Origin of the sequence: Pseudomonas petrae, assembly GCF_021728295.1 — a bacterium.
Classification (GTDB): domain Bacteria; phylum Pseudomonadota; class Gammaproteobacteria; order Pseudomonadales; family Pseudomonadaceae; genus Aquipseudomonas; species Aquipseudomonas petrae.
Genome location: NZ_JAKJXE010000007.1, coordinates 1 through 114,709, shown reverse-complemented (window position 1 = coordinate 114,709; position 114,709 = coordinate 1). Strand labels below are relative to the sequence as shown.

At 59.7% G+C, this 114,709-nt stretch carries 98 protein-coding genes, 2 tRNA genes and 2 pseudogenes (1 of these 102 cut by a window edge); 60 read left to right on the top strand and 42 right to left on the bottom strand.

What is annotated here, in order from left to right:
- Both L4G42_RS13870 and L4G42_RS13865 read left to right on the top strand, forming a co-directional pair.
- Positions 1 to 255 carry the 3' portion of a type II toxin-antitoxin system RatA family toxin gene (locus L4G42_RS13870; RefSeq protein WP_074888440.1) on the top strand. 180 nt of this gene lie to the left of the window's left edge, so the window shows 255 of its 435 coding nt (coding positions 181–435); its start codon lies beyond the left edge, outside the window; it ends in the stop codon at positions 253 to 255.
- On the top strand, positions 248 to 568 hold the full coding sequence (locus L4G42_RS13865) for an RnfH family protein (RefSeq protein ID WP_237252919.1): 321 nt from the start codon (positions 248 to 250) through the stop codon (positions 566 to 568). Before L4G42_RS13870 ends, L4G42_RS13865 begins: the two co-directional genes overlap by 8 nt.
- A gap of 88 nt (positions 569 to 656) precedes the next feature.
- On the opposite strand, the gene L4G42_RS13860 is transcribed toward L4G42_RS13865, so the two are convergent.
- Positions 657 to 1,181, bottom strand: coding sequence for an outer membrane protein assembly factor BamE (locus L4G42_RS13860; protein WP_237252920.1), 525 nt, complete (start codon positions 1,179 to 1,181; stop codon positions 657 to 659).
- 98 nt (positions 1,182 to 1,279) lie between these two features.
- Here L4G42_RS13860 and fur point away from each other — a divergent pair, with 98 nt between their 5' ends.
- Positions 1,280 to 1,687, top strand: a complete 408-nt coding sequence (fur, locus tag L4G42_RS13855) for a ferric iron uptake transcriptional regulator (RefSeq protein WP_065987616.1) — start codon at positions 1,280 to 1,282, stop codon at positions 1,685 to 1,687.
- A gap of 111 nt (positions 1,688 to 1,798) precedes the next feature.
- Here the strand turns inward: fur and recN are convergent, their stop codons facing one another.
- Complete coding sequence (recN, locus tag L4G42_RS13850; RefSeq protein WP_237259368.1) at positions 1,799 to 3,472, bottom strand: DNA repair protein RecN; 1,674 nt, start codon at positions 3,470 to 3,472, stop codon at positions 1,799 to 1,801.
- A 276-nt stretch (positions 3,473 to 3,748) separates the two neighbouring features.
- Here recN and grpE point away from each other — a divergent pair, with 276 nt between their 5' ends.
- The 7 genes from grpE to greA all read left to right on the top strand — a co-directional run bounded on the left by grpE (position 3,749) and on the right by greA (position 13,863).
- On the top strand, positions 3,749 to 4,315 hold the full coding sequence (gene grpE, locus L4G42_RS13845; protein WP_272903874.1) for a nucleotide exchange factor GrpE: 567 nt from the start codon (positions 3,749 to 3,751) through the stop codon (positions 4,313 to 4,315).
- A 60-nt stretch (positions 4,316 to 4,375) separates the two neighbouring features.
- Positions 4,376 to 6,337, top strand: a complete 1,962-nt coding sequence (gene dnaK, locus L4G42_RS13840) for a molecular chaperone DnaK (protein WP_272903876.1) — start codon at positions 4,376 to 4,378, stop codon at positions 6,335 to 6,337.
- A gap of 323 nt (positions 6,338 to 6,660) precedes the next feature.
- A complete protein-coding gene (gene dnaJ, locus L4G42_RS13835; protein ID WP_122622785.1) occupies positions 6,661 to 7,791 on the top strand; it encodes a molecular chaperone DnaJ in 1,131 nt (376 codons plus the stop codon).
- A 10-nt stretch (positions 7,792 to 7,801) separates the two neighbouring features.
- Positions 7,802 to 8,608, top strand: a complete 807-nt coding sequence (gene dapB / locus L4G42_RS13830; RefSeq protein WP_237252922.1) for a 4-hydroxy-tetrahydrodipicolinate reductase — start codon at positions 7,802 to 7,804, stop codon at positions 8,606 to 8,608.
- Positions 8,609 to 8,909: 301 nt separating this feature from the next.
- Complete coding sequence (carA, locus tag L4G42_RS13825) at positions 8,910 to 10,046, top strand: glutamine-hydrolyzing carbamoyl-phosphate synthase small subunit (protein WP_237252923.1); 1,137 nt, start codon at positions 8,910 to 8,912, stop codon at positions 10,044 to 10,046.
- A gap of 122 nt (positions 10,047 to 10,168) precedes the next feature.
- The gene (carB, locus tag L4G42_RS13820; protein WP_237252924.1) at positions 10,169 to 13,390 is read left to right on the top strand and encodes a carbamoyl-phosphate synthase large subunit; all 3,222 of its coding nucleotides are present in this window, start codon (positions 10,169 to 10,171) and stop codon (positions 13,388 to 13,390) included.
- Positions 13,387 to 13,863: a transcription elongation factor GreA gene (gene greA, locus L4G42_RS13815; RefSeq protein WP_237260864.1), complete on the top strand. Its 477-nt coding sequence runs from the start codon at positions 13,387 to 13,389 to the stop codon at positions 13,861 to 13,863. The genes carB and greA overlap by 4 nt, the downstream gene beginning before the upstream one ends.
- Positions 13,864 to 14,033: 170 nt before the next feature.
- Here the strand turns inward: greA and L4G42_RS13810 are convergent, their stop codons facing one another.
- The gene (locus tag L4G42_RS13810; protein WP_065987608.1) at positions 14,034 to 14,342 is read right to left on the bottom strand and encodes a YhbY family RNA-binding protein; all 309 of its coding nucleotides are present in this window, start codon (positions 14,340 to 14,342) and stop codon (positions 14,034 to 14,036) included.
- A 107-nt stretch (positions 14,343 to 14,449) separates the two neighbouring features.
- Here L4G42_RS13810 and rlmE point away from each other — a divergent pair, with 107 nt between their 5' ends.
- The 18 genes from rlmE to L4G42_RS13720 all read left to right on the top strand — a co-directional run bounded on the left by rlmE (position 14,450) and on the right by L4G42_RS13720 (position 32,866).
- On the top strand, positions 14,450 to 15,100 hold the full coding sequence (gene rlmE / locus L4G42_RS13805) for a 23S rRNA (uridine(2552)-2'-O)-methyltransferase RlmE (RefSeq protein ID WP_065987607.1): 651 nt from the start codon (positions 14,450 to 14,452) through the stop codon (positions 15,098 to 15,100).
- Positions 15,101 to 15,289: 189 nt separating this feature from the next.
- Positions 15,290 to 17,200: an ATP-dependent zinc metalloprotease FtsH gene (gene ftsH, locus L4G42_RS13800; protein ID WP_237252926.1), complete on the top strand. Its 1,911-nt coding sequence runs from the start codon at positions 15,290 to 15,292 to the stop codon at positions 17,198 to 17,200.
- A gap of 8 nt (positions 17,201 to 17,208) precedes the next feature.
- Positions 17,209 to 18,060, top strand: coding sequence for a dihydropteroate synthase (gene folP, locus L4G42_RS13795; RefSeq protein ID WP_237252927.1), 852 nt, complete (start codon positions 17,209 to 17,211; stop codon positions 18,058 to 18,060).
- Positions 18,061 to 18,076: 16 nt separating this feature from the next.
- Entirely contained in the window at positions 18,077 to 19,420 is a 1,344-nt protein-coding gene (gene glmM, locus L4G42_RS13790) for a phosphoglucosamine mutase (protein WP_237252928.1), read from the top strand.
- A gap of 66 nt (positions 19,421 to 19,486) precedes the next feature.
- On the top strand, positions 19,487 to 20,242 hold the full coding sequence (tpiA, locus tag L4G42_RS13785) for a triose-phosphate isomerase (protein ID WP_237252929.1): 756 nt from the start codon (positions 19,487 to 19,489) through the stop codon (positions 20,240 to 20,242).
- A gap of 4 nt (positions 20,243 to 20,246) precedes the next feature.
- Entirely contained in the window at positions 20,247 to 20,630 is a 384-nt protein-coding gene (gene secG, locus L4G42_RS13780; protein ID WP_122535425.1) for a preprotein translocase subunit SecG, read from the top strand.
- Positions 20,631 to 20,674: 44 nt separating this feature from the next.
- A tRNA-Leu gene (locus L4G42_RS13775) sits at positions 20,675 to 20,760 on the top strand.
- 97 nt (positions 20,761 to 20,857) lie between these two features.
- Positions 20,858 to 20,934: transfer RNA gene (locus L4G42_RS13770), tRNA-Met, on the top strand.
- Positions 20,935 to 21,062: 128 nt separating this feature from the next.
- The gene (gene rimP, locus L4G42_RS13765) at positions 21,063 to 21,521 is read left to right on the top strand and encodes a ribosome maturation factor RimP (protein ID WP_163022007.1); all 459 of its coding nucleotides are present in this window, start codon (positions 21,063 to 21,065) and stop codon (positions 21,519 to 21,521) included.
- Positions 21,522 to 21,580: 59 nt separating this feature from the next.
- Positions 21,581 to 23,062: a transcription termination factor NusA gene (nusA, locus tag L4G42_RS13760; protein WP_065987602.1), complete on the top strand. Its 1,482-nt coding sequence runs from the start codon at positions 21,581 to 21,583 to the stop codon at positions 23,060 to 23,062.
- A gap of 27 nt (positions 23,063 to 23,089) precedes the next feature.
- Entirely contained in the window at positions 23,090 to 25,615 is a 2,526-nt protein-coding gene (infB, locus tag L4G42_RS13755; protein ID WP_237252930.1) for a translation initiation factor IF-2, read from the top strand.
- 161 nt (positions 25,616 to 25,776) lie between these two features.
- A complete protein-coding gene (rbfA, locus tag L4G42_RS13750) occupies positions 25,777 to 26,178 on the top strand; it encodes a 30S ribosome-binding factor RbfA (protein WP_065987600.1) in 402 nt (133 codons plus the stop codon).
- Positions 26,179 to 26,181: 3 nt separating this feature from the next.
- On the top strand, positions 26,182 to 27,099 hold the full coding sequence (gene truB, locus L4G42_RS13745) for a tRNA pseudouridine(55) synthase TruB (RefSeq protein WP_133776826.1): 918 nt from the start codon (positions 26,182 to 26,184) through the stop codon (positions 27,097 to 27,099).
- Positions 27,100 to 27,250: 151 nt separating this feature from the next.
- Positions 27,251 to 27,520, top strand: a complete 270-nt coding sequence (gene rpsO, locus L4G42_RS13740) for a 30S ribosomal protein S15 (RefSeq protein WP_037015114.1) — start codon at positions 27,251 to 27,253, stop codon at positions 27,518 to 27,520.
- 172 nt (positions 27,521 to 27,692) lie between these two features.
- Positions 27,693 to 29,798, top strand: coding sequence for a polyribonucleotide nucleotidyltransferase (gene pnp, locus L4G42_RS13735; protein WP_237252931.1), 2,106 nt, complete (start codon positions 27,693 to 27,695; stop codon positions 29,796 to 29,798).
- A 294-nt stretch (positions 29,799 to 30,092) separates the two neighbouring features.
- Positions 30,093 to 30,443, top strand: a complete 351-nt coding sequence (locus L4G42_RS13730) for a BON domain-containing protein (protein WP_237252932.1) — start codon at positions 30,093 to 30,095, stop codon at positions 30,441 to 30,443.
- A gap of 458 nt (positions 30,444 to 30,901) precedes the next feature.
- Positions 30,902 to 31,903, top strand: coding sequence for a response regulator (locus tag L4G42_RS13725; RefSeq protein ID WP_237252933.1), 1,002 nt, complete (start codon positions 30,902 to 30,904; stop codon positions 31,901 to 31,903).
- Positions 31,904 to 31,906: 3 nt separating this feature from the next.
- Positions 31,907 to 32,866: a sensor domain-containing diguanylate cyclase gene (locus L4G42_RS13720; RefSeq protein ID WP_237252934.1), complete on the top strand. Its 960-nt coding sequence runs from the start codon at positions 31,907 to 31,909 to the stop codon at positions 32,864 to 32,866.
- A 54-nt stretch (positions 32,867 to 32,920) separates the two neighbouring features.
- On the opposite strand, the gene L4G42_RS13715 is transcribed toward L4G42_RS13720, so the two are convergent.
- The 12 genes from L4G42_RS13715 to L4G42_RS13660 form a co-directional block, all read right to left on the bottom strand.
- Positions 32,921 to 33,736, bottom strand: a complete 816-nt coding sequence (locus L4G42_RS13715) for an ABC transporter ATP-binding protein (protein ID WP_237252935.1) — start codon at positions 33,734 to 33,736, stop codon at positions 32,921 to 32,923.
- Positions 33,737 to 33,801: 65 nt separating this feature from the next.
- On the bottom strand, positions 33,802 to 34,590 hold the full coding sequence (locus L4G42_RS13710; RefSeq protein ID WP_237252936.1) for an ABC transporter permease: 789 nt from the start codon (positions 34,588 to 34,590) through the stop codon (positions 33,802 to 33,804).
- On the bottom strand, positions 34,587 to 35,495 hold the full coding sequence (locus L4G42_RS13705; protein ID WP_237252937.1) for an ABC transporter permease: 909 nt from the start codon (positions 35,493 to 35,495) through the stop codon (positions 34,587 to 34,589). Before L4G42_RS13705 ends, L4G42_RS13710 begins: the two co-directional genes overlap by 4 nt.
- Before the next feature lie 4 nt (positions 35,496 to 35,499).
- Positions 35,500 to 36,615 carry an ABC transporter substrate-binding protein gene (locus tag L4G42_RS13700; RefSeq protein WP_237252938.1) on the bottom strand — a complete coding sequence of 372 codons (1,116 nt, stop codon included), beginning with the start codon at positions 36,613 to 36,615 and terminating at the stop codon, positions 35,500 to 35,502.
- Positions 36,616 to 36,648: 33 nt separating this feature from the next.
- Positions 36,649 to 37,560 (bottom strand): TauD/TfdA dioxygenase family protein, encoded by a 912-nt coding sequence (locus tag L4G42_RS13695; protein WP_237259370.1) that lies wholly within the window; start codon positions 37,558 to 37,560, stop codon positions 36,649 to 36,651.
- Positions 37,561 to 37,866: 306 nt separating this feature from the next.
- A complete protein-coding gene (locus L4G42_RS13690) occupies positions 37,867 to 38,628 on the bottom strand; it encodes a hypothetical protein (protein WP_237252940.1) in 762 nt (253 codons plus the stop codon).
- Positions 38,629 to 38,991: 363 nt separating this feature from the next.
- Positions 38,992 to 40,272, bottom strand: a complete 1,281-nt coding sequence (locus L4G42_RS13685) for a TRAP transporter large permease (RefSeq protein WP_237259395.1) — start codon at positions 40,270 to 40,272, stop codon at positions 38,992 to 38,994.
- Complete coding sequence (locus L4G42_RS13680) at positions 40,272 to 40,799, bottom strand: TRAP transporter small permease (RefSeq protein WP_237252941.1); 528 nt, start codon at positions 40,797 to 40,799, stop codon at positions 40,272 to 40,274. Before L4G42_RS13680 ends, L4G42_RS13685 begins: the two co-directional genes overlap by 1 nt.
- A 63-nt stretch (positions 40,800 to 40,862) precedes the next feature.
- Positions 40,863 to 41,846, bottom strand: coding sequence for a TRAP transporter substrate-binding protein (locus L4G42_RS13675; protein ID WP_237252942.1), 984 nt, complete (start codon positions 41,844 to 41,846; stop codon positions 40,863 to 40,865).
- Between the two features lie 80 nt (positions 41,847 to 41,926).
- A complete protein-coding gene (locus tag L4G42_RS13670) occupies positions 41,927 to 42,814 on the bottom strand; it encodes an SMP-30/gluconolactonase/LRE family protein (RefSeq protein WP_237252943.1) in 888 nt (295 codons plus the stop codon).
- 66 nt (positions 42,815 to 42,880) lie between these two features.
- Positions 42,881 to 43,705: an NAD-dependent epimerase/dehydratase family protein gene (locus L4G42_RS13665; protein WP_237252944.1), complete on the bottom strand. Its 825-nt coding sequence runs from the start codon at positions 43,703 to 43,705 to the stop codon at positions 42,881 to 42,883.
- A 217-nt stretch (positions 43,706 to 43,922) separates the two neighbouring features.
- Complete coding sequence (locus L4G42_RS13660; RefSeq protein WP_237252945.1) at positions 43,923 to 45,179, bottom strand: OprD family porin; 1,257 nt, start codon at positions 45,177 to 45,179, stop codon at positions 43,923 to 43,925.
- 509 nt (positions 45,180 to 45,688) lie between these two features.
- On the opposite strand from L4G42_RS13660, the gene L4G42_RS13655 reads away from it, so the two are divergent.
- The 6 genes from L4G42_RS13655 to L4G42_RS13630 all read left to right on the top strand — a co-directional run bounded on the left by L4G42_RS13655 (position 45,689) and on the right by L4G42_RS13630 (position 52,845).
- Positions 45,689 to 46,636 (top strand): substrate-binding domain-containing protein, encoded by a 948-nt coding sequence (locus tag L4G42_RS13655; RefSeq protein WP_237259372.1) that lies wholly within the window; start codon positions 45,689 to 45,691, stop codon positions 46,634 to 46,636.
- A 94-nt stretch (positions 46,637 to 46,730) separates the two neighbouring features.
- On the top strand, positions 46,731 to 48,242 hold the full coding sequence (locus L4G42_RS13650; protein WP_237252947.1) for a sugar ABC transporter ATP-binding protein: 1,512 nt from the start codon (positions 46,731 to 46,733) through the stop codon (positions 48,240 to 48,242).
- Positions 48,243 to 48,246: 4 nt separating this feature from the next.
- Positions 48,247 to 49,206 carry an ABC transporter permease gene (locus tag L4G42_RS13645; RefSeq protein WP_237253009.1) on the top strand — a complete coding sequence of 320 codons (960 nt, stop codon included), beginning with the start codon at positions 48,247 to 48,249 and terminating at the stop codon, positions 49,204 to 49,206.
- A gap of 142 nt (positions 49,207 to 49,348) precedes the next feature.
- Positions 49,349 to 50,437 carry an alcohol dehydrogenase catalytic domain-containing protein gene (locus L4G42_RS13640; protein WP_237252948.1) on the top strand — a complete coding sequence of 363 codons (1,089 nt, stop codon included), beginning with the start codon at positions 49,349 to 49,351 and terminating at the stop codon, positions 50,435 to 50,437.
- Between the two features lie 135 nt (positions 50,438 to 50,572).
- On the top strand, positions 50,573 to 52,105 hold the full coding sequence (locus L4G42_RS13635) for an FGGY-family carbohydrate kinase (protein ID WP_237252949.1): 1,533 nt from the start codon (positions 50,573 to 50,575) through the stop codon (positions 52,103 to 52,105).
- 2 nt (positions 52,106 to 52,107) lie between these two features.
- The gene (locus L4G42_RS13630; protein WP_237259373.1) at positions 52,108 to 52,845 is read left to right on the top strand and encodes an SDR family oxidoreductase; all 738 of its coding nucleotides are present in this window, start codon (positions 52,108 to 52,110) and stop codon (positions 52,843 to 52,845) included.
- Between the two features lie 253 nt (positions 52,846 to 53,098).
- On the opposite strand, the gene L4G42_RS13625 is transcribed toward L4G42_RS13630, so the two are convergent.
- Positions 53,099 to 54,115 (bottom strand): LacI family DNA-binding transcriptional regulator, encoded by a 1,017-nt coding sequence (locus tag L4G42_RS13625; RefSeq protein WP_237252951.1) that lies wholly within the window; start codon positions 54,113 to 54,115, stop codon positions 53,099 to 53,101.
- Positions 54,116 to 54,665: 550 nt separating this feature from the next.
- On the opposite strand from L4G42_RS13625, the gene L4G42_RS13620 reads away from it, so the two are divergent.
- The gene (locus L4G42_RS13620; protein ID WP_237252952.1) at positions 54,666 to 55,874 is read left to right on the top strand and encodes an MFS transporter; all 1,209 of its coding nucleotides are present in this window, start codon (positions 54,666 to 54,668) and stop codon (positions 55,872 to 55,874) included.
- A gap of 3 nt (positions 55,875 to 55,877) precedes the next feature.
- Positions 55,878 to 56,345, top strand: a complete 468-nt coding sequence (locus L4G42_RS13615) for a metallophosphoesterase family protein (protein WP_237252953.1) — start codon at positions 55,878 to 55,880, stop codon at positions 56,343 to 56,345.
- A 154-nt stretch (positions 56,346 to 56,499) separates the two neighbouring features.
- Here the strand turns inward: L4G42_RS13615 and L4G42_RS13610 are convergent, their stop codons facing one another.
- Positions 56,500 to 57,291: a substrate-binding domain-containing protein gene (locus L4G42_RS13610; protein WP_237252954.1), complete on the bottom strand. Its 792-nt coding sequence runs from the start codon at positions 57,289 to 57,291 to the stop codon at positions 56,500 to 56,502.
- Between L4G42_RS13610 and L4G42_RS13605 the strand changes: the two genes are divergently transcribed.
- Complete coding sequence (locus L4G42_RS13605; RefSeq protein ID WP_237253011.1) at positions 57,226 to 57,480, top strand: hypothetical protein; 255 nt, start codon at positions 57,226 to 57,228, stop codon at positions 57,478 to 57,480. The genes L4G42_RS13610 and L4G42_RS13605 overlap by 66 nt on opposite strands.
- On the opposite strand, the gene L4G42_RS26340 is transcribed toward L4G42_RS13605, so the two are convergent.
- The 3 genes and pseudogenes from L4G42_RS26340 to L4G42_RS26510 form a co-directional block, all read right to left on the bottom strand.
- Positions 57,465 to 58,169, bottom strand: coding sequence for a methyl-accepting chemotaxis protein (locus tag L4G42_RS26340; protein WP_419789375.1), 705 nt, complete (start codon positions 58,167 to 58,169; stop codon positions 57,465 to 57,467). The two genes, L4G42_RS13605 and L4G42_RS26340, sit on opposite strands and share 16 nt — an antisense overlap.
- A 198-nt stretch (positions 58,170 to 58,367) precedes the next feature.
- A pseudogene (locus L4G42_RS26335) lies at positions 58,368 to 59,273 on the bottom strand (methyl-accepting chemotaxis protein); the annotation flags it as partial.
- Positions 59,274 to 59,643: 370 nt separating this feature from the next.
- Positions 59,644 to 60,024, bottom strand: coding sequence for a hypothetical protein (locus L4G42_RS26510; RefSeq protein WP_237259374.1), 381 nt, complete (start codon positions 60,022 to 60,024; stop codon positions 59,644 to 59,646).
- A 547-nt stretch (positions 60,025 to 60,571) separates the two neighbouring features.
- Between L4G42_RS26510 and L4G42_RS13590 the strand changes: the two genes are divergently transcribed.
- On the top strand, positions 60,572 to 61,747 hold the full coding sequence (locus tag L4G42_RS13590) for an acyltransferase family protein (RefSeq protein ID WP_237252957.1): 1,176 nt from the start codon (positions 60,572 to 60,574) through the stop codon (positions 61,745 to 61,747).
- A 23-nt stretch (positions 61,748 to 61,770) separates the two neighbouring features.
- Here the strand turns inward: L4G42_RS13590 and L4G42_RS13585 are convergent, their stop codons facing one another.
- Together L4G42_RS13585 and L4G42_RS13580 are read right to left on the bottom strand one after the other, a co-directional pair.
- Positions 61,771 to 63,009: a TIGR03862 family flavoprotein gene (locus L4G42_RS13585; protein ID WP_237252958.1), complete on the bottom strand. Its 1,239-nt coding sequence runs from the start codon at positions 63,007 to 63,009 to the stop codon at positions 61,771 to 61,773.
- A gap of 195 nt (positions 63,010 to 63,204) precedes the next feature.
- Positions 63,205 to 64,122 carry a histone deacetylase family protein gene (locus L4G42_RS13580; protein WP_237252959.1) on the bottom strand — a complete coding sequence of 306 codons (918 nt, stop codon included), beginning with the start codon at positions 64,120 to 64,122 and terminating at the stop codon, positions 63,205 to 63,207.
- Positions 64,123 to 64,250: 128 nt separating this feature from the next.
- Between L4G42_RS13580 and L4G42_RS13575 the strand changes: the two genes are divergently transcribed.
- The 3 genes from L4G42_RS13575 (at position 64,251) to L4G42_RS13565 (ending at position 66,408) form a co-directional block, all read left to right on the top strand.
- A complete protein-coding gene (locus tag L4G42_RS13575) occupies positions 64,251 to 64,814 on the top strand; it encodes a GNAT family N-acetyltransferase (protein ID WP_237259376.1) in 564 nt (187 codons plus the stop codon).
- A 128-nt stretch (positions 64,815 to 64,942) separates the two neighbouring features.
- Positions 64,943 to 65,812: an acyl-CoA thioesterase II gene (gene tesB / locus L4G42_RS13570; protein ID WP_237252961.1), complete on the top strand. Its 870-nt coding sequence runs from the start codon at positions 64,943 to 64,945 to the stop codon at positions 65,810 to 65,812.
- Entirely contained in the window at positions 65,809 to 66,408 is a 600-nt protein-coding gene (locus tag L4G42_RS13565; RefSeq protein ID WP_237252962.1) for an HAD family hydrolase, read from the top strand. The genes tesB and L4G42_RS13565 overlap by 4 nt, the downstream gene beginning before the upstream one ends.
- Positions 66,409 to 66,707: 299 nt before the next feature.
- Here the strand turns inward: L4G42_RS13565 and L4G42_RS13560 are convergent, their stop codons facing one another.
- The 5 genes from L4G42_RS13560 to L4G42_RS13540 form a co-directional block, all read right to left on the bottom strand.
- Positions 66,708 to 67,697, bottom strand: a complete 990-nt coding sequence (locus L4G42_RS13560) for an alpha/beta hydrolase (protein ID WP_237252963.1) — start codon at positions 67,695 to 67,697, stop codon at positions 66,708 to 66,710.
- Positions 67,698 to 67,701: 4 nt separating this feature from the next.
- On the bottom strand, positions 67,702 to 68,595 hold the full coding sequence (gene ypfJ, locus L4G42_RS13555; RefSeq protein ID WP_237252964.1) for a KPN_02809 family neutral zinc metallopeptidase: 894 nt from the start codon (positions 68,593 to 68,595) through the stop codon (positions 67,702 to 67,704).
- A gap of 220 nt (positions 68,596 to 68,815) precedes the next feature.
- Positions 68,816 to 70,108: an MFS transporter gene (locus tag L4G42_RS13550; protein WP_237252965.1), complete on the bottom strand. Its 1,293-nt coding sequence runs from the start codon at positions 70,106 to 70,108 to the stop codon at positions 68,816 to 68,818.
- Positions 70,109 to 70,423: 315 nt separating this feature from the next.
- Positions 70,424 to 71,509: a tRNA (uridine(54)-C5)-methyltransferase TrmA gene (gene trmA, locus L4G42_RS13545; RefSeq protein WP_237259377.1), complete on the bottom strand. Its 1,086-nt coding sequence runs from the start codon at positions 71,507 to 71,509 to the stop codon at positions 70,424 to 70,426.
- On the bottom strand, positions 71,506 to 72,798 hold the full coding sequence (locus L4G42_RS13540; RefSeq protein WP_237252967.1) for an NCS2 family permease: 1,293 nt from the start codon (positions 72,796 to 72,798) through the stop codon (positions 71,506 to 71,508). The genes trmA and L4G42_RS13540 overlap by 4 nt, the downstream gene beginning before the upstream one ends.
- Positions 72,799 to 73,104: 306 nt before the next feature.
- Here L4G42_RS13540 and L4G42_RS13535 point away from each other — a divergent pair, with 306 nt between their 5' ends.
- From L4G42_RS13535 to L4G42_RS13500, 8 genes and pseudogenes are all read left to right on the top strand, one after another.
- Positions 73,105 to 73,629: a (2Fe-2S)-binding protein gene (locus L4G42_RS13535; RefSeq protein WP_074888607.1), complete on the top strand. Its 525-nt coding sequence runs from the start codon at positions 73,105 to 73,107 to the stop codon at positions 73,627 to 73,629.
- Complete coding sequence (locus tag L4G42_RS13530; protein ID WP_237259378.1) at positions 73,626 to 74,612, top strand: FAD binding domain-containing protein; 987 nt, start codon at positions 73,626 to 73,628, stop codon at positions 74,610 to 74,612. The genes L4G42_RS13535 and L4G42_RS13530 overlap by 4 nt, the downstream gene beginning before the upstream one ends.
- Complete coding sequence (locus L4G42_RS13525) at positions 74,612 to 76,828, top strand: xanthine dehydrogenase family protein molybdopterin-binding subunit (protein WP_237252969.1); 2,217 nt, start codon at positions 74,612 to 74,614, stop codon at positions 76,826 to 76,828. Before L4G42_RS13530 ends, L4G42_RS13525 begins: the two co-directional genes overlap by 1 nt.
- Positions 76,829 to 77,130: 302 nt before the next feature.
- Positions 77,131 to 78,072 (top strand): choline ABC transporter substrate-binding protein, encoded by a 942-nt coding sequence (gene choX, locus L4G42_RS13520; protein WP_237252970.1) that lies wholly within the window; start codon positions 77,131 to 77,133, stop codon positions 78,070 to 78,072.
- A gap of 39 nt (positions 78,073 to 78,111) precedes the next feature.
- On the top strand, positions 78,112 to 79,047 hold the full coding sequence (locus tag L4G42_RS13515) for an alpha/beta hydrolase (RefSeq protein ID WP_237252971.1): 936 nt from the start codon (positions 78,112 to 78,114) through the stop codon (positions 79,045 to 79,047).
- A 337-nt stretch (positions 79,048 to 79,384) separates the two neighbouring features.
- Positions 79,385 to 80,824: a cytochrome ubiquinol oxidase subunit I gene (locus tag L4G42_RS13510; protein ID WP_237259380.1), complete on the top strand. Its 1,440-nt coding sequence runs from the start codon at positions 79,385 to 79,387 to the stop codon at positions 80,822 to 80,824.
- Positions 80,825 to 80,827: 3 nt separating this feature from the next.
- Entirely contained in the window at positions 80,828 to 81,835 is a 1,008-nt protein-coding gene (cydB, locus tag L4G42_RS13505; RefSeq protein ID WP_237252973.1) for a cytochrome d ubiquinol oxidase subunit II, read from the top strand.
- A 150-nt stretch (positions 81,836 to 81,985) separates the two neighbouring features.
- A pseudogene (locus L4G42_RS13500) lies at positions 81,986 to 82,111 on the top strand (DUF2474 domain-containing protein); the annotation flags it as partial.
- An 84-nt stretch (positions 82,112 to 82,195) separates the two neighbouring features.
- On the opposite strand, the gene L4G42_RS13495 reads toward L4G42_RS13500, so the two are convergent.
- Complete coding sequence (locus L4G42_RS13495; protein ID WP_237252974.1) at positions 82,196 to 83,320, bottom strand: methyltransferase; 1,125 nt, start codon at positions 83,318 to 83,320, stop codon at positions 82,196 to 82,198.
- 119 nt (positions 83,321 to 83,439) lie between these two features.
- Positions 83,440 to 83,688: a helix-turn-helix transcriptional regulator gene (locus tag L4G42_RS13490; protein WP_237252975.1), complete on the bottom strand. Its 249-nt coding sequence runs from the start codon at positions 83,686 to 83,688 to the stop codon at positions 83,440 to 83,442.
- A 318-nt stretch (positions 83,689 to 84,006) separates the two neighbouring features.
- Between L4G42_RS13490 and L4G42_RS13485 the strand changes: the two genes are divergently transcribed.
- Positions 84,007 to 84,783 carry a ferredoxin--NADP reductase gene (locus L4G42_RS13485; protein ID WP_237259382.1) on the top strand — a complete coding sequence of 259 codons (777 nt, stop codon included), beginning with the start codon at positions 84,007 to 84,009 and terminating at the stop codon, positions 84,781 to 84,783.
- A gap of 168 nt (positions 84,784 to 84,951) precedes the next feature.
- On the opposite strand, the gene mscL is transcribed toward L4G42_RS13485, so the two are convergent.
- The gene (gene mscL / locus L4G42_RS13480) at positions 84,952 to 85,401 is read right to left on the bottom strand and encodes a large-conductance mechanosensitive channel protein MscL (protein ID WP_237252977.1); all 450 of its coding nucleotides are present in this window, start codon (positions 85,399 to 85,401) and stop codon (positions 84,952 to 84,954) included.
- A 198-nt stretch (positions 85,402 to 85,599) separates the two neighbouring features.
- Here mscL and radA point away from each other — a divergent pair, with 198 nt between their 5' ends.
- Positions 85,600 to 86,967, top strand: a complete 1,368-nt coding sequence (gene radA / locus L4G42_RS13475) for a DNA repair protein RadA (RefSeq protein WP_074888638.1) — start codon at positions 85,600 to 85,602, stop codon at positions 86,965 to 86,967.
- A gap of 11 nt (positions 86,968 to 86,978) precedes the next feature.
- Here the strand turns inward: radA and L4G42_RS13470 are convergent, their stop codons facing one another.
- Positions 86,979 to 87,347, bottom strand: a complete 369-nt coding sequence (locus L4G42_RS13470; RefSeq protein ID WP_237252978.1) for a PilZ domain-containing protein — start codon at positions 87,345 to 87,347, stop codon at positions 86,979 to 86,981.
- Positions 87,348 to 87,500: 153 nt separating this feature from the next.
- Between L4G42_RS13470 and L4G42_RS13465 the strand changes: the two genes are divergently transcribed.
- The 3 genes from L4G42_RS13465 to yjiA all read left to right on the top strand — a co-directional run bounded on the left by L4G42_RS13465 (position 87,501) and on the right by yjiA (position 90,982).
- Positions 87,501 to 89,570, top strand: coding sequence for a carbon starvation CstA family protein (locus tag L4G42_RS13465; protein ID WP_237252979.1), 2,070 nt, complete (start codon positions 87,501 to 87,503; stop codon positions 89,568 to 89,570).
- A gap of 26 nt (positions 89,571 to 89,596) precedes the next feature.
- Positions 89,597 to 89,794, top strand: a complete 198-nt coding sequence (locus L4G42_RS13460; protein WP_065987541.1) for a YbdD/YjiX family protein — start codon at positions 89,597 to 89,599, stop codon at positions 89,792 to 89,794.
- A 210-nt stretch (positions 89,795 to 90,004) separates the two neighbouring features.
- On the top strand, positions 90,005 to 90,982 hold the full coding sequence (yjiA, locus tag L4G42_RS13455) for a GTPase (RefSeq protein ID WP_237252980.1): 978 nt from the start codon (positions 90,005 to 90,007) through the stop codon (positions 90,980 to 90,982).
- Between the two features lie 180 nt (positions 90,983 to 91,162).
- Here the strand turns inward: yjiA and glyA are convergent, their stop codons facing one another.
- Together glyA and L4G42_RS13445 are read right to left on the bottom strand one after the other, a co-directional pair.
- Entirely contained in the window at positions 91,163 to 92,416 is a 1,254-nt protein-coding gene (gene glyA / locus L4G42_RS13450; protein ID WP_237259384.1) for a serine hydroxymethyltransferase, read from the bottom strand.
- Positions 92,417 to 92,651: 235 nt separating this feature from the next.
- A complete protein-coding gene (locus L4G42_RS13445; RefSeq protein ID WP_419789374.1) occupies positions 92,652 to 96,473 on the bottom strand; it encodes a sensor domain-containing protein in 3,822 nt (1,273 codons plus the stop codon).
- A gap of 413 nt (positions 96,474 to 96,886) precedes the next feature.
- Between L4G42_RS13445 and ettA the strand changes: the two genes are divergently transcribed.
- Positions 96,887 to 98,551, top strand: a complete 1,665-nt coding sequence (gene ettA, locus L4G42_RS13440; RefSeq protein WP_237252983.1) for an energy-dependent translational throttle protein EttA — start codon at positions 96,887 to 96,889, stop codon at positions 98,549 to 98,551.
- A gap of 74 nt (positions 98,552 to 98,625) precedes the next feature.
- On the opposite strand, the gene L4G42_RS13435 is transcribed toward ettA, so the two are convergent.
- Entirely contained in the window at positions 98,626 to 99,120 is a 495-nt protein-coding gene (locus L4G42_RS13435) for a GreA/GreB family elongation factor (protein WP_237252995.1), read from the bottom strand.
- An 85-nt stretch (positions 99,121 to 99,205) separates the two neighbouring features.
- Positions 99,206 to 99,565: a hypothetical protein gene (locus L4G42_RS13430; protein ID WP_237252996.1), complete on the bottom strand. Its 360-nt coding sequence runs from the start codon at positions 99,563 to 99,565 to the stop codon at positions 99,206 to 99,208.
- Between the two features lie 227 nt (positions 99,566 to 99,792).
- On the opposite strand from L4G42_RS13430, the gene L4G42_RS13425 reads away from it, so the two are divergent.
- Positions 99,793 to 101,001: a multidrug effflux MFS transporter gene (locus tag L4G42_RS13425; RefSeq protein ID WP_237252997.1), complete on the top strand. Its 1,209-nt coding sequence runs from the start codon at positions 99,793 to 99,795 to the stop codon at positions 100,999 to 101,001.
- A 710-nt stretch (positions 101,002 to 101,711) separates the two neighbouring features.
- Entirely contained in the window at positions 101,712 to 102,404 is a 693-nt protein-coding gene (locus L4G42_RS13420) for an ArsR/SmtB family transcription factor (RefSeq protein WP_065987535.1), read from the top strand.
- Positions 102,405 to 102,476: 72 nt separating this feature from the next.
- On the opposite strand, the gene L4G42_RS13415 is transcribed toward L4G42_RS13420, so the two are convergent.
- A complete protein-coding gene (locus L4G42_RS13415) occupies positions 102,477 to 103,430 on the bottom strand; it encodes an adenosine deaminase (RefSeq protein ID WP_065987534.1) in 954 nt (317 codons plus the stop codon).
- 329 nt (positions 103,431 to 103,759) lie between these two features.
- Between L4G42_RS13415 and L4G42_RS13410 the strand changes: the two genes are divergently transcribed.
- The gene (locus L4G42_RS13410; protein WP_192173244.1) at positions 103,760 to 104,851 is read left to right on the top strand and encodes a calcium:cation antiporter; all 1,092 of its coding nucleotides are present in this window, start codon (positions 103,760 to 103,762) and stop codon (positions 104,849 to 104,851) included.
- A gap of 69 nt (positions 104,852 to 104,920) precedes the next feature.
- On the opposite strand, the gene L4G42_RS13405 is transcribed toward L4G42_RS13410, so the two are convergent.
- The 6 genes from L4G42_RS13405 to L4G42_RS13380 all read right to left on the bottom strand — a co-directional run bounded on the left by L4G42_RS13405 (position 104,921) and on the right by L4G42_RS13380 (position 111,577).
- On the bottom strand, positions 104,921 to 106,276 hold the full coding sequence (locus L4G42_RS13405) for an 8-oxoguanine deaminase (RefSeq protein WP_237252998.1): 1,356 nt from the start codon (positions 106,274 to 106,276) through the stop codon (positions 104,921 to 104,923).
- A 170-nt stretch (positions 106,277 to 106,446) separates the two neighbouring features.
- Positions 106,447 to 107,133, bottom strand: coding sequence for an SDR family oxidoreductase (locus L4G42_RS13400; protein ID WP_237252999.1), 687 nt, complete (start codon positions 107,131 to 107,133; stop codon positions 106,447 to 106,449).
- A 598-nt stretch (positions 107,134 to 107,731) separates the two neighbouring features.
- A complete protein-coding gene (locus L4G42_RS13395; RefSeq protein WP_237253000.1) occupies positions 107,732 to 108,319 on the bottom strand; it encodes an IMPACT family protein in 588 nt (195 codons plus the stop codon).
- A gap of 33 nt (positions 108,320 to 108,352) precedes the next feature.
- On the bottom strand, positions 108,353 to 109,012 hold the full coding sequence (locus tag L4G42_RS13390; RefSeq protein WP_237253001.1) for a TetR/AcrR family transcriptional regulator: 660 nt from the start codon (positions 109,010 to 109,012) through the stop codon (positions 108,353 to 108,355).
- 84 nt (positions 109,013 to 109,096) lie between these two features.
- Positions 109,097 to 110,482 carry a uracil-xanthine permease family protein gene (locus L4G42_RS13385; RefSeq protein ID WP_237253002.1) on the bottom strand — a complete coding sequence of 462 codons (1,386 nt, stop codon included), beginning with the start codon at positions 110,480 to 110,482 and terminating at the stop codon, positions 109,097 to 109,099.
- Between the two features lie 174 nt (positions 110,483 to 110,656).
- Positions 110,657 to 111,577 (bottom strand): LysR family transcriptional regulator, encoded by a 921-nt coding sequence (locus L4G42_RS13380; protein WP_237253003.1) that lies wholly within the window; start codon positions 111,575 to 111,577, stop codon positions 110,657 to 110,659.
- Positions 111,578 to 111,720: 143 nt separating this feature from the next.
- On the opposite strand from L4G42_RS13380, the gene aptA reads away from it, so the two are divergent.
- Positions 111,721 to 113,067 carry an omega-aminotransferase AptA gene (aptA, locus tag L4G42_RS13375; protein ID WP_237253004.1) on the top strand — a complete coding sequence of 449 codons (1,347 nt, stop codon included), beginning with the start codon at positions 111,721 to 111,723 and terminating at the stop codon, positions 113,065 to 113,067.
- Between the two features lie 67 nt (positions 113,068 to 113,134).
- Entirely contained in the window at positions 113,135 to 114,628 is a 1,494-nt protein-coding gene (locus L4G42_RS13370; protein ID WP_237253005.1) for a CoA-acylating methylmalonate-semialdehyde dehydrogenase, read from the top strand.
- Positions 114,629 to 114,709 lie beyond the last annotated feature (81 nt).

Below are 114,709 nucleotides of genomic sequence, written 5' to 3'. Positions count from 1 at the left end.
CAGCACTTCGTCACGCGTAATACGCTGACGCCGGGACAGGTCATCGAGATGAATCTGGAGGAGGGGCCTTTCAGTCAGCTTCACGGCGTCTGGACCTTCAAGGCTTTGAATGAAAAGGCCTGCAAGATCAGCCTGGACCTGTCGTTCGACTACAGCGGCTCGATCGTCCGCGCGACCTTGGGGCCGCTGTTCAATCAGGCCGCCAACACCCTGGTTGATGCTTTCTGCCAACGAGCCAAAGAGCTGCATGGCTGAGCCGATGATTCGCGTCGAGGTGGTCTATGCCACCGTCGACCGTCAGGAGTTGCTGGCGCTGGACGTGCCCGTCGGAACATCGGTACGCGCAGCAGCCATTGCGTCGGGCATGGCCGAGCGGTTTCCTGAACTGGATCTCGCACAGTGCCCGTTTGGCATCTTCGGCAAGCTCGTTGGCGACCCGGAGCAGCGCGAGCTGGAAGCCGGCGACAGGGTTGAGATTTATCGCCCGTTGCTGGCCGATCCGAAAGAAGTACGCCGTCTGCGCGCTTTAAAAGCCGCAGCTGCAAGAAAGGCGCAAAAACCGATTTAAATTTTCTCATCGGCTCGATTGAGAGACGTAAAAAAGCCCGGGATGTCCGGGCTTTTTCATGCGGCTGATTCCAGAAGTAAACGGTGGATCAGCGCGGGTTTGTGTCCAGTGGTTCCTGGGAAGGAACGGGCACGGTCTCGACCTTGTCGACGTCGTTCTGAATCTGCTCAAGCAAAGAACCAGGCTTCGGTGGCTCTTCCTTCGGCGGCTGCGTCCCTTGATTTTCGGGGGTGACAGTCGTGTCGCTGCTCTTGCCGAGGATGGCCTCGTCGCGGCTGACACCCGGCTTGAAGTCACCGGACAGGCTCGCCAGCTGGTCGGTGCCATTGAAGATCAGGCTGACGCGCTCCTGCTGGCGTTCGCCACCACCAGGCTGCAGGCTGTACAAATAGTCCCAGCGTTCAGGGTGAAAGGTGTCGGTCAACAAGGGATTGCCCATGATAAACCTTACTTGCCGACGGGTCATTCCCGGGCGTAACTGGTCTATCATGTCCTGCGTGACGACATTGCCCTGTTGGATGTCGATTTTATAAACCCCGGGGAATGAACAACCGGCGAGTGCGAGCAGTCCCACGAAGGTGAAACTGGTTAGCAAGAGCTTGGTGTTTTGCATCGGTGGGCGACTTCCACTATCTTGGCTGGGACAACGTAAACCCCGATCATACCTGCATTAAGAGAAGCTGCGAAGCAGCGTCTGCGAGAAAGCTGACCATGGTTGAAAATAGCGAACTACGCAAAGCCGGACTTAAAGTGACCCTGCCGCGGGTCAAGATCCTTCAAATGCTCGACTCTGCGCAGCAGCGTCACATGAGCGCGGAGGACGTCTACAAGGCGCTGATGGAGGCCAACGAAGACGTCGGTCTGGCAACGGTTTACCGAGTTCTGACTCAGTTCGAAGCAGCCGGATTGGTGGTTCGCCACAATTTCGACGGCGGCCACGCGGTATTCGAACTGGCTGACGGAGGCCACCACGACCATATGGTCAACGTGGAATCCGGCGAGGTCATCGAGTTCTTCGACGAAGAAATCGAAAAGCTGCAAAAAGCCATTGTGAGCAAGCACGGCTTCGAGCTGGTGGATCACAATCTGGTGCTCTACGTACGCAAGCAAAAGGTGTAAGCCTTTTGTGAAGTACGACAAAGGCGACCCTTGGGTCGCCTTTGTTGTTTCTGTGTTTCGCGATCAGGATGCTGCCAGATCGACGCCGCCCGGGTTAAGCCGTGATGATTCTCACGATTTGGAAGTGACCACCATTTTCTTTGCGTGCGCGAGCGATTCCTTGGTCAAATCGATCCCTCCCAGCATCCGCGCCACTTCTTCCACCCGCTCGTTCTTGCTCAGCTTGGACACCGCCGTACGCGTCACATCCGCTTCACGAACCTTGTGCACGAACAGGTGTTGATGCCCCTGGGCGGCGACTTGCGGCAAGTGAGTGACTGTCATGACCTGGCCGCGTTCGCCCAGGCGGCGCAGCAGTTGGCCGACGATTTCAGCCGTAGGGCCACCGATACCGACGTCCACTTCGTCAAATACCAGCGTCGGAACGCGAGATGTCTGCGCGGTTATCACCTGAATCGCCAGGCTGATCCGCGACAGTTCCCCGCCCGACGCCACCTTCGCCAGCGCCTTGAGCGGCTGACCCGGGTTGGCGCTGACCAGCAGTTCAACCTGCTCCAGCCCGTTGGGTGACAGCTCTTTGTCTACGTTCTCGCGCAGCTCGATATTGAAGCGGCCGCCCGGCATGCCCAGCCGCTGAATTTCGTGTTCGACCTTGTGGGCCAGCTCCGGTGCAGCACGGTGGCGCAGGTCGCTGAGTTCGCGCGCCTTCTCTTGATAGTGCCGCGCGTAGGATCCCACCTCGTGTTCCAGTCTCTCAATCGCTTCATCGTTGGCGTTGAGGGTCTCGATCTCGTCGAGCAACTTCTGGTGCAGCGCTGCGACTTCCGTTGGCTGCACGCGGTGTTTGCGTGCCAGCGTGTAAATCGTGTCGAGGCGTTCTTCAATTTGCTGCAGGCGGGCGGGGTCCGCTTCGAAGCGATCGAGGAAACGATTGATCTCGCCGACGGCCTCTTCAACCTGAATCTGTGCACTGGAGAGCAGGTTGGTCGCTTCATTCAACGCGTCGGGCGTGTTGTTCACGCTGCTGAGTCGGTTAAGGCTAGCGGTCAGTGCGTTCAGAGCATTGCCGGAATCGCTTTCACTGCACAGTTCGACGACTTGCCGGCAGATGCCCAGCAGGCTCTCGGCATTGGTCAGCGTGGTGTGTTCCTGTTCCAGCCGCTCAAGCTCGTTTTCACCGAGGCTCAGGCTTTCCAGCTCTTCAAGCTGATAACTGAGCAACTGATGCTTGGCGCGCTGCTCGTCACCTGAGTTTGAAAGACGCTCAAGCTCCTGGCGCGTTTGCCGCCAGCGCTGGGAGGCCAGTTGCACTTGACGTGCGAGGTCGGTGGCGCCCGCGTATTCGTCCAGCAGTCGCCGATGGGTATCGGTCTTGAGCAGCGACTGATGCTCGTGCTGGCTGTGAATGTCGATGACCAGCTCGCCAAGTACTTTCAGATCGCCCTGGGGGCATGGCGTCCCATTGATATAGGCGCGTGAACGGCCTTCGGCAGTAATGACGCGGCGCAGAATGCAGGGACCGTCGGTTTCGAGGTCACGCTCCTTCAGCCATGCGCTTGCTTCAGGGATATCCGACACGTCGAAGGTTGCCAGAATGTCTGCCTTGTCGGCACCTGGCCTTACCACGCCACTGTCGGCGCGATCGCCCAGCGTCAGGCCGAGCGCGTCGAGCATGATCGACTTGCCGGCCCCTGTTTCCCCGGTGATCACACTCATGCCGCGATCAAGTTCGAGATCGAGATGTTCAACGATGGCGTAGTTATGTATGGACAGGTGGACCAGCATCAGAGCGGCTCCCAAACAATTTGTCTGGTTATTTATACAGTGTTTTGCTTTGGGCTGACAATGCCCGGCCTTAGCTCGATTTGAAAGGTCACTGCCAATTTTTAGCATCAATCCTGCATTTTGCCACCGCGTGTGCCTGCCGAACTCATGTCGGAACATTTGTAGGGTTATTCAGCCGATCCTGCACCCAAACCCTTGAACCCGAAAATTACGGCCCCATATAGCCGGGCAGAGGCGTGAGTTGAGCTCACGGATGTAATTAGAAGGAGAGAATTTATGGCTGACGAACAGAACCCGGACATGCAGGCCCAGGATCAGGCTGCCGACGCGGCGACTTCTCAAGATGATCTGGCAACGCGTGTGCAAGTGCTTGAAGAACAGCTGAAGGCGGCGCAGGACCAGTCTCTGCGTGTGGCTGCGGATCTGCAGAACGTCCGCCGCCGTGCCGAGCAAGACGTCGAGAAGGCGCACAAGTTTGCGCTTGAGAAGTTTGCCAGTGATCTGCTGCCGATCGTCGACAGCCTTGAGCGTGGTCTGGACTTGTCCAACTCGGATGACGAGAACATCCGCCCGATGCGGGAAGGCATCGAACTGACGCTGAAAATGTTCTACGACACGCTCAAGCGCTACCACCTGGAAGCCATCGACCCTCATGGCCAGCCGTTCAACGCCGAGCACCATCAGGCAATGGCGATGCAGGAAAGCGCGGACGTGGAGCCGAACAGCGTGCTCAAGGTGTTCCAGAAGGGTTACCAGCTCAATGGCCGTTTGCTTCGCCCGGCCATGGTCGTGGTCAGCAAGGCGCCGTCGCCTGTTTCGCCGTCTATTGACGAGCAGGCTTGAAATTAAGCTGAGCGGCCCCCATTTACAGGCCAAGCGTTTAAGAATTACCGCAATTTGTAAATGCAGTTGCGGCAACCAAATTTAAGTTTCGGGAGAGTCAAAATGGGCAAGATTATCGGTATCGACCTGGGGACCACCAACTCCTGCGTCTCGGTTCTGGAAAACGGTAAAGCCAAGGTTATCGAGAACGCTGAAGGCGCTCGTACCACCCCTTCGATCATTGCGTATGCCAATGATGGCGAGATCCTCGTGGGTCAATCGGCCAAGCGTCAGGCAGTCACCAACCCGCACAACACCCTGTACGCGGTGAAGCGTCTGATCGGCCGTAAGTTCGACGAAGAAGTCGTGCAGAAAGACATCAAGATGGTGCCTTACAAAATCGCCAAGGCTGACAACGGCGATGCGTGGGTGCAAGTCAACGATAAGAAAATGTCCCCTCCTCAGATTTCGGCTGAAATCCTGAAGAAGATGAAGAAAACCGCCGAAGACTACCTCGGCGAGACTGTGACTGAAGCGGTCATCACCGTCCCTGCCTACTTCAACGACAGCCAGCGTCAGGCCACCAAAGACGCCGGTCGTATTGCCGGTCTGGACGTGAAGCGCATCATCAACGAACCTACCGCAGCCGCGCTGGCTTACGGTATGGACAAAGCGAAAGGCGATCACACCGTCATCGTTTATGACTTGGGTGGCGGTACTTTCGACGTCTCCGTGATTGAGATCGCTGAAGTCGATGGCGAGCACCAGTTTGAAGTGTTGGCCACCAACGGCGACACCTTCCTGGGTGGTGAAGACTTCGACATCCGCCTGATCGATTACCTGGTTGACGAATTCAAAAAAGAATCCGGCATGAACCTGAAAGGTGATCCGCTGGCGATGCAGCGTCTGAAAGAAGCTGCCGAGAAAGCGAAGATCGAGCTGTCTTCGAGCAATTCGACCGACGTGAACCTGCCGTACATCACTGCAGATGCCACCGGTCCTAAGCACTTGAACGTGAAGATCTCGCGCGCCAAGCTGGAATCGCTGGTTGAAGACCTGGTTCAGCGCACCATCGAGCCTTGCCGTATTGCGTTGAAAGATTCGGGTATCGACATCGGCGCGATCAACGACGTGATCCTCGTCGGCGGCCAGACCCGCATGCCATTGGTTCAGCAGAAGGTCACCGAGTTCTTCGGTAAAGAAGCGCGCAAAGACGTCAACCCTGACGAAGCCGTTGCCATGGGTGCAGCCATCCAGGGTGCGGTGCTGGCCGGCGACGTGAAAGACGTCCTGCTGCTGGACGTCAGCCCGCTGACGCTGGGTATTGAAACCATGGGCGGCGTAATGACAGCGCTGATCGAGAAAAACACCACGATTCCTACCAAGAAATCGCAAGTGTTCTCGACTGCCGATGATAACCAGGGCGCAGTGACCATTCACGTCCTGCAAGGCGAGCGCAAGCAAGCCGCTCAGAACAAGTCCCTGGGCAAGTTCGATCTGGCCGAGATTCCGCCAGCACCACGCGGCGTACCTCAGATCGAAGTGACCTTCGACATCGACGCCAACGGCATTCTGCACGTCGGCGCGAAAGACAAGGCGACTGGCAAGACTCAGTCGATCGTGATCAAGGCCAACTCCGGTCTGTCGGATGAAGAAATCCAGCAGATGATTCGCGACGCTGAAGCGAACTCGGACGAAGACCGCAAGTTTGAGGAGCTGGCCTCTGCCCGCAACCAGGGCGATGCGCTGGTTCACTCGACTCGCAAAATGATCTCCGACGCTGGCGATAAAGTTACCGCCGAGGAGAAGACCGCTATCGAGGCCGCACTGGTTGCACTTGAAGCCGCTGTGAAAGGCGACGACAAGGCTGCCATCGACGCCAAGATCGAGGAACTGTCGAAAGTCTCCGCGCCGGTCGCTCAGAAGATGTACGCCGAGCAAGCCGAAAAACCTGAAGGCGGTGCTCAGGCCGCTCAGGAAGAAAGCAAGCCGGCTGACGACGTTGTCGACGCCGAGTTCGAAGAAGTAAAAGACCACAAGTAAGCGCAGGCTCACTTGATCGCCGGTTGACCGCTTTCTAGTGGTCGCTGGTAGGATGTCGCCGCGCGGGAGCTTGCTCCCGCGTTGGCGTGTCTGGAACACCCAAAATTATCGAGCACGCGAAGCTGTATCGCGGGCTTTGTGGCAAAGCCGGATGCTCCTGCACTCCGGCTTGTTCAGCCGCTTTTCTCGGTCGATCAAAGGCCGTTGAACCAAGACCAGGATCGTTGAATTGACGTGAGTTGGGTCCGGGCCTGAAAGGGGCTCAACGAGTTCGGCAGACTCAGGAGGGTCATGCCGGACGTCCTCAAGAGTGCGGAAAATTTATGTCAAAGCGTGATTATTACGAAGTATTGGGAGTGGAGCGTGGCTCCAGCGAAGCGGACCTGAAAAAGGCGTATCGCCGTCTCGCAATGAAATTTCACCCTGACCGTAACCCGGGTGACAAGGCTTCGGAAGACGCCTTCAAAGAAGCCAACGAAGCGTATGAAGTGCTGTCCGATGCCAGCAAGCGCGCGGCCTATGACCAATACGGTCATGCCGGTGTCGATCAAGGCATGGGCGGCGGCGGTTTCGGCGGCGGTGGCGCCAACTTCTCCGACATCTTCGGCGATGTCTTCAGCGACTTCTTCGGCGGCGGCCGCGCCGGCGGCGGTGGTCGTGGCGGTGCCCAGCGTGGCAGCGACCTTCGCTATACCCTCGAATTGAATCTTGAAGAAGCAGTGCGTGGCACGACTGTCAGCATCCGCGTGCCGACACTGGTCAACTGCAAGCCGTGCGACGGCAGTGGCGCCAAAAAAGGCTCGTCCCCGGTGACCTGTCCTACATGCGGTGGCATCGGCCAGGTGCGAATGCAGCAGGGCTTCTTCTCTGTTCAGCAGACCTGCCCGCGTTGCCACGGCAATGGCAAGATCATTTCCGACCCTTGCGACTCCTGCCATGGCGAAGGCCGTGTCGAAGAGTCCAAGACGCTGTCGGTCAAGGTGCCGCCAGGCGTGGATACCGGCGACCGCATTCGTCTGTCCGGCGAAGGTGAAGCGGGAACGCAAGGCGGTCCAACGGGCGACCTGTATGTCGTGATCAATGTGCGTGAGCATGCGATCTTCCAGCGTGACGGCAAGCACCTGTACTGCGAAGTGCCGATCAGCTTCACCGACGCTGCGCTGGGTGGCGAGCTGGAAGTGCCAACGCTGGACGGTCGCGTCAAGCTGAAGATCCCTGAAGGCACGCAAACCGGTAAGCAGTTCCGTCTGCGCGGCAAGGGCGTTGCCCCTGTGCGTGGTGGCGGCGCCGGCGACCTGATGTGCCGTGTCGCCGTCGAGACCCCAGTGAACCTGGGTCGTCGCCAGCGCGAGCTGCTCGAAGAATTCCGTGCCTCCCTTGAAGGCGACAGCTCTCATTCGCCCAAGGCCAGCGGCTGGTTCGAAGGCGTGAAGCGCTTCTTCGGCGATCTCTAAGGAGCAGGGCATGCGACGTATTGCTGTGATGGGCGCCGCCGGGCGTATGGGCAAGAACCTGATCGAGGCGGTGCAGGATCGTGCGCCGCTCACCGGGCTGACAGCAGCAATCGTTCGTCCCGGCAGCACGATGATCGGTGCCGACGCCGGCGAGCTCGCATCGCTGGGGCGTATCGGTGTTCAGTTGAACGTTAGTCTGGAGCAGGTTGCCGACGAGTTCGACGTGCTGATCGACTTCACATTGCCGGACGTCATGCTGAAAAACCTGGCGTTCTGCCGTCAGGCGGGCAAGGCCATGGTCATTGGTACCACCGGCTTGAGCGTCGAACAAAAGCACCTGCTGGTCGAAGCGAGCCGGGACATCCCTGTGGTCTTCGCGTCCAATTTCAGTGTAGGTGTGAACCTGTCGTTCAAGCTGCTGGATCTGGCGGCTCGAGTGATGGGTGGAGATGCGGACATCGAAATCATCGAAGCTCATCACCGCAACAAGGTCGACGCGCCGTCGGGTACGGCGGTCAGCATGGGTGAGGTCGTTGCCAATGCCCTGGGGCGTGATTTGAGCAAGGTCGCTGTCTACGGTCGTGAGGGCTACACGGGTGTTCGTGAGCGCGAGACGATCGGCTTCGCCACGGTCCGTGGCGGTGACGTCGTAGGTGATCACACTGTGCTGTTCGCCGCTGAAGGTGAGCGTCTGGAGATTACGCACAAGGCGTCGAGTCGCATGACGTTCGCCAAGGGCGCAGTGCGTGCCGCGCTGTGGCTCGATGGCAAGGCGCCGGGTCTTTACGACATGCAGGACGTACTCGATCTGCGCTGAGTCTTGTGGCGCTCCAGATGTGACAGGCAACAATGCGGGCAGGAGAGGGGCTTTCCCTGTATCCTGCCCACAGTTTCAAGCCATTACACACCCGCTACGCGATGTCCCGTCGCACTCCCCAGCCCTCACGGCAATTTTAGCGGTGGATTAAAAAGACCTCTTTCTGTAAGCTACAGCTTTAGTGTGTCCACTAAAAGCGCGCAGATAATTCTATGAAAAAAGCGGGGTGACGTGTCTATACGTCATTCCGCTTTTTTACAACCTGCGATCGCCCTTTCAGGCTTTATTACGGGAGGTCTTCTTGACTAAGCCAGCCATACTCGCCCTTGCTGATGGCAGCATTTTTCGCGGCGAAGCCATTGGTGCCGACGGTCAAACCGTTGGTGAAGTGGTGTTTAACACCGCAATGACCGGCTATCAGGAAATTCTTACCGATCCTTCCTATGCCCAGCAAATCGTCACCCTGACTTACCCGCACATCGGCAACACCGGCACCACGCCGGAAGATGCCGAATCTGACCGCGTCTGGGCCGCGGGTCTGGTGATTCGCGACCTGCCACTGGTTGCGAGCAACTGGCGTAACAAAATGCCGCTGGCCGAGTATCTGAAAGCCAATAAAACCGTTGCGATTGCGGGCATCGACACGCGCCGCCTGACGCGCATCCTTCGCGAGAAGGGCGCTCAAAATGGCTGCATCATGGCTGGCGACAACATTTCCGAAGAAGCAGCCATCGCGGCAGCACGAGGTTTCCCGGGCCTGAAAGGCATGGACCTCGCCAAGGAAGTCAGCACCAAAGAGACCTACGAGTGGCGCTCCACGGTCTGGAACCTGCAGTCCGACAGCAGCCCCGAAGTTGCCGCCGCCGTCTTGAAGTACCACGTGGTCGCCTGGGACTACGGCGTCAAGCTGAACATCCTGCGCATGCTGGTCGAGCGCGGTTGCCGTGTAACGGTCGTACCTGCGCAAACCCCTGCCAGTGAAGTGCTCGCGCTCAAGCCCGACGGCATCTTCCTGTCCAACGGTCCGGGCGATCCGGAGCCTTGCGACTACGCCATTCAGGCGATCAAGGACGTGCTGGAGACCGACATTCCGGTGTTCGGTATCTGCCTGGGCCACCAGCTGTTGGCGCTCGCTTCCGGCGCTCAGACCATCAAGATGGATCTGGGCCACCATGGCGCCAACCACCCTGTTCAGGACCTGGACACCGGCGTGGTCATGATCACCAGCCAGAACCACGGTTTTGCGGTGGACGAAGCCACTTTGCCGAGCAACGTTCGCGCGATTCACAAGTCGCTGTTCGATGGCAGCCTGCAAGGCATCGAACGCACCGACAAGGACGCGTTCAGCTTCCAGGGTCACCCTGAAGCGAGCCCGGGCCCGACCGACGTCGCGCCGCTGTTCGATCGCTTCATCACAGCCATGGACAAGCGCCGCTAAGGCTGCCTTGCGACTGTAGCGAGCAGGTGACCGCGGCGGACCGGACCAAATCCGACAGCCCGCCCGGCACCTGAGATGTTCAAGACGGCTTGCCGACTGACACAGGATTCGAGTGACAACCCATGCCAAAACGTACAGACATTAAAAGCATCCTGATTCTTGGTGCTGGCCCGATCGTGATCGGCCAGGCCTGCGAATTCGACTACTCCGGCGCCCAGGCCTGCAAGGCCCTGCGCGAAGAGGGTTACCGCGTCATTCTGGTCAACTCGAACCCGGCCACCATCATGACCGACCCGGCCATGGCGGATGCGACCTACATCGAGCCGATCAAATGGGCGACCGTCGCCAAGATCATCGAAAAAGAACGCCCTGACGCGCTGCTGCCAACCATGGGCGGCCAGACCGCTCTGAACTGCGCATTGGACCTGGAGCGCGAAGGCGTTCTGGAGAAGTTCGGCGTTGAAATGATCGGCGCCAATGCCGACACCATCGACAAGGCTGAAGACCGTTCGCGTTTCGACAAGGCCATGAAGTCCATTGGCCTGGCGTGCCCGCGTTCCGGTATCGCCCACAGCATGGAAGAGGCCAATGCGGTCCTCGAAAAGCTGGGCTTCCCGTGCATCATTCGTCCGTCCTTCACCATGGGCGGCACCGGTGGCGGCATCGCGTACAACCGTGAAGAATTCGAAGAGATCTGCGCCCGCGGTCTCGACCTGTCGCCGACCAAAGAGCTGCTGATCGACGAATCTCTGATCGGCTGGAAAGAATACGAAATGGAGGTTGTCCGCGACAAAAAGGACAATTGCATCATCGTCTGCTCCATCGAAAACTTCGACCCGATGGGCGTGCACACCGGCGACTCCATCACGGTCGCGCCGGCACAGACGCTCACCGACAAGGAATACCAGATCCTGCGCAACGCTTCGCTGGCGGTCCTGCGTGAGATCGGCGTCGAAACAGGCGGCTCGAACGTTCAGTTCGGTATCTGCCCCGACACCGGCCGCATGGTCGTGATCGAGATGAACCCGCGGGTCTCTCGCTCTTCTGCGCTGGCTTCCAAGGCTACCGGCTTTCCGATCGCGCGAGTTGCCGCCAAGCTGGCCGTCGGCTACACGCTGGACGAGTTGCAGAACGAAATCACCGGCGGCAAGACCCCGGCGTCGTTCGAGCCATCGATCGACTATGTCGTCACCAAGCTGCCACGCTTCGCCTTCGAGAAATTCCCTAAAGCCGACGCGCGCCTGACCACCCAGATGAAGTCCGTTGGCGAAGTCATGGCCATCGGCCGGACCTTCCAGGAATCCCTGCAGAAAGCCCTGCGCGGCCTTGAAGTGGGTGTCAGCGGTCTCGATCCGAAGCTGGACCTGAGCAATCCGGAAAGCATGAGCATTCTGAAGCGCGAGCTGACGGTTCCGGGTGCCGAGCGCATCTGGTACGTCGCTGACGCTTTCCGTGCCGGCATGACGGTTGAACAGATTTTCGGCATGAACATGATCGACCCTTGGTTTCTGGTGCAGATCGAAGATTTGATCAAGGACGAAGAAAAGGTCAAAACCCTCGGCCTGTCGGCGATTGACCGCGACCTGATGTATCGCCTCAAGCGCAAGGGCTTCTCCGATGCACGCCTGGCCAAGCTGCTGGGTGTGACCGAGAAAAACTTGCGCACGCACCGTCACAAGCTGGACGTGCTGCCGGTCTACAAGCGCGTTGACACTTGCGCCGCCGAGTTCGCCACTGACACCGCGTACATGTACTCCACGTATGAGGAAGAGTGCGAAGCCAACCCGACGAATCGCGACAAGATCATGATTCTGGGTGGTGGTCCGAACCGCATTGGCCAGGGCATCGAGTTCGACTATTGCTGCGTGCACGCTGCGCTGGCGCTGCGTGAAGACGGGTACGAGACCATCATGGTCAACTGCAACCCGGAAACCGTATCGACCGATTACGACACCTCCGACCGTCTGTACTTCGAGCCAGTGACCCTCGAAGACGTGCTGGAAATCGTGCGCGTAGAGAAGCCGAAAGGCGTAATTGTCCAGTACGGCGGCCAGACCCCGTTGAAGCTGGCGCGTGCACTGGAAGCCGCGGGCGTGCCGATCATTGGCACCAGCCCTGACGCCATTGATCGTGCAGAAGACCGTGAGCGCTTCCAGCAGATGGTCGAGCGCCTGAACCTGCGTCAGCCGCCAAACGCGACAGTGCGCAGCGAAGACGAAGCCATTCGGGCTGCAGCGAAGATCGGCTACCCGCTGGTGGTTCGACCATCCTACGTACTGGGCGGCCGTGCGATGGAGATCGTCTACGAAGAAGACGAACTCAAGCGCTACCTGCGTGAAGCGGTTCAAGTGTCCAACGACAGCCCGGTGCTGCTTGACCACTTCCTTAACTGCGCCATCGAAATGGACGTTGATGCGGTCTGCGACGGTACCGACGTGGTGATCGGCGCAATCATGCAGCACATCGAACAGGCCGGCGTTCACTCGGGTGACTCGGCATGCTCGCTGCCACCGTATTCGCTGCCGGCCCATATCCAGGACGAAATGCGTGAGCAGGTCAAGAAAATGGCCCTGGAGCTCGGCGTTGTCGGCCTGATGAACGTGCAACTGGCATTGCAGGGTGAAGACATTTACGTCATCGAAGTGAACCCGCGCGCATCGCGTACGGTGCCGTTCGTTTCGAAGTGCATTGGTGTCTCGCTGGCGATGATCGCGGCTCGCGTAATGGCCGGGAAGACTCTCAAAGAACTCGGCTTCACCAAAGAAATCATTCCGAACTTCTACAGCGTGAAAGAGGCGGTGTTCCCATTCGCCAAGTTCCCGGGCGTTGACCCGATCCTCGGCCCAGAGATGAAGTCAACCGGCGAAGTCATGGGTGTCGGCGACACCTTCGGCGAAGCCTTCGCCAAAGCCCAGATGGGCGCCAGTGAAGTGCTGCCGACTGGCGGCACGGCATTTATCAGCGTGCGTGACGACGACAAGCCGCTGGTGGCAGGTGTCGCACGCAGCTTGATCGAGCTGGGTTTCGACATCGTTGCAACCGCCGGCACAGCACGCCTGATCGAAGAGGCGGGGCTCAAAGTTCGCCGCGTCAACAAGGTGACCGAAGGGCGTCCACACGTGGTCGACATGATCAAGAATGACGAAGTCACGCTGATCATCAACACGACCGAAGGGCGTCAGTCGATCGCGGATTCCTACTCCATTCGCCGCAATGCCCTGCAGCACAAGATCTACTGCACCACGACCATCGCTGCGGGCGAGGCTATCTGTGAAGCGCTGAAGTTCGGTCCTGAAAAAACCGTGCGCCGCTTGCAGGATCTACACGCAGGACTGAAAGCATGATCAAGTACCCAATGACCGTTCAGGGCGCTCGCGCCCTGGAAGAAGAACACGCGCACCTGACCAAGGTGGTTCGTCCCAAGCTCAGCCAGGACATCGGGACTGCGCGTGAGCTTGGCGATCTCAAGGAAAACGCCGAATATCATGCCGCTCGCGAGCAGCAGGGCATGATCGAAGCGCGCATCCGCGACATCGAAGGCCGGATCCAGAATCAGGTGATCATCGACGTCACTACCATTCCCCACACTGGCAAGGTGATCTTCGGCACGACTGTCGAGATCGCCAACGTGGAGACGGACGAGCGCGTCACCTACCACATCGTGGGTGAAGACGAAGCCGACTTCAAACTGGGCAAAATTTCTGTGGGTTCGCCGCTTGCTCGCGCTTTAATTGGCAAGGAAGAGGGCGATGTCGTCTCTGTGAAAACACCGAGCGGCGTGATCGAGTACGAAATCGTGGAAGTGCGTCACGTTTGATAATCGACACCCGCATTGCGCGGGGGTTGATTCAGGCAACTGGTTCGAAGGTCATTGTCTGATCCTTCGAACCGGCGGTCGCATGTCCGGTCTGATCGGGTCGGCGCTCATCTTTACAGGTGGGCACCGAATCTGAGGGTCAGCGCTTGTTAGCCGCTGACCCGGCAGGATCAGTTGAAGCGGTGGACGTTGGACAGCTGCTTGTTTACCTTCGGGTTCTTGCGATAAATCAGCGCCATTTTGCCGATGACCTGCACCAGATCGGCCTTGCCGACTTTGCACAGTTCAGCGATGGCTGCCAGGCGGCTTTCGCGGTCGAGGATGTTGAGTTTGATCTTGATCAACTCGTGATCGCCCAGCGCGCGCTCCAGTTCGGCCAACACACCTTCAGTCAGACCATTGTCCGCCACGATCAACACCGGTTTCAGATGGTGGCCAATGGATTTGTATTGTTTCTTCTGCTCTTGAGTGAGCGGCATAATCTGACCTCTGCGTCTGATCTTGTAAAAAGCGGCGGCCAGTTTACCCGAGCTAGTCCGGGACCGCCCGGTTAATCGCGACTCGTCCTAATTTTTTGAGGTGCTCCGTGGCACGTTCCAAAACCAGCCATAACTGGCTTAAAGAACACTTCGACGACAAGTACGTCAAAATGGCGCAGCGGGATGGTTACCGTTCCCGCGCCAGTTACAAGCTTCTCGAGATCCAGGAGAAGGACAAGATCATCCGTCCCGGCATGACGGTCATCGACTTGGGTGCAGCGCCAGGGGGTTGGTCGCAGGTGACCAGTCGTCTGATTGGTGGTCAGGGCCGTTTGATTGCATCGGACATCCTGGAAATGGACAGCATCCCCGACGTGACCTTCATTCAGGGGGATTTCACCCAGGATGAAGTGCTTGCGCAGATCCTCGAGGCTGTCGGCAATACGCAGGTAGACCTTGTGATTTCCGACATGGCCCCCAATATGAGTGGATTGAGCGCTGTGGACATGCCTCGCGCAATGTTCCTGTGCGAATTGGCGCTGGATCTGGCGGGCCGAGTGCTTCGCCCCGGCGGCGATTTCCTGATCAAGGTCTTCCAGGGTGAAGGCTTTGACGTGTACCACAAGGACATCCGCAAGCTGTTCGACAAGGTGCAGATGCGCAAGCCGCTGTCATCGCGGGATCGTTCCAGAGAGCAATACCTGTTGGGTCGCGGATTTCGCGGCATTGAAGGATCGGCAAGCGATGAGCGCCTTTGATCAAGCGATAGCTTTTTTCAAATGGCTTTATCAAGGGAGCGTAACCAACATTGTGTAGTCAAAGTTTCACAAAGGGTTACAGACGCCGCCTGCCACGCCTGTAGGATCTGTAGTAAGTTAGGCCGGTGAATATCATGCGAGGCACGCTCCAGCGTGGAGCTTGCTTCAGAGGGTAGCTAATTGAACGATATGGCAAAGAATTTGATCCTGTGGTTGATCATCGCGGCGGTTCTCGTGACCGTGATGAACAACTTCTCCAGTCCTAACGAGCCGCAGACCCTCAACTATTCCGAATTCATCCAGCAGGTGAAAGACGGCAAGGTCGAGAAAGTTGCCGTTGACGGATACGTCATCACCGGTAAGCGCAGCGATGGCGACTCCTTCAAGACCATCAGGCCTGCCATTCAGGACAACGGTCTGATCGGTGATCTGGTTGACAACAACGTTGTGATCGAGGGCAAGCAGCCGGAGCAGCAGAGCATCTGGACCCAGCTCCTCGTCGCCAGCTTCCCTATCCTCGTGATTATTGCTGTCTTCATGTTCTTCATGCGCCAGATGCAAGGTGGTGCGGGGGGCAAAGGCGGACCGATGAGCTTTGGTAAAAGCAAGGCGCGCCTGCTGTCCGAGGATCAGGTCAAAACCACATTGGCTGACGTGGCCGGTTGTGATGAAGCCAAAGAGGAAGTCGGCGAGCTCGTCGAGTTTCTACGCGACCCGGGCAAGTTCCAGCGCCTGGGCGGTCGCATCCCTCGCGGCGTCCTGATGGTAGGCCCTCCGGGTACAGGTAAAACCCTGATAGCGAAGGCTATCGCGGGTGAAGCCAAGGTTCCGTTTTTCACGATTTCCGGTTCCGACTTCGTCGAAATGTTCGTCGGCGTGGGCGCAAGCCGTGTTCGTGACATGTTTGAACAGGCCAAGAAACACGCGCCTTGCATCATCTTCATCGACGAAATCGATGCTGTAGGTCGCCACCGTGGCGGCGGCATGGGCGGCGGTCATGATGAGCGTGAGCAGACGCTCAACCAGTTGCTGGTTGAGATGGACGGCTTTGAAATGAACGACGGCATCATCGTGATTGCCGCCACCAACCGTCCAGACGTCCTCGACCCTGCGCTGCTGCGTCCGGGCCGTTTCGACCGTCAGGTCGTCGTGGGCTTGCCCGATATCCGGGGTCGTGAGCAGATTCTTAAAGTACACATGCGCAAAGTGCCAATGGGTGACGACGTTCAGCCAGGCGTGATTGCTCGTGGTACCCCGGGTTTCTCCGGTGCTGATTTGGCTAACCTGGTCAACGAGGCGTCACTGTTCGCCGCCCGTACCGGCAAGCGTATTGTCGAAATGAAAGAATTCGAATTGGCGAAAGACAAGATCATGATGGGCGCTGAGCGCAAATCGATGGTCATGTCCGACAAAGAGAAGCGCAATACGGCTTATCACGAGGCAGGTCATGCAATCGTTGGCCGCGTCGTGCCAGAGCATGATCCGGTCTACAAAGTGTCGATTATCCCGCGCGGTCGGGCATTGGGTGTCACGATGTTCCTCCCCGAGGAAGATCGCTACAGCCTGTCCAAGCGTGCATTGATCAGCCAGATTTGCTCGCTGTACGGCGGTCGCATCGCTGAAGAAATGACGCTGGGCTTCGATGGTGTGACCACCGGTGCCTCTAACGACATCATGCGTGCAAGCCAGATCGCTCGGAATATGGTCACCAAGTGGGGCTTGTCCGAGAAGCTCGGTCCGTTGATGTATTCGGACGAGGAAGAAGGCGGTTACCTGGGTCGCGGCGGTGGCGGTCAGAATGCCAGCCTCTCCGGTGACACTGCCCGTCTGATTGACTCCGAAGTGCGCAGCATCATTGATCAGTGCTACGGCACAGCGAAACAGATCCTCACCGAACACCGTGACAAGCTGGAGGCGATGGCTGATGCGCTCATGAAATACGAGACCATCGATGCCGAGCAGATTGATGACATCATGGCAGGCCGCACACCACGCGAGCCTCGTGATTGGGAAGGTGGCTCCGGAGATTCCGGGACCCCGATCGCACCTGTAGGTCCGCGTCCGGAATCGCCAATTGGCGGCCCTGCTGCAGAACACTAAGGTCTGACATGACTCCTGCGCTTCACCCGACCCGGTTGCCTTGCGGCAACCGGGTTCTTGATTTATCCCGCACGCACGTGATGGGAATCCTTAATATCACTCCTGATTCGTTCTCGGACGGCGGTCGTTTCGCGCAGCGAGATCTGGCGCTGCGTCATGCCGAAGCGATGATGCTGGCGGGTGCGACCCTGATCGACGTAGGGGGCGAGTCGACGCGTCCTGGTGCGCGATCTGTTTCTCCCGTTGAAGAGCTGGAGCGCGTAGCGCCTGTTGTTGAGGCGATCAGCGCCGAGCTGGATGTGATCATTTCAGTGGACACCTCGACGCCGGCCGTCATTCGTGAGACTGCACGCCTGGGGGCAGGACTCATCAACGATGTTCGCTCGCTTCGCCGTGACGGAGCGCTGGATGCCGCTGTGGCGACAGGTTTACCTGTCTGCCTCATGCACATGCGCGGCGAGCCGACAGACATGCAGAATGACCCTCAATACACTGACCTGGTCGACGAGGTCGGTGCATTCTTGCGTGAGCGCATGGAGCAGTGCGTTGCCGCAGGCATCCCTGCCGAGAGGATTATCCTTGATCCAGGGTTCGGCTTCGCGAAGACCCTTGAGCATAATCTGAGCCTCTTCAAGCATATGGAGGCGCTCCATGCATTGGGCCGTCCTCTGTTGGTCGGTGTCTCCCGCAAGAGCATGATCGGCAAGGTTCTCGACAAGCCCGTTGATCAGCGTCTGCATGGTGCGCTGGCGCTTGCCGCCATGGCGATGGTCAAAGGCGCAAAAATTCTACGTGTGCACGACGTCCCCGAGACGGTAGACGTGGTGCGTATGATTGCTGCTGTTCAGTCAGCAAAATAAGAAATCTGGAGCACCCATGAGCACTAAAAAATATTTCGGCACCGACGGTATCCGCGGTCGTGTAGGCCAATTCCCGATCACCCCTGACTTCATGCTCAAGCTCGGCTGGGCGGCAGGGATGGCATTCCGAAAAATGGGCGCATGTCGGATTCTGGTCGGCAAGGACACACGTATTTCGGGCTACATGTTCGAGTCCGCGCTCGAGGCGGGTTTGTCCGCTGCGGGCGCGGACGTGATGCTGCTGGGTCCGATGCCGACGCCTGCGATTGCTTATCTGACGCGTACGTTTCATGCCGAAGCGGGCATCGTGATCAGTGCGTCGCATAACCCGCATTACGACAACGGCATCAAGTTCTTCTCCGGGCAGGGCACCAAGCTGCCTGATGAAATCGAACTCATGATCGAGGAACTGCTCGACTCGCCGATGACCGTCGAGGAGTCCGAGAAACTCGGCAAGGTGTCGCGTATCAACGACGCCGCGGGCCGTTACATCGAATTCTGTAAGAGCAGCGTTCCGACCAGTACTGATTTTGCCGGGCTGAAGCTCGTTGTCGATTGCGCCCATGGTGCGACGTACAAGGTAGCGCCAAATGTGTTCCGTGAGCTTGGCGCCGAGGTCACTGTGCTGTCGGCGGCGCCCAATGGGCTCAACATCAATGACAACTGCGGCTCCACCCACATGGGAGCGCTGCAGTCCGCCGTTGTCGAGCAAGGCGCTGACCTGGGCATCGGTTTCGACGGTGACGGCGACCGTGTGCTGATGGTCGACCATACCGGGGCGATCGTCGATGGTGATGAACTGCTTTACATCATTGCGCGGGACCTTCAAGAACGCGGCCAGTTGCAGGGAGGTGTCGTTGGCACCCTGATGAGCAACCTAGGGCTGGAGCTGGCACTTGCGGATCTCAACATCCCGTTCGTGCGCGCCAACGTCGGCGACCGTTATGTCATCGCCGAGCTGCTGGAGCGCGATTGGCAAGTGGGTGGCGAGAACTCGGGCCATGTCGTGTGCTTCCGGCATACCACGACGGGGGATGCGATCATCGCTGCATTGCAGGTACTGCTGTCGATGAGACGTACCGGGCAGAGCCTCGCGCAATCGCGCGAAGGCCTGAAGAAATGCCCTCAGGTATTGATCAATGTGCGCTTTGAGGGTGGAGGCGTTGATCCGGTCAAGCATCCCGCCGTCATTGAAGCGTGTGACCGCGTGACCGCCGCCATGGGCGGGCGTGGACGTGTGCTTCTGCGCAAGTCCGGTACCGAGCCGCTGGTTCGGGTAATGGTTGAGGGCGAGGACGAAATCCTGGTCCGCGGGTATGCCGATGAACTGGCAAAACTGGTTGCTGAGGTTTGCGCCTGATTTCGGCTTGCCAGTGTTGAAACTGTTGGGTAACATCTGCGCCCACTTTGACCGACGAGGTATAGCATGCGTCGCCCTATGGTAGCTGGTAACTGGAAGATGCACGGTACCCGCGCCAGCGTCGCTGAGCTGATCGAGGGTCTTGCAAATCTCGCCCTTCCGGGTGGCGTAGATGTGGCGGTCTTCCCGCCGAGCCTGCACGTGAGTCTTGTGGTTGATTGCCTGGAAGGGCAGTCGATCACTGTCGGCGCGCAGAATTGCGCCCATCAGGCAGGGCAGGGCGCGTTGACCGGAGAAGTTTCGTCGACTCAGTTGGCGGACGCAGGCTGCAAGTATGTGCTTGTCGGGCACTCGGAGCGTCGCCAGATAATGGGCGAAAGCAATGAAGTCCTTAATCGTAAGTTCGAGGCTGCACAGGCAGCGGGTCTGACGCCGATACTGTGCATCGGTGAGACGCTCGAAGAGCGAGAAGCCGGCAAGACGCTTGAAGTTGTCGGGCAGCAGCTTGGAAGCATCATCGAAGAACTTGGCATCGGCGCTTTCGTTAATGCGGTAATCGCATATGAGCCAGTCTGGGCCATTGGTACCGGATTGACTGCCTCGCCGGAACAGGCCCAGGAAGTACACGCAGCGATTCGTGCGCAGTTGAATAAAGAGAGTTCTGAAGTCGCACAAGGTGTGCGTCTTCTATATGGCGGCAGCGTGAAGGCGGCCAATGCGGTCGAACTGTTCGGCATGCCGGATATCGATGGAGGCCTCATTGGTGGTGCCTCCCTGAATGCAGATGAGTTCGGTGCGATCATTCGCGCCGCGGGAAACTGAAAAAATGCTGGAAACAGTCGTAGTCGTTCTTCATCTGCTGGGTGCTCTGGGCGTTGTTGCTCTGGTTTTGCTGCAGCAGGGTAAAGGTGCCGACGCAGGCGCGTCATTTGGAGCAGGTGCATCAAATACTGTGTTCGGTGGACAAGGTTCCTCTACCTTTCTCAGTAAACTTACTGCTATACTTGCCGCCTGTTTCTTCATGACTAGCTTAGGGTTAGGTTACTTTGCTAAAGAGAAAGCTCACCAGCTGACTCAAGTAGGTTTGCCAAACCCAGCGGTACTGGAAGTGAAGCAAAAGCCGGCGGCAGATGATGTTCCGGTTCTGGAAGGGCAACAGAAACCAGCTGCAGTACCTGCTGATGTTCCTGTTACTCCAGAGCAGAAGTAATACCGGATTCGCAGCTGTTTTTGGGGCTGCAAAAGAGTTGTAATGCCGAGGTGGTGGAATTGGTAGACACGCAACCTTGAGGTGGTTGTGCCCATAGGGTGTAGGGGTTCGAGTCCCCTTCTCGGTACCAATTAACAAGAAAGCCCGCAGTAGCGGGCTTTCTTGTAGGTGGATGTGTCGGATTGACCCAAATTTGGATCGGTCGTATACTTCCGCCCCAGCTTTGTCGCGGGGTGGAGCAGTCTGGTAGCTCGTCGGGCTCATAACCCGAAGGTCGTTGGTTCAAATCCAGCCCCCGCAACCAGTTTTAGCGGAGCCCCTTTTCAGGGGCTTTTTGTTAGCTGGACACTTTATGACGCCGCTTTTCGCAGGCGTTTTTCATGATTGGGCTTTTGCCCATTTTTTATTTGCAGCATGCACGAGGGGGTTCAGGTGTCGAGCAAGCTAGAAGAGTTGCAGGCCTTGTTGGCCCCGGTGGTCGTGGCCCTAGGCTATGAATGCTGGGGTATCGAGTATTCGTCTCAAGGGCGTCACTCGATGTTGCGCGTCTATATCGATAAAGAAGGCGGCGTGTTGGTGGACGATTGCGCGATCGTCAGCCGTCAGATCAGCGGTATTTTGGATGTAGAAGATCCAATCAGCTCCGAATACACGCTCGAAGTTTCCTCTCCAGGCATGGAACGCCCACTGTTTACCATTGAGCAGTTTGCGGAGTTTGCCGGGGCACAAGTGAAGATAAAGCTGCGTTCGCCGTTTGAAGGTCGACGCAACTTTCAAGGCCTTCTCCGCGGGGTGGAGGAGCAGGACGTCGTGGTTCAGGTTGAAGATCACGAGTTTCTGTTGCCGATCGATCTGATCGACAAAGCCAACATTATTCCCACGTTTGACTAAGACGTGCCAGATACAGCGGATCCCGCGGATCCAATGGCTTGCGAAAGGCGAGGCGTACGATGAGCAAAGAAGTACTGCTGGTTGTTGAATCGGTATCCAATGAAAAAGGCGTACCGGCCGATGTGATTTTTGAAGCGCTTGAGATAGCTCTGGCTACGGCCACCAAGAAGCGTTTTGAAGACGAAGTAGACCTGCGTGTCGAGATCAATCGTCAAACAGGTGCCTATGAGACTTTCCGTCGTTGGACCGTTGTCGAAGAAGACGATCTCGACGACCCGGCGATCGAAACGTGGCCGAGCAAAGTTGCCCTGACGCACCCGGGTGCCAACGTTGGCGACGTAGTAGAAGAAAAGATCGATTCCATCGAGTTCGGCCGCATCGCTGCGCAGACTGCCAAGCAAGTCATTGTGCAGAAGGTTCGCGAGGCCGAGCGAGCTCAAGTCGTGGACGCCTACCGTGAGCGTCTGGGCGAAATCATTTCCGGCACTGTTAAAAAAGTTACACGTGACAATGTCATCGTCGACCTTGGCAACAATGCCGAAGCTCTGCTGGCGCGTGAAGACATCATTTCGCGGGAGACTTTCCGCGTGGGTGTCCGCGTTCGTGCATTGCTCAAAGAGATCCGCACCGAAAACCGCGGCCCTCAGCTGATCCTGTCGCGTACCGCGCCGGAAATGCTGATCGAGCTGTTCCGGATTGAAGTTCCGGAAATCGCCGAAGGACTCATCGAGGTGATGGCTGCCTCTCGTGATCCTGGTTCGCGTGCAAAGATCGCAGTTCGCTCCAAGGACAAACGCATTGACCCGCAAGGCGCGTGCATCGGCATGCGTGGTTCGCGCGTGCAGGCTGTTTCCGGCGAGTTGGGCGGCGAGCGTGTGGATATCGTGCTTTGGGACGATAACCCGGCGCAGTTCGTCATCAACGCCATGTCGCCTGCCGAGGTGGCAGCGATCATCGTTGACGAAGATGCCCACGCCATGGACATCGCTGTAGGCGCAGACAACCTCGCCCAGGCGATTGGCCGCGGTGGCCAGAACGTGCGGTTGGCCAGTCAGTTGACTGGCTGGACCCTTAACGTGATGACCGAATCGGACATCCAGGCCAAGCAGCAAGCGGAAACCGGTGACATCCTGCGCAACTTTATCGACGAGCTGGAAGTCGATGAGGATCTCGCTCAGGTTCTGGTAGACGAAGGCTTCACCAGCCTGGAAGAGATTGCCTACGTACCGTTGGAAGAAATGCTCAACATCGACGGCTTTGACGAAGATACCGTCAACGAGCTTCGCGCTCGTGCCAAGGATCGTTTGTTGACTAAAGCCATCGCTACTGAGGAAAAGCTGGCAGACGCCCATCCGGCCGAAGACCTGCTCTCGCTTGAGGGTATGGACAAGGATTTGGCGATGGAACTGGCGGTGCGCGGCGTAATTACCCGCGAAGACCTGGCCGAGCAGTCTATTGACGATCTGCTCGACATCGACGGCATTGACGATGATCGTGCCGGCAAGTTGATCATGGCCGCCCGAGCCCATTGGTTCGAGTAAGTAGATGCGGCCTGAGGAGAGAAGTGCATGACGCAAGTCACGGTGAAAGAACTGGCCAAGACGGTCGACACACCGGTAGAGCGCCTGTTACAGCAGATGCGTGAGGCAGGTTTGCCGCACGACGCCGCCGAGCAAGTTGTGACCGATATCGAAAAACAAGCCCTGTTGACCCACCTGAAAAGCGGTCACAAGGCCAAGGTGGAAGAGCCGCGCAAGATTACCTTGCAGCGCAAGACCACCAGTACCCTGCGCGTTGCTGGCAGCAAAAGCATCAGCGTTGAAGTCCGCAAAAAGAAAGTTTTTGTTCAGCGCAGCCCGGAAGAAATCGAAGCCGAACGCAAGCGCGAGCTGGACGAACGTCGTGCGGTAGAAAATGCCGCTCGTCAAAAGGCTGAAGAAGAATCCCGTCAGCGTGCTGAAGAAGAAGCGCGCCGTCAGCCTTCGTCGGGTGCACCAGTTGCCGAGCCTGTTGCAGCGCCGGCACCGGCACCGCAAGCTGCCGAGCCAGCCCGGGAAACTCCGGCTGCGGCACCTGCGCCTGTCGTCGATCGCAAGAAAGACGAACAGCGTCGGCCTGACAAACCACGCAACGACGACAACAATCGTCGCAGCGGCGGCGGTGGTGACGGCGATCGCAAGAACGCTCCGCATCGTGCATCGGTCAAAGAAAAGGCGCCAACGCCACGCGTTGCTCCTCGTACTACCGACGAAGAAAGCGATGGCTTCCGTCGCGGCGGTCGCGGCAAGGCCAAGCTGAAGAAGCGCAACGCGCACGGTTTCCAGAGCCCTACCGGCCCTGTCGTTCGTGAAGTGAAGATCGGCGAGACCATCAGCGTGGGCGATCTCGCTCAGCAGATGTCGGTCAAAGCTGCCGAGATCATCAAGTTCATGTTCAAGCTGGGTACTCCGGCCACCATCAACCAGGTTCTGGATCAGGAAACTGCCCAGCTGGTCGCTGAAGAACTGGGCCACAAAGTGACTCTGGTCAGCGATACCGCGCTGGAAGACTCCCTGGCCGAGTCCCTGAAGTTCGAAGGTGAGACGTTCTCCCGTGCGCCGGTTGTAACGGTCATGGGTCACGTTGACCACGGTAAGACCTCGTTGCTCGATTACATCCGTCGCGCCAAGGTTGCTGCTGGCGAAGCCGGTGGTATCACCCAGCACATCGGTGCGTACCACGTAGAAACCGAACGTGGCATGGTGACGTTCCTCGATACCCCGGGTCACGCTGCGTTTACCGCAATGCGAGCTCGTGGTGCCAAGGCGACCGACATCGTGATTCTGGTTGTCGCTGCCGACGACGGCGTAATGCCGCAGACCATCGAAGCCGTGCAACATGCCAAGGCTGCCGGTGTTCCGCTGGTAGTTGCCGTGAACAAGATCGACAAGCCGGGCGCTGATCTGGACCGTATCCGCAGTGAACTGTCCGTTCACGGCGTAACGTCCGAAGAGTGGGGCGGTGAGACTCCTTTCGTCTCTGTCTCTGCGAAGATGGGTACTGGCGTTGACGAGCTTCTTGAAGCCGTTCTGCTGCAGGCCGAAGTTCTGGAATTGATGGCAACGCCGTCGGCTCCTGGGCGTGGTGTTGTAGTTGAATCGCGTCTCGACAAGGGCCGTGGCCCGGTTGCAACTGTTCTGGTTCAGGACGGTACGCTGCGTCAAGGCGACATGGTTCTGGTCGGCTCCAACTACGGTCGCGTTCGGGCAATGCTCGACGAGAACGGCAAGCCAATCAAAGAAGCCGGTCCGTCGATCCCTGTCGAAATTCTCGGCCTGGACGGTACGCCGGATGCTGGCGACGAGATGAGCGTTGTTGCCGACGAGAAGAAAGCCCGTGAAGTGGCTCTGTTCCGTCAAGGCAAGTTCCGCGAAGTCAAGCTGGCCCGTGCTCACGCCGGCAAGCTGGAAAACATCTTCGAGAACATGGGTCAGGAAGAGAAGAAGACGCTCAACATCGTCCTCAAATCCGATGTCCGTGGTTCTCTGGAAGCGTTGCAGGGCGCATTGAATGGCCTGGGTAACGACGAAGTGCAAGTGCGCGTAGTGGGCGGCGGTGTCGGTGGTATCACCGAAAGCGACGCCAACCTGGCGCTGGCCTCCAACGCTGTACTGTTCGGCTTCAACGTGCGTGCCGATGCTGGCGCGCGCAAGATCGTCGAGCAGGAAGGTCTGGATATGCGTTACTACAACGTCATCTACGACATCATCGAAGACGTCAAGAAGGCCCTCACCGGCATGCTTGGCAGCGACGTTCGGGAGAACATCCTGGGTATCGCTGAAGTCCGCGACGTGTTCCGCTCGCCGAAATTCGGCGCGATCGCAGGTTGCATGGTCATCGAAGGCGTCGTCTTCCGTAACCGTCCAATCCGTGTACTGCGTGAAGACATCGTTATCTTCGAAGGCGAGCTGGAATCCCTGCGTCGCTTCAAGGATGACGCTTCCGAAGTACGTGCCGGCATGGAATGCGGTATCGGCGTCAAGAGCTACAACGACGTCAAGGTCGGTGACAAGATCGAAGTCTTCGAGAAGGTCCAAGTGGCTCGCAGCCTCTAAATCGCGAGCTTCAGGAGTCATGGCTTGCGCCGCATGAAAATGCCAGGCGCCGGTTATGGACTCTAAACGCAACGCCCGGTCCGGCTCTCGCCAGGCCGGGCGTTTGCCGCTTTCAGACCACATGGCTTTTGCCATGGGTCAGCAGTGACAGGTAACAAGACATGGCAAAAGAATACAGCCGTACCCAACGTATCGGCGATCAGATGCAGCGTGAGCTGGCACAGCTGATCCGTCGTGAAATCAAAGACCCCCGCGTGGGGCTGGTCACCATCACCGCCGTCGACGTCAGCCGTGATGTCGGCCACGCAAAAATCTTCATGACCGTGATGGGGCAGGACAGCGCCGAAGAAATCGCGCAGTCGATCAAGGTGCTCAATGCTGCTGCAGGGTTCCTGCGTATGCAGCTGGCCCGTGAGATGAAGCTGCGCAGCGTTCCGCAACTGCATTTCCATTACGACGAAAGCGTTGCCCGCGGCGCGCATTTGTCGGCATTGATCGAGCGTGCAGTGGCTGAAGATGGTCAGCACCAAACCGCACCCAAGCAAGACGGTCCGGAGGAATAAGGCGTGGCTCAGGTCAAGCGTATTCGCCGTAACGTCAGCGGGATCATCCTGCTCGACAAGCCGCTGGGCTTCACGTCCAACGCCGCGCTGCAAAAAGTGCGCTGGTTGCTCAACGCAGAAAAAGCCGGCCATACGGGCAGTCTCGATCCGCTGGCAACTGGCGTTCTGCCGCTGTGCTTCGGTGAGGCAACAAAGTTTTCCCAGTACCTGCTCGATTCCGACAAGGGTTATGAAACCCTGATGCAGCTCGGCAAGACCACCACCACGGCCGACGCCGAGGGTGAGGTTCTGCAGACGCGGCCTGTGACCGTTGGTCGCTCGGATATCGAAGCGGTGCTTCCGGCATTTCGCGGGAATATCAGTCAGATACCGCCGATGTACTCCGCCCTCAAGCGGGACGGTCAGCCGTTATACAAGCTGGCCCGGGCTGGGGAAGTGGTGGAGCGCGAACCACGTTCTGTTACTATTGCGCGCCTGGAATTATTGGCGTGTGAAGGTGAGACCGCTCGTTTGGCTGTCGACTGCACCAAAGGCACCTATATTCGTACCCTCGTGGAAGATATCGGTGAAAAGCTGGGCTGCGGTGCTTACGTCGCTCAGTTGCGTCGCACCCAGGCCGGTCCTTTCACGCTGGCCCAGACGGTAACGCTGGAAGAGCTGGAAGCGGTGCATGCCGAAGGCGGAAACGAAGCGGTTGATCGCTTCCTGATGCCATCGGACAGCGGGTTGCTGGATTGGCCGCTGCTGCAGTTCTCCGAGCACAGTTCGTTTTACTGGCTGCACGGTCAGCCAGTAAGAGCCCCCGACGCGCCGAAGTTTGGCATGGTGCGGGTGCAGGATCATGAAGGACGCTTCATCGGGATCGGTGAAGTGAGTGAAGACGGGCGCATTGCGCCACGTCGACTAATTCGGTCAGAGTGACCGGACCCGTCGCGGCAGGGTTTCCTGGCACGGCGGTACGAGGGTGGCTGTTAACAGGCATGGTCACTCCTCACATTTAAATACGAGAGTCAGCTCTCGGCCTGTTGAAACCGTCTCCCTGGAGCGGTTTCTTGATAAAAGGAATGCCCACATGGCACTCAGCGTTGAAGATAAAGCTCAGATCGTAACCGACTACCAGCAAGCTGTTGGTGATACTGGTTCGCCAGAAGTGCAAGTTGCACTGCTGACCGCCAACATCAACAAACTGCAAGGCCACTTCAAGGCCAACGGTAAGGATCACCACTCCCGTCGTGGTCTGATCCGTATGGTAAACCAGCGTCGCAAGCTGCTGGATTACCTGAAAGGTAAGGACGTTAGCCGTTACAGCGCCCTGATCGGTCGTCTGGGTCTGCGTCGCTAATAACGACTCGGATAGAGGTTGGTTGGTCGTCATGTTCCGCTGGTTTTACCAGTGGGCTGGCGGGCTCCCAGCCTCTAGTTGTATCTGGACTGCCGAAGGGTCCGATTCCCCTCGCTGCCCAAGAATTCGCAAGAAACCAGTTCCCCAAGAGCCACAAAGAAGGTAGGAAACCGTGAACCCGGTAATCAAGAAATTTCAATTCGGTCAATCGACCGTAACCCTCGAGACTGGCCGTATTGCCCGTCAAGCTTCTGGTGCTGTATTGGTCACCGTTGACGACGACGTCACCGTTCTCGTGACTGTGGTCGGCGCCAAGCATGCAGACGCAAGCAAAGGCTTTTTCCCTCTTTCCGTTCACTACCAGGAAAAGACCTACGCCGCTGGCAAGATCCCTGGTGGTTTCTTCAAGCGTGAAGGCCGTCCTTCCGAAAAAGAAACACTGACTTCGCGTTTGATCGACCGTCCGATCCGCCCACTGTTTCCAGAAGGCTTCATGAACGAGGTGCAGGTTGTCTGCACCGTCGTCTCCACCAGCAAGAAAACCGATCCGGACGTCGCTGCGATGATCGGTACTTCGGCTGCCCTGGCAATCTCCGGCATTCCGTTCGACGGCCCGATCGGTGCCGCGCGCGTTGCTTTCCACGAGAGCACCGGCTACCTGCTGAACCCGACTTACGAGCAACTGAAAGCATCGAGCCTGGACATGGTCGTTGCCGGTACCGAAGAAGCGGTGCTGATGGTTGAGTCGGAAGCCAAAGAACTGACCGAAGACCAGATGCTGGGCGCCGTGCTGTTTGCCCACGACGAATTCCAGTCGGTCATCAAGGCCGTCAAAGAGCTGGCCGCCGAAGCTGCCAAGCCAACCTGGAACTGGGCGCCGAAAGCTGAAGCCACTGAATTGCTGGGCGCTATCCGCTCCGAGTTCGGCACAGCGATCTCCGAGGCCTACACCATCACCGTCAAGGCCGATCGTTACGCTCGTCTGGGTGAGCTGAAGGATCAGGTCGTTGCCAAGCTGGCTGTTGAAGACGGCAGCCCGTCCGCCAGCGAAGTCAAAGCAGCGTTCGGCGAAATCGAATACCGCACCGTTCGCGAAAACATCGTCAACGGCAAGCCGCGTATCGACGGTCGCGACACCAAGACTGTTCGTCCGCTGAACATCGAAGTCGGCGTTCTGCCGAAGACTCACGGTTCGGCGCTGTTCACCCGTGGCGAAACTCAGGCGCTGGTCGTGGCCACCCTGGGTACCGCGCGTGACGCTCAGTTGCTCGACACCCTCGAAGGCGAGAAAAAAGACCCGTTCATGCTGCACTACAACTTCCCTCCGTTCTCGGTGGGCGAGTGTGGTCGCATGGGTGGCGCAGGTCGTCGTGAAATCGGTCACGGCCGTCTGGCCCGCCGTTCGGTTCAGGCCATGCTGCCTGCTGCCGACGTGTTCCCGTACACCATCCGTGTCGTATCGGAAATCACCGAGTCCAACGGTTCCAGCTCCATGGCTTCGGTCTGTGGCGCTTCGCTGGCCCTGATGGACGCTGGTGTTCCAATGAAGGCGCCGGTTGCCGGTATCGCCATGGGTCTGGTTAAAGAAGGCGAGAAGTTCGCCATCCTGACCGACATCCTGGGTGACGAAGACCACCTGGGCGACATGGACTTCAAAGTGGCCGGTACCGCCAAGGGTGTGACCGCGCTGCAGATGGACATCAAGATCAAGGGCATCACCGAAGAGATCATGGAGATCGCTTTGGGTCAGGCACTGGAAGCACGTCTGAACATCCTGGGTCAGATGAACACCATCATCGGTCAGTCGCGCACCGAGCTGTCGGAAAACGCGCCGACCATGATCGCGATGAAGATCGACACCGACAAGATCCGCGACGTGATCGGCAAAGGCGGCGCGACCATCCGTGCCATCTGCGAAGAGACCAAAGCGTCGATCGATATCGAAGACGACGGCTCGATCAAGATCTTTGGCGAAACCAAGGAAGCTGCTGAAGCTGCACGTCAGCGCGTTCTGGGTATCACCGCTGAAGCCGAGATCGGCAAGATCTACATCGGTAAGGTTGAGCGCATCGTCGACTTCGGCGCGTTCGTCAACATCCTGCCGGGCAAAGACGGTCTGGTGCACATCTCCATGTTGAGCGACGCTCGCGTAGAGAAAGTCACTGACATCTTGAAAGAAGGTCAGGAAGTCGAAGTACTGGTGCTGGACGTGGACAACCGCGGTCGCATCAAGCTGTCGATCAAAGACGTTGCAGCTGCCAAGGCGTCGGGGGTTTAACCCGCTCTCCCCGCTGCTGATAAAGAGAGCCCTTCGGGGCTCTTTTTTTTGAGCGCAATTAAGGGCTTAGCGACGAGATCAGTGGCTTCGCGCCTCGTCAGAACATGCATCTTGCAAGCGGAACTTTCCTGAAGCGGGCAATCTGCACGACGGGAGTGGATGCGGGAAAATATAAGCTATTGATATATAAGGAATTTATTCGATGGCGCGGGTTGGCACAGTGCTTGCGACATATCAGTAACCCTGCAGCCAATCAGATTGGCGCAGATTCTGAGAAAAACAGGAGTTACCCGTATGAAGAAGTTCGCTATTGCTGCTGCTACCGCCACTGCTCTGACTTTGACTATGGCGAACGTAGCCATGGCTCAGACCTCTGCTCAGGCGCCAATGACTGTAGCTGCAAACGAAGTCGCAAAGACCAAAGAAGCTGGTTCTGATACCTGGATCACCACCAAGGTCAAATCTGATCTGCTGACCGAAAAAGGCATTCCTGGCTCCGACATCAAGGTTGAGACCAACAAAGGTGTGGTTTCCCTGTCGTCGACTGTCGCTATCACTGATGCACAGAAAACTACCGCTGTGGCGATCACCAAGAAAATCAAAGGCGTGAAAGCTGTGTCGGCTGACGGCCTGAAAGCTGAGTAATTCCATTCGGTAGAACCTGCGGGATAATCGGCTGACAGCGTGAAAGTCGTCAGCCGCCTGATTCAAGGTTCATGCGAAAGGCCACAAGGATGTGGTCATCAAAAGCCCCGGCGCCTGCGTCGGGGCTTTTTTATGCGCTGATTTCCGCACATCCTCTGGCCTCCCTCACCAATGACGGCGCATTTGACATATTCTCGCCACACGCACTGCGTTACCCTGCTGTGCTTCTTGCCATCCAAATGGAAGGATTTGGTCTATCCAGCTGAGATGAACCGGATCAGCTGTGCACAGTAATTGCATGTCACGCAGCCCATTGTTGAATGGGTGAAGAATCTACCCACAGGCTTAACGCTTTGATGACCTGTCATCAGCTACAGTTTGGCGTGAGTGTTTGTTCACCCATTGTGACGCTGCTCTACACCGGGCCCGGCCTGAAACTCTTTTGCTGTGAGAAGTAGATGCCCACGATTCCCTTACTGATATGCGACGACTCCAACATGGCGCGCAAGCAGCTGATGAAGGCCCTGCCGACCGAGTGGGATGTGTCAGTGTCCACGGCGACCAACGGCCGTGAAGGGATCGAGGCGATTCGTCAGGGGCTGGGCCGGGTGGTGTTGCTGGATCTGACGATGCCGGACATGGACGGCTACCAGACGCTGGCCGCCATCCGCGCGGAAAGCCTGCAGACCAGCGTCATTGTCGTCTCTGGCGACGTTCAGGAAGAGGCGGTGCGCCGTACCCTCGAACTGGGCGCGCTGGCCTTCCTGAAAAAACCGGCCGATCCACATGAGTTGCAGCAAACCCTTCAGCGGTTGGGCCTGTTGGGGGAGGGCGCGAGTCCATCGCTCGCCCCGGCATCGAGCGTCGACCAGGTGGCCATCAGTTTTAACGACGCATTCCGCGAGACCGTTAACGTCGCGATGGGCCGCGCGGCCGCTTTGCTGGCGCGGGTGTTGGGCGTATTCGTGCAACTGCCGGTGCCTAACGTCAACATGCTGGAAGTAGGTGAGTTGCACATGGCGCTGGCCGATGCACAGGCCAATGACCGGCTCACGGCGGTGTGTCAGGGCTATATCGGTGGCGGCATCGCCGGCGAAGCGCTGTTGTTGTTTCATGACTCGGAAATCGCCGACATGGCGCAACTGATGAAGATCGACGACGCCGACTATTCCGACATGGAGATGTTGCTGGACCTGTCCTCCATCCTGATCGGCGCTTGTCTGAGCGGCATTGCGGAGCAGCTCGACATCGCATTTTCACAGGGCCACCCTCAGGTCCTGGGTTTGCACAGCGGCATTGAAGAGCTGATCCGGCTCAACGAGCGGCGCTGGAAGAAGACGCTGGCTGTGGAGATCAGTTACAGCCTGGAAGGTCATAACATCCATTTCGATCTGTTGATGTTGTTCACCGAAGATTCGGTCGAGCTGCTGTCGCGGAAACTCGCCCACTTGATGAGCTGATTCATGAACGATCGTATCGATTTCAAGGAATTGCACTGGCTGCTCACCGTGACGCAGAGCATCGACGTCGGCGTGGTGGTGCTGGATCAGGAATACCGGGTGCAGGTCTGGAACACCTTCATGGAGAACCGTTCCGGGATACTGTCGTACGAGGCGGCGACCCGTTCGTTCTTTTCGTTGTTCCCGGAGATCAACGAGCGCTGGCTGAAAAACAAGATCGATAGCGTGATTACCCTCGGCACGCCAGCGTTCACGATCTGGGAGCAGCGCCCTTTTCTGGTTCGTTTCAAGAGCTATCAGCCCATCACCGGGCAAGAAGACTTCATGTACCAGAACACCACGATGTTTCCGTTGCGGTCGACGACCGGGATGGTGACCCATGTGTGCCTGGTGATCTACGACGTCACCGATGTGGCAACGAACCGTCTGCAATTGCAGGCGGCCAACCGCGAGCTGCAGAAGCTATCGAGCACCGACCGCCTGACCAGCCTGTACAACCGCGGCCATTGGGAAGAAGCACTGCGTCTGGAGCATGCGCGGCATGTGCGTTACGGCACCTCGGCGGCGTTGGTGATGTTCGACATCGATCACTTCAAACGCGTCAACGACACCTACGGGCATCAATGCGGCGATCGGGTGATCCAGCGGGTGGCGGACGTCGTGCGTGAGCACATCCGCGACGCTGACATCGCAGGCCGTTACGGCGGCGAAGAGTTCGCGGTGCTGCTGCCCGATACGGACAAGCAAGGCGGCGCCATATTTGCCGAGCGTCTGCGCGCTGCCGTCGAGGCGCTTGACGTCATGCAGGAAGGCGAAGCCATTCATTGCACGATCAGCCTGGGCGTCGCTGACATGACCTCGCCGATGGACGACTACAAGATGCTCATCGAGCGCGCGGACCAGGCGCTGTACGAGTCCAAGAAGAACGGGCGCAATCGCGTGTCCGTGGATGCCTCGGATTGAAGGCCGCTATGAACGCTGCATCATGAAGTCTGCATCGAAAGCGATCTTCACCCGCTAGGACAACTCCGCGAAATCGCTGAGCACGTCATCCCGCAGCGCAATAAACCGCGCGTCGCTGCGATTGCGCGGGCGTGGCAGGTCGACGTCGACGATACGCCGGATACGCCCCGGATGCGGCTGCATCACCACCACCCGATCACCGAGATAAACCGCCTCATCCACATCATGGGTGACATGGACCATGGTGATCTTTTCCTGCTGCCAGATGTGCTGCAACTCACGCTGCAATCGTGTACGGGTCAGCGCATCCAGCGCGCCGAAGGGTTCGTCGAGGAGTAGCACGCTGGGCCGATTGACCAGTCCGCGGGCAATCGCCACCCGTTGCGCCATGCCGCCGGAAATCTGGTGCGGGTACGACTCAGTGAAATCCTGCAGGCCAACCAACTGAATATGTTCGCGCACCGTCTCACGTTTTTGCGCCGCGCTCAGCGGTGCGTTCTTCAGGCCAACCGCGACGTTCTGCTCAACCGTCAGCCACGGGAAAAGCCGGTGATCCTGAAACACGATGCCGCGCTCAAGACCCGTGCCCCTGATCGGCTTGTCGTCCAGCAGGATGCGGCCATCGAATGCTTCGTCCAGGCCGAGGATCAGCCTGAGCAGCGTTGATTTGCCACAACCACTGGCACCCACGATGGTGATGAACTCCCCCGGCGCGATGTCCAGCTGGACGTTGTCCAGAACGTGCAGCTGGGTGTCGGCACCTGCACTGGTGAAGTGCTTGCTGATGTTTTCCAGGCGCAGGCCATTGTCCTGTGGTTGGACGGTGGCCTGGGCCACGTGCTGGGTGGTAAGTGGTCGAGTGGCGGACATGGGCTTTCCTTCAGAAAATCAGTTTAGCGAAGCGAGAGATTCGATTGAGGCTGAACACGTCGGCCTCAGCGCGGGGCGATGCCGTACAGCCGTTGCAGGCGTCGTTCAAGAAGGCGCGCCAGGACGTTAAGCCCCCAACCCACCAGCCCGATGACGATCATGCCGAACAGCACGAGGTCCATCATGAAGTGCTCGCTGCCATCGATGAGCGTGTTGCCAATGCCGCTGCCGGACACCAGCAGGTATTCCGCGCCGATGGTCGCCAGCCACGAATACACCAGCGCCAGGTAGATGCCGGTAAAGATCGAAGGCAGCGCTGCCGGCAGCATGACGCCGATGATTGTCTGCCAGCGGGTGAATCCGTAGACCTTCGCGACTTCCAGCAGCGCCGGAGAAACGCTGCGCAAGCCGTCGCACGTGTTGACCACCACCGGCACCAGCGCGGCGAGGGACAGAAACACGACTTTGGCGACGTCGCCCAGACCGAACCACACCGAGATCAGCGGAATCCAGGCGAACAACGAGATCTGCTTGAAGGTATTGAAACTCGGGCCCACCAACCGCTCGAACAGCCGCGAAAACCCCAGCAGGCAACCGAGCACCAGGCCCAGCGTGGTGCCGATGAAGAAGCCGCTCAGGTCACGCGCAAGACTGGCGGAAATCGCGCGCCAGAACTGCGCCGACGTCACTTGCTCCCAGGCGGTGACGGCGACCTTTTGCGGCGAGACCAACAAACCGGAACTGCTCCAGCCCTGACTGGACGCAAGCCACCAGATCGCCACCGCCACGATGGGAACAACCCAACCTCGATAGCGGTGGGTCTGGGTGGCGTGTGGGATTGTCAGCGTGCTCATGCCAACCTCCCGGTCTTGACCGGACGGCCTCGGTTGAGGCGCCGCTCGATGAATTCGAAACCGCGATCAATCAGTAGCCCGATGGTGCCAACCACCACTACGGCGGCCATGACCAGATCCAGCTGAAATAACTGCCGACTGTAAGCGATCAGGTAACCCAACCCTTCGCTGGAAGCCAACAGCTCAACCACCACCAGCGAAAGCCACGCTTTGGTGAAGCCCAGACGCAGACCGGTGAAGATCGGCGCGACGGCGGAGGGCAGGACGATATCGGTGACGATCTGGCGTTGGCTGAACCCGTACGCGCGGCCCACTTCCAGCAGGCGCTTGGGCACTTCATGGAAGGCTTGCAGCGTACACAGCGTCACCGGGACCAGCGCGGCGTGGGCAATCAGTACGTATTTCAGTGGCTCGCCGATGCCGAACAGCAGCAACGCAAACGGCATCCAGCCCAATACCGGAATCTGCACCAGCGCGTTGAAAGTCGGCAGCAGATAATCCTCGACGGTTTTCGACAAACCCATCGCCAGCCCCAGGGCGACCCCCAACGCCGAGCCGATCAGAAAGCCCACAACCACGCGCTGCAGACTGGCGGAGGCGTTCAGCCACAAGTCGCCGCTGCTGACCAGATCGCCCAGCGTCTGGTAAACGAAAGCGGGCGGGGGCAGTACTTGCTCCGACAACCAGCCGCGTTCAGTGCCGATGTACCACAGGCCCAGCAGCGCCACGGGCAGCAGCCAGGCCAGCGCAATGTTGGCAGCGCGGGTTTGCCAGGCCTTAGTGGATTTCGGCACCGCGACTCGCCGAGCGGGGCGGGTGGGGGCGTTGGGCAGGCGCTTGACCGGCGCCAGGTTTTTCGCCGGTAGGTGCTGCCGATCAAGCGCTTCAGCGGTGGCTCGGGCCATGGCATCAGCCTCCGTTGTTGACGGATTTGTCCGAAGACGCCGTCGCCGTGTCCGCGGCTTTCCCGTCTGCGCCATAGGCAGTCCAGTAGTGCTCCAGGCCTTTGGCCTTGAGGGCGTTGTCCAGATAGCGAGTGTCGAACCAGCCCTCGACTCTCACCGGCCGGCGGATCATCTTCTCGTCCTTGGCTTGATCTGCGACGGCCTGATAGCTGTCGCGCAAGAACGCGTCCACCAGCGGTGACGCACTGTCGCGCAAATCCAGACGACCGAAGTCAGCTTGCAGCGAGGCCAGTGGCTCATTGGTCTTCGCCCACTCGTTGAGCACGGCGTCGCGGTTACCGGCTTCGGACTCCCAGCGCGCAGCATCGACCAGCACGTTAACGACTTTCTGCACATTGTCGGCGTGCTGTTTTTCGTAATCGCCACGGACCACCAGGGCGCACTGGCGGGTGTAGCGCACGTTGTTGTCAGGGTTGTCGAAGATGATGTCGACCAGCCCTTGATCGCGCAGCTTGAACAGTTCGCGACCGCCGAATGCGGCGTCAACGCCGTTGGATGCCAGCGCGGCCTGGCTGCTGCCGCTGTCCAGGTTGATCACTTTCAGGTCGCGTTCGGTCATGCCGTGATCGGCGAGCAATTTGATCGAAACCAGGTGGGCGTTGGTGCCACGGAACACCGCGACCTTCTTGCCCTTGAGGGCTTCGACGGTCTTGATGTCGGAGCCTTTCGGCACGGCCAGGTACACATTCGAGCGCACGCCGATGGCCGCAAGCAATTTGGTGTCCAGGCCATTGGAACGGCCGACTACCGCGGGTAAGTCGCCTTCGTAGGCGAAGTCCAGTTGCTGATTGGACAGCGCCTCGTTGACGGCCGGCCCGGCGCCCTTGAAGAAGAACCACTGCACTTGGGTGTCGGTGCCGGCGAAGGCTTTTTCGAGGAGCTGCTGGTTGCGCACGATGCCCAATGGCGAGCCGCTGAACGTGACCGGATCACCGCCACCGGCGCTGGCCACGCCAATGCGCAGAACGTCGGCTTCGGCCAAGGGCATCATCAGCAGCGCCGCCAGTGCGGTAGCTACGCTTGTTGTGCTGAATAGAGATGTTCGCTTGGCGTTTGCCATGACGTTTCTTCCTTAAAAGTGGATGACGCGCGATCAGGCAGCCAAGTGTTTCTTGTCGGCTTCTGTCTTGGGCGAGAGGGTTTCGGGTGTGGGTTTGATGGCCTGGCTGGTGCGTCCGTCGACGCCGACCGGAACGTCGCCTGCCACGGTGGTACGGCGCACCACGCGCTCGGCCTGGCCGTAGTCGTTGACGGCGATGTGTTGAGTGGCGCGGTTGTCCCAGATCACCACGTCGCCTTCGTTCCAGCGCCAGCGCACGGTGTTGTCCAGGTGCGTGATGCGGTCGTGGAACAAGCGGATCAGCTGTTTCGAGTCATTGCTGCTGACGCCTTGAATCTGTTTGACGAAGTGGCCGAGCAACAGGCTGCGCTCGCCGGTTTCAGGGTGCACGCGCCCCAGTGGGTGTTCGGTTTCGTAGACTTCGGCGGTGAACTGCTCGCGGTAGCGTTTCACGCCCGCTTCGCCGGTGTCGCGGGGCACTGCGTAGTCGTAGACGTTGGTGTGCAGCGCGCGAAGGCCGTCGGCCAGGGTTCTCAGGCTGTCGGGGAGATCAGCGTAGGCGGCTGCCGTGTTGGCCCATACCGTGTCGCCGCCATAGGGCGGAATGACCACGCCGCGCAGGATCGAGATTTTCGGGTAGTTGGCGACGAAGGTGACGTCGGTGTGCCAGGAGTTGGCGCGGGTTTCCCTGGCGTCCAGATGCAGGATGGCGCTGCTTTTTTCAGCAGAGCGAACAGTCGGATGAGGGACCTGATCGCCAAAAAGGCGGGAGAAGCCCTCGTGCTGTTCGTCGCTGAGAAACTGCTCACGGAAGAACAGCACCTTGTGCTTGAGCAGCGCCTGATTGATGACATCGAAATCTTGAGCGGAAAGGTTGGCGGAAAGTTTGATGCCGCTCACCTCGGCACCGATTTTCCCCGCAACGGGTTTGATCTGAATCGCCATGTCCTGAACCTCGATCTGGGTTGTTGTGGTTCAGATCATAAGGATATAAATCGGCGCTCCGCTAATCACTATTTGGCATAAATATAGAAGAAGAGTTTATGCGTGAGGTTAATGTCATGGGGAGGATGTCATAAGCGGCGAGCTGAATTTGCGGGCCCTGCATCGTCGGTGAAGTGCATCATCTGTAGAAGCGCGCTTGCCCGCGAAGACGTTCTGTCAGTGACATCATTGCCAAATGACACACCGCAATCGCGGGCAAGCGCGCTCCTACAGATGGATCGTGCCAGACGACGAAGCGTGATCACTTCACATCTGCGGCGCGTCTTCTTGCAGCCCTTGACCCTTCCACGCGCCCAGTGATTTACGCAGTCGGCTGGCCAGCGAACTGCTGCCATGGACGTTGTGGTAGTGAAACACCGCCGTGGCGCGCAGGGCGTCTTCGGCCACGGGCATGTTGGTGTGCAGTGAGCGATAGCCCCAGAACAGGTACAGGTGGCCGGGTTGCATGGCGATGCGGGTATAGGCCTTTTCATCCCTCGCGACTTTGCTCCTGAGGCGGCGCTGCACCCAACCGTTGTCCACTCGCACCTTGTCGAGGAGGTTGGCGAAGTAGGTGCGGCGGATCGGCCGACGGTTCGGCAGCATCAGCAGGTCGCCGCGTTCTCCGCTGGTGGGCATGCAGACCGGCATAATGGTGGTCAGCACAAACGAGTCGTAGTGGAAGATCAGCGATTCGCGACGCCCACCGCTGCCGGTCAGGCAGCGCAACGTCTGGGTCATGCCATTTTCGCTTGAGCGCTCACCGGTAACGCCCGCCACGATGCGTCGGCATAGATCGATGAAGTCCCGCGACGTGCCCCATTCATGAAGCGGCGTGCCTTGCACGGCCTGTCGGCCCGTGAGAGCCACGTAATCGTGACCGCAATCGGCAACCGTCCGGGCAACCAGCGCTTGCAGTGATTCGAGTTGGGACGGGCTGGCCCAGCCCGGCAAGACAGCGTATCCGTCACTGTCGATGGCCTTGATCAAGCTCTGGACCTGAGCTTCCGAAAAAGTCGTGTAAGGCATCTGGCGGCAACCTCATAACGTAGACCGAGGAACAAAGAAGCCCATCGGACCTACTGCTTGAGATGTACCGTTTCAGCCGGGCGAGGCCAGAGCCTAGCAGCTAGCACAACTTTATCCATGCGCAAGAAGGGAATATTTCCAAATGTTTATTTTCACGAAAAAAATGCTGTTTTCTGTCCGTTTATGAAACAGATCGACGCACAACGCTCGAATTAGAGGGGCCACGAAGCGTAACGAATTTGTGTCACTGAATATGTCTCAACCTGCTTCGGCTGCGAACCGGGCAAGGCTGTCAAGGGGGCGCGATAAGCAAAACGCCCTCGGGGATGAGGGCGTCTTTTCAGCACTTTCAGCTCACGTGAATTACAGCACCACGCTTGGCAGCCACAGCGAGATTGCAGGAATGTACGTCACCGCCATCAGCACCAGGAACAGCGCGACATAGAACGGCAGCAACGCTTTCACCGTGGCCTCGATCGTAACCTTGCCCACCGCAGCGCCGACGAAGAGCACAGCCCCCACAGGCGGTGTTATCAACCCGATGCCCAGGTTGACCAGCATGATCATCCCGAAGTGCACCGGATCGACGCCGATGCCGATGATCACCGGCAACAGGATCGGGGTGAGGATGAGGATCAGCGGCGCCATGTCCATTACCGTGCCCAGCAGCAACAACATGATGTTGATGCACATCAGGATCACGTAGCGGTTGTCTGACAGTGTCAGAAACGCCGTGGTGATCTTCATCGGGATTTCCATCAGCGTCAGGATGTAGCCAAAGCTGGCAGCGAAACCGATCAGGATCATCACGATGGAAACCGTGCGCACGGCCCGGTGCATCAGCTTGGGCAGGTCGCGCCATTTGTAATCGCGGTAGATGAACATGGTGACGAAAAACGCCCACAGCACAGCGATCGCTGCGGACTCGGTGGCCGTGAACACGCCCGAGAGGATACCGCCGAGGATGATCACCATCGCCATCATGCCCCACAGGGCTTCACCGGCAATTTTCAGGGCCTTGCGCAACGGGATCACTTCGCCCTTCGGGTAATTGCGCTTACGGGCGAAGATCATGCACAGCACCATCATCACGGCGCTGAGCAGCAACCCCGGCATGATCCCGGCCATGAATAGCGACGCGATCGAGACCGTGCCGCCGGCGGCCAGCGAGTACAGCACCGAGTTGTGGCTGGGGGGCGTCAGCAATGCCTGGACCGACCCGCTCACCGTCACCGCCGTGGAGAAGTCACGGGGATAGCCGTTGCGCTCCATCTCCGGAATCAGCACAGAACCCACCGATGCCGTGTCGGCAACCGACGAGCCGGAAATGGCGCCGAAGAAGGTTGAAGCGACGATGTTCACCAGCGACAAGCCGCCGCGCACGAAACCCACCAGCACGCCCGCAAACGCCACCAGACGCCGTGACATGCCGCCCTCGGCCATGATCGCGCCGGCGAGCACGAAGAACGGGATTGCCAGCAGCGAGAACTTGTTCACGCCACCCGCGACCTGAATCATCAGTGCGTCGAAAGGGATCTCGATCCACCACGCGCCGATCAACGCAGACAGGCCCAGGGCGTACGCCACCGGCATGCCGATCAGAATCAGTGCGATGAAGCTGCCCAACAAAATAAATGCGTCCATCATGCTGCCTCTTCGCTGGATTCGACCACGTCGTAACTCACCACCCGGCGGTGACGCTGGTCACCCAGAAACAGCTTCTCCAGAACGAAGATCAGCGTCAGTAAACCGCCAATGGGGATCGGCAGATAGGAAATGCCAACCCGCAGCCCCGGCATCTCGCCCAGAAACTGGTTCCAAGTGTTCACGCACAGCTTCATGCCCTTGACCGCCATGAACACGCAGACCACCGCCATGAGCAGTTGCACCAGCACGGCAGCGGCTTTACGCGCGCCTTCCGGCAGGCGGTCAGTGGCCATATTCACCGCCATGTGCGCGCCGGCCCGGTAACTTGCGGCGGCGCCAAAGAAGGTGAACACCACCATCAGCAGAATGGCGGTCGGTTCCGGCCAGCTGGAGCCGGTACCCAGGACGTAGCGGGCGAAGATGCCCCACGGGATGATCAGCGCCATGGTCAGCATCGACAGGCCCGCGATCCCGATGCAGAGGCGATACAGTGCGTCATTGAAGCGCAGAATCGTGTTTTTCATAGGCTCACCACAACGACGGTGAACGGCCGTGGCCGCCACCGCAGTGCTATCGGGCTGAAGGACTTATTGAACGGCTTCGATGCGCTTCATCAGTTCAGCGTAAGGCGCGCCATGTTTGGCTCGCACCTCGGCTGTTGCGTCATAGAAGGCTTTCTTCTGGTCAGGCGTCAGCGTGATGAACTCGACGCCTGCCGCCTTCAACTTGGCCTCGCTCTCGGCTGACTTTTTGTCCCACAAGACGCGCTCTTCAGCCTGGGCTTCGACCGCCAGCTTCTTCACCAGCGCCTGTTGCTCCGGGTTCAGTTTTTCCCAGGCGGCTTTGGACATCACCACGGGTTCCGGCAGGATCAGATGCTCGGTGAGGGTGTAGAACTTGGCGTTCTGATAGTGGTTGTGCTCGAGCAGCGTAGGCATGTTGTTTTCGGCGCCGTCGATGACGCCGGTCTGCAGGGCGCTGAAAATCTCGCCCGTCGCCATGGCGATGCCGTTGCCGCCCATCGCGTTGATGGTGTCGATGAACACCGGGTTGCCCTGCACGCGGATCTTCATGCCCTTGAGGTCGGCCAGGTCGCGTACCGGCTTCTTGGTGTACAGGTTGCGCGTGCCGCCGTCCATCCAGGCCAGTGCGACCAGTTTGGCTTCGGAGTTGGTGATCTTGTCGAGCATTTCCTGGCCGATCGGGCCATCGATCACGTGGCGCATGTGGGCGTGATCACGGAACACGAACGGCAGGTTGAACACGTTCACGTCCGGCACCACCGGCCCGACGATGCCGAGGCTGATGCGGGTCATCTGGACCGCGTTGGCCTGGACCTGTTCGACGACTTCCTTCTCGGAGCCGAGCACACCGCCAGCGAACATCTTGAAGCTGAACTCGCCCTTGCTCTGCTCTACCAGCTTTTTGCCCATGTCCTGTTCAGCGACAACGGGTGGGTAACCTGCGGGGTGTACTTCTGCGAACTTGATTTTGATTTCCGCCAGCGCTGTGTTTGAGAGGCACAGCGCGAGAGGGAGTGCGGCGAGGAGCAACGTGCGTTTGAAGTCCATGGATGTTCTCCGGTGTTGTTATTGTTTTTTAGATAGAACGGTGGAACGGCGTAGCAGCAGAACGGAGCCGAGTGTGTGGCTCAGCCCTTGAACAGGGGTTCTTCGAGGCCCTTGACGCCAGGGTTTAACGCGAACACGCCACCGGCCAGGGGCTGGTCGCTGATGTCGCCGCCGGGGCGTATCGAGGTGACGTAAAGGGTGTCCAGACCCGAACCGCCGAAGGCGCACATGGCGGGCTTTTTCACCGGCACCTTGAGCGAGCGATCCAGCCTTGCCTCGGGAGTAAAACGATGGATCACGCCTTCATCGTTGCCGCAGATCCAGTAGCAGCCATCGGCGTCGACGGCTGCGCCGTCGGGGCGGCCGGCGTGGTGATTCATGTCCACGAACAGTCGGCGGTTGTGCGGCGTGCCGGTGTCGGTGTCGTAATCGAACGCCCAGATCTTTTGCACGGAAGGGTGGGAATCGGAGAGGTACATGACGCGACCGTCCGGGCTGAACCCAAGGCCGTTGGGCACGATCATGTCGGTGAGCTGCGCGGTCAGCGGCTCGGCCTGGCCGGCGTTGTAGCGATACAGCGAACCCACCGCCAACGCTTTGGCCATGTCCATGAACAGGGTGCCGGCCCAGAAGCGGCCCTGGCGATCGCAGCGACCGTCGTTGAAACGCATGTTGTCGGTCGCGTGCTCGACGTTGCTGAGCAGTTGCGTAGTAACGGTGCCATCGTCCTGGGGATGAAGGCGGAACAGGCCGCTTTCCATGCCGGCCAGCCAGCTGCCGTCGCTGTAGCGTGCGATGCAGGCGAGCATTTCCGGCGCTTCCCAGCCTGTTGTGAGACCGTCTTGCGAGTTCCACCGGTGGAGGCGGCGGGCCGGAATGTCGACCCAGTAGAGCGCTTGTTCCTGGGCGTTCCAGACCGGCGATTCACCGGTGGCGTTGCGTGCATCGAAAATCAGCTCTGCTTCCATGACGATCATTCCCTGTTTTTTATTAGGAGAGGCCGACCTCGCAGTCGGCGTGGTCGTCGTTCAGTCTCACTCGTCGCCGAACGGCCCGCTCGCCACGAACGCACCGCCTTGATAAACCATGGCGGGGTCGTCGGAGGCTGGCATCGGCTGCGCTTCGACCTTGGTGCGAAATGGCTCGGAGCTGTCTTTCGGCTGATAGCCCAGGTGATTGGCCAAGCGGTTATCCCACCAGACCTTGCTGTTGTCGGACGCGCCGTAAACGATGGTGTGGCCGACGTTCGGGGTGAACAGGCCGCGCTCGATCAGTTGGGTCAGGTCGTCGTAGCTCAGCCAGCTGGCGAGCATGCGGCGGTTCTGTGCTTCAGGGAATGAGGAGCCGATGCGGATGCTGACGGTCTCGATGCCGTAGCGATCGAAGTAGAAGCTGGCCATGTCTTCGCCGTAGGATTTCGACAGGCCGTAATAGCTGTCCGGGCGACGCATGGCGCTGGCGTCGATGATTTCATCCTGACGGTAGAAACCGATGACGTGGTTGGAACTGGCAAAGATCACTCGCTTCACGCCATGTCGGCGCGCCGCTTCGTAGATGTGGAAGATGCCACAGATGTTCGGGCCGAGGATCTCTTCGAAGGACCGTTCGACCGAGACGCCGCCAAAGTGAACGATGGCGTCGACGCCTTCGACCAACTGATGAACCGCATTTTTGTCGGCCAGGTCGCAGATCTGGATTTCTTCGTGGGGGCCGGCCGCCGGTGCCATGTCGGCGATATCGGAAAGGCGCAGGATCCTGGTAAACGGACGCAGGCTTTCGCGCAGGACTTTACCGAGGCCGCCAGCGGCGCCCGTTAGCAAAATGCGGTTGAGCGGGGCCGGGGCGTTGAATTCAGTCATCGTGGGAAGCCCTGATTCTGATGTTGTTTTTATGGTGTCATCGGTTGTCATATGACGTTTGCGGGATTATCAACAGGGCCCACAAATTTTGTCAACGCGACGAAGGTGTAAGCCATTCAGGGCTCTGTTTCAAAACGCCCTCCAAAGCGCGGCGAGGCTAAGCCAATGGTGTGGATCGCCATGACTCGCCGCTTATCGGAGACGACGTTTTAGCCTCTTACATCAGCGAGATTGGGTAGCTGATAAACACTCGGTTTTCGTCGAACTCGTTGGTGCTGTAATCACGCCGCATCGAGGAGTTGCGCCACCGGACGTTGAGGCTTTTGAACGTGCCGCTTTGCACCGTATACGCCAGCTCGGACTCACGTCCCCACTCCTTGCCGTCGGTCACGGTGCCGGTGTGCACGTTATCGCCGCTGATGTAGCGGTTCATCATCGTCAGGCCAGGGACGCCGAATATCGCGAAGTCCACGTCGTGGCGCAGTTGCCAGGAGCGTTCCCTGGCGTTGTCGTAGCTTGAGTTGTAGCTGTCGTTGGCCAGCGTGCCGCCGCTGGTGCCGTTGACGCGCATCCACTGGTCATCGCCATAGACCTTTTGCAGGCCGAGGTAGACGGTGTTGCCCTTGTAGTTGGCGGACAGCATGGCGTAGGCGGTCTTGTTATCCAGCTCGCCGGCCAGCTTGTTGCCGTCCTCTTTGCCGAGGAAGTAGCCCAGGTTGGCGCCCAGGGTCCAGTCGCCGATCGGCTGCTTGTGGATGAGATTCAAGAACTCTTGCTGGTAGACGTCTTCCAGCTGCGCGTACCAGAGCCCGACCTGGGTGCGCTTCTCGTTGAAGGTGTATTCGCCGCCGCCAAAGTTGAAGCGGTCCGACTTGAACGCAGCGGATTTACCGTTCATGAACATGTCTTCCATGCTCGCGTCATTGCGTGGGCTGTTGCCGCGGAACTGGCCGCCGTACAGCGTGAGGCCGGCGATTTCCCTGGAAGTGATCTGCCCGCCGCGGAAGGTTTGCGGCAGAGAGCGGCCGTCATCGGAGCGCAGGATAGGCAGCACCGGCATCCATTCGCCGATCTTCAATTCCGTGTTGGAAAGCCGCGCTTTTGCCGCCACGCCCAGGCGGCCGAAGTTATCGGCGGGGCGCCCGTCATCATGGATCGGCAACAGCTGAGTGCCGCCCGTGCCCTTGCCGCCATCGAGTTTTTGCGAGTACAGGCCCAGGACATCGAGGCCGAAGCCGACCGTGCCCGGGGTGAAGCCCGATTTCACGTCGAGGATGAAGTTTTGCGTCCACTCTTCGGCGTAGTTCTGAGGGTTCGCCGCGTTGGTGAAGTTTCGGTTGAAGTAGGCATTGCGCAGGTTGAGCGTGGCCTTGGTGTCCTCGATAAAGCCTTCAGCTAGGCTCATCAATGGCAGGCTGAATGCGACGCTGCCAGCGCCAAGCAGCAGCCACGAACGGTTGGTCTGGATCTTCATTTCTTATTGTTCTCCCTTTCTGCTGACAAAACGGTCCCGCACCCAAGGTCATCGCCGAGGCGCCGAAGGAGTGGACATGGGTGCTCAAGTCACCGGTTTTGAATGAGGCTCACTGCCTGATCGAAACGGCCGTCGTCGATCAATCGCTCGCAGTTGCGTCGGCAAACACAGGCGCACGCGCGCGCGCAGGCAAAGCGGGGGATGCAGAAGCAAAAGGGGAGGTGTAGCGGATTTTTCGGGGCGACAGGCGCCGATTGACTGTCATCGTCATAAAGCATTCCTTTTTATTGTTGTTATCGGTTATGCGTTGTCGTACAACGCGACCCGGAGTATCGGCAGAGATCTTTGGGCTGTCAACGCGCCGGGCCAGGAAACTCGCCGGCGGTCGTCATGCCGGCCTTACCAACGGTCGCCTACAGATATTGCGAACCCCCTGTTTCTCTGCTAATTTCGAAAATGTTAACGATTACATTTTCCGCTTTAACAATAAAAACAACGGGATTTTCGCTATGACAACTCGCCTCAAGAAGGGCTTTTCCGCCGCTCTCTGTTCCCTCGCCGTGGCTGTCGCCTGCGGCAGTGCCATCAATGTCCAGGCCGCAGACGCCGCCAAGACCGGCCCGCTAAAAGTTGGTGCTTCGTTTCAAGAGATCAACAACCCCTATTTCGTGTCCATGAAGGACGCCCTTCAGGACGCCACCGCCAGCATCGGTGCAACCCTGCTGGTCACTGACGCGCGCCACGACGTGTCCAAACAGATCAGCGACATCGAAGACATGCTGCAGAAAGGCATCGATATCCTGATCATCAACCCGACCGATTCTGTCGGCGTTCAGTCCGCCGTCAAACAGGCCCACGATAAAGGCGTGGTGGTGGTTGCGGTGGATGCTCAAGCCAATGGCCCGCTGGATTCGTTCGTCGGCTCGAAGAACTTCGACGCTGGCGTGCAGGCGTGCGATTACCTGGCCAAGAACATCGGCGAGAAGGGTGACGTCGGGATTCTCGACGGGATTGCCGTGGTGCCGATTCTCGAGCGCGTGCGCGGCTGCAAGGAAGCCTTGGGCAAGTACAAAGACATCAAGATTGTCAGCATTCAGAACGGCAAGCAGGAGCGTGATCAAGCGCTGACCGTGACTGAAAACATGTTGCAGGCGCAGCCCAATCTAAAAGGCCTGTTCAGCGTCAACGACAACGGTTCGCTTGGGGCCCTGGCCGCCATTGAATCCAGCGGCATGGACGTCAAGCTGACCAGCGTCGACGGCGCGCCTGAAGCCATCAAGGAAATCCAGAAGCCCAACAGCAAGTTCATCGCCACTTCTGCCCAATACCCACGCGATCAGGTACGTCTGGCGCTAGGGCTGGCGCTCGCCAGGAAATGGGGCTCACAAGTCCCGTCGATCATCCCGGTCGACATCCTGCTGGTGGATCAGGCGAAGGCAAAAACCTTCACCTGGTAACGGGCGTGGCGCTGCTCGCCTGAGGCTTTTGCTCAGGCAGGCGCCACGGATTTTCTTGAGTTGCGCGGCGATGTTCTGCTGCGATGAGGTGCGCATGAGCTGCCTTCTGCAATTGGAAAACATCTGTAAAAGCTACCCTGGCGTGCAGGCGCTCAAGTCGATCAACCTGCAGGTCGAGCGCGGCGAAATTCACGCGCTGCTCGGTGAAAACGGCGCGGGCAAATCGACCCTAATGAAGATCCTCGCGGGCGTCGAGCATCAGGACAAAGGCAGCATTCTCATCGATGGCGCCGAGCAGCATTTCGCGACCTACAACGAAGCCATTGCGGCCGGCATCGGTATCGTTTTTCAAGAGTTCAGCCTGATCCCCTATCTCAATGCCGTGGAGAATATTTTCCTCGGTCACGAGATCGTCAACGGCTTCGGCTTGCTGCGTAAAGGCGAGATGCGCGAGAAAGCCATCGCGCTGTTCGACCGGCTCGGCGTGAAGATCAATCTGGATTGCTCGGTGCAACACTTGAGCGTGGCCGAGCAGCAGTTTGTCGAGATCGCCAAGGCACTGGCCCTTGAAGCGCGTTTGCTGATTCTCGACGAACCCACCGCCACCCTGACGCCGTCCGAGGCCGAGCTGTTGTTCGACATCATGCGCGAGCTGAAAAGCCAGGGCGTGGCGGTGATCTTCATCTCCCACCACCTGGAGGAAATCTTTCAGGTCTGCGACCGCATCAGCGTGCTGCGCGATGGCGCCAATGTCGGCGCACTGACCGTGGCCAACAGCGACATCGATACGCTGGTGGAGATGATGGTGGGGCGGCGACTGGAAGCAAGCTTTCCGCCCAAGCAGTCCCGCGCCCAGGGCGAAATGGTGCTGCAGGTGCGCGACATCCAGCTGACCCGCAACGGTCCGCACAACAGTTTCAATCTGCACAAGGGCGAGATTCTCGGTTTTGCCGGGCTGGTAGGGTCCGGGCGAACGGAACTGGCGCTTGGGGTGATCGGCGCGCTGCCTGTGGTCAGCAAGGATGTGCTGCTGCGGGGGCAGCCGGCGCACCTCAATGATCCGGCGCAGGCGCTGGCCAGTGGCATCGGCCTGTTGCCGGAGAGCCGCAAGAGCGAAGGGCTGATCGTGGATTTCAGCATTCGCGAGAATATCTCCCTGAACAACCTGGGCAAGTACGAAGGCCCGGCGCACCTGCTTAACCGGCACAAGGAAGACACCACCACAGCCGAGCTGATGAAGCAGCTGTCGATCAAGGCGCCGAGCGGTGAAAGCCGGGTCATCAACTTGAGCGGTGGCAATCAGCAGAAGGTGGTCATCGCGCGCTGGATCAATCACCACTGCGACATCCTGATCTTTGACGAGCCGACCCGAGGCATCGACGTCGGCGCGAAAGCGGAGATCTACACCCTGATGCGCAAACTCACCGAACAAGGCTTCGCGATCATCATGATCTCTTCGGAACTGCCGGAAATCATCGGTATGTGCGACCGCGTGGCCGTTTTCAACAAGGGCGCTATCGTCAATGTGCTGGAGGCTTCGGCCATTAATCCGCAGGAAGTGATGCGCCACGCCACCGGGAGCCTGAACAGTGAACACCTCCATTAAACCCATGACCGTGCAGCCCAGCCAGATGAAGCTCAACTTCGCGCGATTGATCCGCTCGCCCGCCTTCTATCCCTTCGTTGGCCTGGTGGTGGTGACGGTCTTCATGATCTTTGCCAGCGACAAGTTTCTCACCGGCGCGAATCTGGAAAACATCGCCCGCCAAGTGTCGATCAACGCGATCATCGCGGTCGGCATGACCTGCGTGATTCTTACCGGCGGCATCGATCTGTCGGTGGGTCCGGTGATGGCATTGTCCGGCACGCTGACCACCGGGCTGATGGTCGCAGGCGTCCCGGCGCCGATTGCGATCCTCATCGGTTTGTTGATTGGCGTGGGCTTCGGGGTGGGCAACGGCATCTTCGTCGCGTACCTGAAAATGCCACCGATCATCGTGACGCTGGCGACCATGGGCATCGCTCGCGGGCTGGGCCTGATGTACACCGACGGCTACCCGATTGCGGGCATGCCGGACTGGTTCGCCTGGTTCGGGCGCGGCACGCTGTTCGGCATTCAGGTGCCGATTCTGATCATGCTGGCGACCTACTTTTTCGCTTGGGTGCTGCTGCAGCACACCCGCGTTGGCCGCTACGTTTACGCCATCGGTGGCAACGAAGAAGCCGTGCGCCTTTCCGGCGTGCGCGCCTCGCGGTTCAAGCTGTTGGTCTACTCGATCAGCGGGCTGACGGCGGCGATTGCCGGGCTGGTGTTGTCGTCGCGGCTGATGAGCGGTCAACCTAACGCGGGCGTCGGTTTCGAGCTGGACGCCATTGCGGCCGTGGTACTGGGCGGCGCGTCGATTGCCGGCGGTCGCGGCGTGATCATCGGCACGCTGGTGGGCGCGATGCTGTTGGGCGTGTTGAACAACGGCCTGAACATGCTTGGCGTCTCGCCCTATGTGCAGAGCGTGATCAAGGGCGGAATCATTTTGCTGGCGATCTTCATCAGTCGGCAGCGGCATAAATAAACCGATCTCGAACCCTAACCTGTAGGAGCGCGCTTGCCCGCGATGGCGTCGCGTCAGACGACAAGAATGCAACGGGTCCGCCGCCATCGCGGACAAGCGCGCTCCTACAGGTCATCAAACAAACCCAAACAGGTGAACCGACATGGAACAAAACACTACAAACACCATGCAAGCCATCGTCTGCCATGCCCCGAAAGACTACCGTCTGGAGCAGATCAGCAAGCCCGTCGCGCGTGCCAATGAACTGGTGATTCGCATCGGTGCCTGCGGGATCTGCGCCAGTGACTGCAAATGCCATTCGGGCGCGGCGATGTTCTGGGGCGGCGAGAGCCCGTGGGTCAAGGCGCCGGTGGTACCGGGGCACGAGTTCTTCGGCTACGTCGATTCGGTAGGCGAGGGTGCTGAAGAGCACTTCGGCGTGAAGGTGGGTGACAAGGTCATCGCCGAGCAGATCGTCCCGTGCGAGAAGTGCAAGTTCTGCAAGTCCGGCAAGTACTGGATGTGCGAAGTGCACAACATCTTCGGCTTCCAGAAAGACGTCGCCGAGGGCGGCATGGCGCAGTACATGCGCATTCCGAAGACCGCCATCGTGCATCACATCCCTGAGTCGGTGTCACTGGAAGACTCGGCGCTGATCGAGCCGATGGCCTGTTCGATTCACACGGTGAACCGTGGTGATGTTCAGCTCGACGACGTGCTGGTGATCGCCGGCGCCGGCACCCTGGGTCTGTGCATGGTGCAGGTCGCAGCGCTGAAAACGCCGAAGAAGCTGGTGGTCATCGACATGGTCGACGAGCGTCTGGAGCTGGCGAAAAAATTCGGCGCCGACGTGGTGATCAACCCGAGCCGCGACAATGCGAAAGAGATCATCAACGGGCTCACCGACGGCTACGGCTGCGACGTTTATATCGAGACTACAGGCGTGCCGATCGGCGTCACTCAGGGCCTTGATCTGATCCGCAAGCTGGGCCGCTTTGTGGAGTTCAGCGTGTTCGGCGCCGAGACCAGTGCTGACTGGTCAATCATCGGCGATCGCAAGGAACTCGACGTGCGCGGGGCTCACCTGGGCCCGTATTGCTACCCGATTGCCATCGACCTGTTCGAGCGCGGGCTGGTGACGTCGGAAGGCATCGTCACCCACGATTTCGGTCTGGACGACTACGCCGAAGCGTTCGCCTTGGCGGACTCGACCAAGTCGATCAAGGTGCTGCTCAAGCCTGTGAATCAGTGACCACCTGTAGGAGCGCGCTTGCCCGCGATGGCGGTGTATCAGAATCGTCAGTACCGTCTGACACAACGCTTTCGCGGGCAAGCGCGCTCCTACAGGTCTTGCATACCTACCCAATAACAACAAGAGCGCACCCAGATGGATTACGTCATCGGTGTCGACATCGGCACCCAAAGCACCAAGGCATTGCTGGTCGATGGCCAAGGCCGGATCATCGCGCAGCACAGCCACAGTTATAAGGTCGACACCCCCAAACCGCGCTGGGCCGAGCAATGGCCAGAGGTCTGGCTCGACGCCGTGGAAATCTGCGTCGCCGCCTGCATGCGCAAAAGCGCGTTGCCCAGAGACAGCGTCAAAGCCCTGTGTGTCAGCAGCCTGTACGGCGGCTCCGGCATTGCGGTCGATGCGCAGATCAAGCCCTTGTACCCATGCCTGATCTGGATGGACCGCCGCGCCGAAGCACAGGTCGAGTGGGTCAACGAGCACGTCGATCTCGAGCGGCTGTACGCGATCACCGGCAACTCGGTGGATAGCTATTACGGCTTCACCAAAATGCTCTGGCTCAAGGACAAACAGCCACAGATCTGGGCTGACACGCGCTACCTGCTGCCGCCCAACAGCTACATCAATTACTGCCTGACCGGCGAGGTCGCGGTGGATCACAGCTCTGCCGGCAACATCGGCGGTGTCTACGACATCAAGGCACGGGGCTGGTCGGCAGAAATGCTCGACGCGTTGGGTATCCCGGCGTCGATGATGCCCCAGCGGCTGGTTCACTCCGGTGATGTCGTCGGTGGCCTGTTGCCCGAATGGGCCGATCGCCTTGGGCTTACCCCTGACATTCCGCTGCTCGGTGGCGGTGTCGATGCCGCCATGGCGACCTTCGCCGCCGGCGTCACCCAAGCCGGCAACCATGTGGCGATGATTGGCACCAGCATGTGCTGGGGCTATCTCAATCAGCAGGTCGATGCCCGGCACGGTCTGGTCAGTTTCCCCCACGTCTTCAACGGCGCGAAGGACCTCTACATCTTCGGCGGCGCGATCACCGCCGGCGCGTCGGTCAGCTGGTTTCGCGAGCAGTTCTGCCAGGCTGAAGAGCAGCAAGGCAGGGAGAGCGGCGAAGACAGTCACGTCATTCTCGAACGTGCGGCGATGAAGATTCCCGCCGGCAGCGACGGCGTGCTGTTCCAGCCTTACCTGATGGGCGAGCGCAGCCCGGTGTGGGACGCAAAAGCCAGCGGCAGTTTTGTCGGCCTGAGCCTTTATCACAGCCGAATCCATCTGTATCGCGCGGTGCTCGAAGGCGTCACTTTCGCGCTTCGGCACAACATCGAAGCGGGCACCAAAGGCGCGCAATCCCTGGACCCTCGGCTGATCGTCGTCGGCGGTGCCAGCCATTCGGATCTGTGGATGCAGATCATTGCCGACGTCACCAACTTCCCGGTCTACACCATCGTGCAGGAGGTCGAAGCCGCGCTCGGTGCAGCCTTGCTGGCGGCCCACGCGGTCGGGCTGGTGGATGAAGCGCAGGTTCACAAAGGCTGGGTTCAACTGGAGCGCCGGGCGGAGCCTCAAGCGGATAACGTCGCACTGTATTCGCGACTGTTCGCCGATTACGTGGCGCTGTACCCGGCGCTGAAACCGATCATGCATCGCCTGCAGGGAGCGTGACTGTGAACACGGCTCAATTTGATTTCAGCGGCCAGCGCGTTCTGGTCACCGGCGCCAGCAGCGGCATCGGCTGGGAGGTTACGCAGCAACTGCTGAACAGTGGCGCCGAGGTCTATGCCATCGGCCGCGATGCAGCCGCTCTGGAAAAACTCGCGGGGCAGGGCTGTCAGGTCTTGCGCGTGGATGTGGCCGATCAGCAGCCATTGGCCGCAATGTTGGCGGACTTGCCGGTGATGCACGGACTGGTCAACTGCGCGGGGATTTCCATACTGGAATCCGCGACCGAGGTCAGCGCTGCGGCGTTCGATCAGGTCATGGCGGTCAACGTGCGTGCAGCGGCGATGATAGCGGGAGCGGTGGCGAAGAAGATGATCGCTGAAGGCGTGGCGGGGAGCATCGTCAATGTGTCGAGCCAGGCCTCGTTGGTGGCGCTGGACGACCACCTGAGCTATTGCGCGTCAAAGGGCGCCATGGACGCCATGACCCGTGTGCAGTGTGGCGAATGGGGTCGGCACGGGATTCGCGTCAACAGCGTGAACCCCACCGTGACGCTGACGCCCATGGCGCAGATGGCCTGGGGCGAGCCGAGCAAACGCGACCCGGCGTTGGCTGCGATTCCCCTCGGCCGCTTCGCCGAAACTGCTGAAGTCGCGGCGCCGATCCTGTTCCTGCTGAGCAGCGCGGCGTCGATGATCAGCGGCGTGTCGCTGCCGATTGATGGGGGGTATACGAGCCGTTGAAGGGGCGGCTTCGCCACAGCCCTGGCGGACAAACGCAAATCCCCCGACAAACGCGAATCTGCCGACTAACGCAACACATTGTAGGAGCGCGCTTGCCCGCGATTGCGGTGTGTCAGCGAAAACCTTTTATCTGACACACCGCGTTCGCGGGCAAGGTGGAGCGCCACCCCGGTTGCTCCTACAGGGGACAACGTCGGCTGGGAGACCGCGCAGATTTCAGGCCATCGGTCTCGGGTGAAGTGCCGAGTACGCGTCACTGGCTGATTCCATTCTCCAGCTCCCCGACAATTACTACCTGCGCCTTCGGCAAATGCCGGTCTTCTATCCGCTCCATCAGCATCTTCACCGCGCTGCTCCCGGCCAGAGACGCATCGTGGGCGATGCAGGCGATGGGGATGCCGAAGATGTCGGCGAACGGCAGCCGGTCGATACCGCAGATGGCCACGCTGTTGTGGGCGATGTCGCGGTCGCGCAGGGCTTTCATGGCGCCCAGGGTGATGAGCTGGTTGAAACCGAAAATCGCGTCCGGCAGCGGGTGGTCGCGCAGGTAATCCAGCGTGCTCTGGCGCGACGGCTCCAAGGTGTAGTCACCGGCAAATACATCCAGTTGCACCGGCTTGCCGCTCTCTGCGATCGCCGCCTTCACGCCCTTCAGACGTTCCTCGGAAATCCGCGAATGCGCAGGGCCGGTCAGCACCAGCATGCGTCGCATCGCCGGGCTTCGCGCCAGCAGGTAACGCGCACCTTTCAGGCCGCTGTGATAGTTGTCGAGCACCACATGGCTGAACGGGCTGGCAGGCAGCGCGCGGTCCAGTTGCACCACGGGAATGTCGCCGTTGCTCAGGCGGCTGAGATAGACCGGCTGGTACACCGGCTCGTCCGACACCGGCGACAACACGATGCCGGCCACGCGATAACTGAGGAGGGTATCGACTGCCTTGGCTTCGAGTTCTTCAGAACCGTCGGTGTCCACCAGCATGATGGTGTAACCGCGGGTTTTCGCCTCGCGGGAGATCGCCTTGATCATCTCGCTGTAGAAGGGGTTGTCCACCGACGCGGTAATGACGCCGATGATCATGCTCTCGCTGCGCTTGAGGCTGCGGGCAAATGCATTGGGGACGTAATCGAGTTCTTGCGCCACTTCCAGGATGCGCGCCAGGGTGGCGGGCTTGACCAGATCGGGTTTGTTCAGCGCCCGGGAAACAGTGACAGGTGTCATGTTCACGCGGCGGGCGATGTCGGAAATGGTGACGGGGGTTTTCTTGCTCATGGGCGATTGGCTGCCTGAAATCCGGGACAACCTGCGGGGCAGTCGCATCCCTCCAAAGAGTGCCAAGGCTAGCACGATGGAGGGTGCAAAAGGGATGCCGATGCTGAAGAGGGTAAGCGTCAGCATGACGCTAAAGCGGTCAGTACTGATTTAATCAGCTGTAGATCGTTATTCACATGTTTTCACTGCCAAGCGGATATTAAGGGGCGCGACTCTAAAGAACTTTCCCGGGCGAGCCAAACAGCGGATAAGTTCTTTTTTTTAGTTCTTCTTCCCTTCAGTAAAAGCCTGTTGTTATGTCCGCTATTGCGGTTTTTTTAAATTGCGGTTTCGACATGATTGTCGCGCCAGTATGGTTATGTCGGGCCTTTGATCGGCGCTGGCATGCGTGAAGCATGTAAAGTCAAAGTGTTTAACATGATGATGAATATGTTCACGCATACTTCAGAATCACTGAAGTATGAGCCCTCGATAGCGCTCGCAGGTCTACCTTGCCTGGTCTGTATCAGCGACACTGTGTGTCTTGTTTATACCGGTGCCCGGAGCGCTCATGTCCTTGCCTGCTTCCTCTTCTTCTACGCGCGACTTTATCTTCGCTGCCTGCGCGTTGCTTATTGCCATGGTCGGCACCACGCTGCCCACGCCGCTGTATGCGCTCTATCAACAGCGGCTCGGCTTCGACGCAAGCTGGTTGACGATCATTTTCTCGATCTATGCGGCGGGCGTTATCGCAGCGCTGCTGGCGGTCGGCAGCTGGTCCGATCAACTGGGGCGCAAGCCGTTGTTGCTGGCAGGGCTGGCGATGGGGGCAGTCAGCGCGGTCATCTTTCTGTTCAGCGATTCGATTGGCGGTTTGCTGATCGGACGGCTTTTTTCCGGTTTCAGCGCTGGCATCATGACCGGCACGGCAACCGTCGCCGTCATCGAACTGGCCCCCAAGACCTGGAAGAACGCCACGCTGGTGGCCACAGCCGCCAATATGTTCGGCCTCGGCATCGGGCCTTTGCTCGCCGGCTACACCTCGCAGTTTCTGCCGGACCCTCTGCACCTGGTGTTCTACGTGCACGTGGGGATGCTCGTGCTGGCGACTGTCGGTATCGCGCTGATTCGCGAAACCGTGCAGCGTCCGGCGACGCTGAAACTGGGTATTCAGAAGCCTTCGGTTCCGGCGTCCGTGCGCAGCGTGTTTATTTCCGCGTCCATCGCCGGGTTGGCGGGTTTCAGCGTGGCGGGCCTGTTCACCAGCATGGTGCCGTCGGTGATGATTCACGTCATGCACGAACAAGGCGGGCTGTTGATCGGCGCGGTGATCGGCTTGTTTTTCGTCGCGTCGATCATCGGCCAGGCGTTGCTGCAGGTGCTGCCAAAGGCCCGACACATGACGCTGGGCTGCGTCGGGTTGATCGTCGGTATGGTCTGTCTGGGGCTGAGCATTGCCACGTCGCAGTTGGGGCTGTTGATCGCGGCAGGTCTGGTGGCAGGCATCGGTCAGGGCATGATCCTGCGCGCCGGCATGGGAGCGGTCACCGCCAGCAGTCCGGCTGACCAGAAGGCTGCCGTGACCTCCGCATTTTTCGTGGTGCTTTACGTGTCGATCTCGGTACCAGTGGTGGCGGTTGGTTTCAGCGTGCGAGTGTTTGGTCTGGAGCATGTGGGCGAATTCTTCGCCTCGCTGGTGGCCGTGGTTGCCTTGCTGGCGATGATCAGCATGAAACGCGTGCAATCAAAACAGGCCGCCGTGTCGGCGTCCGGGAGCTGAGCAATGAGCGTGAAAGTCGGCTTGATCTCGGACACCCACGGCTTGCTGCGTCCTCAGGCACTGGAGGCGTTGCAGGGCTGCGATTACCTGATCCACGGCGGCGACATCGGCAAACCGGAAATCCTCGACGCATTGAAAGCCAATGCGCCACTGACGGTGGTGCGAGGCAACAACGACACCGACGATGCCTGGGCTTGCGACGTGCCCTATGAAGCGGTTTTGCGGATCGGCGACGTAGTGATTTACACCACGCACATACTGGCCGACGTGCCGAAATCATTACCGGAGGGGGTGCGCGTCGTGGTCACCGGGCACTCCCACCGGCCCTTGCAGCAGATGCGCGACGGCGTGCTGTTCATCAACCCGGGCAGCGCCGGACCGCGACGCTTCAAATTGCCGATCACGGTGGGCATGCTGCACATCGAGGGTGATGAAGTGCGCGGTGAGTTGATCGAACTGGCGCTCAAATAAGCTCTGCGTGTCTCGGGCTCGCTTCTGCCGACAGGCGTAGGAGCGCGCTTGCCCGCGAACGCGATCTGGCTGCGAAATCCCCGTCGCCTGGAGCACCCCGTTCGTCAGCAAGCCGGCTCCTGCAGATGTAACAGCGTTCGCCGTCCAAACACACCTACTTCGCGATCGGGTCCAGGCCGCTGGCCTTGATGGCCGGGGCGGCTGCCGATGAACTCAGGAATTCCAGAAACTGTTTGGCCTGGTCAGGGTGTTTGCTCATGGTCACGACTCCTGCGGAGTAGAGGGTCATCTGCTGCGCCTGGTCGGGGATCAGGCCAATGATGTCGATGCCGTCCACCGGCTTGAGCTCGCTCAACTGCTGAAAGCCGATCTCGGCGTCTCCGCGTGCGACGACTTCGCCGACCGGCTCGGCGGGAATCATGCGGCTTTTGCTCTGAATCCGGTCGGCGATGTGCATCTGGCTGAACAGCACGCGAGACAGGTACACGCCGCTGGCGCTGTCCGAATAGGCGATGCTTTTGGCGTCAAGCAGGGTCTGCTTGAAGGCGTCCATGGTGCTGATGTCAGGGTGTGGCGCGCCATGACGCACGGCCATGGCGATGTAGGATTTGCCCAGATCAACGCGGGTTTTCGGATCGACCTTGCCGTCCTTGATCAACTTGTCCAGCGCCGCACCGACCATCAGCACCACGTCGGCTGGCTCGTGGCGGGCCAGTCGGTTGGGAATTGCCTGGGGTGTCGCGCCCATCGACGGCGCTACTTCGCCTTGCAGCTTCACGCCGGCGCGCTGTTCGTAATCGGGGGCTACAGCTTTGAACGCGCCCATGATCCCGCCTGAACTCAGCACGATCAGCTGGACAGGTGCAGGTGCCGTAGCGGCATGGGAAAAAGCGACTGGGACGAGGGAGAGGGCGGCACTGAGGAGATAAGGCAACATTCTTTTCATGGAGATAAACCCGGCGTTGGAGATGAATATGACGAAATAAAACAGCGCGGGCAGTATGTGGCAATTGTGAGATCAGTAAATCCCTTTCTTGCCAGTGCACCTGCGCTGTTCGTCTTCAACCCCTTGGACCGCCTGCGCCGGACGGCTTTTCGCCCGACGCAGATAAAGCGGGTTTACACCTTGAAGTGACTGACCAGCATTTGCAGCTGATTGCCCAACCGGGCGAGTTCGACGCTGGACGCGGCGGTTTCTTCGCTGGCAGCGGCAGTCTGTTCGGAAACGTCGCGCACGTTGACGATGCTGCGGCTGATCTCTTCGGCCACCGAGCTTTGCTGCTCGGCAGCGGCGGCGATCTGCTCGTTCATGGCCTGAATGTTCGACACCGTCTGGGTAATGCTTTCCAGCGACGTACCGGCCTTGCGCGTCAGAGCAACGGAGCTGTCAGTCAGGTTGCGGCTGCTGAGCATGATCTCCGAGACCTGGCGCGTACCGTTTTGCAGCGCCGCGACCAAGCCTTCGATTTCTTCGGTCGATTGCTGGGTGCGTTGCGCCAGGCCACGGACTTCATCGGCGACCACGGCAAAACCGCGACCGGCTTCACCGGCACGCGCGGCCTCGATGGCAGCGTTGAGGGCCAGCAGGTTGGTCTGCTCGGCGACGGCCTTGATCACGTCCATGACCTTGCCGATCTTATTGCTTTCCTGTTCCAGCACGGACATCGCGTCGGTGGAACGAACGACTTCGGTGGCCAGCTTCTCGATCTGGGTGATCGCTTCACCCACCACTTTGTCACCTTCGCGTGCCTGCTTGTCAGCGGCAGAAGCGGCGACCGATGCCTGCTCGGCGTTGCGCGCCACCTCGTGAACAGTGGCCGACATTTCGTGCATCGCGGTGGCGACCTGGTCGGTTTCGACTTTCTGGCTGTTGACCCCGGCGCTGGTCTGTTCGGTCACGGCCGACAGCTCTTCAGCGGCGCTGGCGATCTGCGTGACGCTGTCACGGATGCCGCCGATCAATTCGCGCAGCGTGGCGCCCATGCGCTGAATGCCCATTTGCAAAACGCCCAGTTCATCTTTGCGGGTCACGACCATGTCGTGGGACAAATCGCCAGAAGCGATGCGATCCACCACTGCCAGTGTCTGTTGAATCGGACGGGTGATATGACGGGTAATGATGATCGCCGCCAGCGTGCCGAGAATCAGCGCCAGCAGCGTGCCGGCCACCTGCAGCGTGCGCGCCTGCTGACTGTCGGCCTGGCCCAAGGTGTTCTGCAGGTCAGTGAGCTGTTGCGCCAGCTTGACGATGACACTCTGTTCCTCGGTCATTTCCGTTCGCGCAGCATTGATATTGCCGGTGGCGACCTTGAAACCCTGCACCGAGGTGCGATAGCCCACCAGCGCCGCTTCCAGCTGCTTCAGGCGCTCGGCCTGCGTGCCGCTAAACATGGCGTTGAGCGGCGCAAGGCCGTCAATGGCGCTAGTCAGTTGGCGCATGGCCGTGTCTTCGGTCTTGGCCGAAACGTTGGCCGTATAGCCGCGCACCTCATAGCGCACCAGCATCACGTCTTCGCGGGCTTTGATGACCGCCTGATACTGCTCGAAGCGGCGTTCGTCAGTCGGGTCGAGCTTCATCACATCATCGTTGATCGCGGCAATCAGGTCGGCCGCTTTCACCGCGTCGACGCCCATGGCATCGCGCACCTTGGCACTCGCCTGGTAGGCCTCGCGCATCTTTTTCAACGAAGTTTCATAAGCGCTGATCTGTTCGCCCATCGTCTTGATGAGCGGGACGTTCAGGGGGTTAGTGAAGGTCTTCTGCAGAAATTGCTGCTGCGCCTTGAATCCGTCGAGCGCGGTCTGAACGCCTTGCGCAGCCGCTTCGTCGCCGTTGCTGAGCATGTATTGCAGGCGCGTCACCCGCAGGTCGGTGAGCTTTTGGCTGAGCTTGTTGATATCACCCACCCATTGGCTGCGGGCGCTCATCTGGCCCAAACTGTTCCAGCCCACCAGGGCCAGCAGTGCTGTTAATACAAGTACGACGCCGAAGCCGAGGGCTAGCTTCTTATTGACGCTGATGTTGGCCATCCAGCTGTTCATTCCATTTCTCCAGAATCCGTAAATATTTGAAATCGTCAGCTGGAGGGTTTTTGTTATGGAAAACCAGCACAACATTCAGGTGTACGAATGCATCGGCAGGTTCGGGAGAATCTGAAATCGATGTCGGAATTGTCCGACAGTGGTGTTCGAGGCGGGGGATAGGCAGGGGAAAAAAGCGGGGTCCAGAAACAATCAAGCCCGGCAATGGCCGGGCTGGGGGAGGAGCGAGGCGTCGATCAGCTCAAGTGGCTGGCACCTACGTGGTCTGCACCGTCAGCGGCAACGCGGTTTGCACCAACGCGGTCTGCACCGTCAGCGGCAACGCGGTTTGCACCAACGCGGTCTGCACCGTCAGCGGCAACCCGGTTTGCACCAACGCGATCAGCACCGTCAGCGGCAACGCGGTTTGCACCAACGCGATCAGCACCGTCAGCGGCAACGCGGTTTGCACCGACGCGATCAGCACCGTCAGCGGCAACGCGGTTTGCACCGACGCGATCAGCACCGTCAGCGGCAACGCGGTTTGCACCAACGCGATCAGCACCGTCAGCGGCAACGCGGTTTGCACCAACGCGATCAGCACCATCAGCGGCAACGCGGTTTGCACCAACGCGGTCTGCACCATCAGCGGCAACACGATTGATGTTGGTGTGGGAAGAACCGTTTTCAGCGACGACAGGTGCGTTCACAAATTGGGCGGCATCAACAGCGGGGAGGGCGAAAGCGCTGGTTGCCAGTACAGAGAAGGCCAGGCCAAGGATCAGTGTGTTGGTTTTCATGAGGGTTGCTCCAGTACGTTAGATGAGTGGGTAACTCGGTATGGAGCTGATGTTACTCGCCGCAAAATTAATCAGAACTCAATACGATTGGTAGCGAACATCGTCGGCGTTGATAGTTGATCCACCGGCGGCTCGCCCCGATGCAAGCGCTGTTCTCTTCCGCGTGACCGCTGGCAAGGCTGGCAACAAAACATTGACGGGCGTCGCTAACGCAGCGACCCGGCACCCTCAACGTAACTCGTGGGTCATCATCGTCAAACGCTGGCGTCAATCTTTGTGCCGTCCTTTGTATCGGACATGAAATATTTCAACTGTTGATCGGTCGGCCAAGCCCCTACCGTGCATAGGCCGCGAGACTTCGCTGCCGCCGAGTGCGTTTTCTCAATCAGGACGGGACGTTGGGCCATGGGATCAGTTCAGCGATTTACCACGCTAGACAGCTTCAGGGGCGTTTTCGCCTTACTGGTGGTGTTCTATCACCTGCATGTCGTGGGCGCTTTCATCGAGCTGCCGTTTTTTCGCAGAGCTGACATCCTGCTCAACTTCTTCTTCGTGCTCAGCGGTTTTGTCCTGGCCCACTCGTATGGGCTGAAGCCGCAGTTCGGTTTCAAGCGTTTCGTCATCTCACGCATGTTCCGCCTGTACCCGCTGCACGTCGTGATGCTGCTGGTGTTTATCCTCTTCGAAGGGGTGCGTTGGGCGGCCTACAAGAAAGGCTTCACCCTGAACAACGTGCCGTTCACCGGGCTCTTCGCCCCGTCAGAGATCCTGCCCAATCTGCTGTTGGTGCAAGCCTGGACGCCGCTCACCGAAACGATGTCGTTCAACTACCCGTCGTGGAGCATCAGCATCGAGTTCTACATCTACATGCTCTTCGGCGCGCTGTGCCTGCTTTCGTTGAGAAGCCGCTTTCTGATGTTTGCCTGCGTGGCCGTCGTTGCATTCACAATGATCTTCACCGAAAACGAACCGCTGGTCTGGCGCGCCATGCTGGGTCTGTCCTGCTTCTTCGCCGGCAACATCACGTACCTGGCCTACCTGCTGATTCGCGACCGATTCGTGCCGGTGCGCTGGCTGATGACGCTGCTCGAAGTGGCGCTGACGTGCACAACGTACTGGATGGTGATGAATGACTACAGCGACCGCTCGCCCATTGCCAGTCTGACGTTCTGCGTGCTGGTGCTGGTGTTCGCATTCGAAGCCGGGCTGGTATCGTCTCTCCTGAAAACCGCCGTCTTCAGGCTGCTGGGCAAATTGTCGTACTCCATCTATATGACCCACGCCGCGCTGCTGTTTTGCCTGTCGACGGCGTTCATCGTGGCGCAGAAGCTTACGGGCCGCGACCTGTCGCCAATGATCAATGGTCAGCGTTTCATGGACACCGGTTCAGAGCTGGGCAACAACGCGCTGGTGGTTGCCGTCACCCTCGTGGCGATCGGCCTGGCTGCTCTGGCCCACACGTACATCGAGCTGAAGGGCGTCGAGTTGGGCAAGTGGATGTTCGGGCGATCGCAGGGCAAGGCGCCGGTCAATCAGGGCATTGGTGGTGGCTTGAAGCCGCAGGTCGATCGCGCGGCGTGAACCCCCAATGGTTGCGCTGAGCCTTACTCGCGGCGCAGCCAATCAGCCACCCCCAGCCCTGCCGCGCGGCCGCTCGCGAAACAGGCGGTGAGCAGATAGCCGCCGGTTGGCGCCTCCCAGTCGAGCATCTCGCCGGCGCAGAACACGCCGGGCAGCGACGGAATCATCAGTTGCTCGTTCAGCGCTTCGAACCTCACCCCGCCCGCCGTGCTGATGGCTTCGTCCAGCGGGCGCGGCTTGATCAGTGTCAGCGGCAAGGCCTTGATCGAACGCGCAAGCAGGGCCGGATCAGCGAATGACGCTGCGCAGAGGAGCTCACGCAACAGCGCCGCCTTTACGCCGTCGAGGCCCAACTGGCTGTGCAGATGCTTGGACATCGAGCGTGAACCGCGCGGTTTGCTCAGGGCCTTCTGCACCTCGGCGACGGTTTTGCCGGGCAGCAAATCAATCTCGACCGTGGCCGAGCCCGACTGATTGATCGCCTCACGGATCTGCGCGGACAAGGCGTAAACGAGGCTGCCCTCCACGCCAGTCTGCGTGATCACGCATTCGCCCAGTCGCAGGGTTTGCCCCTGCAGGCCCATCGCGATGTTCTTCAGCGGCGCGCCGGCGAACTTGCTGCGCAGCAGTTCGCTCCAGGCCGAGACTTCGAACCCGCAGTTGGCGGCTTGCAGCGGCGCAATCTTGACACCGCGTTGTTGCAGCAGCGGCAACCACGCACCGTCCGAGCCCAGCCGCGACCAGCTTGCCCCGCCCAACGCCAGCAGCGTGGCGGCAGGGTTCAGGGCGAGTTCACCTTCGGGGCCGGCGATCCGCAACATATTGTCGGTATTCCAGCCCAGCCATCGGTGACGGGTGTGGATAACTACGCCGGACTCACGCAGGCGCTTGAGCCAGGCGCGCAGGAGCGGCGCGGCTTTCATGTCGGTGGGGAACACGCGCCCCGAACTGCCGACGAAGGTCTGGATGCCCAATCCGTGAATCCACTCGCACAGCGCCTGCGCGCCGAAGCCGCGTAGCAAGGGCGCGATCACCAGGGCGCGCTCGGCGTAGCGGGCAACAAACGCAGGCGAAGGCTCGGAGTGGGTGATGTTCATGCCGCCGACGCCGGCCAGCAGAAACTTGCGCCCGACTGACGGCATGGCGTCGTAAAGATCCACCTTGAACCCTGCCTGGCTCAGCACTTCAGCGGCCATCAGGCCGGCAGGGCCGCCGCCGATGATGGCGACTGTCTGGGTGCTTGAGGTGGCGGTTAACGTCATGGCTAAGCGGACACTGGTTGGGTGAGGGGCGCGCATTCTACGCGAGCTTCGTGAAACGCGGCCAGCCTGTGGAAAACTAATCGATCAAAAAACGTACAGTACGCGCCAGGCCCAGTCTTGTCAGGGGATCATGACCTTGCGCTCAGGTTATCCACAGGCCGTTCCACAGGGGATGTGGGTAAGTTCTGTCATCACTCAAAGCCCGCGCTCTACCCATACGCGCTGCGCACTGTGGTGCAGAATCCCGTGCCGCCGGGCGAGCGCTTCTCGGTCCTTGCTGTAGCCACCGCCAATAACGCCCATCACCGGAATGTCCCGGCCCAGGCAATGACGCATCACCGCTTCGTCACGGCGGGCAACACCTGCGTCGGTCAGCTGCAAATACCCCAGCGCATCGTCCTTGTGCACATCCACGCCGGCGTCGTACAGCACCAGGTCAGGCCGATACAGCGGCAACAGGTAATTGAGCGTGTCGTCGACTACCTTCAGGTAGTCGTCGTCACCCATGCCCATCGGCAGCGGAATGTCCCAGTCACTTTGGGCCTTGCGCGCGGGGAAGTTCTTTTCGCAGTGCAGCGAGACGGTGATTGCGTCATCGGTGTGTTCGAGGATCCGCGCGGTGCCGTCGCCCTGATGCACGTCGCAATCGAAAATCAGCACCCGGTCGACGCGTCCGCTTTGCAGCAGGTACTGACTGATGATCGCCAGGTCGTTGAAGATGCAAAACCCGGCCGGGTAATCGTAATGCGCATGATGGGTGCCGCCGGCGAGGTGACAGGCCATTCCGTGCTGCAGCGCAAGTTCCGCTGTCAGCAGCGAGCCACCCACCGCGCGTACCGTACGTCGGGCCAGATCCTCGGTCCACGGCAGGCCAAGGCGACGTTGATCTTCCCTCGACAGCGCGCCTTCCATATAGCGACTGATGTAACCAGGGTCATGGCCCAGCGCGAGGATGTCCGTTGGGCAGACCTGCGGGCGAAACAATTGAGCATCTGTTGTCAGGCCGGTGTCGATAAGGTGGTCGCGCAGGAGCCGAAACTTGTCCATCGGGAAGCGATGGTCGGCCGGAAAGTCCGGGCTGTAGTCTTCGTGGTAAATGAGGGGCAGGGGCATGGTATGCACGCGTCTGGTTCGAAGGGGAATCTTGCCAGTTCTGACGATCACCGCACAGCGATTTGCCTGAGCGGGGAGATCGCCAGCCGGCGGGCAATTTGAAAGGCGAGGCAAAAGGGAGACGATCGATGGAGCCGATTCTTGAGCTCAGCAGCGCGCGCTTGTTGATGCGTCAATGGCGAGATGATGATTTGCCAGCCTTCGCGCAGATGTGCGCCGATCCACAAGTGATGCGCTACTTTCCGCAGCCCTTGAGCCGCATGGAAAGCGCCAAGTTGATCGGCCGCGTGCGCGGGCATTTTGCCGAGTACGGCTTTGGGTTCTGGGCCCTTGAGCGCAAGGACACCGGCGAATTCATCGGTTTCACCGGCTTGAGTGTGGTGGGCTTCGAGGCAGGATTTACGCCTGCGGTGGAAATCGGCTGGCGCCTGGCCCGCGAGCATTGGGGCCTGGGTTATGCCAGCGAAGCCGCCTGGACAGTGCTCGGCTGCGGCTTCGAGCATCTGGACCTGGACGAAATCGTGGCGTTTGCGGCGGTCAATAATCTGCCCTCGCAGAAGGTCATGCAGGCCATCGGCATGCGCAATGATCCGGCCGACAACTTCGATCACCCCAAATTACCCACCGGCCATCCCCTCAGGCCCCACGTGTTGTATCGAATCAACCGAAAGGGCTGGCTGGCGACCCTGTGATTCGCTGCGGGAATCGGACTACAAACCTCTGTATCATTTCGCCCAACTTCCATGGGCGCCGACCTTCGCCGCCCATGGCCTGATTGATGTGATGACGGTCGGCGAGACGACCGTGTGAGGAACCCTGAATGAGTCACGTACTGGATGATCTGGTGTCGCTGTTGAGCCTGGAGCCGATCGAAGAAAACCTCTTCCGCGGACGCAGCCAGGACCTTGGCTTTCGCCAGCTGTTTGGCGGTCAGGTGCTGGGGCAGTCGCTGTCGGCGGCGAGCAAGACGGTCGAAGACGCGCGTCATGTGCATTCACTGCATGGCTACTTCCTGCGGCCCGGCGATGCGCACTTGCCAGTGGTGTATCAGGTCGACCGGGTCCGTGATGGCGGCAGTTTCAGCACGCGCCGAGTGACGGCGATCCAGAAAGGGCAGCCGATCTTCACCTGCAGCGCGTCGTTCCAGTACGACGAAGAAGGCTTCGAGCACCAGACCCAGATGCCACAAGTGGTCGGCCCGGAAAGCCTGCCGTCGGAGCTGGAACTGATGCGTCAGCGCGAGCACCTGATTCCGGAGCACATGAAGGACAAGCTGCTGTGTCCCAAGCCCATCGAGTTCCGGCCAGTCACCGAGTCTGATCCCTACAACCCGAAGCCTGCTGACCCGGTCAAATACATCTGGTTTCGCGCTGACGGCACGTTGCCCGACATCCCTGCCTTGCACCGCTACATGCTTGCCTACGCGTCGGATTTCAACCTGCTGACCACGTCGTTGCTGCCCCACGGCAAGACGGTCTGGCAGAAGGACATGCAGATCGCCAGCCTCGATCACTCGCTGTGGTTCCACGGCGAACTGCGCGCCGACGACTGGCTGCTCTATGCCATGGACAGCCCGTGGGCGGGCAATTCACGCGGGTTTTCCCGTGGCAGCGTGTTCAACCGCGCGGGCAAGCTCGTTGCTTCGGTCAGTCAGGAAGGTTTGATTCGCCACCGTAAGGATTGGTCATGAGCCTCACACAGGTACGCCACTGGGTATTCGACATGGACGGCACGCTGACCGTCGCTGCCCATGATTTTCCGGCCATCAAACGCGCGCTGGATATCCCCCAGGAGGACGACATTCTCGGCCATCTCGCCGCGCTGCCTGCCGATGTTGCGGCGGCGAAACACGCCTGGCTGCTGGAGCACGAGCGCGCGTTGGCGATTGAGTCCAGACCCGCCACTGGCGCGGTTGAGTTGGTGAGGGAGCTGGCGGGGCGAGGCTATCGTCTCGGTATCCTGACGCGCAATGCCCGGGAGCTTGCCCACGTGACGCTGGACGCCATCGGCATCGCGGACTGCTTTGCGGTAGAAGACGTGCTCGGCCGTGACGAGGCCGCGCCCAAGCCTGATCCGGGCGGCCTGCTGAAACTCGCGCAAGCGTGGAATGTGCAGCCGTCGGAAATGGTGATGGTGGGCGACTATCAGTTCGACCTGGCCTGCGGTCGGGCGGCAGGCACTCAGACCGTGCTGGTCAATCTCCCGGAAAATCCATGGCCGGAACTGACCGACTGGCATGCGGCCGACTGCGTGGCGTTGAGGAAGATGATTGGCGCGAGTCGCTGATGCGGCTGCGTTTAAATAGTAGGACCGGCTTCAGCCGGGAAGGCGTCCGGCAATTCACCACAAAATTGATGGTGTTCACACCGGCCTCTTCCCGGCTAAAGCCGGTCCCACTGTCGAATCGCGCTCAAATAGTGGGACCGGCTTCAGCCGGGAAGGCGTATGGCGATACACCGCAAAATTGGAGGTGTACGTGCTGGCCTCTTACCGGCTAAAGCCGGTCCTACGTAGTGCCGCGTCTAGACAGTGGGACCGGCTTCAGCCGGGAATGAGCCGGGACCCACCGCAGCCTTTAACCGATATCAATTCGCCTTGAACAACGCCGTCTGCCCTTCAGGTGAGGTGAAGATCGCGTCGCCGTTGTGCCCGACGTTTTTCACTTCCACCAGACGCTGATTCAAGCCTTCCGGGTGGCGCTTGGTCAGGTAATCGAAGTAGTTGTGACCGCGGGCCAGACGCTGCGGCCCCTGAGCTTCTGCACCGCAATCCTTGTCCAGCGCCGGGTGCTCCGGATCGGTGTCCAGCTCGCCCAACAGATAAGTAATGTCCCGCTTCACGTATGCGGCCTCAAGCTCGGCGGGTGTTTCCTTGCCGGCATACGCGGGTAGCTTGTTCAGGCCGTATTTCCAGGTGTCGAAGGTCGGGCAGCTCGCCGCATCGACCGGCATCGGTCGGGTCGCGTCGAAGTACGCGTACGAGGACGGGTTGGCGATCACATAGCGTAGCTTGATGCCTTCCTTCTTCAGCAACGCGTCTTCCTTGCCACCGATCATTGCGTAGCGCTGCACCACCTGAGCACCGCCCGAATGGCCAGCGATCACGATCTCTTTGAGATTGGGAAAGAGCTTGCTGTCGCTCAGACGCTTGAGGATGTGATCGATGACCACAAAGGAGCTGACCGGCTTGGGACCCAACGACTTCTCGCCCGCCATCCAGTCATTGGCGTGCCAGCGCAGTACCGACTCGGGCAGGCGGTGCTCTGCGATGTCTTTTTCGTCGAGAAATTGAGGCGCGATCAGCAACGTTTTCGAGCGCTGCCTGGACTGATTGGCTGCGCGCTCGACACTGCGCAGGTAGGTTTGCGCGTTGCGCAGCCGACCGTGAAAAACAATGACCACCCGCTGGACCTGGGGGCTGGGACGAACCCAGTTCTGACTCAGGCCGAGGGTGGCCTGGGTCGTCCCGTTGATCTGCAGCCGGTCGGGGCTGATGGATTTAACCGCCTGATCCGCCGCATGAGCATTGAGGCTCATCAGGGTGCCCAACAACAGGATCGAAAGCGGTTTCATCATGTGATCAGAGGCTCTTGGCGGCGAACGTATCGCATTGGTTGATTTGTCCCTGGGCAAAACCTGTCTTGAACCAGCGAACCCGCTGGGCAGAGGTGCCGTGGGTAAACGAGTCTGGCACGACCCGGCCCTGACCCTGTTGCTGCAAGCGGTCGTCGCCAATGGCGTTGGCGGCGTTCAGCGCTTCCTCAATATCACCCGGCTCCAGCCAGTTCAAACGCTTTTGTGCGTTGTTGGCCCAAACACCTGCCAGGCAGTCAGCTTGCAGCTCCTGACGCACCAGCAAACCGTTGTCACCTTCCATTTTCATGCCGCGTTGGCGGGCGGCGTCAACTTTAGCCGAAACCCCCAATAAGGTCTGCACATGATGGCCAACTTCGTGAGCAATCACGTACGCCTGAGCGAAATCTCCCGCCGCCTTGAAGCGCTGACTCATTTCACGGAAGAACTCCATGTCCAGGTACACGCGCTGGTCAGCCGGGCAATAGAACGGGCCGCTCGCCGAAGAGGCGGAGCCACAGGCCGATTGCACCCGACCGCTGAACAGGATCAAGGTCGGTGCCTTGTACTGACGCCCGCTTTGCTGAAACACCTGCTGCCACGTGTCCTCGGTGTCGCCCAGGATCGCCCGCACGAAATCGGCTTGCTCGTCATTGGCCGGCGGCGCCTGGCGCGTTTGCGGGTTGACCGCTGCGGTCTGCTCCGAACCCATCTGGCCGGTGATCTCCCCCAGAATCCGCATCGGGTCCTGCCCGGTCAGCAGGCCAATCGCAACGATGATCACGATCCCGCCAATCCCCAGCCCCTTGCCGCCAATGCGCATCCCGCCACCACCGCCACCCCCGGAATCGCCACGTGCGTCCACGACGTTGTCACTGCGACGTCCTTTTTTCCATAGCATGGGGGAATCCTCTTTTGGTCGTGTGGGAAGTGTAGACGGCGGGCGTGCGCCGTCTGGTCTGCTGGACTAAGAGAGGAGGGGAGGGGGAATGGTTCAGGCGATCAGGTACCTGGAACCTGCGTTTAGACGTCTAGCCGCCGTCCATTGTTTTTGTAAGGGTGACGAAGCTGCGAAGGGGACGAGCGTAATTTGAGCTCGCCCCTGAGATTCAGCGGCTGGTTTAGACCCTGGCCGTCTGCTTCTCGGTGGTCTCGACAGGCGAGGCGTCGGCGAAGTGGTTGACTTGGCGCAGGGCCTTGAAGCCGACCATCCAGGCGCCCACGACACCCAGTGTGCACAGGCCGCCGATGATCGCGGCGGGCACGGCACCCCAGAGCGCTGCGCTGCTGCCGGCGCGGAATTCGCCCAGCTCGTTGGACGAACCGATAAACAGCATATTCACGGCGTTGACCCGCCCACGCATGTCGTCCGGCGTCGAGAACTGCACCAGTGTGGAGCGGATATAGACGCTGACCATGTCCGCCGCACCGGCGATCATCAAAGCCAGCAGCGACAGCCAGAACAGCGTCGACAGGGCGAACACCAGATTGGCGACACCGAACACCGCGACGGCGATGAACATGACCAGACCGACATGTCGATCAAAAGGCCGGAAGCTCAGGTACAGACCGGTGCTGACCTCCCCCAGACTCATCGCACTGCGCAGCGCGCCCAGACCTTGGGGTCCCAGGTGCAGCACTTCATGGGCATAAATCGGCAGCAGCGCCACCACGCCGCCGAGCAGCACGGCAAACAGGTCCAGGGAAATGGTGCCGAGGATGATCGGTCGCGAGCGGATGAAGGCGATGCCGGCAGTGAAGCGCTTCCAGGCCGTGGACTCGAGGATCTGCTTCTTCCCGGCATAGAGCACCGGCACGCGGATCAGCAACAGCACGCCAGCGATGAAGCTGGCCATGCACACTGAATAGGTCAGCCCGCCGCCGCCTGCCGCATACAACCCGCCACCGACCAGAGGCCCGGCGATGGTGGCGATGCGCATGATCATGCTGTTGGTGGCGATGGCCGAGGCGAGTTTTTCCCGCGGTACCACTTGTGGCAGCAGGCTCTGCAACGCCGGCCCGGTGAACGCCCGCGCGCATCCGAACAGGGCCAGGGTGGCGTAGATCAGTCGAGTGTCTTGATGGTGCGTGACCGAGAACAGCATCAGCATCAGGCTGCACATCGCTTGCACCGACCAACTGATGGTCAGGATCAGCTTGCGATCGTAGCGGTCGATCAGGTCGCCGGCTGGCATCAACAGCAGCAGCATCGGAATGAACTGTGCCAGGCCAACATAGGCCAGGGAGATCGGGCTGCGGGTCATGTCGTAGACCTGCCAAGCGACAACCACTGCCTGAATCTGCATGGCGAAAACGGCAGCAAGACGCGCGGTCAGGAAGGCAAAAAAGCCGGGCAGCCGCAGGGCGCTTTTAGCGGAGGATTCAGAGGACGGGGCGGGCGATTCGGGGCTCAAGGCAAGGCATCCATCGAAGCGAAAGACGGCCGAGAGTTATACACCGGTCTGGCGCAGTTAGCCGCTAGCTGTCAGGAATTTAATGATGGATGGTACGGGATATGCTGCGTGCGCATGGATGTGATGCGCACAGTGTGGCGTGGTGTAATGGCTGAGGGCCTCTTCCCGGCTGAAGCCGGTCCCACTGACACACCGCTCTGTAGGAGCCGGCTTGCTGGCGAACCGTGAGCGTCAGTCGACATCCATGACTCTGACACTCCGCATTCGCCAGCAAGCCGGCTCCTGCAATTTGAACTGACCCAGCACACCAGGGTGTCAGCGGCGAACCAGCAAAACCCCCGACTCCATGTGATGGGTATACGGGAACTGATCAAACAACGCGCACCGCTCGACGCGGTGGGTGTCGTGCAGCTGTGCGATGTTCGCGGCCAGGGTTTCCGGGTTGCACGAGATGTACAGAATGCGCTCGAAGCGTCGCGTCAGCTCGCAGGTGTCCGGGTCCATGCCGGCGCGGGGCGGGTCGACGAACACGCTGCCGAAGTCGTAGCTTTTCAGATCGACACCGGCCAGACGACGGAACGGGCGCACCTCATTCAGCGCTTCTGTCAGCTCTTCAGCCGACAGTCGCACCAGCGACACGTTATTCACCTCGTTGTCCGCCAGGTTGCTCAATGCCGCGTTGACCGACGTCTTGCTGATCTCGGTCGCCAGCACCTTGCGCACGCGGGTCGCCAACGGCAGCGTGAAGTTGCCGTTGCCGCAATACAGCTCCAGCAAATCATCGTCGCGGTCGCCCAGCGCATCGTACGCCCAGCTCAGCATTTTCTGGTTCACCGTGCCATTGGGCTGAGTGAACGCGCCTTCCGGCTGGCGATAGCTGAACGTGCGGCCGGCGACTTCCAGCTTCTCGGTCACGTAATCGCGGCCGATCACCAGACGCTGACCTTTCGAACGCCCGATCACGCTGACCTTAAGATCAGCCGCCAATTGCTCGGCCTCGACCTGCCAGGCGTCATCCAGCGGGCGGTGATAGCACAGGGTGATCATGCCGTCACCGGCCAGCGTGGTCAGAAAGTCCACCTGAAACAGCTTGTGATTGAGCGTTTTGCTGGCTTCCCAACGGTCCCGCAGCACCGGCATCAGCGCATTGATCTGCTGGCTGGCGATGGGGAAATCGTTGATCAGGATCGGGGTGTGCTTGTCGCCCGGCGTGAACATGGCGTAGTGGCGCTTGCCGTCGTCGCGCCACAGGCGGAACTCGGCGCGCAGGCGGTAATGCTCGCGCGGCGAATCGAAGACCTGAGGTTCCGGCGCCTCGAACGGCGCCAGCAACTCGCGCAGGCGCGCGGCTTTCTCATCGAGCTGAGCGGTATAGCTTGCAGGGTCGAACGTAGAACTCATGGATAAAAGCCCAGCTTGATCACGAACAGAATCGACAGCACGACCAGCGCCGAATTCAGCTCGCGACCCCGGCCCGACAGCAGCTTGATCACGGTCCAGGAAATGAAGCCAAAAGCGATGCCGTTGGCGATTGAATAGGTGAACGGCATCGCCAGCGCGGTGATCACCACCGGCGCCGCTTCAGTGATGTCGTCCCAGTTGATTTCGGCAAGGCCCGAGGTCATCAACACGGCCACGAACAGCAGGGCAGGGGCGGTGGCGAATGCCGGAACGCTGCCGGCCAGCGGTGCGAAAAACAGCGCCAGCAGAAACAACACGGCAACCACAATGGCCGTCAGACCGGTCCGCCCACCAGCACTCACGCCAGCAGCCGATTCGATGTAACTGGTGGTGGTCGAGGTGCCCAGCAAGGAACCGGCCATCGCGGCAGTGCTGTCGGCGATCAGCGCACGGCCCATCTTCGGCATGTGCCCGTCCTTGCCCATCAGGCCTGCGCGTTTGGCGACGCCAATCAGGGTGCCGGAGTTATCGAACAGGTCGACAAACAGGAAGGAGAAAATCACGCTGACCAGACCGATGTTCAGTGCGCCGGGAATGTCCAGCTGCAGGAAGGTCGGCGCCAGCGAAGGAGGCATCGACACCACGCCGCCAAATGGCGAGAAGCCCATCGCAATCGAAATGATGGTCACGGCCAGAATGCCGATCAGCACCGCGCCGCGCACTTTCAAAGCTTCCAGGGCCACGATCAGCGCAAAACCCAGGGCCGCGAGGATCGGCGCCGGTTTGGCCAGATCACCCAGGCCGACCATCGTGGCGGGGTTGCTGACCACGATACCGGCGTTGTGCAGGGCAATCAGCGCCAGGAACAGGCCGATACCGGCAGCGATGGCCGAGCGCAGCGGCAGCGGGATGCTGTTGATGATCCATTCACGGATGCGGAAGATCGACAGCAGGAAAAACATCACCGCCGAAATGAACACCGCGCCCAGCGCCACTTGCCAGGTGTGGCCCATGTGCAGCACGACGGTGTAGGTGAAGAAGGCGTTAAGGCCCATGCCCGGCGCGAGCGCGATCGGGTAGTTGGCGATCAGGCCCATCACGGTGGAACCGATGGCCGCGGCCAGACACGTCGCGACGAAGATCGCGCCCTTGTCCATGCCGGTTTCGCCAAGGATGCTCGGGTTCACGAATAGGATGTAGGCCATGGCCAGAAAGGTCGTGACCCCGGCCAGAATTTCGGTGCGCACATTGGTGTTATGCGCCCTGAGTTGAAACAACCGCTCCAGCATTTAAGGCTCCCCGGTGACGCTCCGCGTCATTTATGTAGTCGACTGAAACAGCAAAGCACAGCTCACCGAAACGGCTTGCACAAATTCTGCCAGTTGCAAAAAGCCGCGCATCATACCAGCAGCTCCGGGCGATGGGGCCTGGCGCTTGTCGTCGGATTGCAAATGTCCGGATTGGCCTTGCGCCGCCATCTGCCGCACTGAGTCAAAACGCTCGTCACAAACCCTGAACGTTTCCGAAACCCCGCAAGTCGTACCCCTTAAGACGCAGATCACTGCGCTGATCGAGTACCTACCGTGAGGCTTCCCATGAGTGCAACCAATGAACAGGCGTTCGCAGGGCATTCTATCGCTCTGACGTTGAACGGCCAGACCCGACAAGTGGACGTACAGCCCTGGACCACGCTGCTGGATTTGCTGCGCGAGCAGCTCGATCTGGTCGGCACCAAAAAGGGCTGCGACCACGGCCAATGCGGTGCATGCACCGTGCTGCGCGACGGCAAACGCATCAATGCCTGCCTGACCCTGGCGATCATGTGTGACGGCGCCGAGCTGACCACGATCGAAGGGCTTGCCGACGGCGACACGCTGCACCCGATGCAGCAAGCGTTTATCAAGCATGACGCCTTTCAGTGCGGCTACTGCACGCCCGGGCAGATCTGCTCGGCGGTGGGCCTGGCCAACGAAGGCCGCGCCAGCACCGATGACGAAGTGAAAGAACTGATGAGCGGCAACCTGTGCCGTTGCGGCGCCTACAGCAATATCCGCGCAGCGGTGGTGGAAGTTTTGCCATCCATGAATGCCGCGCCGGATCAGGGAGGGCGCGGCCAATGAATCCCTTCAGCTACAGCAAGCCGTCCGACATCGCTCAGGCGGTTAACCTCGCGGGTCCTGCCAGCCGTTTCATTGCTGGCGGTACGAACCTGCTGGATTTGATGAAAGAAAACATCGCGCGCCCCGAGCACCTGATCGACATCACCGGGCTGCCGCTCAAAGACGTGCGCGCAACCGACAGCGGCGGCGTGATGATCGGCGCGCTGGTGAGTAACGCCGACTTGGCGTGGCATCCGCTGATCGAGCGCGACTATCCGCTGCTGTCCCAAGCCATTCTGGCGGGCGCATCGCCGCAGTTGCGCAACATGGCGAGCACCGGTGGCAACCTATTGCAGCGCACTCGCTGCTACTACTTCTACGACTCAACCGTGCCGTGCAACAAGCGCGAGCCGGGCACCGGTTGCCCGGCCAAAGACGGGCTGAACCGCATTCACGCGATTCTCGGCGCCAGCGATGCCTGTGTCGCGACGCACCCTTCGGACATGTGCGTTGCTCTGGCAGCGCTCGAAGCCCGCGTACACGTTCAGGGCCGCGCCGGCGCCCGGGTCATCGAGTTCGCTGACTTCCACCGCTTGCCGGGGGATGCACCCCAGCGCGACAACCAGCTCGCCGACGATGAACTGATTACCGCCGTCGAGCTGCCTGCGCCACGTTTTCAGCAGCACAGCCACTACTTGAAAATCCGTGACCGCGCGTCGTACGCCTTTGCCCTGATCTCGGTGGCAGCGGCCGTTGAACTGGATGGCGACGTGATTCGTGATGTGCGCATCGCCTTGGGTGGCGTGGCACACAAACCTTGGCGTGACACGGCCGTCGAGCAGTCGCTCAAGGGGCAGCCGGTCTCGCGGGAAAACTTTGTTGCCGCTGCCGACGCGATGCTGCGCGACGCTCAGCCGCTCGCGCACAACGCTTTCAAGATCAAGCTGGCGCGCCGCGCGATCGTTCGCGCCTTGAGCGACGCCACCTTGGGAGGAACTGTTTAATGAACGCGAACACACCAATCCCGGGAAGCTCCGCGCTGGGGCAACCGATGGACCGCGTTGATGGACGCCTGAAAGTCACCGGTCAGGCCCGCTACGCCGGCGAGTACCCGGAGCTCGGCTTGCTGCATGGCAGCGTGGTCTCCAGCACCATCGCCTCCGGCCGCGTCGTGCGCATTGATGCCTCGCAGGCGCTGGCGGTTCCTGGCGTAATCGCGGTCATCGATCACACCAACCGCCCGCCCATCGCCAGCTATGACGAGGACTATCAAGACGCCGATTCTGCTGAAGGTTCGCCGTTCCGCCCCTTTTACAATGATCGGGTGCTCTATAGCGGTCAGCCGCTGGTGTTGGTCGTGGCAGACACCCTTGAGCTGGCGCGGCATGCCGGCTCCCTTGTGCGTATCGAATACGAAATTAAGTCGCACCAGACCGACCTCAGCGTCGGCCAGGGTGACGCGCATACGGCGCCGGCCGAAACGCCGAAGCCGCGCGGAGATTTTCCGGGCGCATTCGCCCACGCCGCGGTGACTGTCGACACGCACTACAGCACGCCCAACGAACACCACAACCCGATGGAGCCGCACGCGTCGACGGTGTTTTACAAGCCTGACGGCAGCCTGGAGATCCACGATAAAACCCAGGGCACGCAGAACTGCCAGGATTACCTGCACAGCGTTTTTGGCCTGGAGAAAGAGAAGATCCGCATTCTCGCCGCCTTCGTCGGTGGCGCGTTCGGCTCCGGCCTGCGCCCGCAATACCAGCTGCCGCTGGCCGTCATGGCGGCGCTGAAACTTCAGCGTTCGGTACGCCTGACGCTGACCCGCCAGCAGATGTTTACCTTCGGCTATCGTCCACAAACCCTGCAGCACATGCGCATTGGCGCTGCCAAAGACGGCAAGCTGATGGCGATCGCCCATGACGCGATCGGCCAGACCTCGCGTTTCGAAGACTTCACCGAGCACGTCGTTGAATGGAGCGGCATGCTCTATCAGTGCGACAACGTGCAGTTGAGCTACAAGCTGGCGCCGCTGGACGTTTACACGCCCCTGGACATGCGCGCACCAGGCGCCGCCTCCGGCATGGTCGCGCTGGAATGTGCGATGGACGAGCTGGCCATTGCGGCCGGCATCGACCCCGTGCAGTTGCGGATCGTCAACTTTGCCGACAGCAACGGCAACGAAGGTAAGCCGTACTCCAGCAAAGAACTGCTGGCCTGTTATGAGCAAGGCGCCGAGCGCTTTGGCTGGAGCAAGCGCAACCCCGAGCCGCGCAGCATGCGTCAGGGCCGGCAATTGGTGGGTTGGGGGATGGCCGGCGGTGTGTGGGAAGCCATGCAAATGCCGGCCAGCGCAAAGGCCAGCATCGACAGCAGCGGCAAGATCACCGTGAGCAGCGCCACCACTGACATCGGCACCGGCACTTACACGGTCATGACCCAGATCGCCGCCGAGGCCGCCGGCGTGAACCCGGAAGACGTCACGTTCGTTCTGGGTGATTCTTCGCTGCCGACATCGCCGTTGCAGGGCGGCTCGTTCACGGTGTCGTCCGTCGGTACGGCTGTGCAGCAAGCCTGCCGTGCCTTGCGCGCCAAGCTGCTCGACGCCGTGCGCATGGCGCATCCGCAATACGCAGTGGTGGACATGGCCGATGTCGGTTACGGCGACGGTTATCTGCTCATCGACGATCAGCGTTTTGCTTATGCCGACATCGTCCGCGAGTCGTCCCACGAGACGCTGGATGTACAGATCGACGCCAAACCTGACGACAAACGCGAGGGTTATTCGACGGCGACGCACTCGGCGGTGTTCGTCGAAGTGTTAGTGGATGAAGACCTGGGCACCATTCGCGTCAATCGTGTGGTGGACGCGGTTGCGGCTGGACGGGTGGTGAACTCGAAAACCGCGCGCAGCCAGATCCTCGGCGGCGTGGTCTGGGGTATCGGTCAGGCCTTGCAGGAAGAAAGCCAGACCGACCACACCCTCGGGCGCTTCATGAACCACAGCCTGGCCGAGTACCACATCCCGGTGAACGCTGACATCGGCGAGATCGACGTGTTTTTCGTTGAAGAGAACGACAGCATCGTCAACGATCTGGGCTCCAAGGGTGTGGGCGAGATTGGCATCGTCGGCGTGGCCTCAGCCATCGCCAATGCCGTCTACCACGCCACGGGCAAGCGGGTTCGGGAATTCCCGATTACGCTGGATAAGGTGCTTTAACCACGCCTTACCCTGTGGGAGCGCGCTTGCCCGCGACCGCGGTGTGTCAGAGAACGATTACGTCACTGACACACCGCGTTCGCGGGCAAGCGCGCTCCTACAGTCTCTTTGCTGTGCCCTCCAATACTCCCTCATTCAATGTCGCCCCAGTGCAAGCACAGGTCGCGCTGGTGCGCTTGATGCTCAGGCCTGCTGCGTACTTTGCATCAACGCGGCAGCCACCGTATTGCCGTGGGTCTTCAAGCCTTGAAAAACTGCCGAAAAGAGCTGAATAAAATAACGAGCCGACCCGAGGAGCACGCATGAAGTCATTTATTCGTCATATCAGTTGCGGTGTATTGATGCTGAGCAGCACCGTCCTGCTGGCTGCAGAACCCGCCAAATGCCAGAACGTGCGCATGGGTGTGGTCAACTGGACGGACGTCGTCGCCACCAGCGCTGTCGCCGAAGTGCTGCTGCAGAACATGGGGTACGAGGTCAAACAGACCAGCGCCGCCCAGCAAATCGTCTTTGGCGGTCTGCGTGACGATCGGCTCGACGTGTTCATGGGTTACTGGAAACCGGCGATGGACAAGAACATCGCGCCCTTTGTGGCGGCCAATCAGGTCAAGGTGCTCGACGTGCCGAGCATGAGTGATGCCCAAGCGACGCTGGCAGTGCCGGACTATGTGGCGTCGGGCGGGCTGAAAACCTTCGGCGACATCGCCAAATTCAAAGACAAGCTTGGCGGCAAGATCTACGGCATCGAGCCCGGCACCGGTGCCAACGCCAACATCAAGGGCATGATCGAGAACAACCAGTTCGGGCTTGGCGGCTTCCAGCTGGTCGAGTCCGGCGAGGCGGGTATGCTCGCGGCGGTGCAACGTGCGATCAAGCGTAATGAATGGGTGGTATTCGTCGGCTGGACCCCGCACCCGATGAACATCAACATGAAGATCGCCTACCTGACCGGCAGTGAAGACGTATTCGGCCCAAGTGAAGGCGCGGCGACCGTTTCAGTGGTAACGGCGCCGGATTACGCGTCGCGCTGCCCGAACGTCAGCAAGCTGATGAGCAATCTGAAGTTCACCGCCGCTCAGGAAAGCCAGATGATGGTGCCGATCATGGACCGCAAGGCGCCGAACGACGTTGCTCGGCAGTGGCTCAAGGATCATCCTGAAGACATGAAGCGCTGGCTGGATGGCGTGACGACATTCGATGGCAAAGACGCAGCGGCCGCCGTGCAAGTGGCGGTGAATAAATAAACACGCAGGCCTGGCCAAGGGCTCGGGCTGGAGCAGCCAATGCCCAAGTCTTACCCGCTGTCCCCCGAAATGACGGCGTTCGTGACCAAAACGCTAAGCTTCAGCAGCGCGTCTGAGGATATCAACGAGCAGCGCCGCGCGTATTCCCGGATGAGTGAAGCGTTCACGCCCACCCGTCCGGCGCACCTCGATGTAAGGGATTTCGCCCTCGGCGGTGTGGCGGTGCGCAGTTACCGGCCTCAGCGGCTGTCCCTCGAACACCCGGCGCCGTGCGTGATGTACATCCACGGCGGCGGCTGGGTCGTCGGCGATCTCGATTCCCACGACTTTCTGACCGCAGCCATGGCGGCCGACCTCAACGCCGTGGTCGTTGCCGTGGATTACCGGCTGGCTCCCGAACACCCTTTTCCCGCAGGGTTCGGCGACTGTCTGGCGGTCTGGCACGCCTTGCAGATTCAGGCGCAGCGGCTGGACATCGACCCGCGTCGCATCGCCATCGCCGGGGACAGCGCCGGTGGCAATCTCGCTGCTGCAGTGTGTCTGGTATTGCGCGATTCCGGTGAACGTCAACCGGTCGGGCAGGCGTTGATTTACCCGGAGTTGGGGGGCGCCAACGATCTGCCCTCACGCCGTGAGTGCGCCGACGCACCACTTCTTTCCACCGATGAGCTGGCGTATTACCGGCAGCTTTACATGACGGAGGACGAACAATCGGCCTACGCCCGGCCACTCAACGCCGGGGACTTCCACGATCTGGCGCCTGCGTTCATCGCCGTCGCACAGTTCGACCCCTTGCGTGATGACGGCATCGCCTACGAGCGCGCGCTGCGTGAAGCGGGTGTGCGCACTGAGTTCGATCCCGGGCTCGGGCTGCTCCACGGCAGTCTCAGGGCCAAGAGCCAGGTGCCAGAAGTGGACGCGCTTTATCAGCGACTGGTCTCTGCGCTGTTGGGCTTTATTCGCTATCCGTTGTAGGACCACCACTTAGACGTGGTAAGTGCTGCGCTGCGAATCAGCCCACTCTGTTCTGCTTGCCGCCGACTGCGCCGCCCTGAAAGGTGAGTCAACTCGCCACGCGACAAAAGACCACGCGGAGCAAGTGCCGAAATGGGACTACTCTTTCACTGTCAGCTGACCTGGATCAATGCTCTGGCCTGTATTGGTCGAACTGGCCGCCTGACGCATCTCCCCGGTCGCCGACCTGAGTACGAATCCACGAGAACAAACGCCACACCTCGTACTCAATACCCCGTGGGGGCAGTCGCTGCAGGCCCCGAGTCTGAAGCCAGTTCCACCTGACAGAGGAAGACCTATGTTCGGCTTAGAGGCGCTCGATCTCGCCCGAATCCAGTTTGCATTCACCGTTTCGTTTCACATTCTTTTCCCTGCCATCACCATTGGTCTGGCGAGCTTCCTTGCGGTGCTCGAAGGCTTGTGGCTGAAAACCCATGACAACACCTACCGCGACCTCTACCATTTCTGGTCAAAGATCTTTGCCGTCAACTTCGGCATGGGTGTGGTTTCGGGTCTGGTCATGGCGTACGAGTTCGGCACCAACTGGAGTCGCTTCTCCGACTTCGCCGGCGCTGTCACCGGGCCGTTGCTGGCCTATGAAGTGCTCACCGCCTTCTTTCTCGAAGCGGGTTTCCTCGGCGTCATGCTGTTCGGATGGAACCGCGTCGGCCGCGGCCTGCACTTCTTCGCCACGTCAATGGTGGCAGTCGGCACACTGATTTCAACCTTCTGGATTCTGGCTTCCAATAGCTGGATGCAGACCCCGCAGGGCTTCGAGATTGTCGATGGCCGCATCATCCCGGTGGACTGGTTCGCGGTGATCTTCAACCCCTCGTTCCCGTACCGTCTGACGCACATGGCGATTGCCGCCTTCGTCGCCACGGCGTTTTTCGTCGGCGCATCGGCGGCCTGGCATCTGCTGCGTGGCCGCGACAACCCGGCGATCCGCAGAATGCTGTCCATGGCCATGTGGATGGCGCTGATCGTTGCGCCGATTCAGGCAGTGGTGGGCGACGCTCACGGCTTGAACACCCTTGAGCACCAACCGGCCAAGATCGCTGCCATCGAAGGTCACTGGGAAAACGTCGGTGACGAGCCGACCCCGCTGATTCTGTTCGGCATCCCGGACATGAAAGAAGAGCGCACCAAGTACGCGGTCGAGATTCCGTATCTGGGCAGCCTGATCCTGACCCACAGCCTGGACAAGCAGATCCCGGCGCTGAAGTCCTTCCCTCCGGAAGACCGTCCGAATTCGCTGATCGTGTTCTGGTCGTTCCGCGTCATGGTGATGCTGGGCATGCTGATGATCGCGGTCGGTCTGTGGAGCGCCTGGCTGCGCTGGCGCGGCGGGCTGTACACCAACCGCTGGTTCCTGCGTCTGGTCATGTGCATGGGGCCGGCCGGTCTGATCGCCATGCTGGCGGGCTGGTTCACCACCGAAATCGGGCGTCAGCCGTGGGTGGTCTACGGGATCATGCGCACGGCGAATGCGGTGTCCCGGCACAGCGTTGAACAGTTGAGCATTACCCTGGTGTTGTTCGTGGTGGTGTATTTCCTGCTGTTTGGCACGGGCTTCGGCTACATGATGCGTCTGGTGCGCAAAGGGCCTAAAACCCATGAAGGCGACACTCCGGCACACGGCGGACCAGGGCAGAAACGCACCCCGGCGCGTCCTCTCTCTGCTGCTGATGAAAGCAGCACGGACCACCGCAAAGACAGTCTGACTGAGGGGAACTGAGCCATGGATATCGATCTTCCACTGATCTGGGCCGTGATCATCATCTTCGGCGTCATGATGTACGTCATCATGGACGGCTTCGATCTGGGCATCGGGATACTGTTCCCGTTCATGAAGGACAAGACCGACCGCGACGTGATGATGAACACCGTCGCGCCGGTCTGGGATGGCAACGAAACCTGGCTGGTGCTGGGCGGGGCCGGCTTGTTCGGCGCCTTCCCGCTGGCCTACTCGGTCGTGCTTGAAGCGCTGTACCTGCCGTTGATCTTCATGCTGTTCGGGCTGATCTTCCGCGGCGTGGCGTTCGAGTTCCGCTTCAAGGCCACTGACGTCAAGCGTCACCTGTGGGACAAGGCGTTCATCGGCGGTTCGCTGGTGGCGACGTTCTTCCAGGGCGTGGCACTGGGCGCGTACATCGACGGCATTCCTGTGGTCGATCGTGCCTATGCCGGCGGTGGGCTGGACTGGCTGACGCCGTTCTCGGTCTTCTGCGGTCTGGCGCTGATCGTGGCGTACGCCTTGCTCGGCTGCACCTGGCTGATCATGAAGACCGAGGGGGCGTTGCAGAAAGCCATGCACGATCTGGCACGACCCTTGGCCCTCGCGACATTGGTGGTGATGGCGATCGTCAGTCTGTGGACGCCACTGGCGCATCAGGCCATCGCCGATCGCTGGTTCAGCCTGCCAAACCTGTTGTGGTTCATGCCGGTGCCGGCACTGGTCATGGTGACAATGTACGGCCTGTTCAAAGCGGTGGCGCGCAACGCCAACTACGCGCCGTTCCTGTTGACGCTGGTGCTGATCTTCCTCGGCTACAGCGGGTTGGGCATCAGCCTGTGGCCGAACATCATTCCGCCAGCAGTGTCCATCTGGGCCGCGGCCTCGCCGCCACAGAGTCAGGGTTTCATGCTGATCGGTACGCTGTTCATCATTCCGCTGATCCTGGGTTACACGTTCTGGAGCTATTACGTATTCCGCGGCAAAGTCACCCACGAACACGGCTATCACTAGCAGAAAGAGGCCCCGGTTTATCGCCGGGGCCTGACTGCGGGAGAAGAGGGTTTAGCGATGTCGGTTAAAGAATCTGTTCAATACGAGACCCGGAACCAGGATCCGCAACAGGCTCGCAACGATCTTGAACGCGAGGTTGATCCAGCGAAGGGCAAACCATTGTGGCAACGCATCGGCTGGCTGTTGATCATCTGGACCGGCAGCGTGCTGGCGCTGTTCGTCGTCGCCATGCTGCTGCGCATGTTCATGACAGCGGCAGGCATGAAGTCGCACTGAGTGATTCGCGCTCGATAAAAAACCCGCTTCGGCGGGTTTTTTTGGGCCTCACATCTGGAGGCCGCACAGGGAGCGCGACGAGCGCTATTTACGCGCCTTGAGAATCACGAACTTCGGCGTCGCAGCCACCTGCTCCACCCCTCTGAACAGCCGCGCCAATTTGCTGTGATAGCCCAGATGACGGTTGCCGACGATGTACAGCGCGCCGCCGGTGACCAGGGCCGAGCGCGCCTGCTGGAACATCCGCCAGGCGAGGAAATCGCCGACCACTTGCTGCTGGTGAAACGGCGGATTGCACAGGACGACGTCCAGCGAATCGGGGTCCTGCGCTGCCAGCCCGTCGCCTGCGTGAATCATCGCAGGACGCTCGCCGAGCGCCAGTCTCCAGTTCTCCTGCGCCGACTGCACCGCCATGAACGACTCGTCCACCAGCGTGTAATGCGCGTCGGGATTGTCCAGCGCGCTGGTGATGGCGAGCACGCCATTGCCGCAACCCAGATCTGCGACCCGCGCCGAGCCCAGGCCCTTGGGCAAGTACGGCAGGAAGGCCCGGGTGCCGATGTCCAGACCGTCGCGGCAGAACACGTTGGCGTGGTTGATCAACTCGATTTTTGGCTCGTCCAGCGTGTAACGGGTGGGGTAGGGCGAGGGCTGAACGGTTTTGGCTTCAGGGGTACAGAGCAGCAGCCGCGCTTTTTTTACTGCGAGCGATGCCTGCACGGGGCCGATGTATTCTTCCATCAGCTCGCCAGCCGAGCGGGGCAGGTGCTTGATCATCCCGGCAGCGACGACTCTGGCGTTCGGGGCCAGTTGGCCCTGCAAACGGATCAGCTGTTCTTCCAGCAAGGCCAGGGTCTTCGGCACGCGAATCAGCACCCAGTCGAAGTGGCCGGTCAACGACGCACTCGCCGGGATCACCGGCACCGCGTCATAGGTCAGGCCGTTGCGCACCAGGTTCTTTTCCAGAGCCTGAGCGCCGAGGTACGAATCCGTGCTGCTGACCACTGTCGCATGGGGCGCGAGGCTGGTTGCGAGCGCGCCGAAGCTGTCGTTGAGCACCAGCACCCGCGTTTGCAGCGTCACCCCCTGTTCAGCGACGTGGTTGAGCAGATACTCGTCGGCGGCATCGAAGGCCTGCAAGGGCTCATCCGACTGTTCCGGCTGGCGGATCAGGTCGAGCTGGGCAAACGGGGTGGTAAGCAGGGGCATGGGCGGAGCAGTTCCAGTCGTGGATGGCGCGACCGGCGTGTCCAGATTCGCGAAGCCGGGGATTTTACGTGTTTTTTGCCCGCGCGCACCGGGCTTTTCACCCCTGCTTCGCCTTGTGCCTAGATCACCCCGTCTTTCGTTGCCTGGACCACTGCCGACATCTTATTGCAGGCGCCGATCTTCTGGATGGCTTTGCCCACGTGGAAATTAACGGTGCGCGCTGTGACATCAAGAATCAACGCGACCTCTGCCGCTGTCTTGCCAGTAGCGGACCACTTCAATACCTCCACCTCTCTGATCGTCAGGCCCTTGTAGGTCAGCGTCTCCGCGCTCGCCGTGCAGTCTTCCCCCAGCTTTCGAGTTTCCATCGTGTGCCTCCGTGCTCAGTCTTGATCGTCCTGATCGAAGTCTAGGAAACAATCACGGCCTCGAATGGAGCGTGCTTGGTAAGCGCGCCGAAGTAGCACCCGATGAGCCGCCAACATTTTTTTTAATTGCCATTATAATCAACAGGTTAAGAGGGTTTAGCGTCGCCACATGAACCACTTGGCGATAACGCCGATAGCGAAATACTCTAAAAATTGCCCGGGCCGTTGCGGATATCACTACAAACCGACGGTGTTTATCGCGGCGGGTTTGCGGGACACTGATCACCCTTTTTGTGAGACAGGAGCCAGGAGCGCCCCATGACGGCCAGTGCAGAGAAATTCACCCGGCAAACACTGTTGGACGTTACGCCGCTGACTCCCAGTCTCTTTACCTTTCGCACCACCCGCGATCCCGGTTTCCGATTCACGGCGGGACAATTCGCACGTCTGGGCGTGACCAAACCCGATGGCACGACCGTATGGCGGGCGTATTCGGTGGTGTCCTCGCCCTTCGATGAATTCCTCGAATTCTTCTCTATCGTGGTACCCAACGGCGAATTCACCAGCGAGCTGAGCCGGCTTCGTCAGGGCGACACGCTGATGGTGGAAAAACAGGCGGTGGGCTACCTGACCCTTGATCGTTTCACGGACGGTCGCGACCTCTGGATGTTGTCCACAGGCACTGGTGTTGCGCCGTTCCTGTCGATTCTGCAGGACTTCGAGGTCTGGGAAAAATTCGAGCGCATCATTCTTGTGTACAGCGTCCGCGAGTCCCGGGAGCTGGCCTACCAGCAGCTCCTTGCCGAGCTGACCCAGCGCGAATACCTGGCCGAGTACGCGCACAAGTTCATGTTCATCCCGACGGTGACGCGGGAGCCTCATCCCGGGGCGCTCAACGGACGGATTACCACGCTGATCGAGAACGGTGAGTTGGAGAAGGCGGCCGGCGTCGCGCTGACACCCGAGCACTCACGGGTGATGATCTGCGGCAATCCGCAGATGATCGAAGACACCCGCGCGGTCCTGAAAACCCGAGACATGCGCCTGGCATTGACGCGCAAGCCGGGTCAGATTGCGGTGGAGAATTATTGGTAGGTCGGATCCCGCTGGAGACACCGCAAAATCACTGTAGAAGCGCGTTTGCCCGCGAATGCGATCTGTCAGTGACATCTGCCTTGTCTGACACACCCTGTTCCCGGGCAAGCGCGCTTCTACAAATTTTCTGGCCGCAACAGGTTGTGGCCGCTCCTACAGTCAGTGTCCTTAAACGAACCGGTCAGGCGTCACCGGCAATGGCGCAGCCGGTTTGTTGTTCTGCTCTTTCAGCAAATCGCGGATCTCGCCCAGCAGCAGCTCTTCTTTGGTCGGCGTTGGCGGCAGGGTTGGTGCTTTGGCCTCTTCGCGTTTAAGACGGTTGATCGCCTTGACGCCCATGAAGATGGCGAAGGCCACGATGATGAAGTCGATTACGGTCTGGATGAACTTGCCGTAAGCCAGCATCACAGCAGGGGCGTTCCCTTCGGCGGGCCGCAGCATGATAGCCAGATCACTGAAGTCCACGCCGCCGATCAGCAACCCGAGGGGCGGCATGATTACATCGCCGACGAACGACGAAACGATCTTGCCGAATGCCGCGCCGATGATGATACCGACGGCCATGTCGACGACGTTTCCTTTTACGGCAAAGGCTTTGAACTCGCTTAGTACGCTCATGGGTGTATTCCTTTGTTACAGATGAGAGTGGTAAATGCAGTGTAAGTCAGCTACCTGCATCTCGCTTAATCCATGCAATCGACCGGGTACGTCCCGGTAAGTTTTATTTAATCCTCCAAAAGCATGCATGCTCGTTAGCGCTGCGCCCGCGGTTTGACGCATCGGGTATGATTGCCCCCTTTTTACATCGGGGGTCTCATGGCCAAGGCCAAACGCATGTACGGCTGCACCGAGTGCGGGTCGACGTTTCCCAAATGGGCGGGCCAGTGCAGCGAATGCGGCGCCTGGAATACCCTCGTTGAAACCGTCATCGACAACAGCACGGCGGCTGCGCCCAGCGGTCGTTCCGGCTGGACCGGCCAACAGGCACAGATCAAAACCCTGGCGGAAGTCAGCGTCGAAGAAATCCCGCGTTTTTCCACCAATTCAACCGAACTCGATCGCGTGCTGGGCGGCGGTCTGGTGGATGGTTCCGTGGTGCTGATCGGCGGCGACCCCGGCATCGGCAAGTCAACCATTCTGTTGCAGACCCTCTGCGCCATCGCCGAGCGCATGCCCGCGCTGTACGTCACCGGCGAAGAGTCGCAGCAGCAGGTCGCGATGCGTGCCCGTCGGCTTGGCTTGCCCCAGGACAAACTGCGGGTCATGACCGAGACCTGCATTGAAACGATCATTGCCACGGCGCGCATCGAGCAGCCGAAGGTCATGGTAATCGACTCGATCCAGACCATCTTCACCGAACAGCTGCAGTCAGCGCCCGGCGGCGTATCCCAGGTTCGCGAGAGCGCCGCGTTGTTGGTGCGTTACGCCAAGCAGAGCGGCACGGCGATCTTTCTCGTCGGGCATGTCACCAAAGAAGGCGCGCTGGCCGGGCCTCGCGTCCTGGAGCACATGGTCGACACCGTGTTGTATTTCGAGGGCGAGTCCGATGGCCGCCTGCGTTTGTTGCGCGCAGTTAAAAACCGCTTCGGTGCTGTAAACGAACTGGGCGTCTTCGGCATGACCGACAAGGGGCTGAAAGAAGTCTCGAACCCTTCGGCGATCTTTCTCACACGAGCGCAGGAAGAAGTCGCAGGCAGCGTGGTCATGGCGACATGGGAGGGCACGCGGCCGATGCTGGTCGAGGTGCAGGCACTGGTCGATGACAGCCACCTCTCCAATCCGCGGCGCGTTACGTTGGGACTGGATCAAAACCGGCTGGCCATGCTGCTGGCCGTACTGCACCGCCACGGCGGCATTCCCACCCATGACCAGGATGTGTTTCTCAACGTCGTGGGCGGGGTGAAAGTGCTGGAAACCGCTTCCGACCTGGCCTTGATGGCCGCTGTGATGTCCAGCCTGCGCAACCGTGCGTTACCGGGCGACTTGCTGGTTTTCGGCGAGGTGGGCTTGTCGGGCGAAGTGCGCCCCGTGCCCAGTGGTCAGGAGCGACTCAAGGAAGCGGCCAAGCACGGCTTCAAACGCGCCATCGTGCCCAAGGGCAACGCCCCGAAAGAGTCGCCGCCGGGTCTGACAGTGATTGGCGTGACTCGCCTCGATCAAGCGCTGGACGCGTTGTTCGAATAAGGCAGCGCGGCCTATATGTGTATCAGTGCCCCGAGCTCGCGCTCCAGTTCACCGTGATCGGCAAGGTTGAGTTCGATCAGTCGACGCAGGTGCGTCACTGAATCGAGCTCGATGTGCTTGCAAACAAATCCTAGGTGATTGTGATCATCGTGGGTCAGTTGCACTTCCATCACGACGTCAATACCGTCCTGCAACTCGATGTCGACCATGAAGCGCTCGTCGGGATCGCCGTCCCAGGGCGAGGGCTTCTGGATCAGCAGCCCCTTGAGCGACAGGTCGATCAGCTGAACGGTCCAGGTCTGGCCGTCCTGGGTGAGTTTTGTTTTCGCGTCGAATGCAACACGTTTGAAGCGACGACGATCTTTGTGGTTATCGGTCATTACGCAACTACTCCTTCAGCGCCTGAAGCGCCCGCTGCGTTGACTATAGGACAAATATCGCGCTAGACCATCGTGGGGGTAGCCTTTCGCTCCGGCGGCGCTAAACTCCGCTTGCTGAACAAAAATAAGTCCACTCAGTTGGAAACAAAAAAAATGAAAAATAATAATGGTCTGCTGCGCCACGTGCCCTGGCTGATTGTTGCGATCCTTGGGGCTTGGGCCCTGGGAGTGGTTGCTTTGCGTCGCGGGGAGGCGATCAACGCACTCTGGATTGTGGTCGCCGCCGTGGCCATTTATCTGGTCGCTTATCGCTACTACAGCCTGTTCATCGCAACTAAAGTCATGCAACTCGACCCGACCCGGGCCACCCCTGCGGTGCTCAAGAACGACGGGCTCGACTACGTTCCCACCAATAAACACATTCTCTTCGGTCACCACTTCGCTGCCATTGCCGGCGCCGGTCCGCTGGTCGGTCCGGTGCTCGCCGCGCAGATGGGCTATCTGCCGGGTACGCTGTGGCTGATCGCCGGTGTCGTGCTGGCGGGTGCGGTTCAGGACTTCATGATCCTGTTCCTTTCCACGCGTCGTAACGGTCGCTCTCTGGGCGACATGGTCCGCGAAGAAATGGGCCGGATTCCCGGCACCATCGCGTTGTTCGGCTGTTTCCTGATCATGATCATCATCCTCGCGGTGCTGGCGCTGATCGTCGTCAAGGCACTGGCCGAGAGCCCATGGGGCATGTTCACGGTCATGGCGACGATTCCGATCGCGATGTTCATGGGCATCTACATGCGCTTCATCCGCCCGGGCCGCATCGGCGAGATCTCGGTGGTGGGCGTCGTGCTGTTGCTGCTGTCGATCTGGGTCGGCGGTCTTGTAGCAGCAAGTCCTGAGTGGGCGCCGATGTTCACGTTCACTGGCGTGCAGATTACCTGGATGCTGGTCGGTTACGGTTTTGTCGCTGCGATGCTGCCAGTCTGGCTGGTATTGGCGCCTCGCGACTACCTGTCCACGTTCCTGAAAATCGGCACCATCATCGCGCTGGCGATCGGCATCCTGATTCTTGCGCCCGAGCTGAAAATGCCTGCGCTGACCCAGTTCACCGACGGCACCGGCCCGGTCTGGAAAGGCACCCTGTTCCCGTTCCTGTTCATCACCATTGCCTGTGGCGCCGTATCCGGTTTCCACGCGCTGATTTCTTCGGGGACAACGCCGAAGCTGCTGGATAACGAAGTCAACGCCCGTTACATCGGTTACGGCGGCATGCTGATGGAGTCGTTCGTGGCGATCATGGCCATGGTCGCGGCTTCGGTCATCGAGCCAGGCGTGTACTTCGCGATGAACAGCCCGGCTGCCATCGTCGGTTCCGACGTCAACTCGGTCGCGCAGATGGTCAGCAGTTGGGGCTTCCTCATCACACCGGATCAGTTGACCGCTGTGGCGAAAGACATCGGCGAGAACACCGTCCTGGCTCGTGCCGGCGGTGCCCCGACTCTCGCAGTGGGGATCGCGCAGATCCTGCACCAGGCGTTCCCCGGTCAGAACACCATGGCGTTCTGGTACCACTTCGCGATTCTGTTTGAAGCGCTGTTCATCCTGACCGCAGTGGATGCCGGTACCCGTGCCGGTCGCTTCATGCTGCAGGACCTGCTGGGCAGTTTCGTGCCCGCGCTGAAACGCACCGAGTCCTGGACCGCCAACGCCATCGGCACCGGTGGTTGCGTCGCGCTGTGGGGGTATCTGCTGTATCAAGGCGTGATCGATCCGCTGGGCGGGATCAACACGTTGTGGCCATTGTTCGGTATCTCGAACCAGATGCTGGCGGGTATCGCGCTGATGCTGGCGACGGTTGTGCTGATCAAAATGAAGCGTCAGCAGTACGTCTGGGTCACTATCCTTCCGGCTTCGTGGCTGCTGATCTGCACCGTCACCGCAGGCTTCATCAAGCTGTTCGACCCGAGCCCTGCGGTAGGCTTCCTGGCGCTGGCGAAGAAATACAGCGCGGCGGCTGACGCCGGTCAGGTGCTGGCCCCGGCCAAGACCATGGACCAGATGCAGCACGTGATCTTCAACGCCTACACCAACGCCACCCTGACCACGCTGTTCCTGTTCGTGGTCCTGAGCATTCTGTTCTATGCGCTGAAGGTCGGCCGTGCGGCGTGGGTCAAGAAAGAGCGTACCGACAAGGAATCGCCGTTCCAGGCCTTCCCGGAAACCCATTGAGTGCGCTGTAACGCGAGGAGCTGCATATGTTCAACGATCTGAGTCGCCTGGGTAAGTATCTCGGTCAGGCCGCTCGCCTCATGGTGGGCATGCCGGATTACGACAACTACGTTGAGCATATGCAGAAGACCCACCCGGACAAGCCGGTGATGTCCTACGAAGCGTTCTTCCGGGAACGCCAGGACGCACGTTACGGCGGGAAGGGCGGGCCCAAGTGCTGTTAAAGGGTTGATCCCTGCAACGCCTGGTTCAACAACGCGCCACGCCAGTCGTGGCGCGTTCGCGTCTGCCACTTCCACCGGCAGCCGTTCCACCTTGTAGGAGCGCGCTTGCCCGCGAATGCCTTTCAACTGTTTCCGAAGAGGGTGCAGACAGATTGCATTCGCGGGCAAGCGCGCTCCCACAGTCTGAACAGTGACACGTCAGGAGAACCCATGACCGCTTCGCACCCCATCCCCGTGACAATCCTCAGCGGCTTTCTCGGCGCCGGCAAAACCACTTTGCTGCGCCATCTGCTCAAGGAAGAGCACGGCCTGAAGATTGCCGTGATCGAGAATGAATTCAGTGACGCCGGCATCGACACTCAGTTGCTCGGCGACGAGCCGGTACAGGTGATGACCCTGTCCAACGGCTGCGTCTGCTGCACCATTCACACCGACCTGACCAAGGCGCTGTATCTGCTGCTGGAACGCCTCGACAGCGGCGAGATCGCGTTTGACCGGCTGGTCATCGAATGCACCGGGCTGGCAGACCCCGCACCGGTTGCGCAAACCTTCTTCGTCGACGAAGAGCTGCGCGAGCGATACATCCTCGACGGCATCATCACGCTGGTCGACGCAGCCCATGCCGATACGCACCTGGAGCAGACCATCGCCCAAGCGCAGATCGGCTTCGCGGATCGTCTGTTGGTGAGCAAGACCGATCTGGTGGATGAAGCAACGTTCAAAGCGCTAAGCGAGCGACTGACCCGCATCAACCGACGTGCGCCGATCCGCGTGGTCGAACACGGCAAGATCGACCTCGCCGAACTGCTGGATGTGCGCGGCTTCAACCTCAACGCTGACATCGGCGGGATGACCCTGCGCCCGGCGGCTCCGGCAGGCCGCTCCATCGACCGCATCAGCAGCCTGGTCCTGCGCAGTGATCAGCCGCTGGATATCGACAAGCTCAGCACGTTCATGAACGAGTTGCTGGAAGCGCACGGCAAACAACTGCTGCGCTACAAAGGCGTGCTGAGCATCGCCGGCGAAGACCGCAAGCTGGTGTTTCAGGGGGTGCTGAAGCTCTACGGATTTGATTTCGATGTGGAGTGGGCGGAAGGCGAGAAACGCGAAAGCGTGATCGTGTTCATTGCTGACGAACTGCCGGAGGAGAAGATCCGGGCCGGCTTTGCGCAAGTCGCGGCGGATTGAGTCCGAGCCACGCTGCCGATCAACTGTAGGAGCGCGCTTGCCCGCGAATGCGTCATTTCAAATACGTCTAGGGTGACTGACACGCCGCGTTCGCGGGCAAGCGCGCTCCTGCAATGAGACACGGCGCAAAAAAAGCCCGGCTCAAGAGCCGGGCTTCTCATGTACTGCTGGGGCGTCAGATCAAGCGCCGTAAACCGGCAGCTTGGCGCAGATGGCCTGGACCTTCTCACGAACGGCGTTGATCACCGCTTCGTTGTTCAGGTCTGCCAGGATGTCGCAGATCCAGCCGGCCAGTTCCTTGCACTCTGCTTCCTTGAAGCCGCGAGTGGTCACGGCCGGGGTGCCGAAGCGCAGGCCGGAGGTGACGAACGGGGAGCGTGGATCGTTTGGCACGGAGTTCTTGTTCACGGTGATGAACGCTTTGCCCAGTGCGGCGTCTGCGTCTTTACCGGAGATGTCCTGCTTGATCAGCGACAGCAGGAACAGGTGGTTTTCAGTACCGCCGGAGACCACGTCGAAACCGCGCTCGATGAAAACGCCGGCCATGGCCTTGGCGTTTTTCACCACTTGTTCCTGGTAGGTCTTGAACTCAGGCTGCAGCGCTTCCTTGAAGCAGATCGCCTTGGCCGCGATGACGTGCTCAAGAGGACCGCCTTGGCCACCCGGGAAGACAGCGGAGTTCAGCTTCTTCTCGATCTCGGCGTTGGCGCGCGCCAGGATCAGGCCGCCGCGTGGGCCGCGCAGGGTTTTGTGGGTGGTGGTGGTGACGACGTCAGCGAACGGAACCGGGTTCGGGTAAACGCCTGCGGCGACGAGACCGGCCACGTGGGCCATGTCGACGAACAGGTAAGCGCCGACCTTGTCAGCGATTGCGCGGAAGCGCGGGAAGTCGAGGATCTGCGAGTAGGCCGAGAAACCGGCGATGATCATCTTCGGTTTGTGCTCGACCGCCAGACGTTCGACTTCGTCGTAGTCGATCAGGCCGTTGCCGTCGATGCCGTACTGAACAGCGTTGTACAGCTTGCCCGAGGAAGAAACGCTGGCGCCGTGGGTCAGGTGACCGCCGTGGGCAAGGCTCATGCCCAGAATGGTGTCGCCAGCATTGAGCAGCGCCAGGTACACCGCGCTATTGGCTTGGGAACCGGCGTGTGGCTGGACGTTAGCGTAATCGGCGCCGAACAGTTGCTTGGCGCGATCGATGGCCAGTTGCTCGACGATATCGACGTATTCGCAGCCACCGTAGTAACGCTTGCCTGGGTAGCCTTCAGCGTATTTGTTGGTGAGGACCGAGCCCTGGGCTTCCATGACGGCCGGGCTGGTGTAGTTCTCCGAGGCGATCAGCTCGATGTGATCTTCCTGACGCTTGGCTTCCTGTTCCATAGCGGCGTACAGGTCGTAGTCGTACTTGGCGATGGTCAAATTGCGGCTGAACATGGCGGTCCTCGGGGATCGGGCAGTAGAAAAGGGGGGCATTCTAACCCATCGGGTTTTATCTGGCATATGAAAGCGGGTCATGTCCGGGACAAGCGGTTTTCATGCGGGAGAATGACTGACGAATGATCTTGTAGGAGCGCGCTTGCTCGCGATGCGATTTTGGGCCAGACACATTTGTGTCGGATGTACGAGTGGTTCGCGGGCAAGCGCGCTCCTACAGGTGATCGGTGTCTCTTCAGTCGAGCATAAACAGCGCATCGTTGCTGAACTGTGCCTCAAACCGCGCCGCTGGCATCGGTCGGCCGAAGAGGTAGCCCTGAACTTCGTCGCAGCCATGTTCGCGCAGAAACTCCAACTGCTCGTGGGTTTCCACGCCCTCGGCGATCACCGACAGATTGAGGCTGTGGGCCATGGCGATGATCGCCCGGGCGATTTGCGCATCCTGTTCCCCGGACGGCAAGCCATCGACGAACGTGCGGTCGATCTTCAGTACGTCGATGGGGAACTGCTTCAGGTAATTCAGCGACGAGTAGCCAGTGCCAAAGTCATCGACCGCAATGCTCAAGCCCAGCCGCTTGAGCCCGGCCAGAATCTGCATGGCTTCGCTCACCTCACGCATCAGGATGCTTTCAGTCAGTTCAAGTTCGAGGCAGGCGGGCGGCAGGCCGATTTCCTGGAGGATGCCGGCGATGCGCGTGCCCAACTGACCGTCCGAAAACTGCCGCGCGGAAATGTTCACCGACACTTTTGGCACGCGAACCTTCGCCAGATGCCACTCGCGCAACTGGCGGCAAGCTTCCCGGATCACCCATTCGCCGACTTCGACCACCAGCCCGAGCTCTTCGAGCACCGGGATGAATTCCACTGGCGGCACCAGGCCGCGACGCGGATGACGCCAGCGCAGCAAGGCCTCGGCGCCGGTCAGGCGCTTGCCGTCGCCACTGAATTGCGGCTGGTAATACAGCGTGAACTCGCCCTGCTCCAGGGCATGGCGCAGGTCGCTTTCCAGCTCAAGACGCTCAAGCGCACTGGCGTTCATGTCGGCTTGATAGAACTGGAAGTTGTTCTTGCCGCGTTCCTTGGCGTGGTACATCGCCGTGTCGGCGTTCTTCATCAACTGGCTCAGTTCGTTGCCATCCTGCGGGCTGAGCGCAATGCCGATACTGGCCGTGACAAAAAACTCGCGACCTTCCAGCACGAAGGGTTTCACCAGGCTGGCGAGAATCTGTTCGGCCACATGAATCGCCCGGTTCAGCGCCGCCTGTTGGGTGGGGCGAGGTTGCAGCAGCAGCGTGAATTCGTCGCCGCCCATGCGCGCAACGGTGTCGTCCTCGTCGACGCATCCGAGCAGGCGCAAGGCCATTTCCTTGAGCATCCGGTCGCCGGCAGCATGGCCCAGCGAATCATTGATCGGTTTGAAACGATCAAGGTCGAGGAACATCAGCACCACCCACGCCTGCTGACGCTCGGCGTGTTGCAACGCGCTGTGCAGACGGTCCTGAAACAGCGTGCGGTTGGGCAGATGGGTCAGTGCGTCGTAATAAGCCAGCCGATGAATACGCTGCTCACTGGCCTTGCGCTCGCTGATGTCGCTGAAGAAGCACACGTAGCTGGCCAAGTCGCCTTCATCGTCGAGCACGGCGGTAATCCCGACCCAAGCCGGGTAGTGCTCGCCGTCGCGACGCTTGAGCCACAACTCACCTTCCCAGCTGCCGCGCTGGCTCAGCTGTTTGAGGATGTAACCCAGGTGCGCTGCCTGCTGATTTTCGACGGTCAGCATCATTGGCAGCTGATCCAGCACCTGCGACACGGCGTAGCCACTGACCCGGGTGAACGCATCGTTGGCCTGCACGATATAGCCCGCAGGGTCGGTGATCAGAATGGCCGAGGTCGAGTGTTCGAATACCGTGGCCGCCATGCGCAGGTCTTTTTCGGCGCGCCGCTGCTGACTGACATCACGTCCCACGCCGAGAACGCCTTCAAACGCCCCGGATTCATCCCACACCAGAACCAGACGCAGCTCTACGGGAATCTTGCGACCATCAGCGCGGAGGCAATCGAACAGGAACAATTGGGTGGTGATCTCGCTGCGCAGGTCCGCCAACACTTCGGGCTTGTTCAGCGCTTTACTGATGCGCTGCAGCAGCGCATAGAAGCCGCTGAGCTGCTGAGGGTTAGCGATGATCGCCTTCCAGCCGTGCTGCAGAATCCACTCGGCACTGTAGCCCAGCACCGTATTGACCGAGGGGCTGAAGTAGTTGGCTCGCAGTTGCCGATCGGTGGAGAAAATGACGTCGCTGATGCTTTCCGCCAGCATCCGGTAACGCTGTTCGCTCTCGCGCAGGGACTGGCTGGCTTCCACTTGCTCGGTGATGTCCTTGGCGACGCCCACAATGCGCCTGACCAGACTGTCGTTGTCCGCCGCCAGCGCCTGTTCGCGGATGTCGAGCAGGCGCCAGTTGCTGTGCCGGTCGCGAAAACGCAGGTGACAGTGTGTCATCTCGCTGCTACCAGGCTCGCCATGGGCGCAGCGTAATTGCTCGTAAGCGCCGAGATCGTCCGGGTGCAGCAAGAACTCCCAGAAGTTTTCGCCCATTTCGTCCAGTTCGGCCCGGCTGTAACCCAGCGTCTCGCCCAAGTGGTGGTTGCTGTAAATCATTCGCCGCGTGACCACATCCTGTACGTACAGATGGTCGGGAACAGTGCGCACCACATCCGACCAGAACCGCTCCCGCTCTTGGAGCGACAGCTCGGCCTGCTTGCGGTTGGTGAAATCGCTGATGCTGAGGATGACGGCGTTGAAGTCTTCGGATTGCTCGGGGAGACGCATGACCAGCCAGAGATGCTGGTCACTGCCCTGAACGCCGGGTAGCAGGATTTCGAGCTCCAGCTGACGTTGCCCGTCGAGAACGGCCTGGAGTATCTGCAGGCCGATGCCGTTTCTGGCGCGGGGGCAACCTTCAATCAGCTTCTGCCAGACATGCTGTGCCGATTCTGCGTGCAACAATTGAGCGGCAACCTGATTGACCTCGGTGATGCGCAACTGCTGAAGCAGGTCACTGATTTGCTCGGGCTGGCTGATCAGGCGCGCGTTCAGGTCTTCGCCGCTGTTCACTTGCAGGTGCTTTAGATAAGCCGGCAGACCGGAGAGGTCCAGTACGCACAGCGCGACGCCGGTGCCTTCGAAAATGTCTTTGTAGCGTCGACGGCTTTGATGCAGCTGGAGTTGGCGGCGACGCAGGCTGCGCAACGCAAACAACGGAATGATGGAACAGAGCAGGGCGAGCAGGCATTTGCCGATCAGCGGGAAGAGCTGCGTCTGGCGGGCTTTCTGCAGGTCGAACAGGCCGCGCAGTTGCCAGTCGCTGTGGGTCAGCGGTTGCAGAAGGACTGTCTGCAACTCGCTGTCAGCGGACCGATCGGCGTCTGGCAGGTTTTTGTAAAGGGGTCGGTGACTGCTGATATCTTCCAGCAGCCAGACGGGTTGGTAATCCAGATCGCCCTGGCGAGTCAGGGATTTCAGCATGTCGGGCTTGAGTCGCAGCGCCCAGTAGCGCTCATTGCCGGTGCCGGGCTGACGGATGAACAGATAGAACGTCGAGGCGCTTGGGTCGTTGGCATAAAAATACGGGTGACCCTGGATGACCGAATGCATTTGGGTCAAAAAGCCGACATCACGGGTATCGCCGTCGCTGTCGGCGCTGACATTCCCATCGCTGTCGAGCCAGACCAGGCTTTTCAGCGCCGGCATGGACTGACGCAGACTCGCCAGCACTGCCGCTGATTCGTCTGCGGATTGCAAAGCGTCGTGTGCTTTGTCGAGCACGTTCAGTGCCACCTGCGCGTTCAGGGCCATGCTCAGGTTCAACCGGTCGGCGAGCTGCACGCTGTAGTCGATGCTGCGGTTGTGCTGACGTTCCTGAGACTGTTGGAACTGCACGATCATCTGCCATAACAACAGCATCAACATCATCAGGACCAAAACCGCGAGCGCACCTCTGAGTACGCCTTTTAAAGGCACAGTCGTTGCGCTATCAGATGGGCGCAGGGGCGAGATGGGGGTCGGTTTGAGCAAACTGTGATCCTGACTACTGGACTGAATCAGCATGTGCGAAACGCACTATAAGCCCGGTGCGTAAAAGGCGGCTAGCATGCCACCGAGCTGTGGCTAAGTGCCAGCGCTAATGGGCCGGACGGTTTGCCCTGTTGCGTGCATTCGGGTAGCTTTGCGCCACGCACGACGCGCCGGTTCTGCACGGCGTGCTTGCAGGTTTCAGAAGACGTGCAAGCATTGCTCCAGCTTTAATACCGGTCCTCGGAAGTTTGTCCCGGCCGCGCCGGTCTGGCTCTGATCAATTCAAGGCCCGGAATCGCGCTACGGCAAGTTGCGGCGCGAAGATAAACGCATTTTTTGCGACGCAGCACTAAGCTCGCGCCTTTATTCACAGTCCCATTCCAGGTTTTCATTCCATGGCTCAATACGTCTTTACCATGCATCGGCTGAGCAAAGTTGTTCCGCCGAAGCGGGAAATCCTGAAAAACATCTCCCTCTCGTTTTTCCCCGGCGCCAAGATCGGCGTACTCGGCCTCAACGGTTCGGGTAAATCCACGCTGCTGAAAATCATGGCCGGTGTCGACACCGAGTTTGACGGTGAAGCGCGCCCGATGCCTGAGCTGAACATCGGCTACCTGCCGCAAGAGCCGCAGCTCGACCCGACCAAGACCGTACGTGAAGTGGTCGAGGAAGCGGTCAGCGTGATCAAAAACGCTCAAGCGCGTCTGGACGAAGTCTATGCCGCTTATGCCGAGCCGGACGCCGATTTCGACAAGCTGGCCGCCGAACAGGCCAAACTTGAGTCAATCCTGCAGGCCAGCGATGGCCACAACCTGGAGCGCCAGCTGGAAGTCGCCGCCGATGCGCTGCGTCTGCCGGCCTGGGACGCCAAGGTCGAACACCTGTCCGGTGGTGAGAAACGCCGCGTGGCCCTGTGCCGCCTGTTGCTGTCCGCCCCCGACATGCTGCTGCTCGACGAACCGACCAACCACTTGGACGCCGATTCCGTCGCCTGGCTCGAGCATTTCCTGCACGATTTCCCGGGCACCGTGGTTGCGATCACGCACGACCGGTACTTCCTCGACAACGTCGCTGGCTGGATTCTGGAGCTCGACCGCGGCGCGGGCATTCCGTATGAAGGCAACTATTCCGGCTGGCTTGAAGCCAAGTCCGATCGTCTGGCGGCCGAATCCAAGCAGCAATCGGCCCATGAAAAGGCCATGAAAGAAGAGCTTGAGTGGGTCCGTAAAGGTGCCAAGGCGCGCCAGTCGAAATCCAAGGCCCGTCTGCAACGCTTCGAAGAGCTTCAGTCGCAGGAATTCCAGAAGCGTAGCGAGACCAACGAGATCTACATCCCCGCCGGTCCGCGTCTGGGCGACAAGGTCATCGAGTTCAAGAACGTCACCAAGGGCTACGGCGACCGCGTGCTGATCGACAACCTGTCGTTCTCCATGCCTAAAGGCGCCATCGTCGGCGTGATCGGCGGTAACGGTGCCGGTAAGTCGACGTTGTTCCGCATGCTGATGGGCAAGGAACAACCTGACTCCGGCTCCATTGAAGTTGGCGAAACCGTGCAACTGGCGTGCGTCGATCAGAGCCGCGACGACCTGGACGGCAGCAAGACCGTGTTCGCGCAGATTTCCGACGGCTCTGATCAGATCAAGATCGGCAACTACGAAATACCCTCGCGCACCTATGTCGGCCGTTTTAACTTCAAGGGCGGCGATCAGCAGAAGTTCGTGAAGGACCTGTCTGGCGGTGAGCGCGGTCGTCTGCACCTGGCGCTGACGTTGAAGGAGGGTGGCAACGTCCTGCTGCTCGACGAACCGTCAAACGACCTCGACGTTGAAACCCTGCGTTCCCTCGAAGAAGCCCTGCTGGACTTCCCGGGCGCTGCCATTGTGATCTCTCACGATCGGTGGTTCCTTGACCGCGTTGCGACTCACATCCTCGCGTACGAAGACGATTCGCAAGCCGTGTTCTTCGAAGGCAACTACACCGAGTACGAAGCCGATCGCAAGAAACGCCTCGGCGACGCAGCCGCTCAGCCGCACCGCGTGCGTCACAAGAAACTGGCCTGATTCGGGTTGGTGTCACAAAAAACGGAGCCTTCGGGCTCCGTTTTTTGTGTCTGGTTGATTGTCAGGGGAATGAGTCAGTCGCCGGCCTCAATTTGTATGACCTCGATGACTGCATCGCCGACCGGTCGACTCCAAGTGACTTCGTCCCCGACCTTGGCGCCGACCAAGGCCTTGCCCAGCGGTGACGCCCAATTGATCAACCGACTGCCCGCATCAGCCTGATCCTCGCCGACCAATTGCACGCGCTGCTCGACACTGTCCTCGTCTACAAAGGTCACCCAACTGCCAATCTGAACCTTGTCATCTGAGTTGCTGCTGACCACTTGGGCGCTCTGCAGGCGCTGGTTGAAATAACGCAGGTCACGTTCGATTTCTGCCATGCGCTGCTTGTCAGCGTCATCACCTTGAGCGTTCTGTTCGCTGTATTGCGCTTGCAGCTGCTCAACCTGATCGTGCAATTGATCAAGGCCGCGCTGGGTGACGTAATTGGTCTGGGCGCTGATCTGCCGTTCAACTGGCGGGTCGATTTGCGCGGCGGCGTTGTCTTCGTTGACGAAGGCGCGACTCATGGCGGGGCTCCTGTTCATGGCTTAGTCACATTGGGCCATGATGGGTCCCCGATAGTTTCACCCGCTATCCAGGCGTGACCGGCGTTCAATGAGAGCGGTAGGCTTTGGCGGCGTCCTGAGTTCTCTGATGGTCCCAGTCGCGATCGCGATCGTTCCAGATGCTGTCGCGGCCCTGATCCTGAACATTGCTATTGGCAAGTTGGGCCTGGCACTGACGAAATCCGTCCGACCAGCCTTGTGCATACAGCGTGTCACGCAAATAGCGCGGCACGTCCTTTTTGAATTGTCCCTTGATGACATCGATGGATTGTCGCCCGCTCCCGCAGCCATCCTGAAAACCGTCAGCGAATGCCGGTGGGTAACCTTCGGCCAATAACTGGTCGTGGGTAGACTGACATCCGGCGACAACTACAACGCACCACAGCACAGCCCATCGCGCATTCATTTTGATTTCCTCACTGCTTGAGAAAAGTTTAGAAGCGCTTCTGTGAGTTATTGGTAAAAACGCTGTAGGAAATCCATTAACCGATGCTCGGTCGCACGCAATAAGTTCCACCTTTTTTGCCCAGCGACGACGTCTCGAAAAAACTTCTGGTAATTTTCCTGTGAGCCGGCCGCCTAGATTCAAGGTTGTTAAACTGTTGCGCTGCGCAAAACCGTTTAGGAAGATTAATGAACCTCAGAACGATTCTGATCCTCGGCGCACTCAGCGCCTTTGGCCCATTGGCCATCGACTTTTACCTGCCAGGTTTCCCGGCCATCGCTTTGGCGTTCGGCACCGACGAGAAACACGTTCAACTGACCCTGGCCTCCTATTTCCTCGGCCTGAGCATCGGCCAACTCGCCTACGGCCCGATTGCCGATCGCTTCGGCCGCCGGATCCCGCTGTTATTTGGCGTCGGCTTGTTCACCCTCGCATCGCTGGCGTGCGCCTTGGCGCCTTCTCTTGAATGGCTGATTGCTGCCCGCTTCATACAGGCGTTGGGGGGATGTGCGGGCATGGTGCTGTCGCGGGCGATCGTCAGCGACAAATGCTCGCCGGTCGACTCGGCCAAGGTGTTCTCGCAATTGATGCTGGTCATGGGCCTGGCACCGATCCTTGCCCCGATGCTGGGCGGGTTGCTGGTCAACGTCGTGGGTTGGCAGGCCATCTTCCTGACCTTGACGGTGTTCAGCGCACTCACTGCGGTGGCGGTTTTCAGGGGCTTGCCGGAAAGCATGCCGGCCGGCCATCCGCGACTGCCGCTCTCGGGCGCGCTCGGGTCGTACCGGAATCTGCTGGGTGACCGTATCTTCCTGGGCCACGCGCTCACCGGCGGCATCGCGATGGCCGGGATGTTTTCCTACATTGCAGGCTCGCCTTTCGTTTTCATCAAGCTCTATGGCGTCCCGGCGGAACACTACGGCTGGTTATTCGGCATCAACGCTGCAGGCTTCATCCTCATCGCCCAGGTGAACGCCCGACTCGTTGGCCGCTATGGTCCGGCGTGGCTGCTGTCGCGGACTGTCTGGATCTATCTCGCTGCCGCCCTCGCGCTGTTGACCATCGCCTCCCTGCACACCGAAAAGCTGTGGCCGCTGCTGATTCCGCTGTTCATCTACATCGCCAGCCTGGGCTGCATCATTCCCAACGCTTCGGCGTGCGCAATGAGTGGACAGGGCAAACGTGCAGGCAGCGCGTCGGCTTTGCTGGGGTGCTTGCAATTCAGTGTCGCTGCGGGCGCGGCGGCACTGGTTGGCGTACTGCATGACGGAACGGCCGTGCCGATGGCGACCGTAATTACACTGTGCGGCCTACTCGCTGTGACGCTTGCGGTTGTTACCCGCCGAGCACAATTGAAACGAGACGCGCTGATTCCCCACGCGGATGTTCGTATCTAACCGACATCGGCAACGTTAACGCGTTGCCGACTTTCGCCAGGTTTAACCCAAGCCTGTACAAGCATGTTCAGCCTGTTGAAAAAGAGCGGGTTATATACGGCTGTTTACTACTTCGGAATTGGAAACTTCTTACAGCTATTAAAAACTCGCAACTGGGTCTCGTGCTTGATCGAGAGCAGTCCCTTCTGACACGCCCCGTGAGCAGATTATTTTCTTGAAGGGATCAGGAGTTTGCTGTGTAGGCAATCGCCCTGACGCTGAATTCGTGAGCTGCGATTGTCCGCGCAAATGCCCGTCGTTTAAGGGGTTCCGGCTATCTGGCTGAATCTGCGCAGTAAATGGGCAGCCGAATTGTGCTGAACATTTGCCAATACGGCCCACAAATAAAGGGCGAGGCAATGGACAAGTTTATCCGCCGATCGGCTGCAGGTCTTATACTAAGCGCCGTCATGGATCCGATTTAATTTTCATTTTTCTAACTGTATTGCTCGGGCACAGCTGTCTGTATTGCATGCAAGTTCCAGCGATCAGAGTTCGTATGAGGTGATTTAAATCAGGGTCCGTTTTCGCCTTATACACCCATGATGGTTCACCACAGCAACGGTCCGGCGCTTTCAACTGATTACGCCCGTGACTCCGCGCCAATGGCACGCCTCGATCTGCGCACCGGCGCCGGTCCGCTTAGATAATGTTCAACAGGGAGTGAAGACATGGAATATGTACCTTGCATCAGCCAGATCGCTGCGTTGCTCGCCGACCCCAAACGCAGCGCGATCGTGTGGGCATTGATGGACGGAACATCGCGGGCGGCCAATGAAGTAGCTTCGCTGGTGGGTCTTTCCACTTCTTCTGCCGGTGCGCACCTGGCGCGTCTTGCTGCCGGCGGATTGCTGCGCCACGAAGTACGCGCCCGCAAGCGCTACTTCAGGCTAGCTGCTCCGGAAGTCCGGACCGCCGTCCAGGCACTGGTCAGCGCATCGATGGTCAGCGCGGATTTGATCAGCCGCAGCATGGCGCAACCATTGCCGCCCCTGCCGTTATGCCGTGCCAGTGTTTGCGCGGATCATCTGGGCGGCGAGATGGGTGCCGAGCTGTATTTAAGGATGCTGGGCGCGGGCTGGATCGAACAATCCGAACACCGGCTGGAAGTTACCAGTGTCGGTATTTCCCGCTTTGCCGAACGGGGGATTTTCATTCCCGCACTGGCCCACAGACGACGCGAGGCCGTGTGTGCCTGTGTCGACTGCCATGAAAGCAGGCCGCACTTGGGCGGCGCGTTGGGGGCGGGGCTTTTGCAGTTGTTTATGCAGCTGGGTTGGCTGCGGACGACGGAAGAGGCTTCCACGTTGCAGGTCTCTTCCAATGGTCAACGAGAAATCAGCAAGATCGCCTCGGCGGCGTGACCCCCCGAAAGGGGCGCGCGGCGTGTGGAGCAGAACGTCCACACGCTTTTACTGCTCAAGGGGCGTGGCTGATCAAGGCTTGATCAGGCGGGCGTCGAGGCTGTTTTGCGCCAGGCGCTTGGCCTGATCCTGGGTCATGCCCAGATGGGTATGCAGCGCGTGGAAGTTCTCGGTAACGTAGCCACCGAAGTACGCCGGGTCATCGGAGTTGACGGTCACTTTCACGCCGCGCTCAAGCATGTCGAGAATGTTGTGCTGACCCATATGATCGAAAACGCAGAGCTTGGTGTTGGACAGCGGGCAGACCGTCAGGGGGATTTGCTCATCGATGATGCGCTGCATCAGGCGCTCGTCCTCGATGGCGCGCACGCCGTGATCGATACGCTGGATTTTCAGCAAATCCAGTGCTTCCCAGATGTACTCCGGCGGACCTTCTTCACCTGCGTGGGCAACGGTCAGGAAGCCTTCACCGCGAGCACGATCAAAAACGCGCTTGAACTTGCTCGGCGGATGGCCCATTTCAGAGCTGTCCAGGCCGACGGCCACGAAGGTGTCGCGGTAGGGCAGGGCCATGTCGAGGGTCTTCTGCGCTTCGTCTTCGCTCAAGTGGCGCAGGAAGCTAAGGATCAGGCCGCTGCCGATACCGAGCTTTTCCTTGCCGTCTTTCAAAGCGCCGGCAATCCCGTTAAGCACGACTTCAAATGGAATGCCGCGGTCGGTGTGGGTCTGGGGGTCGAAAAACGGTTCGGTGTGGATAACGTTCTGCGCCTTGCAGCGCTCCAGGTAAGCCCAGGTCAGGTCGTAGAAATCCTGCTCGGTGCGCAGCACGTCGGCGCCGCGGTAATACAGGTCGAGAAACTCCTGCAGATTGTTGAAGGCATAGGCCTTGCGCAGGGTTTCGACGTCCGCCCAAGGCAGGGCGATCTTGTTGCGCTCAGCCAGAGCGAACAACAGTTCCGGCTCCAGCGAGCCCTCCAGATGCAGGTGCAGTTCTGCCTTGGGCAGGGCGTTCAACCAGTCGTACATGGGCGTTGTCTCGTAAGGTGCAATGGCGGGCATTCTACAGAGTCAGGCGAGCGGGCTGAATAAAACCTGACCGGACGGTTCACCCAGTACATTGGCTCGCATCACTGCAGGTCCGCGCAACGAGAAGCCGCAGTCGCAGGCGTTTCTCGGGGCCTGGATGTTCCGAACACAGTCAGGGTGAAGGCAATTTGACGCGGCGGCGCGACGATGTGTCGCGACCCGCTGCTAACCTGTCTAGAAACCTTTGTTTACATCAACACTCTCAAGCGCTTCAGTAAACTTCACCTCATGGATGTGCGGCCAGGGTCGCAAAGGGCTAAAAGGCAGCGATGGGCACGATTCTCAAGCAGGAAAAGTTTCTTCTACTGGCGGTCATTGCGACCTTTTTCGCGTACTTCTACGAACACCAATTGCTCAGCAACGGCAATACCGTCGCGCTGATCGCGGGCATCGCCCTGGTGGGCTTCATCATCTGCGCCTCGTTGCGAGTGGCTCACCATGCCGAGTTGCTGGCGGAAAAGGTCGGTGATCCCTACGGCACGATGATCCTGACGTTGTCGGCGGTGCTGGTTGAGGTTGTGATTCTGGCGATCATGATGAGCAATGAACCTTCACCCACGCTGGTGCGGGACACGATCTATTCGGCCGTGATGCTCGACATCAACGGGATTCTGGGTCTTGCCGCGTTGATGGGCGGGCTCAAGCACGGTGAACAGTCTTACAACGATGACTCCGCGCGGTCTTACAGCGTGATGATTCTGACTGCCATGGCGGTGTCGATGGTAGTGCCGGAATTCATTCCGGAAGGGAAGTGGAAGCTGTATTCGGCCTTCACCATCGGCGCGATGATCCTGCTTTATGCGCTGTTCCTGCGTATGCAGGTTGGGCCGCACAGTTACTTCTTCAGCTACAGCTACCCGGACAAGAAGCGCCGTAAGGGTGAGGCGGAAGAAACGCACGAGCCAGTCAACTTGACGCGCTCGATTGCCACGCTGGTTTTCGGTGTAGTGGTGATTGGCGCGTTGGCCGAGGTCATGTCTAAAACCGTCGATCTGGGTCTGGAAGGCAGCGGCGCTCCACCGGTGATGACGGCGATTCTGGTGGCGGCCATTTCGGCGGCGCCGGAGATCCTGACCGCGTTGCGAGCCGCGCTGGCCAATCGCATGCAGTCAGTGGTCAACATTGCCCTGGGTGCTTCGCTGTCGACGGTGATCCTGACCGTGCCGGTCATGGAAGGCATGGCCCTTTACAGCGGCCAAGCGTTCCAGATGGCGATGACACCGGTGCAAACAGTGATGATCTTCGTCACTTTGCTGGTCTGCGCCATCAACCTTAACGACGGCGAAACCAATGCCATCGAAGGCATGACGCATTTCGTGCTGTTTGCCACCTTCATCATGCTGTCTCTGATGGGGTTATAGACCAGGTTCGGCTTGAAGCCAGCCGTGGGGGAGTCAGCAGTTTCACTTCCCCACGGCTGTAACAGCGCATCAGCCCCTGATCAATTCCGCAGCAGCCTGCCGATGGTCTGCAATCAACCCCTTCAGATCCAGCCCGTCTATCTGCCCATCAGTCACCCGCCATTTGCCGCCGATCATCACCCGGTCTGCGCGATCAGCGCCGCACAGCAACAGCGCCGAGAGCGGATCATGACTGCCGGAGAAGCGCAACTCGTCCAGCTTGAACAGCGCCAGATCAGCCTGTTTGCCCACGGCCAACTCGCCGATGTCATGCCGGCCCAGCAATTGCGCCGAGCCCTTGGTCGCCCAGCCTAATGCCAGTTCCGGTGTGATCTTTTCCGCCCCGTAACGCAAGCGCTGCAGGTAAAGCGACTGCTTGGCTTCAAGCATCATGTTCGAGGCGTCATTTGACGCAGAACCGTCGACACCCAGACCGATCGGCGCGCCTGCGGCAAGCAGGTCCAGCGTGGGGCAGATGCCTGACGCAAGGCGCATGTTCGAACTCGGGCAATGACAGACCCCGGTGCCCGCCTGGCCGAGGCGAGTGATCTCTTCGCTGTTGAAATGAATACCGTGCGCCAGCCAGGTACGAGGGCCAAGCCAACCGACATTGTCCAGGTAATCAACCGTGCGCAGGCCGAAGCGCTGCAGGCAGAAGTCCTCTTCGTCCAGGGTTTCGGCCAGATGCGTGTGCAGGCGCACGTCGTGCTTCTTCGCCAGGACCGCGCTTTCAGCCATGATCTCGGTTGTCACGGAAAACGGCGAGCACGGCGCCAACGCAATCTGGATCTGCGCGCCGTCACCCCGCTCGTGGTAGGCCTCGATCAACCGCACGCTGTCATCGAGAATCACTTGGCCCTGCTGGACGGTCTGTTGGGGTGGCAGGCCTCCGTCTGCCTCGCCCAGGGTCATCGAACCCCGTGTCAGCATCGCGCGCATACCCAGTTCGCGGACGCTTTCCACCTGGACATCGATGGCGTCTTCCAGCCCCTGCGGAAACAGATAATGATGGTCGGCGGCGGTGGTGCAGCCCGACAGCAGCAACTCGGTCAGGGCGACCTTGCTGGCCAGTGCGAGTTTTTCCGGCGTTAGCCGCGCCCACACCGGATACAGGGTTTTCAGCCAGGGGAACAACGGCTGATTGACCACCGGACCCCAGGCGCGGGTGAGGGTTTGATAGAAGTGATGGTGTGTGTTGATCAGACCGGGCAGCAAGACATGCTCGCGTGCATCGAACACGTGATCGCAAGGCTGTGCAGGCTGTTGCCCCAGCGGGAGCGTCTCAACGATAACCCCGCCTTCGACCACCAGACCGCCGCGAGCATCGAGCTCATTGGCCGTGAAAACGGCAAGGGGATTTTTCAACCAGGTACGGATCGCGGGCATTGGCCGGCTCCTCTGAAAGTGGGTTCAGGTCGCCAGCTCAGTGTTGCCCTGTCTGCTGATCCAGGGTCGCCGCAGCATCGAACGCGCTGCCAGGCGAGCGCGGATTCTAGAGTGTTGTCACTGGATCGGGCAAGTCACGACAGCTCAGGCTGCCGTGACTTGCATCGCAATCACCAGGGAATCGTTTCACCCTTGTAGTTCACGAAGTGATGACCACCTTTTCCTGCAAACCGCTCGAGCTGCTCGACAATTCCGCGCACGCTGGTTTCGACGTCGATGTCGGCGCCTTCACCGCCCATTGCCGTACGAACCCAGCCGGGGTGCATCGATAGCACGGTGGGTTTGTTCTCGCTCAATTGCGTCACGAAGGTGTTGGTCATTGAGTTCAGCGCTGCTTTGCTGGCTTTGTACAACGCCATCTCTGGCGCGTCCGGCATGGTGACGCTGCCGAGCACCGAGCTCATGAACGCGATCACGCCGGTCCCGGGACGGATCTGGTCGACGAAGCGTTTGGCCAGGCGTATTGGCGCGACGGCGTTGGTGAGAAACAGCTGACCCAGTTCGCCGGCGGTGGCGTCGGTGGGGTTGGCATGCATCGGGCCCATCACGCCCGCGTTGACGAACAGCAGGTCATACGTCTGGTCCTTGAGGTTGTGGGTGAGCACTTCGAGGGACGATTGCTCGTCGATGTCCAGTGTCTGCAACTGGACATTCGGCAGGGCTTTCAGCTCGTCGGCCTTCTGGGCATCGCGGACAGTGGCGGTGACTTCCCAGCCCAGTTCGGTCAGACGTTTCACCAGTCCAAGGCCAAGGCCGCGCGAAGCTCCGATGATCAGGGCTGTTTTAGGGGTGGACATTGAGATGACTCCTGTACAAACGAACGAAAAATTACACTCAATCGATGGACATCGCGACGCGGCGGGAATTTTGTTTCCTTAAGCGCTGTGTGCCGCGAGGCGCATAAGTTAGCTGCAGAGGATGACAGAGGCTCACGACATATGTGAGTGGACGTTTCCGATATGAATGTCAGGCTATCAGGACTGCGCACGCTCGAGCCTGCCTGGCGGTACGTCTGTATAAAAACATCCGGCTCCGGCAATGTGCGGTTTACTCGGCAGCCCGCAAAGGCTTGCACGGGTTATCCACAGATTGCTCCACAGGTAATGGAGGTGGCTGTGGTTTGGCGATATAACCCGCTCGAAACGAGCACCGCATCGACATAAATGGCGCTAACGTCCTGTTTTACGGTTGCTTTTACTCATAACGCACTGTTTTGGCTAAAAAGTGATCAAGCGACCCAAAGCCTTATGGATCAAGGCCTGCGGCGGTGTGTGCTCAGCTTGTCCACAGGCGGATGCACAGTAGATGTGGGCAAATGCCACCGGCGATTAAGGTCGTCGCATTTTTTGTAGGACCGGCTTTAGCCGGGAAAGCGTCGATACGTCTGAGGATCGATTACTGCGGCGGCTGCAACACAATCCGTCCGCGACTGATGTCGGACACTTGGCGCTGAAGGGTTCCAATCTGCACGGGCCCTAGAGCGATTGAGAGCGTGACGCCGTTTGCGTTGAAGCGCTCATCCTCCACAAGCCCGTTAAGTTCGGCCACTCGCAGCTTTATCAGCACCAGTTCGCTGAAGCTGCAATCGAATTGCAACGACACGCGATCGATCAGCGGCACACGATCAGCCCGCTGCAAGCATTTATTTGCACCCCCGCCGTAGGCCCTCGCCAGCCCGCCGGTGCCCAGTTGAATCCCGCCATACCAGCGAATGACCAGCACGACGACCCGATCAAAATCCTGAGCATCAATGGCCGCGAGTATCGGCCGCCCAGCCGTGCCGCCCGGTTCGCCATCGTCGTTGCTGCGGTACTGCGCGCCCAGCTTCCAGGCCCAGCAATTGTGCGTAGCGTCGAGATCACTGTGTTGCTCAATAAACGCTTGGGCATCGGCAGCCGTTTCGACGGGCGCGGCGAGGGTAATGAAGCGGCTCTTGCGAATCTCTTCGCGAAACTCGCAGGGGCCGATGAGCGTAAAAGGCATTGAAATTCCAGACTGCGCTTGGGTTTTCAGGCGTTATAAAGCAGGCGTGAGTCCGCATCCTTTTAGGATGATGCGGATCAAGTTATCCCCAGCGGCCTCTATGTCTTGCTTGGTCAGCCGCGAGCGGCCTGTCACCTGACAAATCTGCGTGGCAAAGTCAGCGTAATGCTGAGTGCTGCCCCACAGCAGGAAAATCAGATGCACCGGATCGACCGGGTCCATTTTCCCAGCGTCGATCCACGCCTGGAAAACGGCGGCACGGCCCTGAAACCACTCGCGGTAGTCTTGGCTGAAATACTGGTTCAGGCATTCGCCGCCACTGATGATCTCCATCGCGAAGATGCGCGAAGCTTGTGGCTGGCGACGTGAGAACTCCATCTTTGCGCGTATGTAGTGCGTCAGCGCCTGTGCCGGATCGTCGTTTGCGCTCAGGTTGTTAAAGGTGCTGTCCCACAACTCGATAATGTTGCTCAGCACCGCAATATACAGACCCAGCTTGTTGGTGAAGTAATAGTGCAAGTTGGCTTTGGGCAACCCGGCATTCTGCGCGATGGTGTTCATGCTGGTGCCCTTGAAGCCATGCCGAGCGAATTCGTCCTCGGCCGCCTTGAGGATCGCTTCTTCGTTCTTCTGGCGAATGCGGCTGGCCGGTTTGGTGGCGCTGGGGCGGTGAGCGGGGACTTCGAGGGTCATGTGCGGTTCCAGACGGATCATTGGGTGCGACGCGGTGAACACATAGCGCACCCGCGAGGATCCGACAAGCGTTGCCCTCGTAAATCAGTGCTCAAAGGATTCCGCGGTCTGTTTTTTGGCTTCGCTCGATTCCTTGGCTTCCGGAAGTACCAGGCACATCACGATGGCCGTCAGCCCGCCGCTGGTGATTGCCGAGTCGAACAGGCTCTGCACTAATTGTGGCAAATGATGCAGAAGCGTCGGTTGCGCCGCGATACCCAGTCCTACACCGAAAGAGGTGGCGATGATCAACATGCTACGGCGATCCAGTGGCGCCTGCGCGAGGATCCGCACCCCTGCCGCGGCGACGCTGCCGAACATCACCAATGTCGCGCCGCCAAGCACCGGTTTGGGAATCTGCTGAAGGATCGCACCGATCACCGGGAACAGTCCTAGCAGAAACAGGATCGCTCCGATGTACAGACCCACATACCGGCTGGCGACGCCGGTGAGCTGAATCACACCGTTATTCTGCGCGAAGGTGGTATTCGGGAACGCGCTGAAAGTCGCCGCGATCATGCAACTGACGCCGTCGCCCAATACACCGCCCTTTAGCCGGGCAATGTAGCTGGGGCCCTTGATGGGCTCGCGGGAGAGCATGCAGTTGGCGGTGAGGTCGCCGACGGTTTCGATACTGCTGATCAGATAAATCAGCGCGACTGGCAGGAAAGCGGCCCAGTCGAAGCTGAATCCGAAGCGGAAGGGCACAGGAACGCTGATCAGCGCAACGTCGGCAATGGAGTGAGGCACGAGCTTGCCGCTGAACCAGGCTGCAATGCTGCCGACTGCGAGCCCGATAATAATGGCCGACAGCCGCAACCAGGGCGCGCTCGAGCGGTTGAGTACGATGATCACTGCCAGCACGAAAACGCCGAGGGCCAGATTGACCGGCTCGCCGAAGTCCGGGGCTTTGAAGCCGCCTCCCAGATCAGTCACGCCGACCTTGATCAAGCTGACGCCGATCAGCGTGATGACGATGCCGGTCACCAGTGGCGTGATCACCCGACGCAACTGACCGATGAAACGGCTGAGCACAATCTGCACGACGGCGCCGAAGAAACACACACCGAACACCATGGCCATGATGTCCTCCGGGCTGCCACCGCGCTGCTTGACCATGAAGCCTGCCGACAGCACCGCGCCGAGAAACGCAAAACTGGTACCTTGCAGGCAAATCATGCCGGCGCCGATACCGAACGGCCGGCGCGCCTGAATGAACGTGCCCACCCCCGAGACCATTAGCGCCATGCTGATCAGATAAGGCATGTAAGCACCGAGGCCAAGCGCCGATCCGATAATCAGCGGCGGCGTGATAATGCCCACGAATGCGGCGAGCACATGCTGGATTGCCGCCAGGAGGGCGGGCCCGGGGCGCGGCCGGTCGTTGAGGCCATAAATGAGGTCGTTATTGTCTGGCGCTTCAGGCTGCATGCTGGCTCTCGATTGTGTGTGGGGCTCCTACATTCAGCCTTACTGCAAAAACCTGTCCAACTGATCAGATACCTGTCTGCTGATTCGCCTGATATGCACGGCTATCAAGGGGATACACGTATGTCGGCGCCGTTTGACTGCGCGTCATTGAGGTACCTACGTACTGAAGCGGCTTCATCGTGTGGCAGCCAGACTCTCCAGAAAACTTTCCAGCACCAAATGGGGGCGGCGTCCTTTGCGCGTGACGGTCACAAGGCTCACGTCGTAAAACCGCGCTTTAGGCTTCAGCGCACGCAGCCGCCCCTGCTGCACCCAAAGGCTGGCGTAATGATCAGGCAGATAGCCGATGTAACGCCCCGTCAGAATCAGAAACGCCATGCCTTCCCGGTCCGACGCGCTCGCGGTGCATTTCAGCGCCTGATAGTGGGCCTGGATTTCACTCGGCAGACGAAACGTCGGCGCGATGGTCTCCTGCGCGGACAGTCGATCGTCGCCAAGCAGTGCATCGTCTGCGTAAAACAACGGATGGCCGACCGCGCAATACAGCAGCGAACGCTCGCTATACAGCGGCTGATATTCCAGTCCCGACAAGGCGCTGGCCTGGGGTACGACGCCAACGTGCAAGCTGCCGTCGAGCACACCCTGCTCGACCTCGTTGGGCGCGATCATGCGGATATTGATGTGCACGTCCGGACCACGTTCTTTCAGGTGGGAAAGCGCGTGGGTAATCCGCATATGGGGGAGGGTGACCAGATTGTCCGTCAGCCCGATGTTCAGTTCGCCGCGTAGGTGTCGGTGAAGACCATTCACCTCCGTACGAAAACTTTCGAGGGCGCTCAATAACTGCAGCGATGACTGATAGACCTCGCGGCCTTCCTCCGTAAGCGAAAACCCCGCACGACCTCGTTGGCAAAGACGCAGTCCCAGGCGTTGCTCCAGATCACTCATCTGCTGACTGATGGCGGAGCGACCAATGCCTAGCGCGCTTTCTGCTGCGGAAAAGCCACCGGACTCGACGACGCTGCGAAAGATTCGCAACAGACGGATATCAAAATCGCTGACTTGCGCCAGAGGGTCGTTACGGCGGGTGCTCATAGTTTAGTAACCGGTCAACTGAAGATCGTAAAAGCAGGATTTTCCAGACTTTATGCCCGTGGCACTTTAGCTGCAACCGGCCTGCTCCTGTCCGTACTCCAATCAGGAAATCAGGCCACCCACGCCCAGTGAGGTTAATTGCGATGAATATGCCCGAATCGTCCGACATGTCTCTGGCGAGCCAGCTCAAACTAGATGCCCACTGGATGCCCTATACGGCGAATCGAAACTTCCATCGTGATCCACGGCTGATCGTCGCCGCCGAAGGCAGCTATCTGACAGACGACAAGGGTCGCAAAATTTATGACGGTTTGTCGGGGCTGTGGACCTGTGGGGCAGGGCATACGCGCAAGGAGATCCAGGAAGCGGTTTCCCGCCAGTTGGGTACGCTGGACTACTCGCCAGGATTCCAGTTCGGACACCCGCTGTCCTTCCAGCTGGCTGAAAAGATCACCGATCTGACACCCGGCAAGCTGAATCACGTCTTCTATACCGACTCTGGATCGGAGTGCGCTGACACTGCGGTAAAAATGGTGCGCGCTTACTGGCGTTTGAAAGGCCAGGCGACCAAAACCAAGATGATCGGCCGCGCCCGTGGTTATCACGGCGTGAATATCGCGGGCACCAGCCTGGGTGGCGTCAACGGCAACCGCAAGATGTTCGGGCAATTGATGGACGTCGATCATCTGCCTCATACGCTGCTTGCCAGCAACGCCTATTCACGGGGCATGCCGGAGCAGGGCGGCATTGCGCTGGCCGAGGAAATGCTCAAGCTGATCGAACTGCATGACGCTTCGAACATTGCAGCGGTGATCGTTGAGCCCATGGCAGGTTCTGCGGGGGTGATTGTTCCGCCGCAGGGTTATCTCAAGCGTCTGCGTGAAATCTGTGACCAGCACAACATACTGCTGATTTTCGATGAGGTGATCACTGGCTTCGGGCGTACCGGCTCGATGTTCGGCGCCGACAGCTTCGGCGTGACGCCGGACCTGATGTGCATTGCCAAGCAGATCACCAACGGCGCGATCCCGATGGGGGCAGTCATTGCCAGCACCGAGATCTACCAGACGTTCATGAATCAGCCGACGCCTGAGTACGCCGTGGAATTTCCCCATGGCTACACCTATTCAGCGCATCCGGTCGCCTGCGCCGCCGGCCTTGCCGCGCTGGAGATCATTCAGCGAGAGAACCTGGTGCAGCAAGTGGCTGAAACCGCGCCCCATTTCGAAAGCTCGTTGCACGGTCTGAAGGGCAGCAAAAACGTCATCGACATCCGTAACTACGGGCTCGCAGGCGCCATCCAGATTGCGCCGCGCGACGGCGACGCCATTGTGCGTCCATTCGAGACGGCCATGAAACTATGGAAGGCAGGTTTCTACGTGCGCTACGGCGGCGACACCCTGCAGTTCGGCCCGACCTTCAACAGTAGGCCAGAAGATCTCGACCGCATGTTTGACGCAGTCGGCCAGGCCCTGAATCAAATCGACTGATCCCCTTTGCAGGCTTGCAGGCGCCACTTCGGTAGCGCCTGTGGGCTGATATCTTCCGGAGTTATGCATGAGCACCATCCAACACTTGATACATGGCGAGCGGGTCAGCGAAAACGGCCGTAGCGCCGATGTATTCAACCCTTCGACTGGCAAGGCCATCCGCACTGTACCGCTCGCCAGTCGCGAAACCGTGCAACAGGCGATCGACTCTGCCAAAGCGGCCTTCCCTGCGTGGCGCAATACCCCTCCTGCCAAGCGTGCGCAGGTCATGTTCCGCTTCAAACAGTTGCTGGAACAGAACGAGGCACGTATTGCCCGACTGATCAGCGAAGAGCACGGCAAGACCCTCGAAGACGCGGCGGGAGAACTTAAACGCGGTATCGAGAATGTCGAATACGCCAGTGCCGCGCCTGAAATCCTGAAGGGCGAGTACAGCCGCAACGTCGGGCCGAACATCGATGCGTGGTCTGACTTTCAGCCGCTTGGCGTAGTGGCGGGCATCACCCCGTTCAACTTCCCCGCAATGGTTCCCCTCTGGATGTACCCGTTGGCGATCGCCTGCGGCAACTGTTTCATCCTCAAACCGTCCGAGCGCGATCCAAGCTCAACCTTGCTGATCGCAGAGTTGCTGCATGAAGCCGGATTGCCGATGGGCGTACTTAACGTCGTGCATGGCGACAAGGTAGCGGTTGATGCGTTGATTGAAGCCCCCGAAGTCAAAGCGCTGAGTTTTGTGGGCTCAACCCCGATCGCCGAGTACATCTATAAGGAAGCCACCGCACGCGGCAAGCGGGTACAGGCATTGGGTGGCGCGAAGAACCACGCGGTGCTGATGCCCGACGCGGATCTGGATAACGCCGTGAGCGCATTGATGGGAGCGGCCTATGGTTCGTGCGGCGAGCGCTGCATGGCGATTTCGGTTGCAGTGTGCGTGGGTGACCAGGTCGCCGACGCGCTGGTTGCCAAGCTGGTGCCGCACATCAACGGATTGAAGATCGGCGCCGGGACTTCCAGCGGTCTCGATATGGGCCCCCTGGTCACCGGGCAACATCGCGACAAAGTTACCCGCTATATAGAAGAAGGCGTAGGTGCGGGTGCGAAACTGGTCGTGGACGGTCGTGGGTTAACGGTGCCCGGACACGAAGATGGTTTTTTCCTGGGTGGATGCCTGTTCGACCATGTCACAGCCGAGATGCGCATCTACAAAGAAGAGATATTCGGTCCGGTGCTGTGCATCGTGCGAGTGGATAGCCTCGAACATGCCATGCAGTTGATCAACGACCACGAATACGGCAATGGCACGTGCATCTTCACCCGAGACGGTGAAGCGGCGCGCTTGTTCTGCGACGAGATCGAAGTGGGTATGGTTGGGGTGAACGTTCCGCTGCCTGTACCTGTGGCTTATCACAGCTTTGGCGGCTGGAAGCGGTCACTTTTTGGCGACCTGCATGCTTATGGCCCGGATGGCGTTCGCTTCTATACCCGTCGCAAAGCCATTACACAGCGGTGGCCGCAGCGCGCGAGTCACGAGGCCTCGCAGTTCGCCTTCCCGAGTCTTTAAAGCTTTAGGTGGGCGAGTCCCCAAACTTGCCCACCCCATCAGCTATTTTTGACTGATATGACAGTTTCATTAAATTAGGGG

Excerpts from the sequence above, each read along its gene's own strand:
- L4G42_RS13865 (WP_237252919.1), top strand. The coding sequence starts at position 248 with ATGGCTGAGCCGATGATTCGCGTCGAGGTGGTCTATGCCACCGTCGAC.
- L4G42_RS13860 (WP_237252920.1), bottom strand. The coding sequence starts at position 1,181 with ATGCAAAACACCAAGCTCTTGCTAACCAGTTTCACCTTCGTGGGACTG.
- fur (WP_065987616.1), top strand. The coding sequence starts at position 1,280 with ATGGTTGAAAATAGCGAACTACGCAAAGCCGGACTTAAAGTGACCCTG.
- recN (WP_237259368.1), bottom strand. The coding sequence starts at position 3,472 with ATGCTGGTCCACCTGTCCATACATAACTACGCCATCGTTGAACATCTC.
- grpE (WP_272903874.1), top strand. The coding sequence starts at position 3,749 with ATGGCTGACGAACAGAACCCGGACATGCAGGCCCAGGATCAGGCTGCC.
- dnaK (WP_272903876.1), top strand. The coding sequence starts at position 4,376 with ATGCAGTTGCGGCAACCAAATTTAAGTTTCGGGAGAGTCAAAATGGGC.
- dnaJ (WP_122622785.1), top strand. The coding sequence starts at position 6,661 with ATGTCAAAGCGTGATTATTACGAAGTATTGGGAGTGGAGCGTGGCTCC.
- dapB (WP_237252922.1), top strand. The coding sequence starts at position 7,802 with ATGCGACGTATTGCTGTGATGGGCGCCGCCGGGCGTATGGGCAAGAAC.
- carB (WP_237252924.1), top strand. The coding sequence starts at position 10,169 with ATGCCAAAACGTACAGACATTAAAAGCATCCTGATTCTTGGTGCTGGC.
- greA (WP_237260864.1), top strand. The coding sequence starts at position 13,387 with ATGATCAAGTACCCAATGACCGTTCAGGGCGCTCGCGCCCTGGAAGAA.
- L4G42_RS13810 (WP_065987608.1), bottom strand. The coding sequence starts at position 14,342 with ATGCCGCTCACTCAAGAGCAGAAGAAACAATACAAATCCATTGGCCAC.
- ftsH (WP_237252926.1), top strand. The coding sequence starts at position 15,290 with ATGGCAAAGAATTTGATCCTGTGGTTGATCATCGCGGCGGTTCTCGTG.
- folP (WP_237252927.1), top strand. The coding sequence starts at position 17,209 with ATGACTCCTGCGCTTCACCCGACCCGGTTGCCTTGCGGCAACCGGGTT.
- glmM (WP_237252928.1), top strand. The coding sequence starts at position 18,077 with ATGAGCACTAAAAAATATTTCGGCACCGACGGTATCCGCGGTCGTGTA.
- tpiA (WP_237252929.1), top strand. The coding sequence starts at position 19,487 with ATGCGTCGCCCTATGGTAGCTGGTAACTGGAAGATGCACGGTACCCGC.
- secG (WP_122535425.1), top strand. The coding sequence starts at position 20,247 with ATGCTGGAAACAGTCGTAGTCGTTCTTCATCTGCTGGGTGCTCTGGGC.
- nusA (WP_065987602.1), top strand. The coding sequence starts at position 21,581 with ATGAGCAAAGAAGTACTGCTGGTTGTTGAATCGGTATCCAATGAAAAA.
- infB (WP_237252930.1), top strand. The coding sequence starts at position 23,090 with ATGACGCAAGTCACGGTGAAAGAACTGGCCAAGACGGTCGACACACCG.
- rbfA (WP_065987600.1), top strand. The coding sequence starts at position 25,777 with ATGGCAAAAGAATACAGCCGTACCCAACGTATCGGCGATCAGATGCAG.
- rpsO (WP_037015114.1), top strand. The coding sequence starts at position 27,251 with ATGGCACTCAGCGTTGAAGATAAAGCTCAGATCGTAACCGACTACCAG.
- L4G42_RS13730 (WP_237252932.1), top strand. The coding sequence starts at position 30,093 with ATGAAGAAGTTCGCTATTGCTGCTGCTACCGCCACTGCTCTGACTTTG.
- L4G42_RS13725 (WP_237252933.1), top strand. The coding sequence starts at position 30,902 with ATGCCCACGATTCCCTTACTGATATGCGACGACTCCAACATGGCGCGC.
- L4G42_RS13720 (WP_237252934.1), top strand. The coding sequence starts at position 31,907 with ATGAACGATCGTATCGATTTCAAGGAATTGCACTGGCTGCTCACCGTG.
- L4G42_RS13715 (WP_237252935.1), bottom strand. The coding sequence starts at position 33,736 with ATGTCCGCCACTCGACCACTTACCACCCAGCACGTGGCCCAGGCCACC.
- L4G42_RS13710 (WP_237252936.1), bottom strand. The coding sequence starts at position 34,590 with ATGAGCACGCTGACAATCCCACACGCCACCCAGACCCACCGCTATCGA.
- L4G42_RS13705 (WP_237252937.1), bottom strand. The coding sequence starts at position 35,495 with ATGGCCCGAGCCACCGCTGAAGCGCTTGATCGGCAGCACCTACCGGCG.
- L4G42_RS13700 (WP_237252938.1), bottom strand. The coding sequence starts at position 36,615 with ATGGCAAACGCCAAGCGAACATCTCTATTCAGCACAACAAGCGTAGCT.
- L4G42_RS13695 (WP_237259370.1), bottom strand. The coding sequence starts at position 37,560 with ATGGCGATTCAGATCAAACCCGTTGCGGGGAAAATCGGTGCCGAGGTG.
- L4G42_RS13690 (WP_237252940.1), bottom strand. The coding sequence starts at position 38,628 with ATGCCTTACACGACTTTTTCGGAAGCTCAGGTCCAGAGCTTGATCAAG.
- L4G42_RS13685 (WP_237259395.1), bottom strand. The coding sequence starts at position 40,272 with ATGGACGCATTTATTTTGTTGGGCAGCTTCATCGCACTGATTCTGATC.
- L4G42_RS13680 (WP_237252941.1), bottom strand. The coding sequence starts at position 40,799 with ATGAAAAACACGATTCTGCGCTTCAATGACGCACTGTATCGCCTCTGC.
- L4G42_RS13675 (WP_237252942.1), bottom strand. The coding sequence starts at position 41,846 with ATGGACTTCAAACGCACGTTGCTCCTCGCCGCACTCCCTCTCGCGCTG.
- L4G42_RS13670 (WP_237252943.1), bottom strand. The coding sequence starts at position 42,814 with ATGGAAGCAGAGCTGATTTTCGATGCACGCAACGCCACCGGTGAATCG.
- L4G42_RS13665 (WP_237252944.1), bottom strand. The coding sequence starts at position 43,705 with ATGACTGAATTCAACGCCCCGGCCCCGCTCAACCGCATTTTGCTAACG.
- L4G42_RS13660 (WP_237252945.1), bottom strand. The coding sequence starts at position 45,179 with ATGAAGATCCAGACCAACCGTTCGTGGCTGCTGCTTGGCGCTGGCAGC.
- L4G42_RS13655 (WP_237259372.1), top strand. The coding sequence starts at position 45,689 with ATGACAACTCGCCTCAAGAAGGGCTTTTCCGCCGCTCTCTGTTCCCTC.
- L4G42_RS13650 (WP_237252947.1), top strand. The coding sequence starts at position 46,731 with ATGAGCTGCCTTCTGCAATTGGAAAACATCTGTAAAAGCTACCCTGGC.
- L4G42_RS13645 (WP_237253009.1), top strand. The coding sequence starts at position 48,247 with ATGACCGTGCAGCCCAGCCAGATGAAGCTCAACTTCGCGCGATTGATC.
- L4G42_RS13640 (WP_237252948.1), top strand. The coding sequence starts at position 49,349 with ATGGAACAAAACACTACAAACACCATGCAAGCCATCGTCTGCCATGCC.
- L4G42_RS13635 (WP_237252949.1), top strand. The coding sequence starts at position 50,573 with ATGGATTACGTCATCGGTGTCGACATCGGCACCCAAAGCACCAAGGCA.
- L4G42_RS13625 (WP_237252951.1), bottom strand. The coding sequence starts at position 54,115 with ATGAGCAAGAAAACCCCCGTCACCATTTCCGACATCGCCCGCCGCGTG.
- L4G42_RS13620 (WP_237252952.1), top strand. The coding sequence starts at position 54,666 with ATGTCCTTGCCTGCTTCCTCTTCTTCTACGCGCGACTTTATCTTCGCT.
- L4G42_RS13615 (WP_237252953.1), top strand. The coding sequence starts at position 55,878 with ATGAGCGTGAAAGTCGGCTTGATCTCGGACACCCACGGCTTGCTGCGT.
- L4G42_RS13605 (WP_237253011.1), top strand. The coding sequence starts at position 57,226 with ATGGGAAAAAGCGACTGGGACGAGGGAGAGGGCGGCACTGAGGAGATA.
- L4G42_RS13610 (WP_237252954.1), bottom strand. The coding sequence starts at position 57,291 with ATGAAAAGAATGTTGCCTTATCTCCTCAGTGCCGCCCTCTCCCTCGTC.
- L4G42_RS26340 (WP_419789375.1), bottom strand. The coding sequence starts at position 58,169 with ATGTCGGCCACTGTTCACGAGGTGGCGCGCAACGCCGAGCAGGCATCG.
- L4G42_RS13590 (WP_237252957.1), top strand. The coding sequence starts at position 60,572 with ATGGGATCAGTTCAGCGATTTACCACGCTAGACAGCTTCAGGGGCGTT.
- L4G42_RS13585 (WP_237252958.1), bottom strand. The coding sequence starts at position 63,009 with ATGACGTTAACCGCCACCTCAAGCACCCAGACAGTCGCCATCATCGGC.
- L4G42_RS13580 (WP_237252959.1), bottom strand. The coding sequence starts at position 64,122 with ATGCCCCTGCCCCTCATTTACCACGAAGACTACAGCCCGGACTTTCCG.
- L4G42_RS13575 (WP_237259376.1), top strand. The coding sequence starts at position 64,251 with ATGGAGCCGATTCTTGAGCTCAGCAGCGCGCGCTTGTTGATGCGTCAA.
- tesB (WP_237252961.1), top strand. The coding sequence starts at position 64,943 with ATGAGTCACGTACTGGATGATCTGGTGTCGCTGTTGAGCCTGGAGCCG.
- L4G42_RS13565 (WP_237252962.1), top strand. The coding sequence starts at position 65,809 with ATGAGCCTCACACAGGTACGCCACTGGGTATTCGACATGGACGGCACG.
- L4G42_RS13560 (WP_237252963.1), bottom strand. The coding sequence starts at position 67,697 with ATGATGAAACCGCTTTCGATCCTGTTGTTGGGCACCCTGATGAGCCTC.
- ypfJ (WP_237252964.1), bottom strand. The coding sequence starts at position 68,595 with ATGCTATGGAAAAAAGGACGTCGCAGTGACAACGTCGTGGACGCACGT.
- trmA (WP_237259377.1), bottom strand. The coding sequence starts at position 71,509 with ATGAGTTCTACGTTCGACCCTGCAAGCTATACCGCTCAGCTCGATGAG.
- L4G42_RS13540 (WP_237252967.1), bottom strand. The coding sequence starts at position 72,798 with ATGCTGGAGCGGTTGTTTCAACTCAGGGCGCATAACACCAATGTGCGC.
- L4G42_RS13535 (WP_074888607.1), top strand. The coding sequence starts at position 73,105 with ATGAGTGCAACCAATGAACAGGCGTTCGCAGGGCATTCTATCGCTCTG.
- L4G42_RS13530 (WP_237259378.1), top strand. The coding sequence starts at position 73,626 with ATGAATCCCTTCAGCTACAGCAAGCCGTCCGACATCGCTCAGGCGGTT.
- L4G42_RS13525 (WP_237252969.1), top strand. The coding sequence starts at position 74,612 with ATGAACGCGAACACACCAATCCCGGGAAGCTCCGCGCTGGGGCAACCG.
- choX (WP_237252970.1), top strand. The coding sequence starts at position 77,131 with ATGAAGTCATTTATTCGTCATATCAGTTGCGGTGTATTGATGCTGAGC.
- L4G42_RS13515 (WP_237252971.1), top strand. The coding sequence starts at position 78,112 with ATGCCCAAGTCTTACCCGCTGTCCCCCGAAATGACGGCGTTCGTGACC.
- L4G42_RS13510 (WP_237259380.1), top strand. The coding sequence starts at position 79,385 with ATGTTCGGCTTAGAGGCGCTCGATCTCGCCCGAATCCAGTTTGCATTC.
- cydB (WP_237252973.1), top strand. The coding sequence starts at position 80,828 with ATGGATATCGATCTTCCACTGATCTGGGCCGTGATCATCATCTTCGGC.
- L4G42_RS13495 (WP_237252974.1), bottom strand. The coding sequence starts at position 83,320 with ATGCCCCTGCTTACCACCCCGTTTGCCCAGCTCGACCTGATCCGCCAG.
- L4G42_RS13490 (WP_237252975.1), bottom strand. The coding sequence starts at position 83,688 with ATGGAAACTCGAAAGCTGGGGGAAGACTGCACGGCGAGCGCGGAGACG.
- L4G42_RS13485 (WP_237259382.1), top strand. The coding sequence starts at position 84,007 with ATGACGGCCAGTGCAGAGAAATTCACCCGGCAAACACTGTTGGACGTT.
- mscL (WP_237252977.1), bottom strand. The coding sequence starts at position 85,401 with ATGAGCGTACTAAGCGAGTTCAAAGCCTTTGCCGTAAAAGGAAACGTC.
- radA (WP_074888638.1), top strand. The coding sequence starts at position 85,600 with ATGGCCAAGGCCAAACGCATGTACGGCTGCACCGAGTGCGGGTCGACG.
- L4G42_RS13470 (WP_237252978.1), bottom strand. The coding sequence starts at position 87,347 with ATGACCGATAACCACAAAGATCGTCGTCGCTTCAAACGTGTTGCATTC.
- L4G42_RS13465 (WP_237252979.1), top strand. The coding sequence starts at position 87,501 with ATGAAAAATAATAATGGTCTGCTGCGCCACGTGCCCTGGCTGATTGTT.
- L4G42_RS13460 (WP_065987541.1), top strand. The coding sequence starts at position 89,597 with ATGTTCAACGATCTGAGTCGCCTGGGTAAGTATCTCGGTCAGGCCGCT.
- yjiA (WP_237252980.1), top strand. The coding sequence starts at position 90,005 with ATGACCGCTTCGCACCCCATCCCCGTGACAATCCTCAGCGGCTTTCTC.
- glyA (WP_237259384.1), bottom strand. The coding sequence starts at position 92,416 with ATGTTCAGCCGCAATTTGACCATCGCCAAGTACGACTACGACCTGTAC.
- ettA (WP_237252983.1), top strand. The coding sequence starts at position 96,887 with ATGGCTCAATACGTCTTTACCATGCATCGGCTGAGCAAAGTTGTTCCG.
- L4G42_RS13435 (WP_237252995.1), bottom strand. The coding sequence starts at position 99,120 with ATGAGTCGCGCCTTCGTCAACGAAGACAACGCCGCCGCGCAAATCGAC.
- L4G42_RS13430 (WP_237252996.1), bottom strand. The coding sequence starts at position 99,565 with ATGAATGCGCGATGGGCTGTGCTGTGGTGCGTTGTAGTTGTCGCCGGA.
- L4G42_RS13425 (WP_237252997.1), top strand. The coding sequence starts at position 99,793 with ATGAACCTCAGAACGATTCTGATCCTCGGCGCACTCAGCGCCTTTGGC.
- L4G42_RS13420 (WP_065987535.1), top strand. The coding sequence starts at position 101,712 with ATGGAATATGTACCTTGCATCAGCCAGATCGCTGCGTTGCTCGCCGAC.
- L4G42_RS13415 (WP_065987534.1), bottom strand. The coding sequence starts at position 103,430 with ATGTACGACTGGTTGAACGCCCTGCCCAAGGCAGAACTGCACCTGCAT.
- L4G42_RS13410 (WP_192173244.1), top strand. The coding sequence starts at position 103,760 with ATGGGCACGATTCTCAAGCAGGAAAAGTTTCTTCTACTGGCGGTCATT.
- L4G42_RS13405 (WP_237252998.1), bottom strand. The coding sequence starts at position 106,276 with ATGCCCGCGATCCGTACCTGGTTGAAAAATCCCCTTGCCGTTTTCACG.
- L4G42_RS13400 (WP_237252999.1), bottom strand. The coding sequence starts at position 107,133 with ATGTCCACCCCTAAAACAGCCCTGATCATCGGAGCTTCGCGCGGCCTT.
- L4G42_RS13395 (WP_237253000.1), bottom strand. The coding sequence starts at position 108,319 with ATGCCTTTTACGCTCATCGGCCCCTGCGAGTTTCGCGAAGAGATTCGC.
- L4G42_RS13390 (WP_237253001.1), bottom strand. The coding sequence starts at position 109,012 with ATGACCCTCGAAGTCCCCGCTCACCGCCCCAGCGCCACCAAACCGGCC.
- L4G42_RS13385 (WP_237253002.1), bottom strand. The coding sequence starts at position 110,482 with ATGCAGCCTGAAGCGCCAGACAATAACGACCTCATTTATGGCCTCAAC.
- L4G42_RS13380 (WP_237253003.1), bottom strand. The coding sequence starts at position 111,577 with ATGAGCACCCGCCGTAACGACCCTCTGGCGCAAGTCAGCGATTTTGAT.
- aptA (WP_237253004.1), top strand. The coding sequence starts at position 111,721 with ATGAATATGCCCGAATCGTCCGACATGTCTCTGGCGAGCCAGCTCAAA.
- L4G42_RS13370 (WP_237253005.1), top strand. The coding sequence starts at position 113,135 with ATGAGCACCATCCAACACTTGATACATGGCGAGCGGGTCAGCGAAAAC.